The organism is Kitasatospora sp. NPDC001547 (genome assembly GCF_042894165.1).
Classification (GTDB): domain Bacteria; phylum Actinomycetota; class Actinomycetes; order Streptomycetales; family Streptomycetaceae; genus Kitasatospora.
This window is the reverse complement of sequence record NZ_JBIAVL010000009.1, coordinates 114,003-229,345: the sequence shown is the minus strand read 5'-3', so window position 1 is coordinate 229,345 and position 115,343 is coordinate 114,003. Positions and strand designations below refer to the sequence as shown.

The 115,343-nt window shown below is 74.8% G+C and carries 65 protein-coding genes (1 of these 65 only partly in view); 38 read left to right on the top strand and 27 right to left on the bottom strand.

The window, feature by feature from the left end; translation table 11 throughout:
* Positions 1-113 precede the first annotated feature (113 nt).
* On the bottom strand, positions 114-1,277 hold the full coding sequence (locus tag ACFY0X_RS19030; RefSeq protein WP_387756034.1) for a methyltransferase domain-containing protein: 1,164 nt from the start codon (positions 1,275-1,277) through the stop codon (positions 114-116).
* Positions 1,278-1,836: 559 nt separating this feature from the next.
* Between ACFY0X_RS19030 and ACFY0X_RS19025 the strand changes: the two genes are divergently transcribed.
* From ACFY0X_RS19025 to ACFY0X_RS19015, 3 genes are all read left to right on the top strand, one after another.
* Positions 1,837-3,078: a Rieske 2Fe-2S domain-containing protein gene (locus ACFY0X_RS19025; protein WP_387756032.1), complete on the top strand. Its 1,242-nt coding sequence runs from the start codon at positions 1,837-1,839 to the stop codon at positions 3,076-3,078.
* Positions 3,079-3,236: 158 nt separating this feature from the next.
* Positions 3,237-4,814, top strand: coding sequence for a serine/threonine-protein kinase (locus ACFY0X_RS19020; protein WP_387756030.1), 1,578 nt, complete (start codon positions 3,237-3,239; stop codon positions 4,812-4,814).
* Positions 4,815-4,980: 166 nt separating this feature from the next.
* Complete coding sequence (locus ACFY0X_RS19015; protein WP_387756028.1) at positions 4,981-5,427, top strand: SRPBCC family protein; 447 nt, start codon at positions 4,981-4,983, stop codon at positions 5,425-5,427.
* A gap of 144 nt (positions 5,428-5,571) precedes the next feature.
* Here ACFY0X_RS19015 and ACFY0X_RS19010 read toward each other — a convergent pair whose 3' ends face one another.
* Positions 5,572-5,991 carry a hypothetical protein gene (locus ACFY0X_RS19010; protein WP_387756026.1) on the bottom strand — a complete coding sequence of 140 codons (420 nt, stop codon included), beginning with the start codon at positions 5,989-5,991 and terminating at the stop codon, positions 5,572-5,574.
* Between the two features lie 198 nt (positions 5,992-6,189).
* On the opposite strand from ACFY0X_RS19010, the gene ACFY0X_RS19005 reads away from it, so the two are divergent.
* A complete protein-coding gene (locus ACFY0X_RS19005) occupies positions 6,190-7,143 on the top strand; it encodes a TIGR03557 family F420-dependent LLM class oxidoreductase (RefSeq protein ID WP_387756024.1) in 954 nt (317 codons plus the stop codon).
* Positions 7,144-7,159: 16 nt separating this feature from the next.
* Entirely contained in the window at positions 7,160-8,932 is a 1,773-nt protein-coding gene (locus ACFY0X_RS19000; protein ID WP_387756022.1) for a glycoside hydrolase family 15 protein, read from the top strand.
* Between the two features lie 45 nt (positions 8,933-8,977).
* On the opposite strand, the gene ACFY0X_RS18995 is transcribed toward ACFY0X_RS19000, so the two are convergent.
* The 5 genes from ACFY0X_RS18995 to ACFY0X_RS18975 form a co-directional block, all read right to left on the bottom strand.
* Entirely contained in the window at positions 8,978-9,652 is a 675-nt protein-coding gene (locus ACFY0X_RS18995; RefSeq protein WP_387756020.1) for an HAD family hydrolase, read from the bottom strand.
* Positions 9,653-9,779: 127 nt separating this feature from the next.
* Complete coding sequence (locus ACFY0X_RS18990) at positions 9,780-10,874, bottom strand: enolase C-terminal domain-like protein (RefSeq protein ID WP_387756018.1); 1,095 nt, start codon at positions 10,872-10,874, stop codon at positions 9,780-9,782.
* Positions 10,871-13,195 (bottom strand): GMC family oxidoreductase, encoded by a 2,325-nt coding sequence (locus ACFY0X_RS18985; RefSeq protein ID WP_387756016.1) that lies wholly within the window; start codon positions 13,193-13,195, stop codon positions 10,871-10,873. The genes ACFY0X_RS18990 and ACFY0X_RS18985 overlap by 4 nt, the downstream gene beginning before the upstream one ends.
* The gene (locus ACFY0X_RS18980; RefSeq protein WP_387756014.1) at positions 13,188-13,625 is read right to left on the bottom strand and encodes a hypothetical protein; all 438 of its coding nucleotides are present in this window, start codon (positions 13,623-13,625) and stop codon (positions 13,188-13,190) included. The genes ACFY0X_RS18985 and ACFY0X_RS18980 overlap by 8 nt, the downstream gene beginning before the upstream one ends.
* Positions 13,612-15,417, bottom strand: coding sequence for a thiamine pyrophosphate-requiring protein (locus ACFY0X_RS18975; RefSeq protein ID WP_387756012.1), 1,806 nt, complete (start codon positions 15,415-15,417; stop codon positions 13,612-13,614). The genes ACFY0X_RS18980 and ACFY0X_RS18975 overlap by 14 nt, the downstream gene beginning before the upstream one ends.
* 215 nt (positions 15,418-15,632) lie before the next feature.
* On the opposite strand from ACFY0X_RS18975, the gene ACFY0X_RS18970 reads away from it, so the two are divergent.
* The 9 genes from ACFY0X_RS18970 to ACFY0X_RS18930 all read left to right on the top strand — a co-directional run bounded on the left by ACFY0X_RS18970 (position 15,633) and on the right by ACFY0X_RS18930 (position 21,728).
* Positions 15,633-16,319, top strand: a complete 687-nt coding sequence (locus ACFY0X_RS18970; RefSeq protein WP_387756010.1) for a DUF6328 family protein — start codon at positions 15,633-15,635, stop codon at positions 16,317-16,319.
* A complete protein-coding gene (locus tag ACFY0X_RS18965; RefSeq protein ID WP_387756008.1) occupies positions 16,316-17,332 on the top strand; it encodes an SDR family oxidoreductase in 1,017 nt (338 codons plus the stop codon). The genes ACFY0X_RS18970 and ACFY0X_RS18965 overlap by 4 nt, the downstream gene beginning before the upstream one ends.
* 222 nt (positions 17,333-17,554) lie before the next feature.
* A complete protein-coding gene (locus ACFY0X_RS18960) occupies positions 17,555-18,001 on the top strand; it encodes a hypothetical protein (protein WP_387756006.1) in 447 nt (148 codons plus the stop codon).
* A complete protein-coding gene (locus ACFY0X_RS18955; RefSeq protein WP_387756004.1) occupies positions 17,998-18,255 on the top strand; it encodes a monovalent cation/H+ antiporter complex subunit F in 258 nt (85 codons plus the stop codon). Before ACFY0X_RS18960 ends, ACFY0X_RS18955 begins: the two co-directional genes overlap by 4 nt.
* A complete protein-coding gene (locus ACFY0X_RS18950; RefSeq protein ID WP_387756002.1) occupies positions 18,255-18,530 on the top strand; it encodes a monovalent cation/H(+) antiporter subunit G in 276 nt (91 codons plus the stop codon). The genes ACFY0X_RS18955 and ACFY0X_RS18950 overlap by 1 nt, the downstream gene beginning before the upstream one ends.
* Positions 18,527-18,799 carry a Na(+)/H(+) antiporter subunit B gene (locus ACFY0X_RS18945; RefSeq protein ID WP_387756000.1) on the top strand — a complete coding sequence of 91 codons (273 nt, stop codon included), beginning with the start codon at positions 18,527-18,529 and terminating at the stop codon, positions 18,797-18,799. The genes ACFY0X_RS18950 and ACFY0X_RS18945 overlap by 4 nt, the downstream gene beginning before the upstream one ends.
* On the top strand, positions 18,796-19,536 hold the full coding sequence (locus ACFY0X_RS18940; RefSeq protein WP_387755998.1) for an MnhB domain-containing protein: 741 nt from the start codon (positions 18,796-18,798) through the stop codon (positions 19,534-19,536). The genes ACFY0X_RS18945 and ACFY0X_RS18940 overlap by 4 nt, the downstream gene beginning before the upstream one ends.
* Entirely contained in the window at positions 19,533-19,877 is a 345-nt protein-coding gene (locus tag ACFY0X_RS18935; RefSeq protein WP_387755996.1) for a sodium:proton antiporter, read from the top strand. The genes ACFY0X_RS18940 and ACFY0X_RS18935 overlap by 4 nt, the downstream gene beginning before the upstream one ends.
* Before the next feature lie 6 nt (positions 19,878-19,883).
* Positions 19,884-21,728, top strand: coding sequence for a complex I subunit 5 family protein (locus ACFY0X_RS18930; protein WP_387755994.1), 1,845 nt, complete (start codon positions 19,884-19,886; stop codon positions 21,726-21,728).
* 81 nt (positions 21,729-21,809) lie between these two features.
* Here ACFY0X_RS18930 and ACFY0X_RS18925 read toward each other — a convergent pair whose 3' ends face one another.
* On the bottom strand, positions 21,810-22,688 hold the full coding sequence (locus ACFY0X_RS18925; protein WP_387755992.1) for a hypothetical protein: 879 nt from the start codon (positions 22,686-22,688) through the stop codon (positions 21,810-21,812).
* A 128-nt stretch (positions 22,689-22,816) separates the two neighbouring features.
* Positions 22,817-23,758: a TIGR01777 family oxidoreductase gene (locus ACFY0X_RS18920; RefSeq protein ID WP_387755990.1), complete on the bottom strand. Its 942-nt coding sequence runs from the start codon at positions 23,756-23,758 to the stop codon at positions 22,817-22,819.
* A 231-nt stretch (positions 23,759-23,989) separates the two neighbouring features.
* On the opposite strand from ACFY0X_RS18920, the gene ACFY0X_RS18915 reads away from it, so the two are divergent.
* Complete coding sequence (locus ACFY0X_RS18915; RefSeq protein ID WP_387755988.1) at positions 23,990-25,240, top strand: cytochrome P450; 1,251 nt, start codon at positions 23,990-23,992, stop codon at positions 25,238-25,240.
* A gap of 59 nt (positions 25,241-25,299) precedes the next feature.
* Here the strand turns inward: ACFY0X_RS18915 and ACFY0X_RS18910 are convergent, their stop codons facing one another.
* Positions 25,300-28,521, bottom strand: coding sequence for an ATP-binding protein (locus tag ACFY0X_RS18910; protein ID WP_387755986.1), 3,222 nt, complete (start codon positions 28,519-28,521; stop codon positions 25,300-25,302).
* Between the two features lie 204 nt (positions 28,522-28,725).
* Between ACFY0X_RS18910 and ACFY0X_RS18905 the strand changes: the two genes are divergently transcribed.
* Complete coding sequence (locus ACFY0X_RS18905; protein WP_387755984.1) at positions 28,726-29,577, top strand: class I SAM-dependent methyltransferase; 852 nt, start codon at positions 28,726-28,728, stop codon at positions 29,575-29,577.
* 43 nt (positions 29,578-29,620) lie between these two features.
* On the opposite strand, the gene ACFY0X_RS18900 is transcribed toward ACFY0X_RS18905, so the two are convergent.
* The 4 genes from ACFY0X_RS18900 to ACFY0X_RS18885 all read right to left on the bottom strand — a co-directional run bounded on the left by ACFY0X_RS18900 (position 29,621) and on the right by ACFY0X_RS18885 (position 34,676).
* Entirely contained in the window at positions 29,621-30,901 is a 1,281-nt protein-coding gene (locus ACFY0X_RS18900; RefSeq protein ID WP_387756179.1) for an MFS transporter, read from the bottom strand.
* Positions 30,902-31,045: 144 nt separating this feature from the next.
* On the bottom strand, positions 31,046-33,151 hold the full coding sequence (locus ACFY0X_RS18895; RefSeq protein ID WP_387755982.1) for a xanthine dehydrogenase family protein molybdopterin-binding subunit: 2,106 nt from the start codon (positions 33,149-33,151) through the stop codon (positions 31,046-31,048).
* Positions 33,148-34,152, bottom strand: coding sequence for an FAD binding domain-containing protein (locus tag ACFY0X_RS18890; protein WP_387755980.1), 1,005 nt, complete (start codon positions 34,150-34,152; stop codon positions 33,148-33,150). Before ACFY0X_RS18890 ends, ACFY0X_RS18895 begins: the two co-directional genes overlap by 4 nt.
* Complete coding sequence (locus ACFY0X_RS18885) at positions 34,149-34,676, bottom strand: (2Fe-2S)-binding protein (protein WP_387755978.1); 528 nt, start codon at positions 34,674-34,676, stop codon at positions 34,149-34,151. The genes ACFY0X_RS18890 and ACFY0X_RS18885 overlap by 4 nt, the downstream gene beginning before the upstream one ends.
* 206 nt (positions 34,677-34,882) lie before the next feature.
* Here ACFY0X_RS18885 and ACFY0X_RS18880 point away from each other — a divergent pair, with 206 nt between their 5' ends.
* The 5 genes from ACFY0X_RS18880 (at position 34,883) to ACFY0X_RS18860 (ending at position 40,033) form a co-directional block, all read left to right on the top strand.
* Positions 34,883-35,035, top strand: a complete 153-nt coding sequence (locus ACFY0X_RS18880; protein WP_387755976.1) for a hypothetical protein — start codon at positions 34,883-34,885, stop codon at positions 35,033-35,035.
* Between the two features lie 97 nt (positions 35,036-35,132).
* Positions 35,133-36,236, top strand: a complete 1,104-nt coding sequence (locus ACFY0X_RS18875) for an iron-containing redox enzyme family protein (RefSeq protein ID WP_387755974.1) — start codon at positions 35,133-35,135, stop codon at positions 36,234-36,236.
* Between the two features lie 139 nt (positions 36,237-36,375).
* Complete coding sequence (locus ACFY0X_RS18870) at positions 36,376-38,526, top strand: YbdK family carboxylate-amine ligase (RefSeq protein WP_387755972.1); 2,151 nt, start codon at positions 36,376-36,378, stop codon at positions 38,524-38,526.
* Positions 38,527-38,692: 166 nt separating this feature from the next.
* Positions 38,693-39,253 (top strand): hemerythrin domain-containing protein, encoded by a 561-nt coding sequence (locus ACFY0X_RS18865; RefSeq protein ID WP_387755970.1) that lies wholly within the window; start codon positions 38,693-38,695, stop codon positions 39,251-39,253.
* Positions 39,254-39,514: 261 nt separating this feature from the next.
* Positions 39,515-40,033 carry a hypothetical protein gene (locus tag ACFY0X_RS18860; protein ID WP_387755968.1) on the top strand — a complete coding sequence of 173 codons (519 nt, stop codon included), beginning with the start codon at positions 39,515-39,517 and terminating at the stop codon, positions 40,031-40,033.
* Positions 40,034-40,095: 62 nt separating this feature from the next.
* Here ACFY0X_RS18860 and ACFY0X_RS18855 read toward each other — a convergent pair whose 3' ends face one another.
* Entirely contained in the window at positions 40,096-41,235 is a 1,140-nt protein-coding gene (locus tag ACFY0X_RS18855) for a PucR family transcriptional regulator (RefSeq protein ID WP_387755966.1), read from the bottom strand.
* Between the two features lie 87 nt (positions 41,236-41,322).
* Between ACFY0X_RS18855 and ACFY0X_RS18850 the strand changes: the two genes are divergently transcribed.
* Genes ACFY0X_RS18850 through dnaE form a run of 3 tightly spaced genes read left to right on the top strand, consistent with a single transcriptional unit; the run spans position 41,323 to position 47,144 of the window.
* Positions 41,323-42,387 (top strand): ferredoxin reductase, encoded by a 1,065-nt coding sequence (locus tag ACFY0X_RS18850; protein WP_387755964.1) that lies wholly within the window; start codon positions 41,323-41,325, stop codon positions 42,385-42,387.
* Between the two features lie 7 nt (positions 42,388-42,394).
* Positions 42,395-43,546 (top strand): fatty acid desaturase family protein, encoded by a 1,152-nt coding sequence (locus ACFY0X_RS18845; RefSeq protein WP_387755962.1) that lies wholly within the window; start codon positions 42,395-42,397, stop codon positions 43,544-43,546.
* 46 nt (positions 43,547-43,592) lie between these two features.
* Positions 43,593-47,144 carry a DNA polymerase III subunit alpha gene (gene dnaE, locus ACFY0X_RS18840; protein WP_387755960.1) on the top strand — a complete coding sequence of 1,184 codons (3,552 nt, stop codon included), beginning with the start codon at positions 43,593-43,595 and terminating at the stop codon, positions 47,142-47,144.
* A 168-nt stretch (positions 47,145-47,312) separates the two neighbouring features.
* On the opposite strand, the gene ACFY0X_RS18835 is transcribed toward dnaE, so the two are convergent.
* The 4 genes from ACFY0X_RS18835 to ACFY0X_RS18820 are packed head-to-tail and all read right to left on the bottom strand — an operon-like array spanning position 47,313 to position 91,037.
* A complete protein-coding gene (locus ACFY0X_RS18835; RefSeq protein WP_387755958.1) occupies positions 47,313-48,476 on the bottom strand; it encodes a macrolide family glycosyltransferase in 1,164 nt (387 codons plus the stop codon).
* Positions 48,476-50,728, bottom strand: a complete 2,253-nt coding sequence (locus ACFY0X_RS18830; protein WP_387755956.1) for a cytochrome P450 — start codon at positions 50,726-50,728, stop codon at positions 48,476-48,478. Before ACFY0X_RS18830 ends, ACFY0X_RS18835 begins: the two co-directional genes overlap by 1 nt.
* The gene (locus ACFY0X_RS18825) at positions 50,725-68,139 is read right to left on the bottom strand and encodes an SDR family NAD(P)-dependent oxidoreductase (protein WP_387755954.1); all 17,415 of its coding nucleotides are present in this window, start codon (positions 68,137-68,139) and stop codon (positions 50,725-50,727) included. Before ACFY0X_RS18825 ends, ACFY0X_RS18830 begins: the two co-directional genes overlap by 4 nt.
* Positions 68,140-68,141: 2 nt before the next feature.
* Positions 68,142-91,037: an SDR family NAD(P)-dependent oxidoreductase gene (locus tag ACFY0X_RS18820; RefSeq protein WP_387755952.1), complete on the bottom strand. Its 22,896-nt coding sequence runs from the start codon at positions 91,035-91,037 to the stop codon at positions 68,142-68,144.
* 761 nt (positions 91,038-91,798) lie between these two features.
* On the opposite strand from ACFY0X_RS18820, the gene ACFY0X_RS18815 reads away from it, so the two are divergent.
* The gene (locus tag ACFY0X_RS18815) at positions 91,799-92,968 is read left to right on the top strand and encodes a cytochrome P450 (RefSeq protein WP_387755950.1); all 1,170 of its coding nucleotides are present in this window, start codon (positions 91,799-91,801) and stop codon (positions 92,966-92,968) included.
* Between the two features lie 147 nt (positions 92,969-93,115).
* Here ACFY0X_RS18815 and ACFY0X_RS18810 read toward each other — a convergent pair whose 3' ends face one another.
* A complete protein-coding gene (locus tag ACFY0X_RS18810; protein WP_387755948.1) occupies positions 93,116-93,418 on the bottom strand; it encodes a WhiB family transcriptional regulator in 303 nt (100 codons plus the stop codon).
* A 158-nt stretch (positions 93,419-93,576) separates the two neighbouring features.
* Positions 93,577-93,939: a hypothetical protein gene (locus tag ACFY0X_RS18805; protein WP_387755945.1), complete on the bottom strand. Its 363-nt coding sequence runs from the start codon at positions 93,937-93,939 to the stop codon at positions 93,577-93,579.
* A 353-nt stretch (positions 93,940-94,292) separates the two neighbouring features.
* On the opposite strand from ACFY0X_RS18805, the gene ACFY0X_RS18800 reads away from it, so the two are divergent.
* The 5 genes from ACFY0X_RS18800 (at position 94,293) to ACFY0X_RS18780 (ending at position 100,891) form a co-directional block, all read left to right on the top strand.
* Entirely contained in the window at positions 94,293-96,083 is a 1,791-nt protein-coding gene (locus ACFY0X_RS18800; RefSeq protein WP_387755943.1) for a thiamine pyrophosphate-requiring protein, read from the top strand.
* Positions 96,080-99,151, top strand: coding sequence for an FAD-binding and (Fe-S)-binding domain-containing protein (locus tag ACFY0X_RS18795; RefSeq protein WP_387755941.1), 3,072 nt, complete (start codon positions 96,080-96,082; stop codon positions 99,149-99,151). The genes ACFY0X_RS18800 and ACFY0X_RS18795 overlap by 4 nt, the downstream gene beginning before the upstream one ends.
* Positions 99,148-99,684 carry a DUF1360 domain-containing protein gene (locus tag ACFY0X_RS18790; protein ID WP_387755939.1) on the top strand — a complete coding sequence of 179 codons (537 nt, stop codon included), beginning with the start codon at positions 99,148-99,150 and terminating at the stop codon, positions 99,682-99,684. Before ACFY0X_RS18795 ends, ACFY0X_RS18790 begins: the two co-directional genes overlap by 4 nt.
* Positions 99,685-99,798: 114 nt before the next feature.
* Entirely contained in the window at positions 99,799-100,311 is a 513-nt protein-coding gene (locus tag ACFY0X_RS18785) for a CinA family protein (protein WP_387755937.1), read from the top strand.
* Between the two features lie 100 nt (positions 100,312-100,411).
* Positions 100,412-100,891, top strand: a complete 480-nt coding sequence (locus ACFY0X_RS18780) for a flavin reductase family protein (protein ID WP_387755935.1) — start codon at positions 100,412-100,414, stop codon at positions 100,889-100,891.
* Positions 100,892-101,036: 145 nt separating this feature from the next.
* Here the strand turns inward: ACFY0X_RS18780 and ACFY0X_RS18775 are convergent, their stop codons facing one another.
* On the bottom strand, positions 101,037-101,588 hold the full coding sequence (locus ACFY0X_RS18775; protein ID WP_387755933.1) for a hemerythrin domain-containing protein: 552 nt from the start codon (positions 101,586-101,588) through the stop codon (positions 101,037-101,039).
* 373 nt (positions 101,589-101,961) lie between these two features.
* Here ACFY0X_RS18775 and ACFY0X_RS18770 point away from each other — a divergent pair, with 373 nt between their 5' ends.
* Entirely contained in the window at positions 101,962-102,639 is a 678-nt protein-coding gene (locus tag ACFY0X_RS18770) for a hypothetical protein (protein ID WP_387755931.1), read from the top strand.
* A gap of 331 nt (positions 102,640-102,970) precedes the next feature.
* Here ACFY0X_RS18770 and ACFY0X_RS18765 read toward each other — a convergent pair whose 3' ends face one another.
* Both ACFY0X_RS18765 and ACFY0X_RS18760 read right to left on the bottom strand, forming a co-directional pair.
* The gene (locus ACFY0X_RS18765) at positions 102,971-103,564 is read right to left on the bottom strand and encodes a GNAT family N-acetyltransferase (RefSeq protein ID WP_387755929.1); all 594 of its coding nucleotides are present in this window, start codon (positions 103,562-103,564) and stop codon (positions 102,971-102,973) included.
* A 332-nt stretch (positions 103,565-103,896) separates the two neighbouring features.
* The gene (locus ACFY0X_RS18760; RefSeq protein WP_387755927.1) at positions 103,897-104,370 is read right to left on the bottom strand and encodes a DIP1984 family protein; all 474 of its coding nucleotides are present in this window, start codon (positions 104,368-104,370) and stop codon (positions 103,897-103,899) included.
* Positions 104,371-104,410: 40 nt separating this feature from the next.
* Here ACFY0X_RS18760 and ACFY0X_RS18755 point away from each other — a divergent pair, with 40 nt between their 5' ends.
* Positions 104,411-104,800: a helix-turn-helix domain-containing protein gene (locus tag ACFY0X_RS18755; protein WP_387755925.1), complete on the top strand. Its 390-nt coding sequence runs from the start codon at positions 104,411-104,413 to the stop codon at positions 104,798-104,800.
* 71 nt (positions 104,801-104,871) lie between these two features.
* Here the strand turns inward: ACFY0X_RS18755 and ACFY0X_RS18750 are convergent, their stop codons facing one another.
* Positions 104,872-105,255: a cupin domain-containing protein gene (locus tag ACFY0X_RS18750; RefSeq protein WP_387755924.1), complete on the bottom strand. Its 384-nt coding sequence runs from the start codon at positions 105,253-105,255 to the stop codon at positions 104,872-104,874.
* Between the two features lie 269 nt (positions 105,256-105,524).
* On the bottom strand, positions 105,525-106,910 hold the full coding sequence (locus tag ACFY0X_RS18745) for a rhodanese-like domain-containing protein (RefSeq protein WP_387755922.1): 1,386 nt from the start codon (positions 106,908-106,910) through the stop codon (positions 105,525-105,527).
* A 296-nt stretch (positions 106,911-107,206) separates the two neighbouring features.
* On the opposite strand from ACFY0X_RS18745, the gene ACFY0X_RS18740 reads away from it, so the two are divergent.
* The 5 genes from ACFY0X_RS18740 (at position 107,207) to ACFY0X_RS18720 (ending at position 113,843) form a co-directional block, all read left to right on the top strand.
* Positions 107,207-107,596: a rhodanese-like domain-containing protein gene (locus ACFY0X_RS18740; protein ID WP_387755920.1), complete on the top strand. Its 390-nt coding sequence runs from the start codon at positions 107,207-107,209 to the stop codon at positions 107,594-107,596.
* The gene (locus ACFY0X_RS18735) at positions 107,593-108,342 is read left to right on the top strand and encodes a sulfite exporter TauE/SafE family protein (RefSeq protein ID WP_387755918.1); all 750 of its coding nucleotides are present in this window, start codon (positions 107,593-107,595) and stop codon (positions 108,340-108,342) included. The genes ACFY0X_RS18740 and ACFY0X_RS18735 overlap by 4 nt, the downstream gene beginning before the upstream one ends.
* An 86-nt stretch (positions 108,343-108,428) precedes the next feature.
* Complete coding sequence (locus ACFY0X_RS18730; RefSeq protein WP_387755916.1) at positions 108,429-108,995, top strand: rhodanese-like domain-containing protein; 567 nt, start codon at positions 108,429-108,431, stop codon at positions 108,993-108,995.
* A 276-nt stretch (positions 108,996-109,271) separates the two neighbouring features.
* A complete protein-coding gene (locus tag ACFY0X_RS18725) occupies positions 109,272-111,680 on the top strand; it encodes an RICIN domain-containing protein (protein WP_387755914.1) in 2,409 nt (802 codons plus the stop codon).
* A 111-nt stretch (positions 111,681-111,791) separates the two neighbouring features.
* Complete coding sequence (locus ACFY0X_RS18720) at positions 111,792-113,843, top strand: alpha-galactosidase (RefSeq protein ID WP_387755912.1); 2,052 nt, start codon at positions 111,792-111,794, stop codon at positions 113,841-113,843.
* A 6-nt stretch (positions 113,844-113,849) separates the two neighbouring features.
* Here the strand turns inward: ACFY0X_RS18720 and ACFY0X_RS18715 are convergent, their stop codons facing one another.
* Complete coding sequence (locus ACFY0X_RS18715; RefSeq protein ID WP_387755910.1) at positions 113,850-114,296, bottom strand: hypothetical protein; 447 nt, start codon at positions 114,294-114,296, stop codon at positions 113,850-113,852.
* A 126-nt stretch (positions 114,297-114,422) separates the two neighbouring features.
* Between ACFY0X_RS18715 and sigJ the strand changes: the two genes are divergently transcribed.
* Positions 114,423-115,343: the 5' portion of an RNA polymerase sigma factor SigJ gene (gene sigJ, locus ACFY0X_RS18710; RefSeq protein WP_387755908.1), read on the top strand. The gene runs 9 nt beyond the window's last position; the window shows 921 of its 930 coding nt (coding positions 1-921); its start codon is at positions 114,423-114,425; the stop codon falls past the right edge of the window.

Genomic DNA, 115,343 nt, shown 5'->3' with positions numbered 1-115,343 from the left:
CGGCGCACGCCTCGGCGCACTCCGCCTGCCCGCCGGGCCGCCGGACGCCCCGCACCGCACCTGCCCGCCGGGCGGCCGGACGTCCCACCGCGCACCGGGTCGCGGGCGATCGGTTACCGCGCGGCCGGCAGCCGGCCTCCGATCGGCCAGCGCGGACCGTCCTGCGGATCGCCCTGCCACGCCCACTGGGCATCAGGGGTGACGGTGACGCCGTAGTCGTACGGGCCCGGGCGGCCCAGACCGTCCCACTGGGCCCAGGCGAGCATCAGCTCGTCGCCGAGCCGGCGTGGCCCGCCCTGCCGCAGCACCGGTCGCCCGTCCGCTCCCGGGCCGACCTCGGCCCACGAGCGGTCGCCGTCGTGGACCAGGACGACCGGTCCGTCCGCGCCCTGCTCGGTGGAGAGCACGGCGTCCGGGGCGGCGACGCGCAGCGCGAACCGCAGGTTCCAGTCCTCCAGCGCGGCCGGGTCGCGGTCGAGGACCCTGCTGGTCTCGGGCTCGGCGTCGCCGCGGACCGCGGCGTAGGCCGGGCGCCCGGCGCCCGCCTGCGCCGGACCGGTGCGGTCGCCCATGAACTGCGCCAGGCCGTGCACCCAGCCGTGCGCGACGCAACCGCCGTCGCCGACGGTGAGCGCGACGTACCCCAGCCGTCCCCAGGGGTAGACGATCCGCCCGCCCGGCCGCACCGCCGCCACCCATGACCACGGCACCGCCTCGACCGCGTAGGTCGCGTGCAGCCGGTCGACCCGGCCGCCGCCCGGCGGTCCGCCGGCGGTACCGTCACCGACCACCACCTCGACGTCGAGCCCGGCGGCCGCGAGCCGGCCGCGGGCGAAGGCGGCCAGCCGCTCATCGACCTCGGTGGAGACGACCAGGCCCGGTCCGGCCCGCCACGCGGCCAGGGCCGCCGTCCAGCCCTGCCCGGTGCCGACGTCCCACACCCGGTGCCCCGGCTCCAGCCTCAGGCTGTCCAGCATGTCCGCCACCACGGACGGCGCGGACAGCGACGACGACGGCAGGCCACCGGAGAGCTGGGTGACGGCCGGCGCGTGAGGGCCGGCGTACAGCTCGGCCAGCCACCCGTCCGGGTCGCCCGACGAGTCCACCGGCACGTAGGCCCAGCCGTCCCACCGCCACAGCCGGCCCGGTGCGAACCGCTCGCGCGGCAGCGCGGTGAAGGCCTCCCGCAGCCACGGCGAATCCTCCGGCCACGCCCCGGCCCGCTCCATCTCCGCATCCAGGGCCGGCCGGCCACCGGGCCCCGCGTCGTCGCCCACGGTCACTTCTTCTTGTGCTTGCCGTTGCTCGGCGGCGGCGTGGTCACCTTGCCGTCGGCGTTGCCCGGCGGCGGCGTCCCCTGGCCGGGGTCCTTCGCCGGCTTCGAGTGCTCTCCCACGCTGCCTCCTCCTGCAGACCACGGACACGACCAGCTGACCATCCTGGCGCACCCCCACCCGGGGCGCTAAGGCGCGCGGGGGCAGCCGGGGCGCGGACAGTGTCGGCGCACGCCGGTTCCGGTGACCCAGCGGGGAGAACGACACATCGGAGATCGTCGGATGCCCGCGCCCGGAAAGGGCCGGAAGGGCAGTGCGCGGAGCGGCGGAGGAAGCGGTCCCGAGAGCTCGGTTCATGACACCCGAACCACCGGGTCAGGCGGGGCGGCCGGGATCAATCGAATTCCTGAACGCAGAAATCTGAATGATCATCAGACTTGTTGCTCATTAGGGAGATTGTCCGTGCACGTGCTCCCGATCCATGGATAGCATCTGAATTCCATTCTGTTCGAGCGCTAATCGCCTGGGAGGGGCGGCGCCGGGCAGACCGACAGGAGACTTCATGCGCGTGTCCAAGCACGTCCACCCCGTCAGCAACCGCCCGACCGCGGCCGACGTCGCCCTGCCACCGGCGCTGCCCTATCCCGACGGCTGGTCCGCACTCGCCTTCTCCGCCGAGCTCAAGCCCGGCACCGTCCTCACCCGCCAGCTCGCGGGCGAGGACGTCGTGCTGTACCGGCTGCGCAACGGCCGCCTGCGCGCGATCCGCCCGTACTGCCCGCACCTGGGCGCCCACCTCGGCCTGGCCGCGGTCGAGGGCGACGACCTGGTCTGCCCCTTCCACCGGTTCGCCTTCGACGCCGAGGGCCGCTGCGTGCGCACCGGGTACGGCACCACCCCGCCCAAGGCCGCGCTCACCCAGTTGCCGGTGCGCGAGGTGAACGAGGCTGTCTTCGTCTGGCGCCACCACGACGGCCGGGAGCCGGACTGGGAGATCCCCGCCTGGCACCGGCTCGGGGACGGTCGGCAGCCGCTGCGGTACGCCTCCTTCGAGATGCCCGGCTACGCCCAGGACGTCATGGAGAACTCCTTCGACCTGGGCCACTTCGTCACCCTGCACGGCTGGCCGCAGGGCGAGTTGGCGGCGCCGGTCGAGTTCGACGGCACCAGCTTCCACATCTCGATGCTCGTCCGGGAGACCTTCCCGCTGCTCGGGATGCGCGAGGTCCACGTCGACGTGGACGGGTACGGCCTCACCGCGTTGCACACCGACGTGCACACGCCCTCGCTCGGTCTGGAGATCTGCTCACTGGTCATGGCCACCCAGGTCGCCCCCGGCCGGATGCAGCTGCGGCAGGCCAGCCGCTTCGTGATGTCGGAGCCGTCCGGGCTGCCGCCGACCGTCGCCCGGGTGGTCAGCCGGACGGTCACCCGGCTGCTGTCCGGCCCGATGTTCAAGCGCAATCTCGAGTTCACCTCGGCGGACTTCCCGATCTGGTCCACCAAGCGGTACGTGTCGCCGCCCCGGCTCGCCCCGGGTGACGGGCCGATCGGCGCGATGCGGCACTGGGCCCGGCAGTTCTACCCGCCGGACCACCAGGCGAACCTGCCGGCGCCGGCCGCGCTCGCCGACCGGAACGGCCACGGCCCAGGCGGGCACGGCTCGGCCGGGAACGGCACGGACGGAAGCGGCGCGGGCGGAAGCGGTGCGGAGGGGCACGGCGCAGCCGTCGGCGAGACCACCGCGGGCCCGGCCCGGACGGAGGCGTCCGGCAAGGCGTCCAGTGGAGCCTCCCGGAGCTGAGCCGCCCTCGTCCTCCCCGCCGCCCCCACCTCCTGATCCGTGCCACCGGCCCGAACCGGAACCGAGCGTCCCGGCGGTACCGTCTGGCGTGGAGGACGGACGGGCGCGGCGAGGGGAGAGTCGGCGTGGAGGCGTTGGGGGACGGGGATCCGCGGCAGGTGGGCGAGTACCGCCTGCTGCGGAGACTCGGCGCGGGCGGGATGGGCCGGGTCTACCTGGGCCGCACGGCGGGCGGCCGCACGGTGGCGGTCAAGCTGGTGCACCAACAGTACGCGGCGGACCGGGAGTTCCGGGTGCGGTTCCGCAACGAGGTGGCCGCCGCCCGGCGGGTCGGCGGCCGGTGGACGGCCCCGGTGCTGGACGCGGACACCGAGGGCGCCCAGCCCTGGGTGGCCACCGGGTACGTCGCCGGGCCCTCGCTGGGCACCGCCGTACGGGACTTCGGCCCGCTGCCCGTCGCCGCCGTCCGGTCGCTCGGGGTGGGGCTCGCCGAGGCGCTGGAGGCCGTGCACGCCCAAGGGCTGGTGCACCGGGACGTCAAGCCCTCCAACGTGCTGCTGGCGCTGGACGGTCCGCGCCTGATCGACTTCGGGATCACCCGGGCGCTGGACGCGGCGACCGCGCTGACCCGGTCCGGCTTCGTGGTCGGCTCCCCCGGTTACCTCTCCCCCGAGCAGGCCGAGGGCCGCAACGCCGGGCCCGCCTCGGACGTCTTCTCGCTGGGCGCCGTGCTCGCCCACTCCGCCACCGGCACCGCGCCGTTCGGCTCGGGGGTGAGCGCGGCGGTACTGCTCTACCGGGTGATCCACGACGAGCCCGAACTCGACATCGCCGACCGGGAGTTGCGCACCCTGGTGGCGGACTGCCTGGCCAAGGACCCGGCCCGCCGCCCCACCCCGGCGCAGCTGCGCGAGCGGCTGGCGGCCACCGACCCGACGGCGGGCGAGCGGCTGGGGCGCCGGGACTGGCTGCCGCCCGCGATCGCCGCCGCACTGGCCTCGCTCGCCGTCGAGCTGCTGGACCTGGACGGCGACTCCACCGTCCAACCTGTCGGCCCCGCCGGGAAGTTCGGCCCGGCGGAGCCGTGGCCCGACGGCCCGCCGAGCTCGCCCACGCCGAACCCACCCGCGCCGACCCCGCCCACGCCGAACCCGGCCACGCCGACGCCGTACTCGCCGACACAGCCCCCGCCCTACCACCCCCCGTACCCGTACGCGCCCCGGCCCGCCCGCCGCCGACCCGGCCCCGGCGCGCTGCTGGTCGCCGCCGTCCTCACGCTCGCCCTGGCGGGCACCTCGGTGTTCCTGGCCATGCGCGACAAGGGCACCGGCACCCCGACCACGGGCGACGGGAGCACCTCACCCCCGCCCGTCGCCACCTCCGGCACCCCGACGCCGGACGGCGAGATCCCGGCCGCCTTCCTCGGCTCCTGGCAGGGCACCCTGGGCAGCCCGCAGACCCTGGTCCAGCCGGACTTCGCGATCACCATCACCCAGGGCCGGGCCGGCGATCCGGTCGCCCAGATCCACAACAACGAGGGCGCCGGCACCCGTTACTGCGACGCGACCGCCAACCTCGTCCAGGTCACGGCGGACCGGGTGGTCCTGCGCACCGCGCCGATGAACGCGCTCAGCGGCTGCGCCGCCGTTCCGTACGACCAGGTGTACACCCGCAATCCGGACGGCAGCCTGCACCTGCTGGTCGGCGGATTCTCGGGCGACCTGCGGAAGAAGTAGCTGCGCGACCGGTCGGCGGGTTCCTCCAGCAGCCCAAGGGCCCCCTCGTCGTGGGTGACGACGACGTGACGGCGGTGATCCGGTCGGGAGGACCTGGTGCGCCGAGTGGCGGCGTCGGGAGGGTCGTCCAGGCGCCGAGGGTGTCGGCGTCGCTAGGGTGGCTGCTGTGGCCCACTTCGTCCTGATCCGCCGTACGCCGCTGCCGGCCGCCGAGTGCTGGGAGCGGCTGACGGCCTGGTCCCGGCACGGGGACCGGGTGCCGTTCACCCGGGTGTCGGTGGTGCGCGGCACCGGGCGGGCGGCGGGTGACGTCGTCCTGGCCCGGACGGGCCTGGGGCCGCTGCGCTTCGACGATCCGATGGAACTCACCGAGCTGGTCGCCCCCGCCCCCGGCCGGGACGGGCGGTGCCGGCTGGTCAAGCGCGGCCACCCGGTGCACGGCTGGGCCGAGCTGCGGGTCCGGGCGGTCGGCGGCGGCAGTGCGGCGGTCTGGACGGAGGAGCTGACGGTCGCCGGCCCGCCCCGGCCCATCGGCCCGCTGCTCGATCCCGTCCTCGCCCGGGCGGGGCGCCTGGTCTTCGGCCGGGTGCTGGACCACCTGCTGGAGTCGTAGCCCGTCGCACCGGGCACCCGCGAGGCCGGGGCGACGGAAGGGCGGCGGTCCGGACGGAGGGGCTGGCGGTCGCCGGCCCGCCCCGGGCGGTCGGCCCGCTGCTCGATCCCGTCCTCCCCAGGAGAACGCCGGAGCGCCGTCCGGTCAGTCGTCGCCCGGGTCGCCGTAGTGCCGGCGCCACTCGCGGGCGCGGGCGTTGTGCCACTCCACGCCCTCCACCGCCTGCTGCTCGGAGAGGCCGGTCAGACGGGCCACCACGCTCAGCGGGACGGGGTCCTCGTAGTCGGCGAGGGCCCGGCAGACCTTCCCCGCCCACTGTTCCTCGGGGACGAAGGGGCGGTGGCGGTAGTCCGCGATCAGGGCGGCCAGGTGGTCCGCGCAGCAGGCCACCACGAGCCGCTTGCCGTCCAGCGCGGACTGGGTGGAGTGCAGGGCCGAGGAGTCCGGCACCAGGGCACCGAGCAGCTCCGCGGTGGCGACGGCCCGCCCGCAGTGGTCGCAGAGGTCGAGTGCTTCCGTGTCGTCGGCGGCGGAATCGTCCGCCGCGGGTCCGATGTCCTCCATGCCGCACGCCTACCCCGCGACGTCGGCGCAAACCCGGGCCGGATCAGGGGCATGCCAGGGGCGTGTCAGGGCGTGTCGGCGGCGGACCCGGGCCTCCGGCGAGCGCCCCGGGGACCCAGCCCGGCCGGAGGGGAGTTTGGCGGCGCCCGTCCCGGAAAGCCGCTCCGGGTAAGGCTCGTCGACGGAACCGAGGCTGCCATGACCGAGTTCGGCTACTTCCTGTCCTGCGAGGAGTTCACCCCCGCCCAGCTGGTCGAGCAGGCCCGGCTGGCGGAGCGGGCCGGTTTCACCCGGCTGGCGATCTCCGACCACTACCATCCGTGGAACGACGCCCAGGGCAACAGCCCGTTCGTCTGGGGCGTGATCGGCGCGCTGTCGCAGGTCGTCCGGCTGCCGGTGACCACCCTGGTCACCTGCCCGACCGTCCGGCTGCACCCCGCCGTGACGGCGCAGGCGGCGGCCACCGCGGACGTGCAGTTGGCGGGCGGGTTCCGGCTGGGGGTCGGCACCGGCGAGGCGCTCAACGAGCACGTGCTGGGCGACCGCTGGCCGCCGTTCGCGGTGCGGGCGGACATGCTGGAGGAGGCCGTCGAGGTGATGCGGAAGCTGTTCACCGGTGACCTGGTGTCCCACCGCGGCACCCACTACACGGTGGAGAACGCCCGGCTCTACACGCCCCCGAAGGGGGCCCGGCTGCCGGTGTACGTCTCGGCCTTCGGCCCCAGGGCGGCCGAGCGGGCGGCGGAGTTCGCGGACGGCCTGGTCACCATGAGCCCGGACACCGAGCTGGTCGGCCGCTACCGGGCGGCGGGCGGCACCGGCCCGGTGATCGGCGGGGCGAAAGTGTGCTGGTCCGAGGACCGCGAGCGGGCGGTCAAGACCGTCCACCGGCTGTGGCCGAGCGAGCTGCTGCCCGGCGAACTCCCCCAGGTGCTGCCCACGCCCCGCCACTTCGAGCAGGCCACCGAGCTGGTGACCGAGGAGATGGTGGCCCGGTCGGTGGTCTGCGGCGACGATCCGCAGGCGCACGCCGATCAGCTGCGCGCCTACGTCGGCGCCGGCTTCGACGAGGTGTACGTGGGGCAGATCGGCCAGGAGCAGGAGGGGTTCTTCGACTTCTACCGCGAGCAGATCCTGCCGCAGGTCGCCTGAGCGCCGGGGTCGCGCCGTGGAGGCCTTCCCGCCCTACCCGCCCTGGAGCCTGCGCGAGTACGCCCTCCTCGCCGACGGCGAACGCGGCGCCCTGGTGGGCCCGTTCGGCGAGGTGGCATGGCTGTGCGCGCCCCGCTGGGACTCCGAGCCGCTGTTCGCCGGCCTGATCGGCGGCAGCGGCGTGTACGCGGTGACACCCGTCGGCCGGTTCGTGCCGGGCGGCTACTACGAGGACGGCGGGCTGGTCCGCCGCAGCCGGTGGATCGCCGGGGACGGCATCCTGGAGTGCCGGGAGGCGCTGGCCATGCCGGCGGACCCGCACCGGCTCGTGCTGCTGCGCCGGTTGACCGCCGAGTACGCCCCGGTGCGCTTCCGGACCGTCCTGGAGCCGGGATCGGGCTTCGGGCCCCGGCGCGACCGCGAACCCCGCCGGACGGCGGACGGCTGGTCGCTGCGCACCGGCCCGCTGCGGCTGCGCTGGACGGGTGCCGGATCGGCCCGTCCCGACCGGGACGGCCGGCTCACCGCCGAGACCGTCCTGCACCCGGGCGAACGGCTGGACCTCGTCCTGGAGGCCGCCGACCGCCCCCTCGACGGCCCCCCGCCGGACCCGGAGAAGGCCTGGCGGGCCACCGAACGCGCCTGGCGGGCGGCCGTGCCCGGCCTCGGGCACACCCTCGACGGCCGCGACGCCCGGTTCTCCTACGCCGTGCTGCGCGGGCTCACCTCCCCCGGGGGCGGCGGCATGGTCGCCGCCGCGACCACCAGCCTGCCCGAGCGCGCCGAGGCCGGCCGCAACTACGACTACCGCTACGTCTGGATCCGCGACCAGTGCCTGGCCGGCCAGGCGGTGGCCGCCTGCGGGTCGTACGAACTCCTGGACGAAGCGGTGCGGTTCACCACCGCGCGGCTCGACGAGCACGGCCCCCGGCTGGCCCCGGCCTACACCGTGACCGGCGGACCGGTGCCCGACCAGCGGACGGTCGACCTGCCCGGCTACCCGGGCGGCCATGACCGGATCGGCAACCGGATCACCCGGCAGTTCCAGCTGGACGTCTTCGGCGAGACGCTGCTGCTCTACGCGGCGGCCGCCCGGCACGACCGGCTGGACCCGTCCGCCCGGGCCGCGGTGCGCACCGCCGCCACCACGATCGCCCAGCGGTGGCGCGAACCGGACGCCGGGATCTGGGAGTTGGAGGAGCGCGCCTGGACGCACAGCCGGCTGATCTGCGCCGCCGGGCTGCGCGCGATCGCCCGCCCGCGCGCGGCCGGCCCGGCCGGGGTGCCGGACGGGCTCGCCGCCGAGTGGAGCGCGCTGGCCGACCGGATCCTCGCCCACACGTCACGGCGCGCCCGGCACCCGTCGGGCCGCTGGCAGCGCTCCCCCGGCGATCCGGCGCCCGACCTCGCGCTGCTGCTCCCGCCCTACCGCGGTACCCCGGCCGCCGACGACCCGCGTACGGTCGCCACGCTGCGCGCCTGCCGCCGCGAACTCACCGACGGGCACTACGCCTACCGGTTCCGGCACGACGGACGCCCGCTCGCCGAGGCGGAGGGCGCGTTCGTCCTGTGCGGCTTCCTGATGGCCCTCGCCGAGCACCAGCAGGGCGACACCGTCGAGGCGGCCCGCTGGTTCGAGGCCACCCGCGGGCTGTGCGGCTCGGCGGGCCTGTTCTCGGAGGAGTACGACATCGCCCAGCGCCAGCAACGGGGCAACCTGCCCCAGGCGTTCGTGCACGCCATGCTGCTGGAGTGCGCGGCCCGCCTGGCCCGGCCGCCCGGCGCCTGACGGGAAGCCGGCCTGAAGGGTGGCCGGCCGCCCGGCTCCGCGGGGTCAGCCCGCCGGGCGGGCGAGCACGCTGCGGTCGAGGTCGGCCAGCAGTTCGGCGGTGTCCCGGTGGACCTCGGCGGCGCCCGCGCCGAGGAGTTCCTGCGCGGCGAAGCCGCCGCTCTCCACCGTGACGCACGCCACGCCCGCCCGGGCCGCCGCGGTGACGTCCCAGACGGTGTCGCCGATGAACACGGCGTGCTCGGGCGAGGCGTCCACCCGGTCCAGGGCGATCCGGAGCAGGTCGGGGGCGGGCTTGGTGGCGCTCACGTCGTCGGCGGAGGTGGCCGCGGCGATCACGTCGTCGGCGTCGAGCGCGCGGCGCAGCACCGTGAGTTCCCGTTCGGACGCGGAGCTGGCGAGGACGACCTGCCAGCCCCGGTCGGCGCAGGCGCGCAGCAGCTCGGCGGCGCGCGGCAGCGGCTGGATCAACGGCCAGAACCGGGCGTACAGGGCGTCGTGGGCGGCGGTGATCGCGTCGTCGTCGCCGTGGTCGCGCTCCTCGCCGAGCAGGTGGCCGAGGAGCTGGTCGGAGCCCATGCCGACGGCCCGGTGGACCCGGGCGGTGGGCACCGTGCGATCGTGCTGCCGTAGGGCCTCCCACCAGGCGAGGGCGTGGAAGTACACGGTGTCGAGCAGGGTGCCGTCGACATCGAAGAGTGCAGCTGGGGCCTTGGTCACCGTTTTCTCCTTCGGTCGTTCGCCGACGTCCGCTCGTTCGCCGACTCCGGTTGATCGTTGACTCCGGTTGTTCGTTGACGTCCGCTCGTTCGCCGACTTGCGGATGTCCGCCGGGACGCTCGCGCGGTCAGCCCACCCGGTACCCGTCGGCCCGGGCGGGCGCCAGGCGCAGCCCGTGGCCGGGCGCGCCGTCGGCACCGGGGGTGACGGTGCCGCCGCCGGGGTCGAGGGTGCCGTCGAAGAGCAGCCGCTCGATCCGGACGTGGTCGTGGAACCACTCCAGGTGGCGGCAGTTGGGGACGGCCGCGGCGGCGTGGGCGTGCAGGTGGGGGGCGCAGTGGGCGGAGACGTCCAGGCCGTGGGCCTCGGCGAGGGCGGCGGCGCGCAGCCAGCCGGTGAGGCCGCCGCAGCGGGTGGCGTCGGCCTGGAGGCAGTCCACGGTGGGGACCATCCGGGCGAAGTAGGCGAGGTCGTAGCCGTACTCCCCGGCGGTGACGTCGGGGGTGACGGCGTCGCGGACGATGCGCAGGCCGGTGAGGTCGTCGGAGGAGACCGGTTCCTCGAACCAGCTGACGCCCTCGTCGGCGAGCGCGCCGCCGATCCGGACGGCCTGTTTGCGCCGGTAGCCGCCGTTGGCGTCGGTGTACAGCTCGGTCCGGTCGCCGATGGCCGCGCGCGCGGCGCGGACCCGTTCGAGGTCGCGCCGTTCCCGGGTGCCCCGGGACTCGCCGATCTTGATCTTGACCCGGGGGATGCCCTGCTCCTCGGTCCAGTGCCGCAGTTGGCGTTCCTGCTGCCCGGCGGAGTAGGTGGTGAAGCCGCCGCTGCCGTAGACGGCCACCGGGCGGGCGGCGCCGCCGAGCAGTCGGGCGAGCGGCAGGCCGAGCAGGTGGCCGCGCAGGTCCCACAGGGCGAGGTCGACGGCCGAGATCGCGCCCGCGACCAGGCCGGGGCGGCCGGTGTTGCGCACCGCGCGGTTCATCGCCTCGTGGGCGCCGCTGGTGTCGTGCGGGTCGCGGCCGGTGACCAGCGGGGCGAGTTCCGCGCTGATCACGGCGGCGGTGGCGGGTGCGCCGTAGGTCCAGCCGAGGCCGGTGTGCGGGCCGGCGACGGCTTGGGCGAGGACGAGGGTGGTGCTGTCCCAGGCGAGGGTGCCGTCCGCCTCCGGGGCGTCGGTGGGGACGGTGTAGACCTGGACGCCGATGCGTTCGACGGCGGTCATGCCGGCGCTCGCAGTCCGGACCGCTGCCCCGCCGCGAGCAGGCCGGCGGCGCGGTCGACCAGGGCCATGATGGTCAGCGCCGGGTTGGCGCTGCCCTGGGTGGGGAGCACGCTGCCGTCGGTGATCAGCAGGTTGGGCACGGCGAAGGTGCGCAGCCGGTGGTCCACCACGCCGCCGAGGTGGTCGGCGGCCATCCGGCAGCCGCCGACCAGGTGGGCGTAGCGGTCGATGGTGATGACCTCGTCGGCCCCGGCGGCGCGCAGGATCGACTCCATCACTTCACGGGCGGCCCGGATGAGCATCCGGTCGTTCTCGCACTGGGAGAAGGTGAACCGCGCGACGGGCAGGCCCCGGCGGTCGGTCTCCTCGGCGAGGGTGACCCGGTTGTCCCGCCGGGGCAGCAGTTCGGCGATGGCGCCGAGGGTGGCCCAGTGCACGTAGTCGGACAGGTACGCGCGCAGGTCGGCGCCCCAGTGGCCCTGGGCGACGACGTGCTCGGCCCAGGTGATGGGGAGCGGGGAGATGTTCTGGATGCTGAAGCCCCGCCGGTACGGCTTGCGCGGGTCGGTCTCGTAGTACTGCTCGGTGGTGACCTCGGGCGGCGGGGCCTTGTAGGCGCGGATCTCCTCCTCGAAGCGGCCGGAGGTCTGCGGGGCGCCCTGCACCATGACGTAGCGGCCGACCAGGTCGTGGTCGTTGCACAGGCCGTCGGGGAAGCGCGGGCAGGCGGAGTTGAGCAGCAGGCGCGGGGTCTCGATGGCGTACCCGGCGACGGCGACGGTGCGGGCGCGCTGGAGGTGTTCGCGACCGTGGTGGAAGTACCGGACGCCGCGGGCGAGTCCGTCGTGGTCGAGTTCGACGGCGGCGGCCATGCAGTCGGCGCGGATCTCGGCGCCGTGCGCGAGGGCGTCGGGGACGTGGGTGATCAGCGGGGAGGCCTTGGCGTTGACCTTGCAGCCCTGGAGGCAGAAGCCCCGGTAGACGCAGTGCGGTCGGCGGCCGAAGCGGCCGTTGGTGATGGCGACGGGGCCGACCCGGGCCTGGATGCCGAGGGCGGCGGCGCCGCGCAGGAACACCTCGCCGTTGCCGCCGACGGGGTGCGGCGCGTGCGGGTAGGGGTGGGGCTCGCCCCAGGGCCAGTACCGGCCGGCGACGGGCAGTTCGTGCTCCAGCCGGCGGTAGGACTCCCGCAGGTCGGCGTAGTCGATCGGCCAGTCGGCGCCGACGCCGTCGACCATGTGGGTATGGAAGTCGGACGGGTGGAAGCGCGGCGTGTACCCGGCGAAGTGGACCATCGAACCGCCCACGCCGCGGCCGGAGTTGTTGGATCCCAGCGGCACCGGGTCGGTGCCGTCGATGACCCGGGGTTCGGTCCAGTACAGCTGGTGGGAGGCCGCCTCGTCGCTGACCCAGTCGGCGAGCGGGTCCCAGAACGGCCCGGCCTCCAGGACGACCACGCTCCAGCCCCGGCGGGCCATCCGCTGGGCGAGGGTGGCGCCGCCCGCGCCGCAGCCGACGATCAGCAGGTCGACCTCGTCCGCGTCCCGGTGGCGCCGCATGTTCCGTACCAGGGAGTGGTCGAAGCCGCGGCCGTCGGACGGCAGCAGCCAGGCGGAGGCGTTGCGCCGGCGGACCTCGCCCTCGGCGGCGGCGTTGGCCCGTACGGTCGCGGCGGCGGCGCGCAGCCGGGAGTGCCGGCCGGGGTCGGTGGCGGGCGGGACGGGGCGCGGCGGCTCGTGGTCGGGCGGGCGCGGCGGGCGGGAGTGGGCGTCGGCGACCTCCCAGGGCTCCCGCAGCCCGGCGCCCAGGCGCAGGTAGCCGCGGGGGTGGGCGGGGCCGCCGAAGCCGATCTCGTTCCAGGCGGTGGGGGTGGAGTAGTAGGCGGTGCAGGCGTAGCGGGTCCACAGGCTCCACACGTGCTGCGCGGGCAGGCCGTGCCAGCGCTCGCCCGCCAGTTCCTGCACCCGGCCGAGCACCGCCCGCTGCTGGACCTCGGTGAGGTCGGCGAAGCAGCCGTCGGCGTCCTCGTCCAGGGCGCGCAGGCTGCGCCGCCAGGCCTCGTCGTCCTCGGGCAGGTCGGCGAAGTGCCAGCCGTCGGTCTGCCGCTCGGCGAGGCGGGCGTCGATCATCGCGAGCAGCGGGGGCTGCGGGTGGTCGAGCAGCTGGTCGAGCAGGGCGCGGGCGGTGGCCTCCTCGGCGGGGGTGAAGAAGCGCAGCGGCGGCTGCGGGCCGGTCCGGGAGAGCACCGCGGCGACGGTCTCGCGGTCCCAGTGGCGGACCTGGCCGAGCACGTCGTAGCCGGGGAAGCGGGGTTCAGGCATCGCGCGACTCCCGGCGCAGCACGGCGGCGACCAGGCCCATCCCTCCGACCAGGCTCATCAGCAGCGGGGCGAACAGCGGTGGGCCCATCTCGATGTTGTAGCGGGCCATCGTCCAGCCGCCGGGCTTCTCGGCGATGCCCCGGACGTGCAGGTAGGTGCCCTGCAGGCCGTTGGCGGTGATCGCGGCGGAGGCGACCGGGAGCAGCGTGTGCGCCGCGCGCGGGCTGCACGCCCCGGCGATCCCGGCGGCCGCGCCGACGGGGCCCAGCCACACCGGCCACCACATGACGCGGTTGCCGAAGCCGGCCCGGTCGTGCTCCAGGTAGATCTCGGCGGCGGTGATCACCGAGCCGCCGGCGGTGGCCAGGGCCAGCGAGCGCTGGAAGCGGCCGGTGCGGATGTTGCGCAGGGCGAGGTCAGTGATGCCCATGCCGGCCTCCGAAGGAGGGCAGGAGTTCCTGGAGCTTGGCCTTGAGGCCCTGACGGACCACCGCGACGCGGTCGGCGTCGCCGCGCAGCACGGACTCGGCGGCGGCCTGGATCTGGTCCCAGGTGGCGTGCGGCGGGATCGGCGGGACGGCCGGGTCGGTGACCAGCTCCAGCACGTAGGGCCGGTCGGCGGCCAGGGCGCGCGACCAGCCGTCGGTCACCTGCGCGGGGTGGTCGGCGCGCTCGGCGCCCAGGCCCAGGCTACGGGCGAAGCCCGCGTAGTCGACGTCGGGGAGCTGCTGGGAGGGCAGGAAGCTGGGTGCGCCCTGCATCGCCCGCATCTCCCAGGTGACCTGGTTGAGGTCGCGGTTGTTGAGCACCGCCACCACCAGGCGCGGGTCGTCCCACTCCTGCCAGTACTTGGCGATGGTGATCAGTTCGGCGAGGCCGTTCATCTGCATCGCGCCGTCGCCGACGATGGCGATCGCCGGGCGGTCGGGGTGGGCGAACTTGGCGCCGATCGCGTACGGCACGCCGGGGCCCATGGTGGCCAGGGTGCCGGACAGCGAGCCGCGCATCCGGCCGCGGAAGCGCAGGTGGCGGGCGTACCAGTTGGCGGCGGAGCCGGAGTCGGCGGTGACCATGGCGTCGTCGGGCAGCAGGTGGTCCAGGGCGTGGACGGCGTACTCGGGGTTGATCGGGTTCGCCTCGACCCCGGCCCGCCGCTCCATCACGTCGCGCCAGCGTTCGACGTTGTCGCAGACCGTGCGCTGCCAGTCGCGGTCCTCCTTGCGGGCCAGCCGCGGCAGCAGGGCGTCCAGGGTGCGGGCGGCGTCGCCGACGAGATTGACCTCGTAGGGGTAGCGCAGCCCGACCATGAACGGGTCGAGGTCGATCTGTACGGCCCGGGCCTTCCCGAACTCGGGCAGGAACTGGCTGTAGGGGAAGCTGGAGCCGACGGTGAGCAGGGTGTCGCAGTCCCGCATCAGCTCGTAGGAGGGGCGGGTGCCGAGCAGACCGATCGACCCGGTGACGTACGGCAGGGTGTCGGGCAACACGTCCTTGCCGAGCAGGGCCTTGGCCACGCCGGCGCCGAGCACCTCGGCGACCTGCTCCACCTGTCCGCGGGCGTGGGCGGCTCCCTGGCCGACCAGCATGGCGACCTTGCGGCCGGCATTGAGCACCTCGGCGGCGCGGCGCAGCTCGTCCTCCTTCGGCACGATCGTCCACTGCGGGCTGCCCAGGCTGGAGGGCACCATCTTGAAGGCGTGCTCGGGCGGGCTGTAGTCCAGTTCCTGGACGTCGGCGGGCACGATGACGGCGGTGACCGTGCGGCGGGCGGCGGCGGTGCGCATCGCCCGGTCCAGCACGTTGGGCAGCTGCTCGGGGACGGTGACCATCTGGCAGTACTCGGCGGCGACGTCCTTGTACAGGCTCAGCAGGTCGACCTCCTGCTGGTAGGAGCCGCCCATCGCGCTGCGGTCGGTCTGCCCGACGATGGCGACCACCGGCACGTGGTCCAGCTTGGCGTCGTACAGCCCGTTGAGCAGGTGGATCGCGCCCGGGCCCGAGGTCGCCGCGCACACGCCGGTGCGCCCGGAGAACTTGGCGTAGCCGACGGCCTCGAACGCGGCCATCTCCTCGTGCCGCGCCTGGATGAAGACGGGGTCGTTGTCGGCCCGGCCCCAGGCCGCGAGCAGCCCGTTGATGCCGTCGCCGGGGTAGCCGAAGACGTACTGCACGTCCCAGTCACGCAGTCGTTCGAGGATCTGGTCGGAAACCTTCGGGGACACGGTGCTCCTCCTTCGGCCTTCACGGCGACGGCCCCCCGCAGCGCGGTTATCCGCTACGGGGGTCCGGAAACGCCTTCCGGCCGTAAAGATCGGCGGGGCGGGCCGGCCGCGGGCGGGGTGTGCCCGGCGCGGCCGGGCTTGCCGGGCGCGGGCCGGGTTTGCCGGGCCCGGCTGCGGCTAGACGCACCGGCGACAAGGAGGCGGAGGCGATCGTCATGGCGGCACCGGACACCGGCCGGGTGAGGCGCGCCCACCGCCACTGGACGGGACGGCGGGAGACGCCCGAGGAGCGGGCCGACCGGCGCTGGACGGACCTGCTCCAGGAGGTGCGGGTCGCCCAGACGGGCTCGCAGGTGCTGTTCGGCTTCCTGCTGAGCGTCGTCTTCATGCCGCGCTTCACCCAGCTCGGCGACTTCGACCGGGGGCTGTACGTGACCACGGTCGTCCTCGGGGCGCTGGCCACCGGCGCGCTGGCGGCCCCGGTGGCCTACCACCGGATCTTCGCCGGCCACCGCCTGAAGCCCGAACTGGTCGACGCGGCGGCCCGGCTGGTGGCCGTCGGCCTGCTGCTGCTGGCGCTGACCATCGGCTCCGCCCTGCTGCTCCTGCTGCGCACGGCGACGGGCTCGGCGGCGTCCGGCTGGATCACCGGGGCCGTCATGCTCTGGTTCGCGTCCTGCTGGCTGCTGATCCCGGTGCGGCACCTGCGCCGGCACGACTCGCGGAGCACCCGGCCTCCGGGCGACGCCGGCGGCCCGGACCGACCCGCGCCGGGTTCCGCCGGGGACGGCGGGGACGGCGGGGACGGCGGGGACGGCGGGGACGGCGGGGACGGCGGGGACGGCGGGGCTGGGCGCCCGCCGGGTTTCGGGAAGGACGGCGGGGCAAGACGCGTGCCATGAGCATCCGTACGCGTTCGAAACCGCGCACCGTGGTCATCACCGGTGCCTCCGCCGGCGTCGGCCGGGCCTGCGTCCGCGCCTTCGCCACCGGCGGCGACCGGCTCGTGCTGGTCGCCCGGGGCCTGGCCGGGCTGCGCGCCGCCTCGGCCGAGGCCGAGGCGGCCGGCTCGCCGGTGCGCACCGTCCTGGCCGACGTGGCCGACCCGGAGGCCTGCGAGGCCGTCGCCGACCGCGCCGAGGCCGAGTTCGGCCCGATCGACGTCTGGGTCAACGACGCCTTCGCCTCGGTCTTCGCGCCCTTCACGGAGATCAGCCCGGAGGAGTTCCGCCGCGTCACCGAGGTCACCTACCTGGGGTACGTCAACGCCACCCGCGCCGCGCTGCGCCGGATGCTGCCGCGCGACCACGGCACGATCGTCCAGGTCGGCTCGGCGATCGCCTACCGGGGCATCCCGCTGCAGACCGCCTACAGCGGCGCCAAGCACGCCATCCAGGGCTGGCACGAGGCGCTGCGCTGCGAACTGCTCGCCGAGGGTTCGGCGGTGCGCGTGACGATGGTCCAGCTGCCGGCCGTCAACACCCCGCAGTTCGACTGGGTGCTCAACCGGCTGCGCGGCCGGGCCCGCCCTGTGCCGCCCGTCCACCAGCCCGAACTTGCCGCCCGCGCCGTACGGTACGCGGCCGACCACCCCGGGCGGCGGGAGTACTGGGTGGGTGCCAGCACGGCCGCCACCCTGGTCGCCAACGCCCTCGCGCCCGGCCTGCTCGACCGCTACCTCGCCCGCACCGGCATCGACGCCCAGCAGGAGGACGGGCCCCGGCCGGCGGACGACCGCTGCAACCTCTGGACGCCCGTGGACGCCTCCGACGACCACGGCGCGCACGGCCGCTTCGACTCCGAGGCCCGTGAGCGCAGCGCCCAGTTGTGGGCCTCCCAGCACCACGGCCTGCTCGCCGTCGGCGGGGCCGCGCTGCTCGGGGCCGCGGCGAGGGCGCTGGTACGGCGGTCGTGACCCGGACGGCCGGCGCCTGAGCGGAGCCGAGAGCGGAGAGCGCGGAGCCGGGCCGATCATCGGACGTTCCGGCCTCGCGCTCCGGCGAACGGGTGGTCGGGCACGCCGATCCCGCGCGCGTCGGCGTTGCGCACGGGACGCCGTCACCGGCCGGACGGTACACCTGGGGCCGCTCGCCGCGACGGCGACGCTGCCAGGACGGCCGGTACAGGGGGTGACTCGATGCGGACGGTGGCCGAACTCCTGCTCTGGTGGGGGATGTTGCTGCTGCTGAACGTCGTGCTGATCAGCTCGGTGACACCGCTGGAGGTGGCGGTGGGCGGCGGCGTCGCCCTGCTCGGGGCACTCGGCGCGCTCGCCGCCCGGCGTGGCTCCGGCGCCACCCCGGGCGGAGCGGCCCGCCTCGCCCCGGCGCTGCGGGCCTTCCCGCGGACCCTGCTGGCCGACACCGGCCGGCTGGTCCTCGCCGTGCTCTCCCCCCGCCGCCGCCGGTCCGGCTTCCGCGCCGTGCGGCTCGCCCCCGGCACCGGCCCCGCCTGGGCGGCCGCGCTGCTCTCCTCGACCCCCGGCGCGTACGTGGTGGACGTCGACGGCCAGAGCCTGCTGGTGCACGCGCTCGGCCGGGAAGCCTCCGCCCTGGAGCGCGCGTTGACGGAGGCGGCCGAGTGAACGCCTGGCTGCTGGCGGCGGCCGTGCTGGCCGTCGGCGGGATCGCCCCGTGCCTGCTGCTCGGGCTGTCCGGCGAGGCGCGGCGGCGCCTGGCCGGGCTGAACCTCGCCGCGCTGGTGACCGCCGTCGTGCTGCTGCTGCTCGCCCAGGGCTTCGGCCGGCCGTCGTACACCGACCTGGCGCTCGACCTGGCCGTCCTGGCCCCCGCCGGGACCCTGGTGTTCACCCGCTTCCTGGCCGGCGAGGAGCGCTGATGGGGCGGCACGCCGTGGCCCTGGTGCTGCTCTGCGCGGGCACGGCCGCGCTGCTGCTCTCCGCCCTCGCGCTCGCCGTGCTCCCCGGCCGCCACCTGCGCCTGCACGCCCTCTCGCCCGCCGCCGTGCTCGGCGCCCCGCTGGTCGCGCTCGCCCTCGCCGTGGACACCGGGCCGGGCCGGGCGGCGGTCAAGCTGCTGGTCGTCGGCGGGCTGCTGGCGGCGGGCGGCACCGTCACCACCATGGCCGTGGGCCGGGCGGCGGCACGGCCGTGACCGACGCCCTGATCGTGATCGCCCTGCTGCTCACCGCCGTCACCGCCACCGCGGCGGCGCTCACCCGCGACCCGGTCCGGCAGGCCGCCGTGCTGGCCCTGCTCGGACTGAGTCTCGCCCTGCTCTTCACCGTGCTCCAGGCGCCCGACGTCGCGCTCTCCCAGCTCGGCGTCGGCAGCGCGATCACCCCGCTGCTGATCCTGCTGACCGTCCGCCGGGTGCACCGCGAGGAGCACACCGACGAACGCCGCCCGGACGGCTCCGAGTGAACCGGACCGCCCGGCTCGGGCTCTTCCTCCTCGCGGCCTCCGTGCTGGCCGCCGCGCTGGTCGCCGCCGCCGGTGAGCTGCCCGGCTTCGGCGGCGAGCGGCACCCGTACGGCGAGCGGGCGGTGGCGGCCGGGCTGGCGCGGCGGACGGCCAACACCGTCTCCTCCGTCAACTTCGACCAGCGGGCCTTCGACACCCTCGGCGAGGAGTCGATCCTGTTCGGCTCCGTGCTCGGCGCGGGCATCCTGCTGCGGCTGGCCCGGGACGAGCGCAAGCGCCGGCCCGCCGCCGAGCCCGTCCTGCCCACCACCCGGCTGTTCGGCGCCGCGCTGCTGCCGGTCACCGTCCTGACCGGCGGCTACCTCGTCGCGCACGGCGCGCTGAGCCCGGGCGGCGGCTTCCAGGGCGGCGTCGCGCTGGCCACCGCCCTGCACCTGGCGTACGTCGCGGCCGACTACCGGGTGCTCAAGCGGATCCGTCCGCTCGCCGCGCTGGACGTCGCGGACGCGCTGGCCGCCGGCGCCTTCGCCGCGCTCGGCCTGATCGGCCTCGCCCAGGGCGCCGGCTACCTCGCCAACACCCTGCCGCTCGGGACCTTCAACCAGCTGTCCTCCAGCGGGCTGGTGGCCGTCGTCAACGCCGTCGTCGGGGTCGAGGTCGCCTCCGGCGTGGTGGTGCTGCTCGCCCACTTCCTGGACCAGGCCGTCGAGGTCGCCCCCCGGGGGGAGGAGGCATGAGCCTGCTGCCCTACCTGGTGGCCGGGTGGATCCTGCTGGCCGGCCTGTACGGCCTGGTGACCAGCCGCAACCTGGTGCAGGCGGTCGGCTGCCTGGCCGTCGCCCAGTCCTCGACCTACGTCCTGCTGCTCGCGGTCGGGTACCGCCGCGACGCCACCGCCCCGGTCTTCTCCGACCTGCCGACCGACGCGCCGGTGGTGGACCCGGTGGTCCAGGCACTGACGCTCACCGACATCGTGGTCGGCGCGACCGTCACCGCGCTGCTCCTCTCCCTCGTGATCCAACTGCGCAAGCGCCACGGCACGGTGGACCCGGAGGAACTGACCGGGCTGCGGGGGTGACGGCCGGTGCGCACCGCCGACCTGCTGCCGCTGGCCGTCGCCGTCCCGCTGCTGGGCGCGGCCGTCACCGCCGTCGCCGGCCGCTGGCTGCCCCGCCTCGGCCGCGACGTGCTGGCCACGGCCCTGGCCGCCACCGACGTCGTCTGCCTCGCCCTGCTGTGGGCCCGGACCGGCCCGGACGGCCGGGCGGTCTCCTGGCTGGGCGGCTGGACCCCGAGCGACGGGCACAGCGTGGGCATCGTGCTGGTCGCCGACCGCCTCGGCAGCGGCCTCGCCCTGCTCGCGGCCGTCCTCGTGCTCGCCGTGCTCTGCTACGCCTGGCGCTACTTCGACGAGCCCACCGGCGAACGCGGCGGACTCTTCCCCGCGCTGCTGCTGCTCTTCGAGGCCGGGATGTGCGGCTTCGCGCTCACCGGCGACCTCTTCGACGCCTTCGTCTTCTTCGAGCTGATGGGCGCCGTCGCGTACGCGCTGACCGGCTTCCGGATCGAGGACCCGCGCCCGCTGCACGGCGCGCTGGCCTTCGGGCTGGTCAACTCGGCCGCCGCCTACCTCTCGCTGCTCGGCATCGGCCTGCTCTACGCCCGCACCGGCGAACTCGGCCTGGCCCAGATCGGCGCCGAGCTGGACCGGCTCGCCGCGCCCGGACGCGGCCCGGACGCCCTGCTGGTCGTGGCCTTCGTACTGGTCCTGGCCGGTCCGCTGGTGAAGGCCGCCGCGGCGCCCTTCCACTTCTGGCTGCCGGACGCGCACGCCGTCGCCCCGAGCCCGGTGTGCATGCTGCTGTCCGGGGTGATGGTCGAACTCGGGGTGTACGGCGTGGCCCGGATCCACCGGGTGATCTTCGCCGGGGCGGGCGGACTGCCGGACGCCGTCGTGCGGGACACCCTGCTGGCCGCCGGGGTGCTCACGGCGCTGGTCGGCGCCGTGATGTGCTGGCAGCAGCGGCACCTGAAGCGGCTGCTGGCGTTCTCCACGGTCGGGCACGTCGGACTGTTCCTGATCGGCGCGGCCCTGCTCACCCCGGCCGGGCTGGCCGGCACCGCGGTGTACGTGGCCGGCCACGCCGGAGCCAAGGCCGCGCTGTTCGGCCTCACCGGCGTGCTGCTCGACCGGTTCGGCTCGGTGGACGAGCACGGGCTGCACGGCCGGGCCCGCGAACTGCGCGTCACCGGGCTGCTGTTCGTCCTGGGGGCACTGGCCCTGGCCGGGCTCCCGCCGTTCGGCACCGGGCTCGGCAAGGCCGTCGCCGAGGAGGCCGCCGGGCACGAACTGGCCTGGCTGCCCGCGGTGTTCGTCCTGGTGTCGGCGCTGACCGGCGGCGCCGTGCTGCGGGCGGCCCTGCGGGTCTTCGGCGGGGCCGGCGCACCGCCGAGGGAGCACCCGGAGGTGGCCGCGACCACCGGCGAGGGCGAGGAGCCCGAGATCCGCCCGCCCGACCGGCGGCTGCCCCCGCCGATGGTCCTGGCCCCCGCGCTGCTGCTGGCCGGCTGCCTGGCCGTCGGCGTCCTGCCCGGCGTCGGCCGGGCCCTCGCGGCGGGCGCGGCCGCCTTCACCGGCCGCGAGGCCTACCTCGCCGACACCCTCGGGCGCCCGCCCGTACCGGCGGCCGCCGCGCCGGAGGCCTGGTGGACGGCCTCCGGCCTCGGGCTCGGCCTGCTCTCCGCGCTGCTGGCCGTCGGCTTCGCCACCGCCGCCGTCCGCCGGCGCCCCGGGCGCGGCACGAGCGGCCTGCACCGCGCCGCCGTCCTGCCGCTGCGCCGCCTCCACTCCGGCCTGCTGGGGGACTACGTCGCCTGGCTGGCCGTGGGAATCGCCGCCCTGCTGGTCGCCCTCACCGCCCAGCTGTAACGTCACCGCTCGGCCCGTGACGGTCACGTACGGCCCGGCCGGCCGGCGCGGCCCGGTTGCCGGCTCCCGGGACTCCGGCGGTCAGCGTCCCCGGCCGTTCCGCGGCTCGGCGGAGGTCCGGGACCAGTCCAGGTACTGCCGGCGGACGTACGCCCGGGCGTCGTCGCCGTCGGCGGTGGCGCCGTCGTGCTCGGTCAGGTACCCGGCCGCGATCCGGGCCCACGCCACCTGCTCGACGTCCGCGTCCCCGCCGGCCAGCGCCACGCGGTCGGCCCGCGCGGCGATCCGCAGCAGGTACTCGCGCCGCCTGCGGGGCGGGCTCTTGACGGTGCTCCGGCAGGCCGCGAGGTCCCGCCGCTCCTCCTCCACGCCCGGGGCGTCCGCGTAGGCCTCCGCCGGCGTTGGCACCGGCCCGACCGGCACGGTCCGCACCGGCCGGGGCGGCAGCCGGGGCAGCCCGTGGAGGGAGAGCACCGCGTCGGCGAACTCCGGCCGGTCGACGGGCAGTCCGTGCCGGCCGAACAGGGCGAACAGCTCGGCCAGGGCGCGCGGTTCGACGCCGCGCGGCCGGTCCTCGTCGGTGACGGTGAACTGGCCGAACAGCGGGCCCCAGAAGCGGCCCGGCGGGTCCACCAGGCGCAGCCGCAGGGTGATCCGGCGGACGCCGGTCTCGTCCTCCTCGTCGAACTCCATGAGCAGCCCGCGGATCTCCGACCAGGCGTAGCGCCGGGCGACCAGCAGCCGGACCACGGTGAGGCCGTCCACCTCCTCCCGCAGCCAGCAGGTGTACGGCGTCCCGACCGCCACCGCGGCGGCGACCAGGGCCGCGATCAGCACACCCGTCGCCGGGGCGGTGGCACCGGACTCCGTCAGCGCGATCAGCGTGGCCAGGCCCAGCAGACAGCCGGCTCCCAGGCTCTCGCCCCGCAGCCGCGTATACCGCAGCCGTATCGTCCGCATCCCGTCCCGCCCCCCGGTCCGCCCGTCGCGTGCGGCTCCACGCTCCCGGGGGCCGCCCGGCCCGGGCAAGCCCCGGCGGGGAGCTGTGACGGCCCCGTGACGAACCGCCGCGCCGCCCGTCCCCGGCCCTACCGTCCGCGCAGCCGCCGGACGAGGTCGCGGGCGGCCTGCGGCCAGGCCGGGTGGTCGAAGGTGAAGCCCGCGTCGAGCAGTCGGGTCGGGACGACACGCCGGCTCTTCAGCAGCAGCTCGGTGTCGGAGCGCAGCGCGAAGGCGCCCAGCTCGGCCATCCAGCGGGTGGCGGGGAGGGCCAGCGGCATGCCCCAGGCACTGCGCAGCTCGCGCATGAACTCGCGCTGGGGCAGCGGGTGGGGGGCGGCCAGGTTGACCGGGCCGGTGAGGTCCTCGCGGGCGACCAGGAACTCGACGGCACGGACGAAGTCCCGCTCGTGGATCCAGGAGACGTACTGGGCGCCGCCCGCGACCGGGCCGCCGGCGCCGAGCCGGGCCAGCCAGGAGAGCGCGTCCAGGGAGCCGCCGCGCTCGGGGCCCAGGACGGCGGCGGTGCGCAGCGCGACCCGGCGGGTGTGCGGGGTGTCGGCCTCCGCCTGGGTGCGCTCCCAGGCCAGGGCGACGTCGATGCTGTGCCGCCAGGCGGGCGGGGCGTCGGGTTCGCCGCCGCCGATCAGGCCGTCCCGCTCGTCGTTGGGGGCGTCGTGGCGGTGGGCGTAGACGGTGGCGGTGCTCATCTGGAGCCAGGCGGCGGGCGGCCGGCGGGCGGCCGCGACGGCCTCGCCGACGACCCGGGTCGAGTGCACCCGCGAGTCCATCATCTCCTGCCGGTTGGCCTCGGTGTAGCGGCAGTTGACGCTGCGCCCGGCGAGGTTGAGCACGACGTCGGCGCCGTCGACCTCGGCCGCCCAGGCGCCGAGGGTCCGGGCGTCCCAGCCGATCTGCCGGGGCCCGGCGGGCCTGCGGCTGAGGACGACGACCTGGTGTCCGGCGGCGGTCAGGCTCCGGTCGAGCAGCCTTCCGAGCGCGCCGGATCCGCCGGGAATGACGACCTTCATGGCTCCCCCTCGTACCTCGGTTCCCCGGTTCCCCGGGCGCCTCGGGGCCAGCCTAGCCCAGGCTTCTGAACGTGTTCAATTCCACCGCTCCCCCGGGCGGCCCGGGGGGCTGAAACCGCGTTGAAACCGCGTTGAAGGCGGGCCCCGGCAAGCTCCGGCCATCGGAAAGCGCCGACCGGGCCCGCCACGCGGCGGCCCCGCAGCGGCAGAGCCACAGAAGGAGCACCCGGCATGACCAGCAGCCCCGTCCAGCTCACCCCCGAGGACATCGAGAACCCCGTCGGCGCCTACGCCCGGTTCCGCGGGCAGGCCGAACTGCCCCTGGTCGCGCTGCCCGGCCTGGACACCCCGGTCCGGCTGGTCACCCGCTACACCGACGTCAAGGCCGCCCTCACCGACCCCCGGCTGGTCCGGGACCGGACCGGCGTCGCCGACCCGGCCGGTTCCGGATCCGACCCGCAGGACGAACTCCTGGCCGCCGCCTGCGAGGGCCTCCCGGCCGAGTACGCCAAGTACCTCGCCGGCCACCTGTCGCTGTTCGACGGGGAGGAGCACGCCCACCGCCGCGCGCCGCTCACCCGCGCCTTCAGCGCCCGCCGGATCGCCGCCCTGCGCGGCTTCGTCGAGCGCGCCGCCGCCGAACTGCTGGCCGGCCTCGCCGACCGGGACCAACCGGCCGACCTGCTGGGCGAGTTCGCCTACCCGCTGGCCACCCAGGTGATCTGCGAGCTGGTCGGCGTCGAGGAGGCGGACCGGCCCCGGGTCTGCGGCTGGATCCGCGACTTCGCGTACGGCGACGGCACCCGGACGGTCGAGGGCCTGGTCGGCATCGTCGACCACGTCAAGGAGCTGATCGACCGCCGCCGCGCCGAGCCCACCGAGGACCTCGTCTCCACCCTGGTGCACGACACCCGCGAGGGCGAGCAGCCGCTGGACGAGGACTACCTGGTCTCGGCCGTCTTCCTGCTGATCAACACCGGCATCACCCCGCCCGCGCTGTTCCTCGCCCACGGGCTGCTCGCCCTGTTCGACCACCCCGAGCAGCTGGCCCGGCTGCGCGCCGAGCCGCAACTGCTGGAGCGGGCCGTGCCCGAGCTGCTGCGCTACGTCACCCTGGTGCGGATCGGTGCGACCCTGTACGCGGCCCAGGACTTCGAGTTCGCCGGGACGGCGCTGCGCGCCGGAGACCCGGTCACCGTCGCCCTGCTGGCCGCCGACCACGACCCGCGGGAGTACGGCGAGGCGCCCGAACGCCTCGACGTCACCCGGGAGTTCGGGCGCGGCGACGGCCACCTGGCGTTCGGCCACGGCGTGCACTACTGCCTGGGCGCGGCGCTCGGCCGGCTGGTCACCTCGGTGGTGCTGGACCAGGTGGTGATCCGGCGGCCGGAGGCGGCGCTCGGAGTCGCCCGGGAGGACCTGGAGTTCGGGCACTGGCCGGCCGACGGCTTCCACCTGCTGCGGCTGCCGGTGCGGCTCTGAACGGCCGCGGCCCTGAACGGTTCTGACGCGCCGCGCCCTCGGCCGTACGGAGCCCGGGGTCAGACGCCCAGAAGCCGGCGCGCCTCGGCCGCCAGCGCCGACCGGTCCGGCGCCGCGCACCCGGTCACCGAACCCCCGGTCGCCGCGATCCCGGCCGCCCCGTATTCGGCGACCGCCCGCCGGTACTCCTCCCGGTCGGCCCGTTCGGCCTCGCCCCGGGCCGCCGCCGAGCCCATGGTGGGCTGGAAGTTGCGCAGGCAGCGGAACCGCTCGGCCAGCACGACCAGCCGCACGCCGGCCCTGGTCCGCTCGGGGTCGCCGTCGCGGGCGCCCCGGTCCAGTGCGACCAGGCCGAGCGCCAGCAGCAGCGTCCCGGCGAGCGGCCCCTCCACCAACGCGGCCGGACGACTGAGCAGTTCGGCCAGCCGCCCGGGGAGGGCGGCGGCCGGCGCGGCCACCCGGTCCAGCTCGCCGTGCCGGGCGTGGGCGGCCACACAGACGGCCACCAGCTCCAACGCCCAGGACCGGTCGGCGGGTGACCCGGCGGACAGCCCTCCGGCCGGCTCACCGGACGCCACCCCGGACGGCACCGCCAGCAGCTCGGCGGACCGCCGCCACAGCGCCAGCCCGGCCGCCACCTCGCCCCGGGCCAGGGCGAGTTCGGCCCGGACGCCCAGCTCCGGGGTGAGCAGGTCGACGGCCTCGGCCGGCCGGTGCCGCACCGCCAGCTCCAGCCAGTGCTCGGCACCGTCCGGGTCCCCGGCCTGCAGGCTGCCGATCACCATGCCCCAGCGCAGGCCCAGCATGTCGGTCCAGTCGCCGAGCCGGTCCAGCTCCGCCATCGCGGCGCGCAGCAGCGGCAGCGCCTCGGCGCCCCGCTCGCCCTGCAGGTGCAGCTCGCCGAGCCGCGCCAGCGCGAGCACCCGCAGCCAGGGCACCGGCAGCGCCTCGACGGCCGCCAGTGTCCGCCGCGCCGAGGCGGTCGCCCGCTCCAACTGCTGCGCGCCCTCCCAGCGGTAGCCGGCCACCGCCTCGGCGACACCGGCGAGCAGCGGTTCGGGCGCGGCGCACAGGGCCGCCAGCGGGCCTTCGTCCGGGCTGCCGTCCCGCGCGGAGCCCAGCACCTCGGGGACGGCCGCCATGACGGTGGCGATCGCCCGGACCGGGCTGTCCGGCGCAGCCGGCGGCAGCCGCCGCAGGGCGGCGAGCAGGCGCAGCGCGCCCGTGCCGGTGCCGAGTCCGCCGCCCGCGGCGAGCAGGGTGTTGACGGTGCTCAGCGCGGTGAGGGTGCGTACCGGCTCCAGCAGCCCGGGCCCGGGGCGCAGCCGGGAGACCGCGCCGCCGGTGTCCTCGGCGAGGGCGAGCAGCCGGACGTAGTTGCCCTCGGTGGTCCACAGCCCGGCGAGTACGGCGGCGACGGCGGCCACCGTCGGTGCGTCCCCGGCAGCGAGGGCCAGGCGCAGCGCGTGGACCAGGTTGTCCTGTTCGGCGCGGGCCAGCCGCCACTGCGCCACGGCCGCCGGGCCGAACGGGCCGTCGTGGTGGGCGAGCCCGAACTCCCGTGCCCAGGCGCGGAACCGGGCGGCGACGGCCTCGTCCTCGGCCGCCTTCGTGCGCTCGGCCGCGCCGAACTCGCGGACGGTCTCCAGCATCCGGAACCGCCCGCCGCTCGGGGTGTCGACCAGCCGCAGCAGGGACTGGTCGACCAGGTCCTCCAGCACGGCCAGGACGTCGGCGCCGTCGTCGTCGAGCAGCCGCCCGGCGGCCTCGGCGGTGAAGCCGCCGGGGAAGACGGAGAGCGCGCGCAGGGCGGCCCGGCCCGACGGGTCGAGCAGGTTCCAGCTCCAGTCGACCACGGCCTGCAGGGTGCGGTGGCGGCGCGGCGCGTCCCTCGGCCCGCCGCGCAACAGGGCGAAGCGGTCGGCCAGCCGGTCGGCGATCTCGGTCACCGCCAGCACCCGCACCCGGGCCGCCGCCAGCTCCAGCGCCAGCGGCAGCCCGTCCAGCCGGGCGCACAGCCCGGCGACCGGGCCCGCGGGCAGCTGGACGTCGAGGCGGGCGGCGCGGGCCCGCTGGGTGAACAGCTCGACGGCGGCCTCCCGGTCCAACTCCGGGAGCAGGTACAGCGATTCGGCGGAGATCCCGAGCGGGGTGCGGCTGGTGGTGAGCACCCGCAGGTCCGGGCGGGCGGCCACCAGCGCGTGCACCAGGTCGGCGACGCCGCGCACCACCTGCTCGCAGTTGTCCAGCACCAGCAGCACCGGCCCGGGGCCCAGTGCGCCGGCGATCGCCGCCTGGTCCCCCGTGCCGAGCGCGGCCGCCACCGCTCCGGCCACGTCCTGGTCGGCGGCCACTCCGGCGAGCGGCACCAGGTGCACCGCCCGCTGCGCCGCCCGGCGCGCCACGGCGGCGGCCAGCCGGGTCTTGCCGAGCCCGCCGGGGCCGACCACCGACACCACGCGGGCGGCGTCCAGCAGTTCCGCGACGGCGGCGAGGTCGGCCTCCCGGCCCACCAGGGCGTTCGGCTCGTGCGGTACCCCGCGCCGCACCGGAGCCTCTTCACCGCGCAGCAACTCCTGGTGCAGCGACCGCAGTTCGGGGCCGGGGTCGGCGCCCAGAGCCTCCCGCAGGCCGCGGCGGTAGCGGTCGTAGCGGCCGAGCGCGGCGGCCGCCCCGGCCGTCCGGGCCTCGCTGCGCAGCAGTTCCAGCAGCACCTCCTCGTCCCGCGGCTGCCCGGCGGCCTCCTCGGCGAGCGCCTCGACGGCTTCCGGGTGCCGCCCGGTGCGCGCGAGCGCGAGCGCCCGGGCGCGCCGCAACGCCCGCCGGGTACGGGCCCGTTCGGCGCGCAGCGCGGACACCGGGTCCGCTCCCCCGTCCTGCGCGGGATCGCTCTGCCCGCCCCACAGTTCCAGCCCCGCCTCGGCCTCGGCGAGCGCCCCGGCGTGGTCCCCGGCCCGCGACTTCTCGGCGCACGCGGCGGCGTGCAGCAGCACCGCGGAGGCGTCCACCCGCTCCTCCCCGAGCCCCAGCCGGTACCCGGTCGGCGTGCTGACGATCAGCTCCGCCCCGAACTTCGCCCGGGCCCGGGACACCAGCACCTGCAGCGCCTTCTCCGGCCGCTCGGGCCCCTCCTCCGGCCACAGCCCGTCCACCAGCCGCCCCCGGCCGCGGCCGGCCCGCACCTCCCCCGCCAACAGCGCGAGCAGCCCCCGCAGTCCGGGGGCGGTGACCTCCTCGCCGTGGCAGGAGACGGTGGACAGCACGCGCAGCTCGATCGTCACCGCGTCAGCGTAACCAGCGGCCCCCGGCGCTGATCACCGGTCAGCGGAAGCGGACCCTTGTGCGGGAGCCCGCCGGTACCTAGGGTCACGATGTATCGGTTCGATACATCGAACCGATAGCTCTGGCCGTCCGGGTCAGGTCGACCCCGGACGGCCACCGCGCGCTGCGCACCCGGCGCGGACCGCCGACCGGATGGAGCCACGATGACGGGGACCGACCGCACCACCGAGCACCACCGGGACGACGCACGCCGCCCCGCGCCCACCGGGCGGGCTTCGGCCCAGGACGAACGGCGGCTGCACGGTTCGTCGTTCGGCCGGGCGGCGGCCGCCTACGCCGAGCACCGCCCGGACTACGCGCGGGCCGCGGTGCGGTGGGCCCTGGAAGCCGCGCCCGGCCGGCGGGTGCTCGACCTCGGCGCGGGAACGGGCAAGCTCACCGCCACGCTGGCCGCGCTGGGCCACGACGTGGTCTCGGTCGAACCCGACCCGGCGATGCTGGCCGAACTGCGCGGATCGCTCCCGGCCGTCCGCGCGCTGCCGGGCAGCGCCGAGGCGATCCCGCTCCCGGACGGCGCCGTCGACGCCGTGGTGTCCGGCAACGCCATGCACTGGTTCGACATGGACCTCGCGGGGCCGGAGATCGCCCGGGTGCTTGCGCCCTGCGGCGTCCTGGCCGGCCTGTGGAACGTCTTCGACGACGGGGTCGACTGGGTGGCCGGCCTCGCCCGGGTCACCGGCCCGGCCGCCATCGGCCCGCGCGACCTGCCCGCCGGCTGGCGCACCGAGACGGCGCGGATGCACCTCCCCCGGTCCGGCGGGGAGGCCTGGTTCGACTCCGCGGAGCAGGCCGAGTTCCCGCACCGACAGCGCCGGACGGCGGACTCCCTCGTCGCGACCCTCGGCACGAAGGCGGGCGTCCTGGTCATGCCGGAGCAGGAGCGCGAGGCCCTGCTGGACGAGTCCCGCGCCTACCTCGCCGCCCGCCCGGAGACCGGCGCCGGCGAGTTCACCCTCCCGATGCTGACCGGCGTCCTGCGCGTGCGCCGGAGGTGACCCCCGCCGTCCGGCCGTCCCGGCGGTGACCGGCCCTCACCCGCTATTCGGCCCGCAGCGGCGGGGATTCACCGTCCCGGTGCTCCCCCGGGGTTTCCGGGTCCGGCTTCCCGGGGCGGCTCCGCTCGGCCCAGGCGGCCACCGGAGGTCCGGCGGCGCCCAGGGCCGCGAAGAACACACCGAGGAGCAGCCATCCCGGGTGCCCGAGCGCGAGGACCCCTCCGGTCAGGACCACCGGGGCGAGGGCCTGGCCGGCGTTGAAGCCGATGCCGAGCAGGCCCTGGTACTGCCCCTGGGCGTGGTCGGGTGCGAGACCGAGGCCGAGCGCGTAGCCGGCCGAGGACTCCCACACCTCCCCGATGCTGTGGACGGACACGGCGAGGACGACGAGCACCGGCGCGACCCACACGGGGACGTCGGCGGCCAGTGCCATCAACGGACAGCTGACGAGGAACAGCAGCCCGGCGAGGCGGAAGGCGCGGCCGCCCTGCCGGGGGGTCTCCACCCTGGAGCCCAGCCTGCTCTGGAGCAGCACGCAGACACCGCTGTTGACCGCGTAGACCGCGGCCACGGTCCAGCGCGGCGCGTCGGTGTGGGCGCTGAGCCACACCGGCAGCAGGAGGGAGACGGTCTGGTACTGCAGCCCCATGGCGCTGTAGAGCGCGACGAAGGACACGTAGGGCCGGTCGGCCAGGACGGACCACTGCCGGTGCTCCTCGGGCCGGGGCAGCGGCGGGTAGTTCGGCAGGCCCAGGAGCGCGATCAGGCCGGCGCCGGCGAAGCTGGCGGCGTTCGCGAGGATCAGCGCGGTGTAGGCGGCGCGGGTGTCGACCTGGATGGCGAGGGCCGCGCCCAGGGTGCCCAGGACGACACCGAGGTTGGTGAAGGTGCGCAGCCGGGCCCGGAAGGCGGCGGGCCGTTCGCCGCCGGCCCTGGCGATGAGTGCGCCGCCCGAGGCGCCGCCCGCCGCGGCGGCCAGCCGGTCCAGGGTGGCGATGAGCGTGAACGCGGGCCAGCTGTCGATGAGGACGAAGGCCGCCATGGTGACGGCCTGCAGGGCGAGGGAGGTCAGCCAGACCGTGCGCGGCCCGTACCGGTCGGCGAGGTTGCCCGCCGGTATGCCGACCGCCAGGCCGCAGAGACCGGCGATCGTCAGGCCCGCCCCCACCTGCGCGGCGGGCAGGTGCACCACGAGGGTGAAGTAGAGGACGGCGGCGGTGTTGAAGAGACCGTTGCCCACCCTGCTGACGAAACTGGCGGCGATCAGGGCTCGTTGCGCACCGGAAGCCGGCTCGCCGGATGAACGCCGTCCGGACCCCCTCATGATCATGCCAGTCAGGCTAACACGGGCGTTTGCCGGCACCGGAGTTGCCGGGGCCGCCGGTGCGGACGGCCGGTCGGCCGGTCGGCCGGTCGCCGAGGTGGACGGCTTCGCCACCCCGGGCCGCGTCACCGGCGGCCCCGGGCGTCACCCGGCCCGCTCCTCCAGCGCGTGCAGGACCTTGTCCAGCGTGATCGGCAGGTGCCGGACCCGTACCCCGCAGGCGTGCCACACCGCGTTCGAGACCGCGGCGGCCGTCCCGACGATGCCGATCTCCCCGATGCCCTTGGTCCCCATGGCGTTGACGTGGGGATCGTGCTCGTCGAGCCAGTGCGCCTCGATCCGGTCGACGTCCGCGTTCGCCGCGATGTGGTACTCGGCCAGGTCGTGGTTGACCACGTGGCCGGTCCGCGGATCGAGTACCCCGCTCTCGTGCAGGGCCATGGACAGCCCCATCGTCATCCCGCCGACGAACTGCGAGCGCGCCGTACGGGGGTTGATGATCCGGCCCGCGGCGAACACGCCCAGCAGCCGCGCCACCCGTACCTCGCCGGTGTCCGCGTGGACGTGCGCCTCGGCGAACTGCGCCCCGAAGGCGTGCATCGCGTAGCGCTCGTCCGCCGGCCCGACGCTCCCGGAGGCCTGCGCCCCGTCCGGCGGCTCGGCCCCGTACCGGGCACGCAGCGCACGCGCGGCCTCGACCACGGCCGAACCCCACGTCGTCATGCCGGAGGAACCCCCGGCCACCGACGCGACCGGGTGGTCGGTGTCGCCGATCCGCACCTCCACCCGCTCCACCGGCACGCCGAGCGCGTCCGCGGCGATCTGCGCCAGGGTGGTCCAGGTCCCGGTGCCGAGGTCGGCCGCACCGATCTCGGCCACGTAGCCCCCGCCCTCCCGCCGGATCGTCGCCGTCGACGTCGGCATCCGGCTGACGGGGTAGGTCGAGGCCGCCACCCCCGTGCCGACCAGCCAGTCGCCCCGGCGGCGCACGCCCGGCCGCGGGTCGCGCCGGGCCCAGTCGAACCGGGCCGCGCCCTCCCGCAGGCAGCCGACCAGGCCGCGGCTGGAGAACGGCTTGCCCGAGCCGGGTTCGACGGCGGGCTCGTTGCGGATCCGCAGCTCGACCGGGTCCAGGCCGAGACGCTCGGCCAGCTCGTCCATCGCCACCTCGGGACCGAACATCCCGGGGCACTCGCCCGGGGCGCGCATCCAGGACGGCACCGGCACGTCGAGGGCGGCCAGCCGGTGGGTGGTGCGCCGGTTCGGCGCGGCGTACATCATCCGCGCGGGGACGCCGGTCTGCTCCGCGAACTCCTTGATGCGCGAGGTCTGTTCGACGACGTCGACGGCGACCGCGGACAGCGTGCCGTCCCGCCCGGCCGCGAGGCGGCAGCGCTGGATGGTGGGGGTGCGGTAGCCGGTCAGGTCGAACATCTGTCGGCGGGTCAGCGCCAGCCGCACCGGCCGGCCGGGGACCGCCCTGGCGGCCATCGCGGCGAGCACCACGTTGACGTGCGGCCGTCCCTTGGAGCCGAACCCGCCCCCGACGTACGGGCAGACGACCCGCACCCGCTCCTCGTCGAGACCGAACACCTCCGCCAGGGCGGACCGCGTCGAGTGGACGCCCTGGGTGGAGTCCCACAGGGTGAGGAAGCCCTCGCCCGCCGGGTCCCACCGGGCCACCGTGGCGTGCGGTTCCATCGGGTTGTTGTGGTTCCGCGCGGTGCTGTACGTCTCCTCGACGGTCACCTCCGCCGCCGCCAGCGCGGCGTCCACGTCGCCCTCGGCGGTGTCCGTGGGGAAGTCCGGGTTCACCGTCTCCGGCGCGTACAGGTCCTCGCGGTCGGCCCGCAGTTCGGTGTCGTGCGCCTGCTGCGCGTAGCCGACCCGGACGAGGCCGGCCGCGTGCCGCGCCACCTCGGAGGTCTCGGCGACGACCACCGCGACGACCTGGCCGCGGAAGGCGACCTCCGCGTCCTGGAGCACCGCCAGCTCGCGGTCCTCGACGGACGCCAGCCGCTCCGCCCGGTCGTGGGTGAGCACGGTGACCACCCCGTCGAGTGCCTCGGCCGCCGCGGTGTCCAGTTCCGTGACGCGCCCCCGGGCGACGGTGGCCTGCACGACGTACAGGTGGGCGGCGTCCGCCAGCGGGGTCTCGTGGGCGTAGGTGGCGGTGCCCAGGACCTTGACGGTGCCGTCCCGGCGGGGCAGGTCGCGGCCGACGGCGGCCGGCTCGTCGGGGAGCGTCACGGGGTGTCCTTCCCGGTCAGGCCGCGCAGGGTGGCGGCGAGGGTGCGGCGCAGCAGGGGGATCTTGAACGCGTTGCCGCCGTCCAAGCCCCCGGCCGGCCGGGCGGCGGCGAGTTCCGCGTCCGCGGCGGCCCGGAAGCCGGCCTCCGTGGCGGGAGCGCCCCGCAGGGCCTCCTCGGCCCGGTACGCGCGCCACGGAGCGTGCGCCACGCCTCCGAACGCGATCCGCGCGTCCGCCACCACCCCGTCCCGGACGTCGACCGCCGCGGCCACGCTGACCAGGGCGAACGCGTACGAGGCCCGGTCCCGCACCTTGCGGTAGGCCGAGCGGCGGGCGATCGGCTCTCCCGGCAGGTCGATCGCGGTGATCAGCTCGCCGTGTTCGAGCACCGTGTCGCGCTCGGGCTCGTCGCCGGGCAGCCGGTGCAGACCGACGAACGGGATCGTGCGCTCGCCGGCCGGGCCGAGCACCCGCACGTGCGCGCCGAGCGCGGCCAGGGCCACCGCCATGTCCGAGGGGTGGACCGCGATGCAGTGCTCGGAGGCGCCGAGGATCGCGTGGTTGCGGGTCCATCCCCCGACCGCCGAACAGCCCGAGCCCGGCTCGCGCTTGTTGCACGGGGTCGTGACGTCCTGGAAGTAGACGCAGCGGGTGCGCTGCAGCGGGTTGCCGCCGGTGGTGGCCATGTTGCGCAGCTGCCCGGACGCCCCCGACAGGAGGGCCTGTGACAGCACCGGGAACCACTCGCGCACCCGGGGGTGCGCGGCGAGCGCGCTGTTGCTGACCCCCGCGCCGATCCGCAGGGCGCCGCCGCCGAGTTCCTCGACCCCGGTCGGCAGGGCGCCGGAGACGTCGACGACCAGCGCGGGCCGCGCGACGCCCAGCTTGAGGTGGTCCACCAGGTTCGTCCCGCCGCCGAGGAAGACCGCGTCCGGACGGCCGGCGACGCTGCGCACGGCGGCCGCGGCGTCGGCGGGGCGGTGGTAGTCGAACGGTCTCACCGGGACACCTCCGGGTCGGTGGCGGGCCGGCCCGCCGCCTGCAGCACGGCGGTGACGATGTTGACGTAGGCCCCGCAGCGGCACAGGTTGCCGCTCATCCGCTCGGCCACCTCGGCGCGTCCCGGCTCCGGTGCGCCCGGGCCCCGGGTGACGGCGCTCGGCCAGCCCTGCGCGAACTCGTCGAGCACCCCGACGGCGGAGACGACCTGCCCGGGGGTGCAGTACCCGCACTGGAGCGCGTCGCAGTCGACGAAGGCCTGCTGCACCGGGTGGAGCCCGTCGGCGGCGAGCCCCTGGGCGGTGACGACCTCGGCGCCGTCCTGGGTGACGGCGAGCGTGAGGCAGGCCAGCACGCGGCGGCCGCCGGACAGCACCGTGCAGGCGCCGCACTGTCCGTGGTCGCAACCCTTCTTGGGGCTCGTCACTCCGAGCCGTTCGCGCAGCGCGTCAAGCAGTGTCGTGCGCGTGTCGACGGTCAGCCGACGCGCGGTGCCGTCGACCCGTACGGTGATCTCCCTCTCCATCGCACCAGGTTTCCCTGCCCCGGCGGCGCCCACACGGCGCACGGCGCCCCGTCACACCCCTGGCGGCAGCGGCCGGAACCCGGGCCCGCGCGCTGGTGCGCCCGGCCGGTGGGCCCTCCTGGTGCGTACGACGTCCGTTTGCGGGCAGACGCCGGGAACGTCAAGGGTGCCTTGAGGCCCAACGACCGAGAGAGGGAGGAGCCGTCGTGGCACTGTTCCTGTTCATCCTGCTCATCGCCGTGGTGTTCGGCTTCGTCGGCGCACTGGTGAAGGGCCTGCTGTGGCTGTTGGTCATCGGCGCGGTGCTCTTCGTCGTCGCCCTGGTCCTGGGAGGCGTGCGCCTGGGGCGGCGCAGATGAGCGAGACGGGCCCGGCGAGCCGTCGCGGCGCACCGTGACGGCCCGCCGTGCCCGGTCCTGCGGGTCGGCCGCTCCGGCGGGGGCGGTGAAAGGCGAGGTGCAAGGCGAGGTGCACGGCGAGGAGGCGGAGATCATGGACGGACGCGAGCAGCGGGCGCCGGCGCCGGGCCGGGGCGGGCCCGTCCCGTCGGCCGGTCCACGGCGGCCCGCGCCACGCGGGCCGCTGTCGGCGGCGGTGCTCGACCTCGTGACGGCCGGGCCGCCGCCCGGTACGGCCCGGGGCCCCGTGCCGGGCGGCCCCTTCCCCGACCCCTGGGGCGAGGACCACCAGCTGGCGCTGCACCTCTGCTACGAGCTGCACGACCGCGGGCTGCCGGGCGTCCACCCCGGCTGGGAGTGGGACCCCGTCCTGCTCACCCTGCGGCGCGGGCTGGAGGACGCCTTCCTGGCCGCGGTACGCGCCGGGACGGAACCGGTGCCGCCCCTCCCGGAGCTGCTGGAGCAGCTGCTGACGGAGCCGACCGACGGCAGCGGCCCCTCGCACTTCCTGCTGGCCGAGGGGGAACGGCGGCACGCCCAGGAGTACCTGGTGCACCGCTCCGTCTACCACCTCAAGGAGGCGGACCCGCAGCTGTGGGTCCTGCCGCGGATCCACGGCCCCGCCCAGGCGGTGCTGATGGCGGTCGCCTACGACGAGTACGGCGCCGGCCGCCCGGACCGCGCCCACTGCCTGCTCTACGCCCGGATGATGGCCGCCTTCGGCCTCGACCCGGCGTACGGGCACTACCGGGACCTTGTGCCCGCCCCGATGCTCGCCGTGGTGAACCTCATGACCCTCTTCGGACTGCACCGCGCGCTCCGCGGCGCGGCGGTGGGGCAGTTCGCGGCCATCGAGATCACCTCCTCGCCCGGCTCGGCCCGGCTCGCCCGGGCCCTGGAACGGCTGGGCGGCGGCGCGGACGGCACCCTGTTCTACCGCGAGCACGTCGAGGCCGACGCCGTCCACGAGCAGCTGGTGCGCCGCGGCGTCATCGAGGAACTGCTCGCCACGGAACCGGAACTGGCGCCGGACATCGCCTTCGGCATCGCCGCCGCCACCCTGGTCGGCGACCGGTTCGCGGAGCACCTGCTCGCGTCCTGGCGAGCCGGACGGACGTCCCTACGCGCGCCCCTCGCGCCCCTCGCCCATGTCGCGGGCTGACTCCGGGGCCCCGGCCCGGCACCGCGCACACCGGTCGCCGGTCCCGGGCGGCCCCGCCGACCGGGAGCGGACGGGTCGGCCGCCCGGCTCGGAGCACGTACCGGATGACGGCGGGCCCCGTGCGGGCGACCCTGGTCACGTGAGCGACGACACGGCACGAGGCGGCCGGGAGCCGGATTCCGCACCGGGCGCCGAGCCGGAACGCGGGTCGGCACCGACGGTCGGGGTCGAGGAGGAGTACTTCCTCGTCGACGCCGAGAGCCGCGCCGCCGTACCGGCCGGACCACGGCTGGCGGCGCGGGCGGGCCGGGTGCTGGGCGACCTGGTGTCCGGGGAGTTCACGGACCTCCAGATCGAGGCGCGGACCCCGCCGTGCGCCACGATGGCCGAACTGTCCACCCGGCTGACGCGGCTGCGCCGCGAGCTCGCCGCGTGCGCCGCGGCCGAGGGGGTGGCGGTGTGCCCGAGCGCGACGCCCGTGCTCGGCGGCGGTGGCGTGGTGCCGGTGGGCGAGCACCCCCGGTACCGCGACGGGGTGGAGCTGTTCCGGACCCTGATGGACGACTTCGCCGTCTGCGCCCTCCACGTCCACGTGTGCCTGCCCGACCGCGAGGTGGCGGCCCTGGCCGGCAACCACCTGCGCCCCTGGCTGCCGCTGCTGGTGGAGATGAGCGCCAACTCGCCCTTCCACGCCGGCCAGGACACCGGGTACGCGAGCTGGCGCTCGGTGCTGCGGCTGCGCTTCCCCTCCCTCGGTCCGCCGCCGCGGGTCGAGTCCTTCGACGACTACCGGCGCGTCGCCGCGGCGATGGCGGAGGTCGGCGGGAGCTCCTTCGCCGAGCTGCCGTTCTGGGACACCCGGCCCCACCCGCGGTTCCCGACGCTGGAGGTGCGGTGCATGGACGTCCCGGCCGAGGTCGCCGACACGGTGGCGCTGGCCGCCGTCGTCCGGGGGCTGGTGGTGACCTCCGCCCGGCTCGTGGAGGCGGGCGATCCGGGCCCGGCCCCGAGCGGTGAACTCCTGCGGGGCGCGTACTGGTACGCCACCCGCGACGGCTGGCCGGGGCCGGGAGCGGACGCGCTGAGCGGGCGGATGCTGCCCGCGCCCGAGCGGGCCCGGCGGCTGTTGGAGCACATCGGCGCCGCGCTGGAGGACCTGGGGGACCTGGAACGGGCGGCGGACTTCGTCGACCGGCTGGCCGCCCGGGGCAGCGGTGCCCACCGCCAGCGCGCCGTGCACCGGCGGGGCGGCCTGCGCGCGGTCGTGGACGACCTGGCGGGCTGCATGATCCCGGCCGGAGCCGCCGAGCCGCAGCCGCCGCGGGCCCGCACTCATCCGCACGGCGGACGCCCCGGCGGTGTGACCGCCCGGGGCGTGCCAGCGTGGAGGGGTGCGACCGGACACGGGCGGGGAATCGGACCCGTGCCGGAGGACGACCGGAAGCGTAGGGAGCAGCAGCCGATGGAAGACCTCGTGAGCATGCCCGGCCGGGTGGCCGGGGCCCCGGCCGAGGAAGGGGCGGTCCGGGTCCGCCGGGACGGCTACGCCCGCCTGGGCGCCGCGGACCTCGGCATCAACCTCCAGGCGATGGCGGCGGACTTCGCCGAGCTGGCCGGAGCGTACAAGGACCTGCCCGCGGACCCGTACGCGCGGGAGACCCACCGGTTCCGCCGCTACTCGCACGCCGTCCACCTGCCCTGGACCGGGGAGCTGTCGTACACCCCCGGAGCGCCCGACGAGGAGTTCGGCACCGTCACCGAGTACTGGCAGGACGAGCACAACCCGGAGTACCCGCGGGTGCTCCGCCGGCTGCCCGACATCCCGCCGGCCCTGCAGGACAACCGGCTGCTCGACGCCCTGATCCGCGCCGACCTGGGCCACGCGCTGTGGCTGGAGGACCTGCACCGCGTCCCCGTCTACGTCGGCGTCCACCTGATCTCGCTCGGTGTGCACGGCCGCGAGCAGGTCGCCGTCTCCTCGCCCAACTGCCTGCACCAGGACGGCGGTTCACCGGCCACCTTCACCTTCGCCCACCTGATCGGCCGACGGAACGTCGAGGGCGGCGAGAACGTCATCGCCACTCCCGGGAGCGCCGGCCGCCAACCCGACGCGCTGCCGCCCGAGGACGTCCTCGACCGCTTCGTCCTCACCGAGCCGCTGGACGGCTACGGCGTGCACGACTGCCGCGTCAGCCACTACGTCGGGCCCGTCCGCCTCGGCGACGACGGCGACGACGGCCGGCGCGACATCCTGATCATCGGCATCGCCCCCTACACCCCCGGACTGTAGCCCTGCGTCGGCGCCGGTGCGCCCGGCCACGGCCCCGCGCACCGGCGCCGGCCTCCGGAGCCGATCGGGTGAGCGGCGCACGACTCGCCCGAGTGCCGGGCCCGGGACGGGGATCACTGCCCTCCGGACCGGGACGGACCCGGCCGCGAGGAGAGGCGGGAACACGATGGGGCACGGCGGGAACGTGATCGCGGAGCTGGAGGCCGACCACCGGGAGGTGGAGGAGATGTTCGCCCGGCTCCGGGCGATGACCGGGCGCGGGCAGGAGCTGCGGGACCTGGTGGACCAGGTCACCATCGAGCTGGTGCGGCACTCGGTGGCCGAGGAGCAGTACCTCTACCCGGCGGTGCGCGAGCACGTCCCGGGCGGGGACGCGCTCGCGGACAAGGAGATCGGGGACCACGCCCGGGTCGAGGAGATCCTCAAGAAGCTGGAGCGGATGGACACGGCCGACACGCAGATGAGCCCCATGCTGCGGGAGCTCATGGACGAGGTGACCAGCCACGTCCAGGACGAGGAGAACAACCTGTTCCCCAGGCTGGCCCAAGCCTGTACGCCCGAGCAGCTGGACGACCTCGGGGACAAGATCCGCCGCGCGAAGTCGATGGCCCCCACCCGCCCGCACCCGGCCGCCCCGAGCAGCCCCGGGGCCAGCAAGCTGCTCGCCCCCGGCGCGGGGCTGGTCGACCGCGCACGCGACTTCGTCACCGGCCGCGGCAGGTCCTGAACCACCCTGCCCGCGCGAACCGGCCCTGGGCCGGCCCGTTCCAGGGCCGGCCCCGGGCCGGTGCGTTCCGGCCGGTGCGTTCCGGCCTGTACCTTCGGGCCGCTGTGCTCCGGCCGGCCGTGACGCAGGTCATGCCGTCCGCCGTGCCCACCCGCCTACACTGGTCGGCCAGCAGCAGGGCAGCGAAGCCCCGCAGACGAGCAGCTCGCCCGGCCCCGCCCCACGGACACCGGCGAGCCCGCCCATGAGGGACCGATCGCCGTGTCCACCGACCTCACCCCCGTCATAGCCGCCTCCGCCCGCTGGCTGCTGGCCGCCTACCCGCCGCCGGCGGGCGCGCTCAACGCCGCGCTGGCCGAGGCCCAGGCCCGCCAGGCCGCGACCCTCGCGGCCCACCTGCGCTACCCGGGCGACCTCGACGTGCAGCTGCTGCACCTGCTCGGCCCCGGCGGGTCGGCCCGGCTGGACTGGCTGACCGGCAGCGAGGCCGAGCCCGCGGACGCCGCCTGGCGCACCTGGGTGGACGAGACCGTCGTCAGCTGGGCCGCGTGCTTCCTGGCCGACCCGGCCGTCACCGCGCGCGCCCACCGGTTGCCGGCCGCGGCCGGGCTCCCCGCCGAGGCCCGGGCCCCCGGCCTGCGGCGCCTGGCCCGGCCCGGCGCCCGCGACAGCGAAGCCGCCGTGCTGCTGCGCCACCCCGATCTGCTCGAACCCGTCATGGCCCTGCACCGGGCCTCGCTCACCGAGCTGCTGGACACCGAGGGCTGCGCCGCGGCGTAGCCCGGGAGGCCGCCACCGGTGCGGTCCGGTGGCGGCCTCCTGGCGGCGGGCCGACGTGCGCGTCAGCCGGCCCGGAGCCCCACCGCCAGGGTCAGTTCGAGGACCCGGTGCGGTGATGCGAGGTCCGGGAACAGCTCCCGCAGCTGCGACATCCGGTAGCGGACCGTCTGGGGGTGGACGAACAGCGCCGCCGCCACCTCGTCCCGCCGGCCCTGGTGCAGCAGCCACGCCCGCAGCGTCTCCTCCAGCCGCCGCGCGGTCGTGTCGGGCAGGGTCCGCAACGGCGCGAGCGCTCGGGCCCGCAGGTCCGCGAACGCGTCCGCGTCGGCGCTCAGCACCAGCTCGGGCAGGTGGTCCTCGGTGTCGCGGATGTCAGGGGAGAGGGAGCGCGCGCGTACGGCCCGCGCGTACGAGGCGGACGCACGGTTCCACGGCCGGGCCGGGCCGACCACGGCGGTGCGGTGCGTCAGCTGCCGCAGGAGGTGCGGGCGGTCGGCATCGGGGACGAGCAGCACGCCGGTGGCGTCCGGCAGGTCGTCGAGGACGAGCGTGCGCGGGTCGAGCGAGCGGTAGGCGGGCCGGGCCTGGGCGGCGGGCAGCAGGACGGCGGTCAGCGAGACCGGGGGCTGCCACCCGGCCCGTTGGACGGAGGCCAGCAGCACCTCCGGGCTCACGTCGGCGAGGAGGTCGCGGGCCAGGTGCTCCAGGTGGCGCTCGTGGGCCCGGCCCTGGGCGGCCAGTTCGTCGGCATGGCCCGCGGCGCTCGCGGCGGAGAGCTCGTCGATGTAGGCGAAGGTCAGCTCGGCGAACTTGGCGACCTCGGCGGCGGGCAGGCCCGCGGGTACGGCACCCGCGGCCAGGCACCGCCAGGCCACCCGGGCGCCGACGCGGTAGGCGCTGAGCAGGGCGTCCATCGAACGGCCGTCGCGCACCTCGCCGCGGCCCAGGTCGTAGGCCGCGTCACCGGCGTCGCCACCCGTGGCGTTCCCGCTCGCCAGGTCCAGGTAGTGCCCCAGGGCGGTGCGGACGGCTCGCCGGATGGTGGCGCCCATACTTCCCGAGAGGGCGTTGGCGTAGGGAGGGACCTCGTCGATGATCGCCTCGACGACCTCGTCGGCGGTGGCCGTCAGCGCGGCCCGAAGCGCGGCGACCGTCCTCTCGTCCAGGACCAGCTCGCTGGCCCTCCGGATCGCATGGCTCACGTTTTTGTTTCCCACGAACAATTCAGTCGTCCAGATTCACGTCCTACGGTCAGGACTTTACGCCCCGAGACGCAGCAAGCTGGAGCCATGACGAGTGCAGCCCTCCGCGGCAGGGCATGGAAACTGCTGGAGATGGTCACGACGCCGCTGCTGCCGTCGGACTACCTCGACCTGGTCAGCCCGCTGCGGGCGGGTGCCGACCTGCGGGGGCGCATCGAGGCCGTGCACCGCGAGACGGGCGACGCCGCGACCGTCGTGATCAGGCCGGGCCGGAGCTGGCGCGGCCACACGGCCGGTCAGTACGTGCGGATCGGGGTCGACGTCGACGGGAGGCGCCTGTGGCGCGCCTACTCCCTCACCTCGCCGACCGACCGCCCGGACGGCCGCATCACGATCACCGTGAAGACGGTCCCGGACGGCAAGGTCAGCAACCACCTGGTCCACAGGGTGGCACCGGGCACGCTGGTCCGGCTCGACCAGCCGACGGGTGACTTCGTGCTGCCGCGGGCCAGGCCCGCCAAGGTGCTCTACCTGACGGCCGGCAGCGGCATCACGCCCGTGATGGGCATGCTGCGCGACACCGAGGTCGACGACGCCGTCATGGTCCACTGCGCGCCGCGGCCGCAGGACGTGATCTTCCGCGACGAACTGCACGGCCTGGCCGCGGCCGGGAAGCTGCGCCTCAGCGAGGTGCACACCGACACGGACGGCCGGCTCGACGTCGCCCGGCTCGGCGACCTCGTGCCCGACTGGACCGAGCGCGAGACCTGGGCCTGCGGGCCCGCGGGCCTGCTCGACGCCGTGGAGGAGCACTGGGCCGGGCACGGAGTCCGGGAGCGCCTGCACACCGAGCGCTTCCGCCCCCGCGTCGTCGCCGGCTCCGGCGACGACGACGGCGGCGAGGTCACCTTCAGCACCACCGGCAGGATCGTCGCCGCGGACGGCGCCACGCCGCTGCTGGACGTCGGCGAGGAGGCCGGCGTGCTCATGCCCTCCGGGTGCCGCATGGGCATCTGCTTCGGCTGCGTCACGCCGCTCAGGGCGGGCGCCGTCCGCGACCTGCGCACCGGCGAGATCACCGAGGCCGAGCCGGGCGTCCTCATCCAGACCTGCGTGTCCGCCGCGGCGGGCCCCTGCGACATCGAACGGTAGAAGCGCCTTGACCGCCATCGACCCCACCGCCCACCTGACCGCGGAGCAGATCGAGGAGCTCGGCCGCGAGCTGGACGCGATCCGCGACGAGGTGATCGCCGACCGCGGCGAGAAGGACGCCGCCTACATCCGCAGGGTGATCTCGGCGCAGCGCACGCTCGAACTGGCCAGCAGGGGCGTGCTGCTGTTCTCGGCCTTCCGGCCCGCGTGGCTGCTCGGCACCGCCGGCCTCTCCGTCGCGAAGATCATCGACAACATGGAGATCGGCCACAACGTCCTGCACGGCCAGTGGGACTGGATGCGGGACCCGAAGATCCACTCCACCACCTGGGAGTGGGACCACGTCTCGCCCGCCGAGCAGTGGAAGCACTCGCACAACGAGCTGCACCACGCGTACACCAACGTGATCGGCAAGGACAACGACCTCGGCTACGGCATCATGCGCGTCGACGAGGACCAGAAGTGGCACCCGGTCCACCTCGGCCAGCCGCTGTGGAACCTCGTCAACGCCTGCTTCTTCGAGTACGGCATCGCCGCGTACGACCTGGAGCTCGGCAAGAACCTGCGCAAGGGCCGCCGCGGGGACCCGGAGTTCCGGGCGCGGGCGAGGGCCGTGGGCCGCAAGATCCGCAAGCAGGTGCTCAAGGACTACGTGATCCACCCGCTGCTGTCGGGCCCGTCGTTCCCCGCCACGCTCGCCGCCACGTTCACCGCGAACGTGGTCCGCAACGTCTGGTCCCACTCGGTGATCATGTGCGGGCACTTCCCGGAGGGCGTCCAGGTCTTCGAGCGCCGGTCGGTCGAGGGCGAGACGCGCGGCCAGTGGTACCTGCGCCAGATGATGGGCTCGGCGAACATCGGCGGCAGCAGGGCCATGCACTTCATGACCGGCAACCTGTCGCACCAGATCGAGCACCACCTGTTCCCGGACCTGCCGAGCAACCGGTACGCCGAGGTCGCGGTGAAGGTGCGCGCACTGTTCGAGAAGTACGAGCTGGCGTACGTCACCGGGCCGCTGCCCAAACAGGTGTTCTCCGCCTGGCACAAGGTCTTCCGGCTCTCGCTGCCGAACAGGAAGCCCGAGGCCAGGAGGCCTGGGCGCGCCAGGGTCGCGGCCCGGGGCCTCCGCCACGGCGCGTCGACCGCGCCGACCCGCTAGCCTGGGCCGCTTCCCGTACCGAGAACCGTCCGAGGAGCCCAGCGCCGTGTCCGACAGCTTCGCGCACCTGCACGTCCACACCGAGTACTCGATGCTCGACGGGGCCGCGAAGAACGGCAAGCTGTTCGCCGAGGCGGAGAGACAGGGCATGCCCGCCATCGCGATGAGCGACCACGGCAACATGTTCGGCGCGTACGAGTTCTTCCACGCCGCCGCGAAGACCGCCGTGAAGCCGATCATCGGCATCGAGGCGTACGTGGCGCCCGGGTCCCGCTTCCACAAGAAGCAGGTGTTCTGGTCCCCCGGCGGCCAGCGCCCGGCCAGCAGCGACGGCGAGGGCGGCAAGGACGTCTCGGGCGGCGGCCGCTACACCCACATGACGATGTGGGCGCAGAACGCGACCGGTCTGCGGAACCTGTTCAAGCTCTCCTCCCTCGCGTCGATGGAGGGCTACTACATGAAGCCCCGCATGGACCGCGAGCTGATCGCGGCCAACGCCGGCGGCATCATCGCCACGACCGGCTGCCCCTCGGGCGAGGTGCAGACCCGGCTGCGGCTGGGCCAGTACGACGAGGCGGTGAAGGCGGCCGGCGCTTACCAGGACATCTTCGGCAAGGAGAACTACTTCCTGGAGCTGATGGACCACGGCCTGTCCATCGAGCAGGACGTCCGGGCGGACCTGCTGCGCCTGGCCAAGCACCTGGACATCCCGCTGCTGGCCACCAACGACTCGCACTACGTGACCGCCGACCAGGCCGACGCCCACGACAGCCTGCTCTGCGTCGGCGTGGGCAAGAACAAGGACGACCCGAACCGGTTCAAGTTCCAGGGCACCGGCTACTACGTGAAGACCGCCGACGAGATGCGCGAGCTCTTCCGCGAGCTGCCGGAGGCCTGCGACAACACGCTGGCGATCGCCGAGCGCGTCGAGTCGTACGAGGAGGTCTTCACCTACGTCGACCGGATGCCCCAGTTCGACGTGCCCGAGGGCGAGACCCAGGCCTCGTACCTGCGCAAGAAGATCGAGATCGGCCTCCAGCACCGCTACGGCGACAACCCGGGCCAGGAGGTGCTGGACCGGATCGAGCTGGAGATGGGCGTCATCACCCCGATGGGGTTCGACGCCTACTTCCTCGTGGTCGCCGACATCTGCCAGTACGGGCGCGACAACGGCATCCCCGTCGGCCCGGGCCGCGGCTCGGCGGCCGGCTCGATGGTCGCCTACCTGACCGGCATCACCCAGCTGGACCCGCTGGAGCACGACCTGCTCTTCGAGCGCTTCCTCAACCCCGAGCGCATCAACCCCCCGGACGTCGACATCGACTTCGACGACCGCCAGCGCGACCAGATGGTCCGCTACGTCACCGAGAAGTACGGCGCCGCCTACACGGCCCAGGTGAACACCTTCGGCACCATCAAGGCCAAGGCCGCCGTGAAGGACGCCAACCGCATCCTCGGCTACCCCTTCTCGATGGGCGACCGCATCACCAAGGCGATGCCCCCGGACGTCATGGGCAAGGGCGTGCCGCTGGCCGACCTGTTCGACGAGAAGCACCCCCGCTACAACGAGGGCACCGAGATCCGGGCGCTGTACGAGAACGAGCCGGACGTCAAGAAGATCATCGACACCGGCCGGGGCATCGAGGGCCTGATCCGCGGCACCGGCGTGCACGCGGCCGCCGTCATCCTCTCCTCGACCCCGCTGCTCGACCTCATCCCGCTGCACATGCGGGACAAGGACGGCACGATCATCACCGGCTTCGACTACCCGTCCTGCGAAGCCATGGGCCTGATCAAGATGGACTTCCTCGGGCTGCGGAACCTGGGCATCATCGATCACTGCCTCAAGATCGTGAAGGCCAACCGGGGCGTCGACGTCGACATCGAGAAGATCCCGATCGACGACCCCACCACCTACCAGCTGCTCGCCCGCGGCGACACCCTCGGCGTGTTCCAGCTCGACGGCGGGCCCATGCGCGCCCTGCTGCGGCTGATGAAGCCCACCGAGTTCGCCGACATCTCCGCCGTCTCCGCGCTGTACCGCCCCGGCCCGATGGGCATGAACTCGCACACCAACTACGCGCTGCGCAAGAACGGGCAGCAGGAGATCATCCCGATCCACCCCGAGCTGGAGGAGCCGCTCAAGGACGTCCTCGGCCCCACCTACGGCCTGATCGTCTACCAGGAGCAGGTGCAGCGAGCCGCCCAGGTGCTGGCCGGCTACTCGCTCGGCCAAGCCGACCTGCTGCGCCGCGCGATGGGCAAGAAGAAGAAGGAGGTGCTGGAGAAGGAGTTCGTGCCCTTCCACGCGGGCTGCAAGGAGCGCGGCTACTCCGACGAGGCCATCCAGGCGGTCTGGGACGTCCTGGTCCCCTTCGCCGGCTACGCGTTCAACAAGTCGCACTCCGCCGCGTACGGCCTGGTCTCGTACCAGACCGCCTACCTCAAGGCCAACTACCCGGCCGAGTACATGGCCGCGCTGCTCACCTCGGTCGCCGACGACAAGGACAAGATGGCGGTCTACCTGGCCGAGTGCCGGCAGATGGGCATCAAGATCCTCTCCCCCGACGTCAACGAGTCGGTGGTCGACTTCACCGCCGTCGGCAGCGACGTCCGCTTCGGCCTCAAGGCCGTGCGCAACGTCGGCGTGCCCGTGATCGAGTCCCTGGTGCGCACCCGCGAGGAGAAGGGCAAGTACACCTCCTTCGCCGACTTCCTGGACAAGGTCGAGCTGGTGGTCTGCAACAAGCGCACCGTCGACTCGCTCGTCAAGGCGGGCGCCTTCGACTCCCTCGGCCACACCCGGCTGTCCCTGAGCACCGTGCACGAGAGCGCCATCGACGCGGTGACGGGCGTCAAGAAGCAGCAGGCGATCGGCCAGGACGACCTGTTCGGCAGCCTGGGCGGCGACGACACCCCGGCCATCGGCCTGGACTTCGACCTGCCCGACCGCGAGTGGCCGCGCAGGCAACTCCTCAGCCTGGAGCGGGAGATGCTCGGCCTCTACGTCTCCAGCCACCCGCTGGACGGCGCCGAGCACATCCTCTCCCGCAACCGCGACATCACCATCGCCGAACTCCTCGGCTCCGGCCGCACCGAGGGCGAGGTCCGCCTCGCCGGCCTGGTCACCAACGTCGACCGGCGCATCAACAAGGCGGGCAACGCCTGGGCGATCATCACCCTCACCGACCGCGACGCCTCCGTCGAGGTCCTGTTCTTCCCCGCCACCTACAACCTGATGTCCGCCCAGATGATCGAGGACAACGTCATCTCGGCGCGCGGCCGGCTCAACGAACGCGACGGCTCGCTGAGCATCTTCGGCCAGGAGATCACCACCCTGGACATGTCCTCCGCCGAACTCGGCACCAAGCCGCCCGTCCAGATCACCGTCCCCGCCGCGCGCATCACCCCCGAAACGGTGACCGAGCTGAAGCTCGCCCTCCGGGCGCACCCCGGCGACGTACCCGTCCGGCTGCTGACCACCAACTGGGACAAGGACACCCTGTACGAGCTCGGCTACCTGGTGAACCCCGACAACGGCCTCGCCTCGGACGTGAAGACCCTGCTCGGCACCCACTCCTGGCAGGGAACGGCGTAGCGCCCGGGCACCTTTCGCCGCCGTCCGTAGCAGGTCCGTCCGGCCGACGGGACCTCTGTGTTCAGAGGTCCCGCTCGGGCCGCGGCTTCTCTACGGCCGGGCGCTGTTTAGAGCGCTCGGCCGGCCGTCCGGCGGGTGCGGGTACGGAGCGCCCGGTGGAGCCGGCCGCTACCGCGTCAGCAGCTCCTCCAGGACGTCCGCCCCCTTCGCCGCGCCGCCCGCCCCGCGCACGACCCGGCCCAGGGCCGCCGCCCGGGGGCGGCAGGCCCGGACGTCCCGGACGGCGTCGCGCAGGGCCCGTACGGTCGGCTCGGCGAGCGTCCGGCCGACCCCCAGTTCCTCCGCCCGCCGGGCGATCGCCCGCTGTTCCGGGATCTGCGGCACCGCCACGAAGGGCACCCCGTGGTAGAGGGACTCCATCACCGAGTTCATCCCGGCGTGGCTCAGGAACACCTCGGCGTGGCGCAGCACCGCGACCTGCGGCACGTGGGCGTGCACCTCGACGTTCGCCGGGACCGGGCCCAGCGACTCCCGGTCCAGCCCGCCCACCGCCATGACGACCTGCCAGTCGCCGCCCCCGAACGCCTCGACGCACGTCCGGTAGAACTCGGGCCGGTCGTTGAAGACGGTTCCCAGCGAGATCAGCAGGACCGGGGCCGGCGACCGCGGGCTCCACTCCTCGGCGGTCTGCCGGTCGCTCAGCGACGGCCCGACGAAGTGGAAGCGCTCGTCGAAGGTGTCCCCCGACATCTGGAACTCGCGGGGGACGAACACCAGGCTGGTCGGGGCCACGTGGCCGAACATCAGGTTCGGGTCGTCGAGGAAGGCGTGGCCCTGCGCGAACTTCCCCATGTCCTGGACCGCGGCCAGCAGCCGGGGGTTCGCGTGGTCGAAGTCGGCCGGCAGGTACACCTGCGCCGCCGAGAAGGACTCGTTCTCCGCGAAGGTCGGCACCAGGGAGACCTCCCGCACCCCGAGCAGGTTCGCCAGCATCCTCCCGGTGAAGGTCACCGAGTCGTAGCACACCGCGTCCGGCGGGTCGGCCGAGAAGTGCCCGGCCAGAACGGGGAAGGAGGCACGCGCGTCGTCGAGGTAGTACTCCATCGTCACGGCGAGCTGTTCCGCCGTGAACCCGCCCCGCGCCGCCATGTCGGGCGGCAGCTGGGAGGGCAGGACCACCGGCGACGCCCCGGCGGCGACGGCCCCGCCGATGGTGGCCGGTCCCGTGGCGTAGCTGACCCGGTGACCGCGCCGGACCAGCTCCTCGACCAGCGGCAGGGTCGGGTTCACGTGCCCGGACGCGGGCGCGCTCACGAAGGCGAAGTGGGCCATCAGCTCTCCTCCAGGATGACCGGCAGGGTCTTGTGTCCGTTGGTGAAGAAGGAACCCAGCGGCTCGAGTTCGGACGACGGGACGGCCAGCCGCAGCCCCGGGAACCGGGAGAACAACGCGGACAGCGCCGTCGTCGCCTCCAGCTTCGCCAGCGGGGTGCCGAGGCAGTAGTGCACGCCGTGCCCGAAGGTGAGGTGGTCGGCCCGCGACGGCCGGGTGACGGAGAAGGCCTCCGCGTCGGCCCCGTGCCGCGCCGGGTCGCGGCCGGCCGCGCCGTAGGACAGCAGGATCGCCTCGCCCTTGCGGATCCGCACGCCGTCCACGGAGATGTCCTCCACGGCGTACCGCAGCGGCAGGTTCGGCACCGGCGCCTGCCAGCGCAGGGTCTCGTCCACCACGTCCTCCCACGTGCTGGTCCCGGACCTGACCAGGGCGAGCTGGGACGGGTGCGTGGCCAGCGCGTGGACGGCGTGGTCGAGCAGGTTGACCGTCGTCTCGAAGCCGGCGGAGATGGTCAGCAGCAGGGTGTCCAGCAGCTCCCGCTCGGACAGCCGGGTGCCGTCCGCCTCCTGCGCGGCGATCAGGTCGCTGGTCATGTCGTCGCCGGGATCGCGCCGTTTGGCGGCCACGAGGTCCTTGAGCAGCATGTACAGCTCGCCGGAGGCGGCCTGCACGCCCGCCGGGTCCGCGTCGAGGCTGAACACCGCGTCCACCAGCCGCCGCAGGTCCGCGCCCGTCCGCGCGGTCACCCCGAACAGTCCGGTGATCACCTGGATCGGCAGCGGGAACGCGAACCGGGCGCGCAGGTCGACCGCCTGCCCCGGCGGCACCGCGGCCAGGTCGGCGATCAGGCCGGCCGTGATCTCCTCGACGCGCGGCCGCGTCGCCTCGACGCGGCGCGGGGTGAACGCCTTGGCCACCAGGCTGCGCAGCCGGGTGTGGTCGGCCCCGTAGGCGGTGAACATGTTCTGCATCGCGACCCACATGATCAGCGGCCAGTCCGGCGGGATGTCGCCGTCGCGCCACATGGGCCAGTGCTTGTTCGCGTCCTTGGAGACCCTCGGGTCGAGCAGCAGCCTCTTCGCCAGGTCGTGCCCGGTGACGGCCCAGGCCGACACGCCGCCGGGCAGTTCGACGCGCGTGGCCGGGCCGCGCTCGCGCAGGGCGGCGGCCTCGCCGAAGATGTCGCCGCCCGAGGGGTCGATGACGTACGCGTCGGCGGGCGGGGCCTGCGCGCGCACCGGCTCGGTGAAGACGGTGGCCGTACGGGGCCTGGGCGGCTCGGTGACCTCCAGCAGGGACGCGGTGAACCGCGAGCCCATGCCGAGGCCGATCGACATGATGGTGTCGCCGGGCTTCAGGGTCTCGTCGTGCAGCAGGTGGTCGATGCCGAGCAGTTGGTCGCACGGCCCGACGTGGCCGAGCTCGCGCAGCATCGGCCAGGTGGTGCGGGCCAGGTCGATGCCGAGCGGCTCCAGCACGACGACCTCCAGTTGGGCCAGGCCCAGACCGGTGACGACGAACCTGGTGACGTCGGCGACGCCGACACCGCCCTCCTTGGCGGCCTGCTCGACCGCGGTGACCAGTGCCCCGCTCATCAGCGTCAGATAGGGGGCCAGGCCGGTGACCTCGATCGGCGTACGGTTCCGGTGGCCCTCGGGGTCCGGGATCGTCGGGGTGGCGAGGACCTCCATCTGGGTCGCGGAGCTGTTGGCGGTCGCGACCAGCCGCGCCCGGCCGCCCTCGCGGTTGAGCACGGCCGCGACCGCCCCGTCGGCCAGGAAGATCCCGATGCTGGGCTGCCAGCGTTCCCACCGCGGCGGCAGGAACCGGGAGGTGGCCGTGACCAGGGTCGCGGTCGCGGCCGGGTCGGCCACCAGGTGCGCGGCGGCGGACTGCAGCGCGGCCGAGCCGCCGTTGCTGGTCGCCTCGACCTCGTAGACCAGGGCGTGGCCGAGGCCGAGGACGCGCTGGAGGTGGCAGGAGGACGCCATGTGGTCCTGGTGGTCCATCTGGGCGTAGGCGGCCATGGAGATGTCGGCGCCGCTGAGGCCGGACTCGCGCAGGGCTCCGATCGCCGCGTGCACGGCCATCGCGTGCTCGGTGACGTCGTCGGAGCGGGTGAACGACACGAAGTCCGACAGCGCGAGCAGCCGCCGCATGGTCTCGGTGTCCGGCACGGCCTGCGTCGCGGGCGTGCGGGGCGGCAGGTACCGCCCCGTTCCGCCGATGTAGACGTCGTCCCAGATCATGCTTGGTCCTTTCCCCTGAGTGCGGACAAGCCGGCCCCGTATCCGCTGAAGTCGAGGAGCCACGTGCTGACGGCCAGCGCCGTGGCAGCGGAGTGCTCCTCCAGTACGGTGAAGTGGTCGCCCGGGACGGTGAGCACTTCCTGGACGGTGGTGGACAGCCGGGGCCACGAGCGCTTCCCGGTGCCCACCAGCAGCACCGGCGCGGTGACGGGCTCCGGGGCGCCGGCCAGATCGAGGTAGCGGCCCATGGCCAGCAGCCGGTCGTCGTCGACCGGCCGGGCCTGGTGGCCGGCGTCGAGCATGCCGGTGAGCACGCCCGGCACGTCGTCGGGGTAGCCGTCGACGAGCACCACGGCGCTGGGCCGGGCCCCCCGCCGTTCCAGTTCCCCGGCGGTCGCCAGCGCCAGCCACGCGCCCATCGAACGGCCGACCAGCACCGGCGCGGCGACGGCCGACGCGGCGTCGGCGAGCGCCTGGACCAGGACGTCGGCGTCCGCGGGCAGCGGGTCGCCGGCGAAGCCCGGCAGGGTGAGCGCCGTGACGTCGCGGGCGGCCTCCAGCGCCGCGGCGAACCGCCCGTACTCCTCGATGCCGCCGGACGCCAGCGCGGACGGCAGGCAGACCAGCGACGGCTGGAGGAAGCCGGCCGCGAGGGCCACCGCCTCGACCTTGGGGGCGTCGGTGGCCGGGCCCAGCCGCGACGCCGTGGCGAGCAGGTCGAGGCCGTCCTGCGCGCGGCCGACGTCGACGGCCTTGCGCAGCAGGCGCTCCATCGGCCCGGCGACCCGGTTCTCCGGCGAGCACAGCTGCCCGTAGAGGTGGTTGACGAGTTGTTCGGGCGTCGGGAAGTCGAAGGCGAGGGTCGCCGGGAGCTGCAGCCCGGTGGCCGCGTTGAGCCGGTTGCGCAGCTCGATGGCGGTCAGCGAGTCGACGCCGTGGTCGCGGAACAGCCGGCGCGGGTCGTCGATCGCGCCGGGGGCCGTCCCGAGGATGCTCGCGCTGTGCGTGACGACCAGGTCGAGCAGCAGGGCGCGCTGCCCGGGCTCGGGCAGGGCTTCGAGCCTGGCCCGCAGGTCGCCGGGGACGGCCGCCGGGGCGGGCGCGCGCCGCGGCCGGGCGAGTCCGCGCAGCAGCGCGGGCGGGGTGTCGATCGCCGCGAGGTCGAGGCGGACCGGCACCAGCACCGGGCGTTCGCCGGCCACGGCGGTGTCGAACAGGTCGAGGGCCTGCTCGGTGGCCAGCGGCAGCATCCCGGTCCTCGCCAGCCGGCGGTGGTCGGCCGCGGTCAGGTTCCCGGTGATGCCGCTGGACTCGGCCCACTGGCCCCAGGCCAGGGAGGTGGCCGGCAGACCGCGCGCGTGCCGGTGCTCGGCGAGCGCGTCGAGGAACGCGTTCGCGGCGGCGTAGTTGGCCTGCCCGGGGGCGCCGAACACCCCGGACGCCGAGGAGAACAGCACGAACGCCCGCAGGTCCAGGTGCTCGGTGGCCTCGTGCAGGTGCCACGCGGCATCGGCCTTCGAGCGCAGGACCGTGCCGAGCTGCTCCGGTGTCATCGATCCCACCAGGGCGTCGTCGACGACGCCGGCGGCGTGCACGACGACCCGCAGGTCGGGGATCGAGGCGACGAGGTCCCGCAGTGCCCCGCGGTCCCCGGCGTCGCAGGCGACCACGGTGAGGGCGGCGCCCAGCTCCTGCCGGAGCCCGGGCGGCTCGACGCCGCGGCGGCCGGCGAGCACCACGTGCGGGGCGCCGTGCCGGGCGACCAGGTGCCGGGCGACCAGGGTGCCGAGGGTGCCGGTGCCGCCGGTGATCAGCACGGTGCCGTCCAGCGGCGCGCCGACCAGGGGCATGCCGTCCAGGGGCAGGCCGTCCAGCGGCGCAGCCGGGGCGGCCGGGGCGGCCCGCACCAGTCTCGGTACCAGGGCGGCTCCGTCGCGCAACCGGATCTCGGGCTCGCCGTCGCCCAGGGCGGCGCGCACCGCGGCGGGGACCGCCCGTCGTGAGGCGGCCGTGCCGTCGTGCCGGACGGTCAGGATCCGCCCGGGGTTCTCGCTGTGCGCGCTGCGCAGGAAGCCGGCGGCGGCGGTCGAGGCCAGGTCGTCGCCGACGAGGACCACGAGCCGGGCCGGCGTGTCGGTGGCCAGGAACTCCCGGACCGTGCCGAGCAGTTCCCGGGTCACCGCGTGGGCGGCCGCGACCGGTTCGCCCCCGCCGACGACCTCGTGGAGGACCGTCTCGGTGTCCGGGCCGTCCGGTGCCGTCATCGGCGTCCAGTCGACGGCGAACAGCGTGTTCGGCCGGCGCCCGGCGCCGTGAGCCGCCGGTTCGGCGGGCCGCAGGACGATCTCGTCGATGCTCACGACCGGTGTCCCGGCGGTGTCGGTGATCCGCACCGCGCAGGTGTCCGGCCCGGTCGGGTGCAGCACCACGCGGACCGCCGCGGCCGACCCGGTGACCGACACCCCGGAGAACGAGAAGGGCAGCCGCGCCGGGCCGCCGTCGGCGCCGCCGTCCTCGGCCGCGGCGCCCGCGGCGCCGGCGAGCAGGGTCAGCGGCTGGATGGCGGCGTCCAGGAGCGCGGGGTGGACGCGGAAACCGGTGAGCTGCGCGGGGTCCGCCGGGAAGCTCACCTCGGCGTGCAGGTCCTCGCCGTGCCGCCGGATGCCGGTGAGCCCCTGGAAGGTGGGCCCGTAGTCGTAGCCGGCTTCGGCGAGCCGGTCGTAGAACGAGTCGATGTCGATCGGCGCGGCCGGGCCGTCGTCCGTCCCTGGCCCGGCCGTCCGGTCGGCCGGTGCCGCCCGGTCCGCCGGCGGGCTGAGCACCCCGGTGGCGTGGCGGGTCCACTCGTCGGGCTCGGCGGAGGTGCGGGAGTGGACGGTGACGGGCCGGCGTCCGGTGTCGTCGGGCGCGCCGACGGTCACCTGCACGTGCGAACCGTCGCGCTCGGACAGCACCAGCGGCGCCTCCAGGACCAGTTCGGACAGGACGGGGCTGGCCGTGTGCTCGCCGGCGTGGACGACCATGTCCACGAACGCCATCGCGGGCAGCAGCGTCGATCCGAGCACGGTGTGCTCGGCCAGCCACGGGTGGACGGACGCGGAGAGCTTCCCGGTCAGCACCACGCCCTGGCCGTCGGGGAGCCTCACCAGGGACCGCAGCAGCGGATGGTCGGGCGTGTCGAGGCCCTCGGACGGGGTGGTGGGGTGGAGCCAGTAGTGCTGGTGCTGGAACGGGTACGAGGGCACGTGCGCCTCCGACGCCCCCGGCGGCGTGGTCACGGGCGGCGTCCAGCGCACGGCGCCGTCCGCCCACAACCGCCCCAGCCCGGCGAACAACCGCTCCGGGGAGTCACCGCCACGGCGCATCAAGCCGGTTGGCACCAGATGCGGATGCGGGCCCACCTCCACGAACCCCGTCACGCCCCGGTCCGTCAGCCATTCCATGGCGTCGGCGAACCGGACGGGCTCGCGCACCTGCCGCACCCAGTACCCGGCCTCGCCCAGGTCCACCGGACGCCCGGCCACCGTGGAGACCACCGGGATCACCGGCTCGCCGAACGACAGACCGGCCGCCACCTCACCGAGGTCCTCCAGCACCGGATCCATCCGCGCCGAATGGAACGCGTGACTCACCGCCAGCCGCCGCACCCGCCGCCCACGGCCGCGCCACACCTCGGCGACGGCCGCCACCGCGGCCTCGTCGCCCGACACCACCACCGCGTCCACCGCGTTGACCGCCGCCACCTCGGCCCCCGGCAGCAGCGACCCCTCCACCTCCTCCAGCGAGGCCTGGAGCGAGACCATCGCCCCACCCCCGGGCAGCCCCTGCATCAACCGGCCACGCGCCCCCACCAGGACACACGCGTCCTCCAGGCCCAGCACCCCGGCCACATGCGCCGCCGCCACCTCACCGACGGAATGCCCGACCACGAAGTCCGGCCGCACACCCAGCCACTCCACCAGCCGGAACAGCGCCACCTCCAGCGCGAACACCGCGCCCTGGGTGAACCGGGTCTCACCGAGCACGCCCTCCGCGTCCTCGAACAACACCTCCACCGGCAACCCCAGCAGCCCGCACACCTCGTCCAACGCCCGCGCGAACACCGGGAACTCCCGATACAAACCCAGCCCCATCCCCGCCCACTGACCCCCCTGACCGGAGAACACGAACGCCGACTTCCCGGAGTCGCGGGCCTCGCCGGTCACCAGCCCGGGATGCGCCTCCCCGCGCAACAGGGCCGCCAGTGCCTCCGGTCCGGTCACCACGGCCCGGTGGGCGAACCGGGCCCGCGCGGCGAGCGCGTCGGCGATTCCGTCCTGGTCGGGGGCCTCGGCCGCGTACGTCAGCAGTCTGCGGGCCTGGGCCCGGAGCGCCTGCTCGGACTTCGCCGACAGCAGCCACGGCACCGGCACGACGGCCGCAGGGGCGGGCACGTCAGCGGGATCGTAAGCAGGGGACTCCTCGGCCGGTGCCTCCAGGATCACGTGCGCGTTGGTGCCGCTGATGCCGAACGCGGACACGCCGGCACGGCGGGGACGTCCCGTCTCCGGCCAGGGCCGGGCCTCGGTCAGCAGGGAGACCTGGCCCTCCGACCAGTCGACGTGGGAGGTCGGCGCGTCGACGTGCAGCGTCGGCGGCAGTTGCCCGTGCCGCATCGCCATCACCATCTTGATCACACCCGCCACGCCGGCGGCGGCTTGCGTGTGGCCGATGTTCGACTTCACCGACCCCAGCCACAACGGCTCCGTCCGGTCCCGGCCGTAGGTCGCCAGCAGCGCCTGCGCCTCGATGGGGTCACCGAGCGTCGTCCCCGTCCCGTGCGCCTCCACCGCGTCCACCTCGGACGCCGCCAACCCGGCACTGGCGAGGGCCTGACGGATCACCCGCTCCTGCGACGGGCCGTTCGGCGCGGTGAGGCCGTTGGACGCCCCGTCCTGGTTCACCGCGCTTCCCGCGACGACCGCCAGCACCCGGTGGCCGTTGCGCCGCGCGTCCGACAACCGCTCCAGCAGTACCAATCCGGCGCCCTCACCCCACGCCGTGCCGTCGGCCGCCTCGGCGAACGCCTTCACCCGGCCATCGGCCGCAAGCCCCCGCTGCCGGGAGAAGTCGATGAAGGCGGCGGGTGTCGCCATGACGGTCACCCCGCCGGCCAGGGCCATCGAGCACTCCCCTGCCCGCAAGGCCTGCGCCGCCAGGTGGATCGCCACCAGCGACGACGAGCACGCCGTGTCCACCGACACCGCCGGCCCCTCCAACCCCAGCAGGTAGGACACCCGCCCGGAGCTCACACTCGTCGCCGTGCCGGTGGCCACATAGCCGTCCGCGTCGCGCGAGATCTGCTCCACTCCGCCCGCGTAACCGGACGCCCAGATGCCGGTGAAGACGCCCGTCCGGCTGCCCCGCAACGACGTCGGATCGATCCCCGCGTCCTCGAACGTCTCCCACGCCGTCTCCAGCAGCACCCGCTGCTGCGGATCCATCGCCAACGCCTCACGCGGCGAGATCCCGAAGAACCCGGCGTCGAACCCCGCCGCGTCCACGAGAAAACCACCCGACCGCGTGTACGACCTCCCCGGACCACCCGCCGGATCGTAGAGCCGACCCACGTCCCACCCACGATCCGCCGGGAACTCCCCCACCGCGTCCACCCCACCGGACACCAGATCCCACAACTCCCGGGCCGACCCCACCCCACCCGGATACCGGGCCCCCAGCCCCACCACGACCACCGGATCACCCGACACCGGAACCCCCACCGCCACGGGCACGGCCGTCCGGCGCTCCTTGCCGAGGACCACGTCACGCAGGTACTCGGCCAGCCGGGCCGGGGTCGGGTGGTCGAAGACCATCGTCGCCGGCAGCCGTGCCCCGACCACCGTGGAGAGCCGGTTGCGCAGTTCGACCGCGGTGAGCGAGTCGAAGCCCAGGTCCTTGAAGGCCAGGTCGCCGCCGATCTCGTCGCCGCGGCCCAGCACGGCCGAGGCGTGGGTGCTGACCAGGTCGAGCAGGATCTCGCGTTGCCGGGCCTCGGGCAGCGATCCCAGTTCGCCCGCCAATGCGGTGGTCCGCACCGGTTTGCGGGCGCGCGCCAGCGCGCGCAGCACCGGCCGGTCGCCCAGGGCGGACACCTTGAACCGGGCGGCGACCACCGCCGGTTCCGCGGTCTCCAGGCCCCCGTCGAACAGCCCGAGTCCGTAGTCGGTCGCCATCGGCAGCAGCCCCGAGCGGGCGAGGCGTTCACCGTCGGCCTCGGACATCCGCCCGGTCAGCCCGCTGGCCTCGGCCCAGTAGCCCCAGGCCAGCGACACGGCCGGCAGTCCGAGGGCATGCCGGTGCGCGGCCAGGCCGTCGAGATAGGCGTTCGCCGCCGCGTAGTTGGCCTGCCCTGCCGCACCGAGCGTGCCGGCGGCCGAGGAGAAGAGGACGAAGGCCGTGAGGTCCAGCCCACGGGTGAGGTCGTGGAGGTTCCACGCCGCCCGTGCCTTGGGCTCCCAGACCACGGCGAGCCGTTCGGGCGACAACGACTCCACGACCCCGTCGTCGAGCGCACCGGCCGCGTGCACGACCGCGGTCAGCGGACGCTCGGCCGGGATCGCGTCCAGTACGGCCGCCAGCGCCTGCCGGTCGGCGACGTCGCAGGCCGCCACCGTCACCTCCGCGCCCAGCCCGGCCAGCTCCTCGCACAACGCCGCCCCGCCCCCGCTACGGCTGACCAGCACCAGGTGCCGCACACCCCGCTCGGCCACCAGGTGCCGGGCCACCCGGCCACCCAGCGTCCCCGTACCACCCGTGATCAGCACCGTGCCGTGGGGGTCGACCGGCTGGGGGACGGTGAGGACGATCTTCCCCACGTGAGCGGCCCGGCTCATGAACCGGAACGCGTCCCGCGCGCGGCGGACGTCCCAGGTGGTGAGTGGCGGCAGACGCAGCTCGCCCGCCCCGAGCAGCCGGACGGCCTCGGCCAGGATCTCCCCCAGCCGCTCCGGCCCCGCATCGGCCAGGTCGAAGGCCATCACGCCGGGCCGGACGTCGGCCTTGCCCATCTCCACGAACCGCCCGCCGGGCGCGAGCAGCCGCAGCGAGGCGTCCAGGAACTCGCCGGACAGCGAGTTCAGCACCACGTCCACGGGCGGGAACCTCCGCTCGAACTCCAGGGTGCGCGACGAGGCGATGTGGTCCTCGTCCAGCCCCAGGGCGCGCAGCGCCTCCCACTTGCCCGGGCCGGCGGTGGCGAACACCTCCGCCCCGAGCCGCCGGGCCAGTTGGACCGCCGCCATGCCCACGCCGCCGGTGCCGGCGTGGATCAGCACCCGGTCACCGGCCTTCAGCCCGCCCAGGTCGCGCAGCCCGTACCAGGCGGTCAGGAACGCGATCGGCACGGTGGCGGCCTGGGCGAACGTCCACTCGTCGGGGATGCGCACCAGCACCCTGTGGTCGGCGACGGCCACCCGGCCGAACGCGCCGGGCAGCAGCCCGGCGACCCGGTCGCCCGGCCGCAGTCCGGTGACCTCGGTGCCGACCTCGGTGACGACACCCGCGCCCTCGCTGCCGAGCAGCGCCGGGTCCGGGTAGACGCCGAGGGCGATCAGCACGTCCCGGAAGTTCAGTCCGGCCGCCCGCACGGCGACGCGGACCTCCCGGGGCCCGGGCGGGCCCTGCTCGTACGGCAGGAAGGCGAGGTCGTCCAGGCTGCCCGTGCCCGTCTGCGTCAGCCGTCCGTCGAACTCCTCCGGTGCGGAGCGCACCAGCCGGGGCACGTAGACGGCGCCACCGCGCACCGCCACCTGGTCCTCGTCGCCGACCGACAGGCCGTCGGGCAGCTCGTCGGCGTCCACGAGCACGAACCGGCCTGGATGCTCGGACTGCGCGGACCGGACCAGGCCCCAGACGGCCGAGGCTTCCGGGTCGTTCACCCCGTCACCGGGGACGACGGCGACCGCGCCCCGCGTGCGCACCACGAGCCGTTCGCCGGGCCCGGCCAGGAAGTCCTGGACGGCCGTCAGCGCCTCGGCGACCGAGCCGGGCGAGACGACGGCGTCACCGAGCGCGCCTTCGCCGAGCGCGCCGTCGCCGGGGGTCAGCGGAATCCAGTCGAGGGCGTACAGCGGGCCGCGTCCGGCCATCGGACGGGTGGTCAGCGCCTCGACGGTCGCGACGGGCTCGCCGGACCGGTCCGCCAGGTGGACGGCGTACGTGCCGGGGCGCACCACCGTCAGCCGCACGCGCGCGGAGGTCACGCCCGTGCGGTGGACCGCGATCCCGTTCAGCGAGAACGGCAGCCGTACGTCGCCTTCGGTGCCGGACAGCAGCGCCAGCGGTTGCAGGGCGGCGTCCAGCAGGGCCGGATGGACGGAGAACCGGGCCGCGTCCGGCACGGTGACCTCGGCGAACACCTCGTCGCCGCGGCGCCACACCGCCTGCACGGCCTGGAAGGCCGGCCCGTACTCGTAGCCCGCCGCGGCGAGCGTGTCGTAGAGCCCGGTGACCGGTTCCGCGCCGGCCGGCGGCCACTGCGTCAGCTCCCGCCCGGCCGCGGGTTCCCCGCCCACCGTGCCGGTGGCGTGCCGCACCCAGCCGTCCGTACGGGACCGGACGTCGACCGTGCGGCGGCCGGTCCCGTCCGGCTCGCCCACGACGACCTGCACGTCCACCGCGCCGTCCGCGGGCACCACCAGCGGCGCCTCCAGGACCAGTTCCTCCACTGCCGCCCCGGCCGCCTGCACCACCAGTTCGACGAACGCCGTCGCGGGCAGCAGCACCGTCCCCAGGACGGAGTGGTCCGCGAGCCAGGGGTGGGTGGCCAGGGAGAGCCGACCCGTCAGGACCCGCTGCTCGCCCACCTCGACGGCGGCGCCGAGCAGCGGGTGGTCCACCGGGTCGAGCCCGGCCGCGGAGACGTCGCCCGCGCCCCCGGCGAGCCAGAACCGCGTCCGCTGGAAGGGGTAGGTGGGCAGCGTCACCGGCTCCCGTTCGGGGAACGGCCACCGCACCGGCACGCCCGCGACGAACAGCCGCGCCGCGGCGGCCAGGAACTCGGCCGGGGTGCCGTGGTCGCGGCGCAGCGTCCCGGTCACCACACCTGCCTCGTGCTCCTCCAGCGCGGGCGTGAGCACCGGGTGCGGGCTGATCTCGAGGAAGACGGGGTCGCTGTCCGAGGCGAGCAGCAGCCGGGTGGTCTGGTCGAACAGCACCGGTTCGCGGAGGTTGCGGTACCAGTAGCCGGCGTCGAGGGCGGAGGTGTCGACCGGCTCGCCGGTCACCGTGGAGTAGAACGGCACCGCCGCCGACTGCGGTGTGATGTCGGCCAGTTCGGTGAGCAGTCGCTCGCGGATCGCCTCGACCTGGGCGGAGTGGGCGGCGTAGTCCACCGGCAGGCGGCGGGCGCGGATGCCGTCGGCCTCACAGGCCGCCAGCAACTCGTCCAGCGCGCCCAGATCGCCCGAAACCACCACGCTGCCCGCCGAGTTGACCACCGCCACCGTCAGTCGACCGTCCCAGCGGGCCACCAACTCGGCGGCCTGCTCGTGCCCGAGGCCGACCGACACCATCCCGCCCTGACCCGCCAGAGCGACCAGCGCCCTGCTGCGCAGGGCGACCACCTTGGCGGCGTCGTCCAGGGACAGCGCTCCGGCCACGTAGGCGGCCGCGATCTCGCCCTGCGAATGCCCGACGACGGCATCCGGCTCCACCCCGTGGGCACGCCACAGCTCCGCCAGCGCCACCATCACCGCGAACAGGGCGGGCTGCACGACATCGACCCGCTCCAGCGAGCCGCCACCGGTCAGCACCTCCACCAACGACCAGTCCGTGAACGCCGCCAACGCGGCATCACACGCCTCGATCACCTCCCGGAACACCGGCTCCGAGCCGTACAACTCCCCACCCATGCCGACCCACTGCGCACCCTGCCCCGGGAACACGAACACCGACCGGCCCAGCGGACGCGCGGTCCCGGTGACCAGACCCGGCGCCGACCGGCCCTCCGCCAGGGCCTCCAGCGCCTCCACACCGCTCAGCACCGCCCGGTGCTTGAACACGGTACGGGCGGCCAGAGCGCCCCCGACCGCCGCCGGGCTCACCTCGGGATGCACGGCGGCGAAGGCACCCAGCCGACGCGCCTGCTCCCGCAACGCCACCTCGGACCTGGCCGACAACATCCACGGCACCACCCCGCCCGCGGACCCGGTCGAAACCCCGGCCGGCTCCTCGGCAGCCGCCTCGATCACCACATGCGCGTTCGTCCCGCTGATGCCGAAGGCCGAGATGCCCGCGCGGCGCGGGTGGCCGCTGTCGGGCCAGGGCCGGGCCTCGGTGAGCAGCCGGATGTTTCCGGAATCCCAGTCGACGTGCGAGGTCGGCGCGTCGACGTGCAGCGTCGGCGGCAGTTGCCCGTGCCGCATCGCCATCACCATCTTGATCACACCCGCCACACCGGCCGCCGCCTGGGTGTGCCCGATGTTCGACTTCACCGAGCCCAGCCACAACGGCTCCGCCCGGTCCCGGCCGTAGGTCGCCAACAGCGCCTGCGCCTCGATGGGGTCACCGAGCGTCGTCCCCGTGCCGTGCGCCTCCACCGCGTCCACTTCGGACGCCGCCAACCCGGCACTGGCGAGGGCCTGACGGATCACCCGCTCCTGCGACGGACCGTTCGGCGCCCCGAGGCCGTTGGAGGTGCCGTCCTGGTTGACCGCCGAGCCCCGCACCACCGCCAGCACCCGGTGGCCGTTGCGGCGGGCGTCCGACAGCCGCTCCAACAGCACCAAGCCGGCGCCCTCACCCCACGCCGTACCGTCAGCCGCCTCGGCGAACGCCTTCACCCTCCCGTCGGGAGCCAGGCCGCGCTGGCGCGAGAACTCCGTGAACCCCAGCGGGGTCGCCATCACGGTCACCCCGCCGGCCAGGGCCATCGAGCACTCCCCTGCCCGCAAGGCCTGCGCCGCCAGGTGGATCGCCACCAGCGAGGACGAGCAGGCGGTGTCCAGCGAGACCGCCGCGCCCTCCAGCCCCAGCAGGTAGGCGATCCGGCCGGAGGTCACGCTGGTCGCGGCGCCCGTACCGAGATAGCCCTCGGCGTCGGCGGGTGCCTGGTCGCCGTAGCCGGACGCCCAGATGCCGGTGAAGACGCCCGTCCGGCTGCCCCGCAAGGACGTCGGATCGATCCCCGCGTCCTCGAACGTCTCCCACGCCGTCTCCAGCAGCACCCGCTGCTGCGGATCCATCGCCAACGCCTCACGCGGCGAGATCCCGAAGAAATCGGCATCGAACCCCGCCGCGTCCACGAGGAAGCCACCCGACCGCGTGTACGACGTCCCCGGATGATCCGCATCCGGATGGAACAACCCCTCCACGTCCCACCCCCGATCAGCCGGAAATCCGCCGATCGCATCCACCCCACCCGACACCAGGCCCCACAACTCCTCCGGCGACCCCACCCCACCCGGCAACCGGCACCCCATGCCCACGATCACCACCGGATCAGCCCCGTCACCCGCCCCGCCCACCGGCACCACCGGCGCCACGGCCCCACCGAGGAGCTCGCTCAACAGGTGCTCGGCGAGTTGCCGCGGGGTGGGGTGGTCGAATGTGACGGTGGCGGGCAGGCGCAGGCCGGTGGCGGTGTTGAGCCGGTTGCGCAGTTCGACGGAGGTCAGGGAGTCGAAGCCGAGGTCCTTGAACGGTTGCCGGTCCCATCCGGCCTCCGGTTCGCGGTGGCCGAGCACGGCGGCGGTGTCGGCGGTGACCAGGTCGAGGGCGGCTCGCAGCCGTTCGGCCTCCGGCAGTGACCGCAGGCGGTCGGCGATCGCGCCGTGCCGCGCCGGGCGCCGGACCGTCTTGCGGGAGACGAGGCCCTTGAGCGCCGCCGGGGCCGCCGGGGCGCCCGTCATCACGGACAGGTCGAGGCGTACCGGCACCAGGGCGGCCCGGTCCGTGGCCAGGGCCGCGTCGAACAGCGACAGGGCGTGGTCGGTGGCCAGCGGCACGACCCCGGCTCGCACCAGCCGGTCCTGGTCGGCACCGGTCAGGTGCCCGGTCATGCCGCTCGGCTCGGCCCAGTAGCCCCAGGCCAGCGAGGTCGCCGGGAGGCCCAGGGCACGCCGGTGCACGGCGAGGGCGTCGAGGAAGGTGTTGGCCGCGGCGTAGTTGGCCTGGCCGGGGCTGCCGAGCGTGCCGGCCGCCGAGGAGAAGAGGACGAAGGCCGTGAGGTCCAGCCCACGGGTGAGGTCGTGGAGGTTCCACGCCGCCCGCGCCTTGGGCTCCCAGACCGCGGTGAGGCGCTCAGGCGTCAGGGACTCGACCACGGCGTCATCGAGCACACCGGCCGCGTGCACGACCGCGGTCAGCGGACGCTCGGCCGGGATCGAGTCCAGTACGGCCGCCAGCGCCTGCCGGTCGGCGACGTCGCAGGCCGCCACCGTCACCTCCGCGCCCAGTCCGGCCAGTTCCTCGCACAACGCCGCCCCGCCCCCGCTACGGCTGACCAGCACCAGGTGCCGCACACCCCGCTCGGCCACCAGGTGCCGGGCCACCCGGCCACCCAGCGTCCCCGTACCACCCGTGATCAGCACCGTGCCGTGGGGGTCGACCGGCTGGGGGACGGTGAGGACGATCTTCCCGATGTGAGCGGCCCGGCTCATGAACCGGAACACGTCGACCGCGTCCCGGACCCCGCGTACGTCCAGCGGCAGCGATGCGAACCCGCCGTCCGCGAAGGCCCGGACGACGGCGTCCAGGATCTCGCCGAGCCGCTCCGGCCCCGCGTCGGCGATGTCGAACGCCCGGTAGACGATGTCGGGATGGTCGGCCGCGTCGCGGATGTCGGTCTTGCCCATCTCCACGAACCGACCGCCGGGCGCGAGCAGCCGCAGGGAGGCGTCGACGAACTCGCCGGACAGCGAGTCCAGGACCACGTCCACGGGCGGGAACTTCTGCTCGAACTCCAGGGTGCGCGACGAGGCGATGTGGTCCTCGTCCAGCCCCAGGGCGCGCAGCGCCTCCCACTTGCCCGGGCCGGCGGTGGCGAACACCTCCGCCCCGAGCCGCCGGGCCAGTTGGACCGCCGCCATGCCCACGCCGCCGGTGCCGGCGTGGATCAGCACCCGGTCACCGGCCTTCAGCCCGCCCAGGTCGCGCAGCCCGTACCAGGCGGTCAGGAACACCACGGGCACGGACGCGGCCCTGGCGAACGACCAGTCGTCGGGCATCCGGACCAGCAGCCGCTGGTCGGCGACGGTGACCGGGCCGAAGGCGCCGGGGACCAGGCCCATGACCCGGTCGCCGGGCCGGAACCGGGTGTCCGGGCCGGTTTCGAGGACGACGCCCGCGCCTTCGCCGCCCATCAGGGCCTCGCCGGGGTACACGCCGAGGGCGATCAGCACGTCCCGGAAGTTCAGGCCGGCCGCCCGCATGGCGATCCGGACCTGCCCGGGGTCCAGCGGATCCATCAGCTCCGGGCGGGGCACCAGCGCCAGGCCGTCGATGCTGCCGGTGCCCGTGTCCTCCAGCCTCCAGGCCCCGTCCGGCGGGGTGAGGCTCGCGCCGACGCGGACCAGGCGCGGGACGCGCAGCATCCCTTGGCGTACCGCCAGTTCCGGCTCGTCGGTGTCGGCGATCAGCGCGGGGTCCCAGGTCGCGTCGGCGTCGACCAGAACGAACCGGTCGGGGTGTTCGGCCCGCGCGCCGCGGACCAGGCCCCAGACCATCGAGTGGTGGAGGCCGACCACGTCACCGGGCGCGGCGGCGACGGCGTTGCGGGTGACGACCACCAGCCGCCCACGCTCGCCGGCCAGGTGGTCCCGGATCACGGCGAGGACGCTCCGCGCGCTCTCGTACGCCGCCTCGACGGGGTCCGCCTCGGGCGCCGGCCCGGGCACCTCGTGGACGACCAGGTCCGCGAGGTCGCCGCCCGTCGGCGCCGGTTCGACGGCCGGCGAATCACAGGACAGCCAGTCGAGTGCGTACAGGCTGTCCGGGACGGCGGTGGCGTCCCGGACGGTCAGCGAGGTGACGACCGCGACCGGGGTGCCGTCCTGATCGGCCACGGCCACGGTGTACGTGTCCGGCCCGGTGGCGGACAGGCGTACCCGCAGCGGCCCTCGGCCCGCGGACCGTATCGCCACTCCGGTGAACGCGAACGGCAGGCCGGTGCGGTCGGTGAGGAACGCCATGGGGTGCAGGGCGGCGTCGAGCAGCGCGGGGTGCAGGGTGAACGGTTCCTCGACGGGAAGCTCCACCTCGGCGTAGACGGTGTCGCCGACCCGCCGGGCCGCCGTGACGCCCTGGAACGCCGGGCCGTACTCGTAGCCGAGCACGGACAGCGCGTCGTAGAGCCCGTCGACGTCGAGGGGCTCACCGGCCCGCGGCCAGTCCCAGGCGCTCAGCACCGGCTCCTCGCCCAGGGTCCCGGTGGCGTGCCGCACCCACTCGTCGCCGTCCCGCGAGTACACCGTGAGCGGGTTGCGGCCGTCGTCCTCGGGGCCCACGACGACCTGGAGGTCCACCGGGGTGTCGTCGAGAACGAGCGGCGTTTCGAGCACCAGCTCCTCGACCGCGCAGCCGAGCCGGCCGGCCGCGTAGGCCGCCATTTCCGCGAACGCCGTGCCGGGCAGGAGGACGGAGCCCCGCACGGCGTGGTCGGCCAGCCACGGGTGGGTGGCGAGCGAGATCCGTCCGCTGAGCACCGCGCCGTCGGGCAGTTCCACGAACGTGCTGAGCAGGGGGTGGTCGCCCGAAGCCGTCGGGACGGGCCGCAGCCAGTACGGCCGGCGCTGGAAGGCGTACGTCGGCAGGTCGACGGGCTCGGTGTCGTCCGGGAGCCGCCAGTCGACCGGGACGCCGTGGACGTGCAGGCGGGCCCTCGGGGTGAGGAAGTCTTCCTGGTCGCGCCGGAGCGTGCCGGTGACGAGGAGGTCGGAGCCGTGGTGGTGTCCGGTCTCCTCGACGGCGGAGACCAGGACCGGGTGCGGGCTGACCTCGACGAAGACGGTGTGGCCGTGGTCGAGCAGCGCACGGGTGGTCTGCTCGAACAGCACGGGTTCGCGGAGGTTGCGGTACCAGTAGCCGGCGTCGAGGGCGGAGGTGTCGACCGGCTCGCCGGTCACCGTGGAGTAGAACGGCACCGCCGCCGACTGCGCTGTGATGTCGGCCAGTTCGGTGAGCAGTCGCTCGCGGATCGCCTCGACCTGGGCGGAGTGGGCGGCGTAGTCCACCGGCAGGCGGCGGGCGCGGATGCCGTCGGCCTCACAGGCCGCCAGCAACTCGTCCAGCGCGCCCAGATCGCCCGAAACCACCACGCCGTCCGCCGAGTTGACCACCGCCACCGTCAGCCGACCGTCCCAGCGGGCCACCAACTCGGCGGCCTGCTCGTGCCCGACGCCTAGGGAAAGCATGCCGCCCTGACCCGCCAGAGCGACCAGCGCCCTGCTCCGTAACGCCACCACCTTGGCGGCGTCGTCCAGGGACAGCACCCCGGCCACGTAGGCGGCCGCGATCTCGCCCTGCGAATGCCCGACCACGGCATCCGGCTCCACACCGTGGGCACGCCACAGCTCCGCCAGCGCCACCATCACCGCGAACAGGGCAGGCTGCACCACATCCACCCGCTCCAGCGAGCCGCCACCGGTCAGCACCTCCACCAACGACCAGTCCGTGAACGGCGCCAACGCGGCATCACACGCCTCGATCACCTCCCGGAACACCGGCTCCGAGGCGTACAACTCCCCACCCATGCCGACCCACTGCGCACCCTGCCCCGGGAACACGAACACCGACCGGCCCAGCGGACGCGCGGTCCCGGCGACCAGACCCGGCGCCGACCGGCCCTCCACCAGAGCCTCCAACGCCTCCACACCGCTCAGCACCGCCCGGTGCTCGAACCGCGACCGCCCCGCCAGCGCCCGACCCACCGCAACCGCGCCAACCTCCGGATGCCCGGCCAGGAACGCCCCCAGCCGACGCGCCTGCTCCCGCAGGGCCGCGTCCGACTTCCCCGACAACACCCACGGCACCACGCCACCCGCGGACTCCGTCGAGACGCCGACCGGCTCCCCGACAGCCGCCTCGATCACCACGTGCGCGTTCGTCCCGCTGATGCCGAACGCGGACACGCCGGCACGGCGGGGGCGCCCCGTCTCCGGCCACGGCCGGGCCTCGGTGAGCAGGGAGACACGGCCCGCCGACCAGTCGACGTGGGAGCTCGGCGCGTCCACGTGGAGGGTCCGCGGCAGTTGCCCGTGCCGCATCGCCATCACCATCTTGATCACACCGGCCACACCGGCCGCCGCCTGGGTGTGCCCGATGTTCGACTTCACCGAGCCCAGCCACAACGGCTCCGCCCGCCCCTGGCCGTACGTCGCCAGCAACGCCTGCGCCTCGATCGGATCGCCGAGGGTGGTGCCGGTGCCGTGCGCCTCCGCCGCGTCCACCTCGGACGCCTCCAGCCCGGCACTGGCGAGGGCCTGCCGGATGACGCGTTCCTGGGCGGGGCCGTTCGGCGCCGCGAGCCCGTTCGACGCCCCGTCCTGGTTGACCGCCGAACCCCGCACCACCGCCAGCACCCGGTGACCGTTGCGCCGCGCGTCCGACAACCGCTCCAGCAGCACCACTCCGGCGCCCTCACCCCACGCCGTACCGTCGGCCGCCTCGGCGAACGCCTTCACCCGTCCATCGGCCGCAAGCCCCCGCTGCCGCGAGAACTCGACGAACCCCGCCGGCGTCGCCATCACCGTCACCCCACCGGCCAGGGCCATCGAGCACTCCCCTGCCCGCAAGGCCTGCGCCGCCAGGTGGATCGCCACCAGCGACGACGAGCACGCCGTGTCCACCGACACCGCCGGACCCTCCAACCCCAGCAGGTACGACACCCGCCCGGACGTGGCGCTGGTGGCCGTTCCGGTGGCGAGAAAGCCTTCGAGGTCCGGCGGCGGCTGGTTGCCGTAGCCGGAGGACCAGAGGCCGGTGAACACGGCCGTGCGGCTGCCGCCGAGCGTGGTCGGGTCGATGCCGGCGTGCTCGAAGGTCTCCCAGGCGGTCTCCAGCAGCACCCGCTGCTGCGGATCCATCGCCAACGCCTCGCGCGGCGAGATCCCGAAGAACCCGGCGTCGAACCCGGCGCCGTCGGCGAGGAAGCCGCCCGACCGGCTGTAGGTCGTGCCCGGCCGGTCCGGGTCGGGGTCGTGGACGACGTCCCAGCCACGGTCCGGCGGGAACTCGGTGATCGCGTCGGCGCCGTCCGAGACGAGCCGCCACAGGCCGTCCGGGGACTCGACTCCGCCCGGGTAGCGGCAGCCCATGCCGATGATCGCGATCGGCTCGCGTGCGGCCTCCTCCAGGTCGGCGAGGCGCCTGCTGAGCACTCCCAGGTCGGCCGTGGCGCGCTTGAGGTAGGTGCGGAGCTTCTCTTCGTCGGACATCGCTACTTCTCCTCAGCGTTGCGGGACTCGCCCGAGCGGATGACCTCGGTCCTGCGGTGCACGTCGTCCAGGAGGCTGAACAGTTCGTCGTCGCTGGCCTCTTCGACGCCCGCCGCCGAGCCGGTGCGTCTGGCCGTCCAGGCCGCGAGAAGTGCTTCGAGGCGGGCGGCGACGGTCTCGTGGTCGGCGTCGGCGGCCGCCGCGTCCAGAGTTGACCTGAGCCGGTCGAGTTCGGCGAGCACGGGGTCGGGTTCGGTGCCGCGCAACCTGGTGTGCACGAAGGCGGCGAGGCGGGCCGGTGTCGGGTGGTCGAAGACGAGCGTGGCGGGCAGGCGCAGGCCGGTGTCGGCGTCGAGCTGGTTGCGCAGTTCCACGGCGGTGAGCGAGTCGAACCCGAGGTCGGTGAACGCCTGGTCGGGGTTGACCGCTTCCGGTGACGAGTGCCCCAGGACGAGGGCGGCCTGGCCCACGACGAGTCGCAGCACGTCGGCCTGCGTCCACACGCGGTCGGCGGCCTGGCTGCGCCGGGGCCGTACCAGCTCGCGCAGCAGGGCGGGCGGGTCGCCGGCGCGGCGCAGGGCCGGCAGGTCGAACCTGACGGGGGCGAGGGCGGGGACGCCCGCGGTCAGCGCGGCGTCGAACAGGGCCAGCGCGTCCGTCGTCGGCAGCGGCCGGACGCCGGCCCTGGCCAGCCGGTGCCGGTCGGTGGCGGTCAGGCCTGCGGTCATGCCGCTGGCCTCCGCCCAGTAGCCCCAGGCGAGCGACACGGCCGGCTGTCCCTGGGCGTGCCGGTGTGCGGCGAGGCCGTCGAGGTACGCGTTCGCCGCCGCGTAGTTCGCCTGGCCCGCGCCGCCCAGCACCCCGGCCGCCGACGAGAACAGCACGAACGCCTCCAGGTCCGAGGTCAGTTCGTGGAGGTGCCGCGCCGCCAGGGCCTTCGGCTCCCACACGCGTGCGAACTGCCGCGGGGTGAGGGTTTCCACGACGGTGTCGGCCAGCGTGCCCGCGGCGTGGACCACCGAGGTGACCGGGTGTTCGGCGAGCAGCCGTGCCACCGCCTCGCGGTCGGACACGTCGCACGCCACGATGTCGGCGGTCGCGCCCAGCGCGGCCAGGTCGGCGGTCAGCGCCGCCGCGCCGGGGGCGTCCGGGCCGCTCCGGCTGACCAGCAGCAGGTGCCGCACGCCGTGCCGTACGGCGAGGTGGCGGGCGATCGTGCCGCCCAGGGTGCCGGTGCCGCCGGTGACGAGCACGGTGCCCTCGGGGCCGAACGGCGAGGGCAGCGGTTCGGCCCGCACCCGTTCGAGGCGGGGGACGTGGACGGCGCCGGCGCGGATCGCCAGCTGGGGTTCGTCGCCGGCCAGCCGGACCCGGCCGCCGCCGTCGCCGTCGACCAGCACGAACCGGCCGGGGTGCTCGGTGGCGGCCGACCGGACCAGGCCCCAGACGGCGGCGGCCCGCGGATCGACGTCCTCGCCCGGCCGGACCGGCACGGCGTTGCGCGTGGCGACCACCAGGCGCGGGGTGTCCGTGGCCAGGAAGTCCTGGATCACCCGCAGGGTCTCGACGGGCGAGGTGGCGTGGTGGACCGGGACGTCGTCCGGTTCGGTGGTCGCCGCTTCCAGGACCGGCCACGCCACCTGGTACGGCACGTCCCGCGTGGCTGCCCCGGCCGGCCGGCGCAGCGTCAACGAGGCGATCCCGGCGACCGGCGCGCCCGACTGGTCGGCGAGGCCGATCGCGCAGGTGTCCGGGCCGGTCACAGTCAGCCGGACCCTGGCGTGCTCGGCGCCGCGCCACCCCGGCCGCCAGGAGATCCCGGCGAAGGAGTACGGCATCTTCGCCCGGTCGTCGGCGACGGTCACGACCTGGATCGCGGCGTCGAGCAGGGCGGGGTGCAGGGCGAACCGGGTGTCACCGGGGGGTGCGGCCACCTCCGCGTAGAGGGTGTCGCCGTCGCGCCAGGCCGCTCGCAGGCCCTGGAAGGCCGTGCCGTAGGCGAATCCGGCGTCGGCCAGGTCGTCGTAGAAGGCGTCGAGGTCGACGGCTTCGGCGGGCGGCGGCCACTGCCGTGCCCAGGGTTCGCGTGGTGCGACGGGTACGGCGCCCAGGATCCCGGTGGCGTGCCGCACCCACTCGCCGTCCGTGCGCGAGTGGATCGAGACGCTGCGCCGGCCCGCCCGGTCGGGGCCGACGGTCACCGACACCTGCACGCCGTCCGCGACCACCAGCGGTGTCTCCAGCGTCAGGTCCTCGACCGCCGGGCAGTCGACGTGTTCGCCGGCTCGGAGCGCCAGGTCCACGAACGCCGCGCCGGGCAGCAGAGGCGAGCCCGAGACGACGTGTTCGGTGAGCCACGGCTGCGCGGCGGTGGCGAGTCGTCCCGTCAGCACCACGCCGTTGTCGTCGGGGAGTTCCATGGCGTCCCGCAGCAGCGGGTGGTCGATCCCGCCGTCACCGGTCGGTGCCGGGGTGGTGGGGTGGAGCCAGTAGTGCTGGTGCTGGAACGGGTACGAGGGCACGCTCGCGCCCGACGCCCCCGGCGGCGTGGTCACGGGCGGCGTCCAGCGCACGGCGCCGTCCGCCCACAACCGCCCCAGCCCGGCGAACAACCGCTCCGGGGAGTCACCACCACGCCGCATCAAGCCGCCTGGCACCAGCTGCGGGTGCGGCCCCACCTCCACAAACCCCGTCACACCCTGGTCCGTCAGCCACTCCACGGCGTCGGCGAACCGGACGGGCTCGCGCACCTGCCGCACCCAGTACCCGGCCTCCCCCAGGTCCACCGGACGCCCGGCCACCGTGGAGACCACCGGGACCACCGGCTCGCCGAACGACAGACCCGCCGCCACCTCACCGAGGTCCTCCAGCACCGGATCCATCCGCGCCGAATGGAACGCGTGACTCACCGCCAGCCGCCGCACCCGCCGCCCACGGCCCCGCCACACCTCCGCGACCGCCGTAACCGCCGCCTCCTCGCCCGACACCACCACCGCGTCCACCGCGTTGACCGCCGCCACCTCGGCCCCCGGCACCAGAGAACCGACGACCTCCTCCAGTGACGCCTGGAGCGAGACCATCGCCCCACCCCCGGGCAGCCCCTGCATCAACCGGGCACGCGCCCCCACCAGGACACACGCGTCCTCCAGGCCCAGCACCCCGGCCACATGCGCCGCCGCCACCTCACCGACGGAATGCCCGACCACGAAGTCCGGCCGCACCCCCAACCACTCCACCAGCCGGAACAGCGCCACCTCCAGCGCGAACACCGCGCCCTGGGTGAACCGGGTCTCACCGAGCACGCCCTCCGCGTCCTCGAACAACACCTCCACCGGCAACCCCAGCAGCCCGCACACCTCGTCCAACGCCCGGGCGAACACCGGGAACGCGCGGTACAAACCCCGTCCCATCCCCGCCCACTGACCACCCTGACCGGAGAACACGAACGCCGACTTCCCCGGGAGGACGACGCCCGTGACGATTCCGGGTTTTCCGTCGATCAGCGCGTCCAGACCGGCCGGGTCCGTCAGGACGGCACGGTGCGGGAACCGGGCCCGCGCGGCCAGGTCCGCGGCCACCTCGGCCGGGGTGACCTCGGGGTGCTCGGCGAGGAACCCGCGCAGCCTGCGGGCCTGTTCGCGCAGGGCCGCGTCCGACTTCGCCGACAGCAGCCACGGCACCGGCACGACGGCCGCAGGCGCGGGCGTGGAAGCGGGACCGTGCGCGGGGTCCGGGGCCGGTGCCTCCAGGATCACGTGCGCGTTGGTGCCGCTGATACCGAACGCCGAGATGCCCGCGCGGCGCGGGTGGCCGCTGTCGGGCCAGGGCCGGGCCTCGGTGAGCAGCCGGATGTTTCCGGCATCCCAGTCGACGTGGGAGGTCGGCGCGTCGACGTGCAGCGTCGGCGGCAGTTGCCCGTGCCGCATCGCCATCACCATCTTGATCACCCCGGCCACACCGGCCGCCGCCTGGGTGTGCCCGATGTTCGACTTCACCGAGCCCAGCCACAACGACTCCGCCCGCCCCTGGCCGTACGTCGCCAGCAACGCCTGCGCCTCGATCGGATCGCCGAGGGTCGTCCCGGTGCCGTGCGCCTCCACCGCGTCCACCTCGGACGCCGCCAACCCGGCATTCGCCAGCGCCTGACGGATCACCCGCTCCTGCGACGGACCGTTCGGCGCGGTCAGCCCGTTGGACGCCCCGTCCTGGTTCACCGCACTTCCCGCGACGACCGCCAGCACCCGGTGACCGTTGCGCCGCGCGTCCGACAACCGCTCCAACAGCACCAATCCGGCGCCCTCACCCCACGCCGTGCCGTCGGCCGCCTCGGCGAACGCCTTCACCCGCCCGTCCGCCGCAAGCCCCCGCTGCCGCGAGAACTCGACGAACCCCGCCGGCGTCGCCATCACCGTCACCCCACCGGCCAACGCCAGTGAGCACTCCCCCGAGCGCAGCGCCTGCGCCGCCAGGTGGATCGCCACCAGCGATGACGAGCACGCCGTGTCCACCGACACCGCCGGACCCTCCAGCCCCAGCAGGTACGACACCCGCCCGGAGGTCACACTCGTCGCCGTGCCCGTCGAAAGGTATCCCTCCAGGTCGGGCGGCTGTGCCCCGGCGCCATAGCCCGAGGACCAGATGCCGGTGAAGACGCCCGTCCGGCTGCCCCGCAACGACGTCGGATCGATCCCCGCGTCCTCGAACGTCTCCCACGCCGTCTCCAGCAGCACCCGCTGCTGCGGATCCATCGCCAACGCCTCACGCGGCGAGATCCCGAAGAACCCGGCGTCGAACCCCGCCGCGTCCACGAGAAAACCACCCGACCGCGTGTACGACCTCCCCGGACCACCCGTCGGATCGTAGAGACGGCCCACCTCCCACCCACGATCCGCCGGGAACTCACCCACCGCGTCGACCCCGCGCGCCACCAGATCCCACAACTCCCGGGCCGACCCCACCCCACCCGGATACCGCGCCCCCAGCCCCACCACGACCACCGGATCGCCCGACACCGGAACCCCGACCGCCACGGGCACGGCAGGGGCCTGGCGCCGGGCGCCGACCAGGAGGTTCCGCAGGTGGCCGGCCAGCGCGTCGGGGGTCGGGTGGTCGAAGACCATCGTCGCCGGCAGCCGTGCCCCGGTGACCGCGGACAGCCGGTTGCGCAGCTCCACCGCGGTGAGCGAGTCGAAGCCCAGCTCCTTGAAGGCCCGCTCGGCGCCGACGGCCGCGGTGTCGGTGTGGCCGAGGACGGCGGCCGTCTGGCCGGTGACCAGGTCCAGGACGCGACGGTACTGCTCGGTCTCGGGCAGGGCCGCCAGTTCACCGCCCAGGCCCGGCCGGTCCGTGCGCCGGGCGGGCCTGGTACGGGTGAGGCGGCTGAGCAGGGGGCGGGTGGACGCCGTCGACAGGTCGAGGTGTGCGGGGACCAGCGCCGGATCGGCGGCGCCCAGGGCCAGGTCGAACAGTTCCAGCGCCTGGTTCGTGGGCATCGGCAGCACGCCGGCGCGGGCGAGGCGCTTGCGGTCGGTGTCGGTGAGGCGTTCGGTCAGCCCGCTGGCCTCGGCCCAGTAGCCCCAGGCCAGCGACACCCCCGGCAGACCCAGGGCACGCCGGTGCACGGCGAGGGCGTCCAGGAAGGCGTTCGCGGCGGCGTAGTTCGCCTGGCCGGGGCCGCCCAGCACCCCGGCGGCGGAGGAGAAGAGCACGAACGCGCTCAGGCCGAGGTCCTTCGTCAGCTCGTGCAGGTGCCAGGCGGCGTCGGCCTTGGGCCGCAGCACCCGGTCGATCCGGTCGGGCGTGAGGGATTCGACGACGCCGTCGTCGAGCACGCCGGCCGCGTGCACGACCGCGGTCAGCGGACGCTCGGCCGGGATCGAGTCCAGTACGGCCGCCAGCGCCTCCCGGTCGGCCACGTCGCAGGCCACCACCTCGGCGTCGAAGTCCACCTCCGCCGCGGTCCTGCTGAGCAGGAGCAGGTGCCGGATGCCGTGCCGGTCGCGCAGGTGCCGGGCGACGAGGCGGCCCAGCGTTCCGGTGCCTCCGGTGATCAGCACGGTGCCGTCCGGGTCGAGCGGGCCGGGTGCCGGTGCCGCTTCGGCCCGTACCAGGCGGGCCGCGTGGGCGGCGCCGTGGCGGACGACGAGCTGCGGTTCGTCCCCCGCGACGAGGACGCGGTCGTCGGTGTCGACGAGCACGAACCGGTCGGGGTGTTCCGCCTGGGCCGCGCGGACCAGGCCCCAGACGACGCTGGACGGCAGGTCGGCGGCGTCCGGCCCGACCGCCCCGCGGGTCACGACGGCCAGCCGGCCGTCCCCGTCGCGCAGGAAGTCCTGGAGCACGCCCAGCGTCTCGGCGGCGACGGTGTGCGCGGCCGCCACCGGGTCTCCCGCCGGGGGCGTGACGTGGTGGACGGCCGGGGGTTCGCCGGTGCTCTCGACGGGCACCCAGTCGAGGCGGAAGAGCTGGTCGGTCCCGCCGCCGGGCGTGCCCGCCGACCGGTGGCGCACGGTCAGCGCCTCGATCACCGCCAGCGGCCCGGACTCGTCGGCGAGCGCGACCCGGAAGGTGTCGGGACCGGTGGGTGTGAGGCGGACCCGGGCCGTGGAGCCGGCTTTCCGCATCGACACCCCGGAGAAGGAGAACGGCAGGCGGCCGGCCGCCAGCAGGGTCAGCGGCTGGAGTGCGGCGTCGAGCAGCGCGGGGTGGAGACCGAAGCGGTCGCGGACGTCGGCGGGCAGCGCCACCTCGGCGTAGAGCTCGTCGCCCTGCCGCCGGATCTCGCGTACGCCCGCGAACACCGGCCCGTACTCGTAGCCCTGGGCGGCGAGGGTGTCGTAGAAGCCGGTCAGGTCGACGGGCTCACCGGCCGGCTGCCAGGGCTCGCCGGTGTCGTACGGGTGGGGGCGGCCACCGGTCGCGAGCATGCCGGTGGCGTGCCGCAACCAGCTGCCCGCCGTCCGGGAGTGCACGGTGACGGGACGCCGGCCCGTGCCGTCCGGTGCGCCGACGACGACCTGGACCGGCACGGAACCGTCGTCCGGCAGGATCATGGGGGCTTCCAGCACCAGTTCGTCCAGGACGTCGCAGCCGGCCTGCCGTCCGGCGTGCAGGGCGAGTTCGACGAACACGGTGCCGGGCAGCAGCACGGAGCCCAGGACGACGTGGTCGGCCAGCCAAGGCCGGGTGGCCGTCGAGAGCCGCCCCGTGAGCAGGACGCTCTGGTCCCCGGCCAGTTCGACGACGGCGCCGAGCAGCGGGTGCCCGGCCGGGTCCAGTCCCGCCGCCGACACGTCGCCCTTCGCGGCGGTGGGGGTCAACCAGTACGGCCGGTGCTGGAAGGCGTACGTCGGCAGCGGGACATGGCCGGCCTCGCCGGGGAAGACCGGCGTCCAGTCGACGGCCACGCCTCGCGTGTGCAGGCGCGCCAGGGCGAGGTGGAACTCCTGCCTGCCGCCGCCACGGCGCAGCGTGCCGGTCGCGACGCCGTCCATCACCGGTATCAGGACGGGGTGCGGGCTGACCTCCACGAACACGCCGTGCCGGTCCTGGGTGAGGGCCTCGACGGCGAGGTCGAAGCGTACGGGTTCGCGGAGGTTGCGGTACCAGTAGCCGGCGTCGAGGGCGGAGGTGTCGACGGGCTCGCCGGTGACCGTGGAGTAGAACGGCACCGCCGCCGACTGCGCTGTGATGTCGGCCAGTTCGGTGAGCAGTCGGTCGCGGATCGCCTCGACCTGGGCGGAGTGGGCGGCGTAGTCCACCGGCAGGCGGCGGGCGCGGATGCCGTCGGCCTCGCAGGCCGCCAGCAGTTCGTCCAGCGCGCCCAGGTCGCCCGAAACCACCACGCTGCCCGCCGAGTTGACCACCGCCACGGTCAGCCGACCGTCCCAGCGGGCCACCAACTCGGCGGCCTGCTCGTGCCCGACGCCTAGGGAAAGCATGCCGCCCTGACCCGCCAGAGCGACCAGCGCCCTGCTGCGCAGGGCGACCACCTTGGCGGCGTCGTCCAGGGACAGCACCCCGGCCACGTAGGCGGCCGCGATCTCGCCCTGCGAGTGCCCGACGACCGCATCCGGCTCCACACCGTGGGCACGCCACAGCTCCGCCAGCGCCACCATCACCGCGAACAGGGCAGGCTGCACCACATCCACCCGCTCCAGCGAGCCGCCACCGGTCAGCACCTCCACCAACGACCAGTCCGTGAACGGCGCCAACGCGGCATCACACGCCTCGATCACCTCCCGGAACACCGACTCCGAGGCGTACAACTCCCCACCCATGCCGACCCACTGCGCACCCTGGCCGGGGAACACGAACACCGACCGACCCGGCGAACCGGCCACGCCCGTGATGACGCGGGGGTCTCCGTCGGCGAGGGCGGCCAGCTCCGCCATCAGTTCGGTCCGGGTGCTGCCCACCAGGGCCGCCCGGTGGGCGAGCATGGTGCGGGTGGTGGCGAGGGCCCGGCCGATCGCGGCCGGCCGGAGTCCGGGGTGGGCGGCGACGTGGTCCGCGAGCCGTCGGGCCTGGGCGCGGAGGGCGTCGTCCGTCCTGCCGGACAGCAGCCACACGGTGGGCTCCGGCTCCGCGGCGTCGTCCGCGGCGGGTCGTTCGGGGGTCTCCGCCGGGAACTGTTCGATGACGACGTGGGCGTTGGTGCCGCTGGCCCCGAAGGCCGAGATGCCCGCGCGGCGGGGGCGCCCCGTCTCCGGCCACGGTCGGGCCTCGGTCAGCAGCCGGATGTCACCGGTGTCCCACTCGACGTGCGGTGTGGGCTCCTGGACGTGCAGCGTCGGCGGCAGTTCGCCGTGCCGCATGGCCATCACCATCTTGATCACCCCGGCCACACCGGCCGCCGCCTGGGTGTGGCCGATGTTCGACTTCACCGACCCCAGCCACAACGGCTCGTCCCGCCCCTGGCCGTACGTCGCCAACAGCGCCTGCGCCTCGATCGGATCGCCGAGCGTCGTCCCCGTGCCGTGCGCCTCCACGGCGTCCACCTCGGACGCCGCCAACCCGGCGCTGGCGAGCGCCTGGCGGATGACGCGTTCCTGGGAGAGGCCGTTGGGCGCGGTCAACCCGTTGGACGCCCCGTCCTGGTTGACCGCCGAGCCCCGCACCACCGCCAGCACCCGGTGGCCGTTGCGGCGGGCGTCCGACAACCGCTCCAGCAGCACCAGCCCCGCACCCTCGCCCCACGCCGTACCGTCGGCCGTCGACGAGAAGGGCTTGCACCGGCCGTCCGGGGCCAGGGCACGCTGGCGGGAGAACTCCGTGAACTGCAGGGGGGTCACGCTCACGGTCACCCCGCCGGCCAGGGCGAGGGTGCACTCCCCCGACCGCAGTGCCTGCGCGGCGAGGTGGATCGCCATCAGTGACGAGGAGCAGGCGGAGTCGACGGACACGGCCTGGCCCTGGAGGCCCAGCAGGTAGGAGACCCGGCCGGAGGTGATGCTCGGCGAGATGCCGGTGGCGAGGTAGCCCTCGGTGTCGGGCGGTGCCTGGTCGGGGCTGCCGACGTAGCCGGAGGACCAGACGCCGGTGAAGACACCCGTCCGGCTGCCCCGCAACGACGTCGGATCGATCCCCGCGTCCTCGAACGTCTCCCACGCGGTCTCCAGCAGCACCCGCTGCTGCGGATCCATCGCCAAGGCCTCACGCGGCGAGATCCCGAAGAAGTCGGCATCGAACCCCGCCGCGTCCGCGAGGAAGCCACCCGACCGCGTGTACGACGTCCCCGGATGATCCGCATCCGGATGGAACAACCCCTCCACGTCCCACCCCCGATCAGCCGGGAACGCGCCGATCGCATCCACCCCACCCGACACCAGGCCCCACAGCTCCTCCGGCGACCCCACCCCACCCGGCAACCGACACCCCATGCCCACGATCACCACCGGATCAGCCCCGTCACCCGCCCCGCCCACCGGCACCACCGGCGCCACGGCCCCACCCGCACCGGAGAGTTCGGCCCTGAGGTGGTCGGCGAGGTCGGCGGGGGTGGGGTGGTCGAAGACGAGCGTCGCGGGCAGCCGCAGACCGGTGGCGCCGGCGAGGCGGTTGCGCAGTTCGACGGAGGTCAGGGAGTCGAAGCCGAGGTCGCGGAAGGCGAGTCCGGGGTGGATCGCGGCGGCGTCGGAGTGGCCGAGGACGGTGGCGGTGTGGGCGGCGACCAGGGACAGCAGGTCCGACGCGGGGGCCTTGGGCGTCGGCAGGGTCCGCGGCATCGCGAGGTCGGCCGTGGTCAGCGCGGGACGTCCGGCGGCCAGCGCGGTGTCGAACATGGCCAGGGCGCGTTCGCTGCTGAGGGGACGGATGCCCTTGCGGGCGAGGCGTCGGCGGTCGGCCGTGGTGAGGTGGGCGGTCATGCCGCTCTCCTGCTCCCAGTAACCCCAGGCCATCGACACGGCGGGCAGTCCGAGGGTCTGCCGGTGTGCGGCCAACGCGTCGAGGTAGGCGTTCGCCGCCGCGTAGCCGGCCTGGCCGGCGTTGCCGAGGACACCCGCGGCCGCGGAGAACAGCACGAAGGCGGCGAGGTGGTGTTCGCGGGTCAGCTCGTGCAGGTGCCAGGCGCCGTCGACCTTGGGGCGCAGCACCCGGTCGAGCCGCTCCGCGGTCAGCCGTTCCACCACGGTGTCGTCGAGCACGCCGGCCGCGTGGACGACGGCGGTGAGCGGGTGTTCGGCCGGGATCGAGTCCAGTACGGCCGCCAGGGCGTCCCGGTCCGCGACGTCGCAGGCCACCACCCGCACGTCGACGTCCGCTCGCGCCTGCAGGTGCGGCACCGCGCCACCGCCGCGGCTGACGAGCAGCAGGTGCCGTACCCCGTAGCGGGACACCAGGTGCCGGGCGACGGCCTGGCCCAGGGTGCCGGTGCCGCCGGTGATCAGTACGGTGCCGTCGGGGTCGATCGGCTGGGGGACGGTGAGGACGATCTTGCCGGTGTGGCGGCCCTGGCTCATCAGCCGGAAGGAGGCGACGGCCTGGCGGAGGTCCGCGGCGGTGACCGGCAGCGGCTCCAGCGTCCCGTCGGCGACCATCGCCACGACCTCGGCGAGGATGTCGCCCTGCCGCGCGGGGTCGACGTCGTTGAGGTCGAAGGCCCGGTAGAGCAGTCCCTCGGGTGAGCGGACGTCCGTCTTTCCCAGTTCGACGAACCGTCCGCCGTCGGCGAGCAGCCGCAGGGAGGCGTCGGTGAGTTCTCCCGCGAGCGAGTTGAGGACGACGTCCATGGCCGGGAACCGGTCGGCGAACCGGGTGTCGCGGGACGAACCGATGTGGTCGTCCGCCAGTCCGAGGCGCCGCAGGGTGTCCCACTTGGCGGGGCTCGCGGTGGCGAAGACCTCCGCGCCGCTGTTCAGGGCCAACCGGACGGCGGCCATGCCCACCCCGCCCGCGCCGGCGTGGACCAGGACCCGGTCGCCGGGGCGCAGTTCGCCGAGGTCGTACAGCGCGTACCAGGCGGTGGTGAACGCGATGGGCACCGACGCCGCCTCGGTGAAGCTCCAGCCGTCGGGGACCGCCGTCAGGAGCCGGTGGTCGGCGACGGCGCGCGGCCCGAAGGCGCCGGGCATCATGCCCATGACGCGGTCGCCGGGCCGCCAGGCCGTGACGCCGGGGCCGACCTCCAGGACGGTGCCGGCCCCTTCGCCGCCCAACGGGGGCCGGTCCGGGTACAGGCCGAGGGTGATGAGCACGTCGCGGAAGTTCAGGCCGGCCGCGCGTACGGCGACCCGGACCTGCCCGGGTTCCAGCGCGGTCTCCTGCCAGGGCAGCAGGGCCAGGTCGTCGAGTTGCCCGGTGCCGGACTCGCTCAGCCGGTACGCGCCGTCGGGTGCGGTCAGTTCCGGCGCGTACCCGGCCTGCCGCGGCACGAGGACGCCTTCCCCGCGCAGGGCCAGTTCGGGTTCGTCGCCGGCCGTCATGGCGGCCCGGACCGCGTCCTCCTCGGACGCGTCGCCCAGATCGACCAGGACGAACCGGCCGGGGTGCTCGGCGGCGGCGCTGCGGACCAGGCCGCGTACGGCCGCGCCGGCCACGCCGCGGGTCAGCACGGCCAGGCGTGCGGCCGCCCGCTCCGGCCGCTCGGCCAGGAAGTCCTGGACGAGCGCGCGGGCCCGCTGGACGAGGGCGTGCACGGAGTCCGCGTCGGCGTCCGCGGTGAGCACCGGGCTGGGCACCACCTCGGTCGGTGGGCTCGTGGTGAGGGGTGTCCACCGGGTGTGCAGCACGCCGGCCCGGGCCTGGGCGGCCGGACGGACGGTCAGCGCGGTGATGTCCGCGACCGGGTCGCCGGACAGGTCGGTCAGTGTCGCGCGGTAGGTGTCGGTGCCCGTGCGAACCAGGTGGACCCGGGCGGACGACACACCGGTGGTGTGCACGGCGACGCCGGAGAAGGAGAACGGCAGCCGGACCCGGGTGTCGGGGCTGAGCAGGATCAGCGGCTGGAGTGCGGCGTCCAGGAGCGCGGGGTGGATGCCGAAGGGGGCGCCGTCGGGGACGGACACCTCGGCGTACAGCTCGTCCTCGCCCTGCCACAGCTCCCGCACGCCCCGGAACGCGGGTCCGTACTGGTATCCGAGGCCGGCGAGGAAGGCGTAGAACCCTTCGGGGTCCACGGGTTCGGCGTTCCTCGGGGGCCAGTCGATTCGTCCGGCCGTCACCTGGCCGCCGAGGGTGCCGGACGCGTGGCGGACCCAGCCGTCGCCGCTCCGGGAGTGCACGGTGACCGCGCTGCGGCCCGCGTCGTCCGGGGCGCCGACCGAGACCTGGAGGTCCGTCGGTGTGTCCGGGAGCGCGAGGGGCAGGTGCAGGACGAGGTCGTCGACCGTCCCGCCGGCCAGGGTGGCGAGTTCGAGGAAGGCGGTGCCCGGCAGCAGGACCGTGCCGTCGACGGCGTGGTCGGCCAGCCAGGGGTGGGTCCGGGTGGAGACGCGGCCGCTGTGCACGGTGCTCCCGTCGGGCAGTTCGACCGTGGTGCCCGCCAGCGGGTGCCCGGTGCCGTGGCCGCCGGCCGCGGGGGTGAGCCAGTAGGTGCTGCGCTGGAAGGCGTAGCCCGGCAGCCGGACGCCGTGCGGGCGGTCGTGCGGCCAGGTCACGGCGACGCCCTGGACGTGGAGGCGGGCCAGGGCGGTGTGGAACTCCCCGGTGGCGCCGTGGTCGCGGCGCAGGGTGCCGGTCGCCACGCCGTCCAGGTCCTGCACCAGCACCGGGTGCGGGCTGACTTCCACGAACACCTCGTGGCCGTCGGCGGTGAGCCGGGCGGTGGCCAGGTCGAACCGTACGGGTTCGCGGAGGTTGCGGTACCAGTAGCCGGCGTCGAGGGCGGAGGTGTCGACCGGCTCGCCGGTCACCGTCGAGTAGAACGGAATCACCGCGGGCCGGGGCCGGACGTCCGCGAGGTCGGTCAGGAGCTGCTCGCGGACCGCCTCGACGTGCGCCGAGTGCGCCGCGTAGTCGACGGGGATGGCGCGGGCGCGGATGCCGTCCCTGGCGCAGGCCGCCAGCAGTTCGTCCAGGGCCACGGGTTCGCCGGAGACGACGACGGTGGTGGCGGAGTTGACCACCGCGACGGTGATCCGGTCGCCCCAGGGATCCAGGTAGCCGGCGGCGTCGTCCGCGGACAGCGCGACCGAGACCATGCCGCCGTGTCCGGCCAGGGCGACCAGGGCCCTGCTGCGCAGGGCGACCACCTTGGCGGCGTCGTCCAGGCACAGCGCCCCCGCAACGTAGGCGGCCGCGATCTCGCCCTGCGAATGCCCGACGACGGCATCCGGCTCCACCCCGTGGGCACGCCACAGCTCCGCCAGCGCCACCATCACCGCGAACAGAGCGGGCTGCACCACATCGACCCGCTCCAGAGAGCCGCCGCCGGTCAGCACCTCCACCAACGACCAGTCCGTGAACGGCGCCAACGCGGCATCACACGCCTCGATCACCTCCCGGAACACCGGCTCCGAGGCGTACAACTCCCCGCCCATGCCGACCCATTGGGCACCCTGGCCGGGGAACACGAACACCGACCGGCCCAGCGGACGGGCGGTGCCGGTGACCAGACCCGGCGCCGACCGGCCCTCCGCCAGCGCGTCCAGGGCCGCGGCGGTGCCCACCACCACGGCGCGGTGCTCGAACACGGTACGGGCGGCCAGAGCGCCCCCGACCGCCGCCGGGCTCACCTCGGGATGCACGGCGGTGAAGACGCTCAGCCGGCGCGCCTGCTCCCGCAACGCCGCCTCGGACCTGGCCGACAGCGGCCAGAGGACGTGTTCGTCCGCGCGGCCCCGGGGGGCGGGCGCGGCGGAGTCGGGCTCGGCGGGCTCTTCGAGGATGACGTGGGCGTTGGTGCCGCTGATGCCGAAGGCGGAGACGGCGGCCCGCCGTGGCCGCCCGGTCCCGGGCCAGGTGACCGGTTCGGTGAGCAGACGGACCGCGCCGGAGGCCCAGTCGACGTGCGGCGTGGGCGCGTCCACGTGCAGGGTCCGCGGCAGTTCGCCGTGCCGCATCGCCATCACCATCTTGATCAGGCCCGCGACGCCGGCCGCCGCCTGGGTGTGCCCGATGTTCGACTTCACCGAGCCCAGCCACAACGGCGCGTCGCGCCCCTGGCCGTACGTCGCCAACAGCGCCTGCGCCTCGATGGGGTCACCGAGCGTGGTGCCGGTGCCGTGCGCCTCCACCGCGTCCACCTCGGACGCCTCCAGCCCGGCGTTGGCGAGGGCCTGACGGATCACCCGCTCCTGGGAGGGGCCGTTGGGCGCGGTCAGGCCGTTGGAGGCGCCGTCCTGGTTGGTGGCGGAGCCCCGGACGACCGCCAGCACCTCGTGGCCGTTGCGGCGGGCGTCGGACAGCCGCTCCAGCAGCAGCAGGCCGGCGCCCTCGGCCCAGCCCGCTCCGTCGGCCGCGGCGGCGAAGGACTTGCTGCGTCCGTCGGGCGCGCTCGCCCCCTGCCGGGACATCTCGGTGAACAGCGTGGGCGCCGCGTTGACGGTGACGCCGCCGGCCAGGGCGAAGGAGCACTCCCCCGAGCGCAGCGCCTGGGCGGCCAGGTGCACGGCCACCAGGGACGACGAGCAGCCGGTGTCCAGGGACAGCGCCGGGCCGAGCAGGCCCAGCTGGTACGCCAGCCGGCCGGACCCGACGCTCGACGCGGTGCCGGTGACCTGGTAGCCCTCCAGGTCGTCGGGGACCGGCCCGGCGGCGTAGCCGGTGGACCAGATGCCGGTGAACACGCCGGTGGAGGTGCCCTCCAGCGCGGTCGGGTCGATCCCGGCGTACTCGACGGCCTCCCACGCGGTCTCCAGCAGGATGCGTTGCTGCGGGTCCATGGCGAGCGCCTCGCGGGGCGATATCCCGAAGAACGCCGCGTCGAAGTCGCCGGCCGCGTCGAGGAAGCCGCCCCGGGACGTGCTCGACGTGCGGGGGCGGCTCCCCGTCGGGTCGTACAGGCGGTCCAGGTCCCACCCCCGGTCGGTCGGGAAGTCGCCGACCGCGTCCACGCCGTCCGCGACCAGCCGCCACAGGTCCTCGGGGCTGCCGACGCCTCCGGGGTAGCGGCAGCCCATGCCGATGACGGCGATCGGCTCGTCCGTCGCGGTCGTCGTGGCCGTCGCGGCCGGGGCGTGCGGCGCGTCCTGCTCGCCGGACGCGCCGCACAGGTGGGCGGCCAGCCGTGCCGGGGTGGGGTGGTCGAAGGCGAGGGTGGCGGGAAGTTTCACGCCGAGCGCGGCGGTCAGGCGGTTGCGCAGTTCCACCGCGGTCAGCGAGTCGAATCCCAGGTCCTTGAACGTCTGCCGGGGGTCGAGCCGCTCGGGGGTGGCGTGGCCCAGCACCCCGGCGACGTGGGTGGTGACCAGCTCCAGCAGGCCGGTGCCGCCGGCGGCGGGCGCGGGCCGGGGGGCCTGCGGCCGGCTGTGGGTCTCGGGCAGGTCCCGCAGCAGCCGGCTCGGCCGCGCGTGGGTGTAGGCGCGGGCGAACTGCGCCCAGTCGGCCTCGGTGACGACCGCGAGGGCCTCGTCGTGGTCGAGGACGTCCTGCAGCGCGTCGAGAGCCCGGCCCGGCTCCAGTTCGCCGAGGCCGAGCAGGGTGCGCTGGCGCTGCACGGACTCCAGGGCCGCCATGCCGCCGTCGGCCCAGATGCCCCACGCGACGGAGGTCGTGGCGCGGCCCTGGGCGCGGTGCTGTGCGGCCAGGGCGTCCAGGAAGGCGTTGCCGGCGGCGTAGGCCGCGCCGTGGCCGTCGCCCCACACGCCCGCGGTGGAGGAGAACAGCACGAGGGCGTCGAGGTCCGGCAGGAGTTCCGCCAGGTTCGCCGCGCCGGCGACCTTGGCCCCGACGACCTCGGCGAACTCCGCCGGTGTCGTGTCGGCCAGCCTGGTCGCCCTGATCACGCCGGCGGTGTGGAAGACCGCGCGGATGTCGCCGACGCGCTCGACGAGGTCCCGCAGGGCGTCCCGGTCGGCCACGTCGCAGGCCGCCACGGTCACCCGCGCTCCGGCCGCCTCCAGTTCGTCGCGCAGGCCGGCCGCGCCGGGTGCGTCGGGGCCGCGGCGGGCGGCCAGCACGATGTGCTCCGCGCCCTGCCGCGCGAGGCGGCGCGCCAGGTGTCCGCCGAGCGCGCCGGTGCCGCCGGTGACCAGCACCGTGCCCCGCGGCCGCCAGGACCGCACGGCCGGGCCCGACGGCGCCTTGCGGCGCAGCCGCCTGGCGTAGCGCCGGGCGCCGCGGACCGCCACCTGGTCCTCGCCGGTGCCGGCGAGCACGACGAGCAGCGCGTTCACGCTCTCCTCGTCGGGCACGGCGGGAAGGTCGACCAGGCCGCCCCAGCCGTGCGGGAACTCCAGCGCCGCGGAGGCGCCGGTGCCCCATGCCAGGGCCTGGGCCGGGCTGGTGACCGGGTCGGTGCCCGAGGTGCTCACGGCGCCGCTGGTCGCGCACCACAGCGGGACGGCGGCCGTTCTCACCGGGTCCAGGCTGCGCGCCGGGTCCAGGACGCGGACCAGGTCCAGGGTGCGGACCAGGCCCGCCGGGAGCACCGGGTGGTCGGGGTGCGGCTCGTCGTCCAGCGCCAGCAGCGACAGCACGCCGTCCGGCCCGGGCCGGGCGCCCCCGGTGCCGGCCGCGTGCCGGGGGTCGGCCACGTCCAGGGTGTCGGCCGTCAGGGTCTCGGCCACCGCGAAGCCCCGTGCGCGCAGGGCCTCGGCCCACGGGTGCCCGGTCGGGGCCAGGACGAGCCAGCGGGCCGGGTCCACCGGGGCGGCGGTACCGCTCACCGGGGCCCAGGCCACCTCGTACCGCCGGTCGTCGCGGGGCACCGGCGGGGTCGCGGTCACCCAGTAGCGCTCGCGCTGGAAGGCGTACGTCGGCAGGTCCGCCCTGGGGGCGGTGCGGGGCAGGACCGGAGTCCAGTCGACGTCGGCTCCGGCGGCGTGGAGGCGCCCCGCCGCGGCGAGGAACTCGGTGAGGCCGCCGTGGTCGCGGCGCAGCGTTCCGGTGGCGGCGACCTCCAGCGCGGGCACCAGCACCGGGTGCGGGCTGACCTCCAGGAACAGCGCGTGGCCGTCGGCGGTGAGCCGGGCGGTGGCCAGGTCGAACCGTACGGGTTCGCGGAGGTTGCGGTACCAGTAGCCGGCGTCGAGGGCGGAGGTGTCGACCGGCTCGCCGGTGACCGTGGAGTAGAACGGGACGTCCGCGGTCCTCGGCTCGATCCCGGCCAGGTCGGTGAGCAGTCGCTCGCGGATCGCCTCGACCTGCGCGGAGTGGGCGGCGTAGTCCACCGGCAGGCGGCGGGCCCGGATGCCGTCGGCCTCACAGGCGGCCAGCAGTTCGTCCAGCGCGTCGAGGCCGCCGGACACCACGACCGCCGTGGGTCCGTTCACCACGGCGGGGGTCAGCCGCTCGCCCCAGCGGGCCAGGTAGCCGGCGGCCTGTTCGACGGACAGCGCGAGGGACACCATGCCGCCCTGGCCGGCGATGACGGCCAGTGCCCTGGACCGTAGCGCCACGATCTTGGCGGCGTCCCGCAGCGACAGCGCGCCGGCCACGTACGCGGCGGCGATCTCCGCCTGGGAGTGGCCGACCACGGCGTCCGGCCGCACGCCGTGGGACCGCCACAGGTCGGCCAGCGCCACCATGACGGCGAACAGGGCCGGCTGCACCACGTCGACGCGCTCCAGCGAGCCGTGGCGCAGTTCGTCGACCAGCGACCAGTCGGTGTACGGGGCCAGGGCGGCGGCGCAGGCGTCGATGCCGGCGCGGAAGACCTCGGACTGCTCGTACAGGTCACGGCCCATGCCCGCCCACTGCGCGCCCTGGCCGGGGAAGACGAACACGGTCCCGCCGGTACGGCCCGGCAGTCCCGGCAGTCCCGGCAGGCCCGCCGGGAGCGCGGCCAGGCCGGACAGCAGGTCCTCCCGGTCGGCGCCGACCACCGCGGCCCGGTGCCCGAACCGGGTCCGGGCGGCCAGTGCGCGGCTGATCGCGGCCACCGGGACGTCGGGGTGGGCGGTCGCGTACGCGTGCAGCCGCTCGGCCTGGGCGCGCAGCCCGGCGTCGGTCTTCGCGGACAGCAGCCAGGCGGTGGGGGCGGCCCGGTCGGCGGGTTCGGGAAGGGCGCCGGGGTCCGGGTCGGAGGACTGCTCGATGATCAGGTGGGCGTTGGTGCCGCTGATGCCGAAGGCGGAGATGCCGGCGCGGCGCGGGTGTTCGTGCTCCGGCCACGGCCGGGCCTCGGTCAGCAGCCGGACGCCGCCGGAGGCCCAGTCGACGTGCGGGGAGGGGGCGTCCACGTGCAGGGTCCGCGGCAGTTCGCCGTGCCGCACCGCCATGACCATCTTGATCAGGCCCGCGACGCCGGCCGCCGCCTGGGTGTGCCCGATGTTCGACTTCACCGAGCCCAGCCACAACGGCTCGTCGCGCCCCTGGCCGTACGTCGCCAACAGCGCCTGCGCCTCGATGGGGTCACCGAGCGTGGTGCCGGTGCCGTGCGCCTCCACCGCGTCCACCTCGGACGCCGCCAACCCGGCACTGGCCAGGGCCTGACGGATCACCCGCTCCTGCGACGGGCCGTTCGGCGCGGTCAGGCCGTTGGACGCCCCGTCCTGGTTCACCGCACTTCCCGCGACGACCGCCAGCACCCGGTGACCGTTGCGCCGCGCGTCCGACAACCGCTCCAGCAGCACCAGGCCGGCCCCCTCGGCCCAGCTGGTGCCGTCGGCCGCGGCGGCGAAGGGCTTGCTGCGGCCGTCCGCCGCGAGGCCGTGCTGGCGGGAGAACTCGGTGAAGCCCAGCGGTGTCGCCATGACCGTGACCCCGCCGGCGAGTGCCAGCGAGCACTCGCCCGCGCGCAGGGCCTGGGCGGCCAGGTGGACTGCGACCAGGGACGACGAGCAGGCGGTGTCCACGGACAGCGCCGGACCGCGCAACCCGAGGTGGTAGGCGACCCGGCCGGACGTGACGCTGGTCGCGACGCCGGTGAACAGGTAGCCCTCCAGGTCCTCCGGCAGGCCCGGTCCGGTCGCGTAGCCGGACGACCAGACGCCGGTGAACACGCCGGTGTGGCTGCCGCGCAGCGAGGCCGGGTCGATCCCGGCGTGCTCGAAGGTCTCCCAGGCCGTCTCCAGCACGAGCCGCTGCTGCGGGTCCATGGCGAGCGCCTCGCGGGGCGAGATGCCGAAGAACTCCGCGTCGAAGCCGGCCACCCCCTCCAGGAACCCGCCCCGGGTGGTGTACGTGGTGCCCGCGCCGCGCAGTTCGGGGTCGTACAGGCCGCCGAGGTCCCAGCCGCGGTCGTCCGGGAAGTCGCCGATCGCGTCCACGCCCTGCGCGACGAGCCGCCACAGGTCGTCCGGCGAGGCCACCCCGCCGGGGAGGCGGCAGCCCATCCCCACGATGACGACCGGGTCGTCGTGGTCGGCCGGGGCGGCGGGGAGCGGCCGGTCGCCGGGGCCGGTGCGCAGCCAGTCGATCAGCTCCGCGGGTGTCGGGTGGTCGAAGACCAGCCCGGAGGGGAGCTGCCGGTCCAGGGCGCCGGCCAGGCGGTTGCGCAGTTCGAGCCCGGTGACCGAGTCGAAGCCGAGGTCCTTGAAGGTGAGCGCGGGATCGATGTCCGCCGGGTCCTCGTGGCCCAGCACGAGCGCGATCTGCGCGGTGACCACGGCGGCCGCGTCGATCGCGTCGCCCGCCTCGGGGTCACCCGTGTCCGTGCCGCCCGCCCCGGTGTCCAGGGCCCGCGGGCCGCCGTCCGGCCGGCCGGGCGCGGCGCTCCCCGCCGGGTGCGTCCCCGGGCCGGCCGGGGTCAGTCCGCCCTGCCCGGCCGTCGCTCCGGACAGCCAGTACGAACGGCGTTGGAAGGCGTACGTGGGCAGGTCGGCCGGCGCGGCCCCGGCGACGGCCGGGGACCAGTCGACCGGCACGCCGGCCACGAACAGCCGGGACAGCGCGGTCAGGAACGCTTCCGGCCCGCCGCGGTCCCGGCCCAGCGTGCCGGTGGCGACGCCGGCCGCGCCGGTCCGCTCGCGGGCCTGTTCCAGGCCCTGTTCGAGGGCGGGCAGCAGCACCGGGTGCGGGCTGACCTCGACCACGACGTCGTGCCCGTCCGCCAGCAGTGCGGCGGTGGCCCGGTCGAAGCGGACCGGCTCGCGCAGGTTGCGGTACCAGTAGCCGGCGTCGAGCTCCGTGGTGTCGTCGACGAGGCCGCCGGTGACCGCGGAGTAGTACGGGACGGTGCCCCGCCGCGGCCGCACACCGCCAAGTTCGGTGTGCAGCCGCTCGCGGATCGCCTCGACGTGCGCGGAGTGGGAGGCGTAGTCCACCGGGACGACGCGTGCGCGGACACCGTCCGCCGTGCAGGACTCGACCAGTTCGGACAGCGCCCGCGCGTCGCCGGACACCACGACCGAGCCGGCGGCGTTGACCACGGCGACCGTCAGCGCGCCGCCCCAGCGCGACACGTACTCCTCGGCCCGCCCGGCGGACAGGGCGACGGACACCATGCCGCCCCGGCCGGTCAGCGCCACCAGCGCGCGGCTGCGCAGGGCCACGATCCGGGCCGCGTCGGACAGCGACAGCGCGCCCGCGACGCATGCCGCGGCGATCTCGCCCTGGGAGTGCCCGACCACCGCGTCGGGCTCGACGCCGAAGGAGCGCCACAGCTCCGCCAGGGACACCATCACCGCGAACAGGGCGGGCTGCACGACGTCCACGCGGTCGAGCGGGGCGCCGTCCAGGACATCGGTCAGGGACCAGTCGGTGTGCGGGGCCAGGGCCCGGGCGCACTCGTCCATGGCGGCCCGGAAGACGGGGTACGCGGCGTACAGCTCCCGGCCCATGCCGGCCCACTGCGCGCCCTGGCCCGGGAAGACGAAGACGGTACGGCCCGGGGTGCCGGCCCGGCCGACGGCCAGCTCGGCGGAGTCGAGCAGCACCGCGCGGTGCGCGAAGCGGGTTCTGGTGGTGGCCAGCGCGTGCGCGACCTCGGCGCCGGTCAGCTCCGGGTGGCTGCCCACGTGCGCGCGCAGGCGCTCGATCTGCGCCCGTAGCGCCTGCCTGGTGCGCGCGGTGACGATCCACGGCGCCGGCGGGGCCTCCGGTGCGGGCCGCGGGGCCCCGGTCGCGGGCCGCCGGGCCGGCGGGGCGGCCGCGTCGGGCGCCTGCTCGACGATCACGTGCGCGTTGGTGCCGCCCATGCCGAACGACGACACGCCGGCGAGCAGCGGCGCGTCCGGCCGCGGCCAGGGGGTCAGCGCGGTCTGGACCCGCAGCGCCAGGTCGTCGAGGGGGATGCGGGGGTGGGGGGTCTCGTGGTTCAGGCTCGGCGGCAGTGCGCGGTGGTACACGCTGAGGACGGCCTTGAGCAGACCGACGATGCCCGCGGCGCCTTCCAGGTGGCCGACGTTCGTCTTGGCGGATCCCACCCGCAGGGCGTTGTCGGCGTCGCGGGACCCGGCCGGGTCGCGGTAGGCCGCCGCGAGGGCGGCGGCCTCGACGGGGTCGCCGACGGCGGTGCCGGTGCCGTGCAGCTCCACGTACTGCACGTCCGCGGGCCGCACGCCGGCGCGGGCCAGTGCTTCGCGGATGACCTGTTCCTGCGCCTGCGCGCTGGGCACGGTCAGGCTCCGGGTGGCGCCGTCGTTGTTGACCGCGCTGCCCCGGACGACCCCGTAGACGCGATCCCCGTCGGCCAGGGCCCGGTCCAGCGGCTTCAGGACGAGGAAGGCGCCGCCCTCGCCGCGGACGAAGCCGTTGGCCCGGGCGTCGAAGGTGAAGCAGCGGTCGTCCGGGGACAGGCCGCCGAACTCCGCCGCGCCCGCCTCGCGGGCGGCGGCCAGGTTGAGGTTCACCCCGCCGGCCAGGGCGATCGCCGACTCGCCGCGGCGCAGGCTCTCGACCGCCAGGTGCACCGCGACCAGCGCCGACGACTGGGCCGTGTCGACCGTCATGCTCGGTCCGCGCACACCGAGGAAGTGCGAGACCCGGTTGGCGATGACGCCCCGGTTGGTGCCGGTCAGGGTGTGCGGCGTGATGTGACCGGGGTAGGCCAGGGACGTGTAGTCCTCCCACATCGAGCCGACGAACACCCCCGTCGGACCGCCCGTCAGCGTGCTCGGCACGATCCGGGCGTCCTCCAGGGCCTCCCAGGCGAGTTCGAGCATGAGCCGCTGCTGCGGGTCCATGGCGGCGGCCTCCCGGGGGGACACACCGAAGAACGCCGCGTCGAAGCCGTCCACCCGGTCCATGTAGCCGCCGTGCCGTACGCCCTGCCGGCCCACGGGCGGCGCGGTGATCGCGTCGGCCCCGTCGCACAGCAGTCGCCAGAACGCCTCCGGGTCCGGGGCTTTCGGCAACCGGCCCGCCATGCCGATGACGGCGACACGACCGGCGTCCGGATCCAGGGGAGAGCGCATCACATCGACACCTCGTGAGCCGGGGGGATGAAGGAAGGCGGGGTGTTTCCGTAGCAGTCCCGATGGTGCGGCTCCGGCCGCACGAGCGGCCGGATCATCGAGGGCGTGGCAGCCCGGCGACCCGGTGGTGTCCGAACCCGGACTCGACCGTGCTTCGGGCGTCTGGACCCGTGGAGCGGTCCTCGGGAGCGGCAGCGTTGGCGACGCTCTCCGAGGAAGATGCGCTGGTGAGCTGAGCGTAAGGGCCGAGGCGATGATCGTTCCGCCGCGCAGACGAGCATGGCAGCAACATCACGCCGTCGCCATAGGCCGGGCGAAGGCTGTCTCAAACGGAGCACATCGCACCGTCATACGCCCTGCACGAAAGGGACACCGTGGCAAGATCCGTCCCGTCCCCCGCGGAAGTACGTCCACGCCCCGCACCGCCACGACGGGGCCGGCTCCACGGGCACCGTCGACGCCGCCGGTGACCACGCCCTAGACTCCCGTTCGCACTCGCGCGGAAGAACGTCCTCGACCGTCACCCGGCCACCCGGGGAACGTCCGCACGGCGAGCACCACCCGGATCGGGCGGACCGGCCACCGGCGCCGCCGACGGCTCCGGCCGAACCGTTCGGCCCCGTCGACCTCGGGACGACCGCGAAGCGCCACCGCCCCCAGCGGCACACGGCCCAGCTGTCACCGGCCCGCACGCCGGGTCCCGGCCGTTCGCGCCCGGCACCCGGCGCCCGGGCCAGGTGACACCACGTCAGGAGGCAGCGATGAAAGCCACATTCCCCTTCACCACTCCGCACCACCTGGACAACGAGCCCGAAGCCGAGGCCCTGCTCGCGCGGGCTCCGGTCGTCCTCGCGACGATCGGTCCGGCGGAGGTCTGGCTGGCCCTTTCCCACAAGGCGGTCCGCCAGGTGCTGAGCGACAGCCGGTTCAGCCGGGAGGCGGCCACGCTTCCGGGCAGCCCGCTGAAACTGTCCGTCGCCTCCGACCCGCTCCTGGTCTCCAGCCTGGACGGCGAACGCCACGCCCGCCTGCGCAAGCTGATGTCGCAGGCGTTCAGCCCCCGCATGGTCGATCGACTCGAACCACGCGTGCGGTCCGTCGTGGACTCCCTGCTCGACTCCCTCGATCCGACCGCGGACCTCGTGGCGGGTCTCTGCGCTCCCCTGCCGCTGATGGTCATCTGCGAGCTGCTCGGCGTGCCCTACTCCGAGGCGGAGGCCATCCGCAGGTGGACCAGGCGGCTGTTCGTCACGGACATCACCTCGGACGAACTGCGGGCCGCGCAGGGCGAGATGCAGGACTGGCTCGCCGACCTGGTGCGCCACAAGCGGGCCCGGCCGGACGACGGGCTGATCTCGGCGATGGTCGCCGCCAACGACGAGGGGGACCACCTCACCGAACCCGAACTGCTGGCCAACCTCGAGGGCCTGCTGATCGCCGGCCACGAGACGACCGTCAACCAGCTGGGCAACTCGCTGCTGACCCTGCTGCGCCACCCGGACCAACTCGCGCTGCTGCGGTCGTCACCGGACCTGATCGGACCGGCGGTCGACGAACTCCTGCGCTACAGCAGGCTGTTCACCTCGGCCGAGGTCCGGGTCACGACCGAGCCCGTCGAGCTGGAGGGCGTCGGACTGGGCGCGGGCGAACCGGTGCTGCCGGTCGTCGTCGCGGCCAACCGCGACCCCGCCGCGTACCCGGATCCCGGCCGCTTCGACATCACCCGGGAAGGACCGGCAGCGCACCTCGCCTTCGGGCACGGGCCGCACTTCTGCCTCGGCGCGATCCTGGCCCGCCGGGAGATGCGGGTGGCGATCGGATCCCTGGTGAAACGGCATCCGGGCCTGCGCCTCGCCGTCGACGAGTCCGAGCTCACCTACATACCGGAGCTGGTCTTCCGCGGCCTCCAGGCCTTGCCGGTCACCTGGTGAACCGTGGCCTCCCGTACCGCGGGCGCGGGCCTCCCCGGCCCCTTCGGCCTCGGCCCCTCGGCCCCCTCGGCCCCAGGGGTGCCCTGAGCCGGGTGGCCGCCTGGCGACAAGTCCCCGACCCCGACCGGGCGCTGCAGGACCGCCCCTTCAGGCGACGGCCGCCGTGAAGCGGCGGGGGTGGCGCGCCAGGAGCCCGTGCCGCTCCTCCTCGGTGAGCCCGCCCCAGACACCGTACGGTTCGCGCGTCCGCAGCGCGTGGCGGAGGCACTCCCTGCGGACGGGGCAGTCGGCGCAGACGGCCTTGGCCTCCTGCTCGCGTACCGCGCGGGCCGCGCCGCTCTCGCCCGCGGGGTGGAAGAACAGGGCGCTGTCGGCTTCCCGGCACGAGCCGCGAAGCTGCCAGTCCCAGAAGTGCGAGGAAGCTCCGGGCAAGCGCGAGATGTCCGCCATGGCAGACCCCCTTCGATATCGACGACCGCCAACCGCCCGGTCGTATAACCGCAACCCCGCCGAGTAATCACCGTGGTCGATGCCGGGAGCGCACCGGCTCGCACCCCAGCGGCGGGCGCCCACCTGCCGCACCGCGGCACGGCGAAGCGGGGGCGGGCTCACCTCTGGCACCGGTGCCCGTCGTCGGCGGCGTAGGCGCCGACGCCGAGAGCGCGCTCCAGGTCGTCGATGCGGTCACGGACCTGCTGCGCGCTCTCGACCGGGCAGCCGGTGCGCGCGAGGGCCCACCTCGTCACCAACCGCCTGAGGAGCAGTAAGGGGACGGCGGCCACCCACAGCGCGCCGGAGCACAGGGCTATCGCCTCGAGGTGCTGGCGTTCCCCGCGTTCGAACTCCGCGAGCGACCTGCCGGACGCCCTGCCGCCGAGGAACCCGGTCCTGCCGCGCTCGAAGACGGTCCTCGCCGTCACCACGGCCCCGATCCCGTACCCGCCGAGCACACCCAGCCACAGCAACAGCACCGCGGATCACCTCCCTGGTCGCCTCCACTTCCTGGTACCAGCCGTCTGCCCCGACGGCCCGGCCCATAACGGGACAAGCCGACCCGGCCCCGGGAACAGCGTCCGGGCAGCGGCCCCGGGCGGCACGATCCGCCCGCGCCGTGCCCCGAGCGGGCTACCGGCCGCACCCCCACGGGCACGCCTGCACGGCACCGGGACGGGCCTTCGCGATACTTCCGCCACGACCCGCGAACCCGGCCACGGCACCCGGAAACCGCCGGTGAACGGGTTTCGAGCCCGCCGCCGGCGGTTAGCCGAGCCGGAGTGCGGGGCGAACCCCGCCGCACCCCACGGCCAGCACCAGGAGGACAGAGATGAAGGTTGCCGACTACCTGCTGCAGCGGCTTCGGGAGTGGGACGTCGAGCACGTCTTCGCCTACCCCGGCGACGGCATCAACGGGCTGCTCGCCGCCTGGGGCCGCGCCGAGGACCAGCCCCGGTTCATCCAGGCCCGTCACGAGGAGATGGCCGCCTTCCAGGCCGTCGGGTACGCGAAGTTCTCCGGCCGCACCGGGGTCTGCGCGGCCACCTCGGGCCCGGGCGCGATCCACCTCCTGAACGGCCTGTACGACGCGAAGCTCGACCACGTCCCGGTGGTCGCCATCGTCGGGCAGACCGACCGCACCGCGATGGGCGGCTCCTACCAGCAGGAGGTCGACCTGCTGAGCCTCTACAAGGACGTCGCCGCCGAGTACTGCCAGATGGTCACCGTCCCCGAACAGCTGCCCAACGTCCTCGACCGTGCCATGCGCATCGCCGCCACCCGCCGCACGGTCACCGCGCTGATCGTCCCCGCGGACGTGCAGGAGCTCGACTACGAGCCGCCCGCGCACGCCTTCAAGCACGTCCCCTCCAGCCTCGGTCTCCCCCACTACGCCCCCGTGCCCACCGACGAGGACCTGGAGCGGGCCGCGGAGGTCCTCAACGCCGGCGAGAAGGTGGCGATGCTGATCGGCCAGGGCGCCCGTCACGCCCGCGCCGAGGTCGAACAGGTCGCGGAGCTGCTCGGCGCCGGCGTGGCGAAGGCCCTGCTCGGCAAGGACGCCCTCCCGGACACCCTGCCCTACGTGACCGGCTCGATCGGGCTGCTCGGCACCCGGCCCTCGTACGAGATGATGCGCGACTGCGACACCCTGCTGGTGGTCGGTTCCAGCTTCCCGTACAGCAACTTCCTGCCCGACTTCGACCAGGCCCGCGCCGTGCAGATCGACCTGGACCCGTCCATGATCGGCATGCGGTACCCGTTCGAGGTGAACCTCGTCGGCGACGCCGCCCGGACGCTGCGCCGCCTGCTCCCGCTGCTGGAGCACAAGGCCGACGGTGCGTGGCGCAAGTCCGTCGAGGACAACACGGCCCGCTGGTGGGAGGTGATGCGGCGGCGCGCCGAGGTCGCCGCGGAGCCGATCAACCCGGAGTACGTCGTCCACGCCCTGGACGCCCTGCTCCCCGAGGACGCCGTGCTGGCCGCCGACTCCGGCTCGGCGGCGAACTGGTACGCCCGGCACCTGCGGATGCGCGGCACCATGCGCGGCTCGCTCTCCGGCACGCTGGCCACCATGGGCCCCGGCGTGCCGTACGCGATCGGCGCCAAGTTCGCCCACCCCGACCGCCCGGCGATCGCCATCGTCGGCGACGGCGCGATGCAGATGAACGGCCTCGCCGAACTGATCACCGCCGCCAAGTACTACGGCGAGTGGAGCGATCCGCGCCTGGTGGTGGCGGTGCTCAACAACCGCGACCTCAACCAGGTCACCTGGGAGATGCGGGCGATGCAGGGCGCGCCCAGCTTCCTGCCCTCCCAGCAGCTCCCCGACGTGCGGTACGCCGACATCGCCCGGTCCTTCGGCCTGGACGGGGTCCGGGTCGAGCGGCCCGAGGACGTCGTGCCCGCGTGGACCCGGGCGCTGGCCGCGCAGCGTCCGTTCGTCATCGACTTCCGCACCGACCCCGCGGTGCCGCCGATCCCGCCGCACGCCACCTGGGACCAGATCAAGGCCGCCGCCTCCGCCGTCCTGCACGGCGACAGCGACCGCGGGTCCGTCATCCGCCAAGGGCTGAAGGCCAAGGTCCAGGAGTTCCTCCCCGGCAACGGGAGCCGACCGTGACCGCGGAGGACGGCAGCGCGGGCGTCGACCTCACGGCCCTGGAACGGGCCCTGCGCGCCGAGGTCGACGGGGAGGTCCGCTTCGACGCCGGCAGCCGCGGCGCCTACGCGACCGACGGGTCCAACTACCGGCAGGTCCCGCTCGCGGTGGTGGTGCCCCGCACCGTCGAGGCCGGCACCGTGGCGGTCGCGGTGTGCTCGCGGTTCGCCGCGCCGGTGCTCTCGCGCGGCGGCGGCACCAGCCTGGGCGGGCAGTCCACCAACACCGCCGTGGTCGTCGACTGGACCAAGTACTGCAACCGTCTGCTGTCCGTGGATCCCGGCTCCCGCACCTGTGTCGTCGAGCCGGGCATCGTCCTGGACGAGCTGAACCGTCAACTGGCCCCGCACGGGCTGATGTTCGGACCGAAGCCGTCCACCCACACGCACTGCGCGCTGGGCGGCATGATCGGGAACAACAGCTGCGGCGCCTCCGCCCAGGCCTACGGCAAGACCGTCGACAACGTCCGCCGCCTGGAGGTGCTCACCTACCAGGGCACCCGGTTCTGGGCCGGCCGCACCGACGACGACGAGTACGCCCGGATCGTGGCCGCGGGCGGCCCCCGGGCCCGGCTCTACCAGGGGCTGCGCGAGGTCGCGGCACGCCACCTGGCCGAGATCCGGCGCGGCTACCCGCGGATCCCCCGGCGCGTCTCCGGCTACAACCTGGACTCCCTGCTGCCGGAGAACGGCTTCGACGTGGCGAAGGCCCTGGTGGGCAGCGAAGGCACCCTGGTCACCGTCCTGCGGGCCGAACTGGAGCTGGTCGAGGTCCCCGCGGCGGAGGCCCTGCTGGTGCTCGGCTTCGACGACATCCTCCAGGCGGCCGACGCGGTGCCCGCCCTGCTCGAACACAGCCGACCGGCCCAGCTGGAGGCCGTCGACGGGCGCATGGCCCAGCTGATGCGCGAGGAGCACGCCTACCTCGACTCCCTGGAGCAGCTGCCCGAGGGCGACAGCTGGCTGCTGCTCCAGTTCACCGGCGACACGAAGGAACAGGCCGACGCCCAGGCCCGCGCGCTGCTGCGCGCCATCGGCCGCGACGAGGGCGACGCGTCGGTGGCGTTCTCCGACGACCCGCCGCGCGAGCACGAGATGCTCAAGGCCCGCGAGGCGGGACTCGGGGTGACCGCCCGGCCACCGGACGGCTCCGAGACCTGGGAGGGCTGGGAGGACTCGGCCGTGGCGCCCGAGAAGCTGGGCGACTACCTGCGCGACCTGGAACGGCTCTTCGACCGCTACGGCTACCAGCAGGCCTCCCTGTACGGGCACTTCGGGCAGGGCTGCGTCCACACCCGCATCCCGTTCGAACTGCGCGGGGGCAAGGGCGTCGAGGCCTTCCGGTCCTTCCTGCACGAGGCCGCCGACCTGGTCGCCTCCTACGGCGGATCGCTCTCGGGGGAGCACGGTGACGGGCAGGCCCGCGGCGAACTGCTGCCCCGGATGTTCGGCCGGGCGCTCGTCGACGCGATGGGCGAGGTCAAGGCGCTGTTCGACCCCGGCAACCGGATGAACCCCGGCAAGGTCGTCCACCCCCACCGGGTCGACGAGAACCTGCGCCTGGGCGCCGCCTGGCGGCCCCGGCCCCACCGGGACACCCACTTCTCGTACCCCGACGACGGCGACTTCGGGCAGGCCGTCATGCGGTGCGTCGGTGTCGGCAACTGCCGGTCCCACCAGGGCGGTGTGATGTGCCCGTCCTACCGGGCCACGCTGGAGGAGGAGCACTCCACCCGGGGCCGGGCCCGGTTGCTGTTCGAGATGCTCGGCGGCCATCAGGACTCGCCGATCACCGACGGGTGGCGCTCCACCGAGGTCCGGGACGCCCTCGACCTGTGCCTGGCCTGCAAGGGCTGCAAGTCCGACTGCCCGGTCGGGGTGGACATGGCCACCTACAAGGCCGAGTTCCTCGCCCATCACTACCAGGGGCGGCTGCGCCCGGCCGCCCACTACGCGCTGGGCTGGCTCCCGCTGTGGACCCGGCTCGCGCGCCCCGCGCCGGGTCTGGCCAACGCCGCTCTCCACGCCCCGGGACTCGGCCGGCTCGGCAAGCTGCTCGGCGGCGTCGACCCACGCCGCGACGCGCCCCTGTTCGCCGCCGAGAGCTTCCAGGACGGCTGGCGCAGGGCCGGGCGGCCCCAGCCCGACCCGGGCGATCCGCGGACCGTGCTGCTGTGGCCGGACACCTTCACCAACCACTTCCACCCCCACATCGCCCGGGCCGCCGTCCGGGTCCTGGAGGACGCCGGCTTCCGGGTCGCGGTCCCCGAGCAGGCGGTGTGCTGCGGCCTGACCTGGATCTCCACCGGCCAACTCGCCACCGCCCGCCGCGTCCTGAAGCGCACCACCCGCGTGCTGCGGCCCTGGCTGGAGGCCGGCACCCCGATCGTCGGGCTGGAGCCCTCGTGCACGGCGGTGTTCCGCACCGACGCACGGGACCTGCTCGCCGGGGACCAGGACATCGACCGGCTGGCCGCCCAGGTGCGGACCTTCGCCGAACAGCTCGTCAACCACGCCACCGAGGGCTGGCAGCCGCCGCAGGTCGGCCGGGCGGCAACCGTCCAGACGCACTGCCACCAGCACGCCGTCCTGGGCGCCGACCCGGACCGCGAGCTGATGCGCCGCGCGGGCCTGGACGCGAACGTGCTGGACGAGGGCTGCTGCGGACTGGCCGGCAACTTCGGCTTCGAGCAGGGCCATTACGACCTGTCGCAGACGATCGCGGAGCAGGGCGTCCTGCCCGCCGTCCGCGACACCGCCCCGGACGCGTTCGTGGTGGCGGACGGCTTCAGCTGCCGCACCCAGATCGACCAGGCCGACACCGGCCGCCTGGCCGTACACCTGGCCGAGGCGCTGGCCACGGCCCTCGACGGCCCCGCGCCCGCCGACCGACCCGAGAAGGCCGTCGCACGCCCCCGGCCCCACCCCGCGGCGGCCCGCCTGCTCACCGGCGGGGCACTCGGCGCGCTGACCGCCCTGGCCGCAGGGGCGGTTCTCGCCGCCCGCCACCGCGCAAGGAGGATTCCGTGAAGTCACCCACCGCACTGCGAAGCTCGCTGCACGAACGGCTGCACCACGAGGCCCGCGCCTACGCCGGGGACGCCGACCGCCCGCTGGCCGCCTACACCGGTCTCATGGGCGCCTTCGCCGCCACCGTCGCGGGCGTCTCCGTGGCCGCGGGGGTCTCGGGCAGGGAACTGCCGGATCCGAGGCCGTGGGACGTGGCGTTGAGCGCGCTGGCGACCCACCAACTCGGCCGGCTGCTCGCCAAGGACCCGGTCACCAGCCCGCTGCGCGCACCGTTCACCCGCTTCGAGGGCACCACCGGCCCGGCCGAGCTGAAGGAGGAGGTGCGCGGCACCGGCGCCCGCAAGGCCATCGGCGAACTGCTCAGCTGCCCCTTCTGCACCGGCCTGTGGATCGCCACGGGCATCACCGCCGGCACCCTCTTCGCACCGAGGGCGACGCGGCTGGCCACCGCCACCCTGTCCGCCCTGGCCGCGGCCGACTTCCTGCAGTTCGCCCGGACGGCCCTCCAACGGGCGGCCGACGAGACGCGGTGACCGCCCCGCTGCCCGTCGGGAACCGGCTCCGGCCCTGTTCCGGCGGGCAGCCGGGGATCCGTTCTCCAGGCGGCGCCCGGCCCCAGGGGCCTTCCCGTACAGCACGGAGGAAGAATGAGTTCGACGCCCCGTGAGCAGTGCGCTCATCTCGCGCGGCAGTTGCACGCGGCCCTCGCCGCGGCGGGCAGCACGCTGGCCGCCGCCGAGTCGCTCACCGGCGGCCTGCTCGCGCTGACCCTGACCGAGGCCCCGGGAGCCTCCGAGGTCTTCCGCGGGTCGGTCACCGCCTACGCGACCGACGTCAAGGCGGACGTCCTGAACGTGGACCGGTCCCTGCTGGACGCCCGCGGACCGGTCGACGCGCGCGTCGCCGAGCAGATGGCCGAGGGGGTCCGGGGCCTGATGAGGGCGACCTACGGCCTCGCCACCACCGGCGTCGCGGGCCCTTCACCGCAGGACGGGCGCGACCCCGGGACCGTGTACATCGCCTTCGCCGCGGCGGACCACTCCTGCTCCACCCGGATCGACGCCGACGGCGACCGCCACGAGGTCCAGCGCGCCGCGGTCCTGCGAGCCCTCGTCATGGTGCGTGACCACCTCCGGCCTCGGGGGCCGCATGAGACCTGAAAGGCGCGGAGGCAGCGTCCCTGCCGCGCCGCGACGACCGGCCGTGAGGTGCCGCGGCCCCCTGCGACAGCTCGCCGGATCCGAGGGAAGGAGCAGCACCATGGGCCAGTTCGACGCATTCGTCGCGTTGTTGGACTACCCGGTGTACGTCGTCACCGCGGCGGCTGAGCAGGAGCACGCGGGGTGCCTGGTCGGCTTCGCCGGCCAGTGCTCGATTCACCCGCCGCGCTTCGCCGTGTGGATCTCCAAGGCGAACCGTACCCATGCCGTCGCGTCCCGGTCGCAGGTGCTGGTGGTCCATCTGCTGCCGACGCACCGACACGACCTCGCCGAGCTGTTCGGCGGTCGCACCGGTGACGACGTCGACAAGTTCGCGGTCGCCGCATGGGAGGCGGGACCGTACGGAGTCCCGGTGCTGACGGGGGCCATGGCCTGGTTCGCCGGCCGGATCCTCGACCGGGCGGACTGGGGCGACCACGTGGGATTCCTCCTGGAACCGCTCGATGCCGAGGCCGTGTCGAGCGGCAGCCCACTGACCTTCCGGAATGTCCAGGACATCGACGCCGGACACCCCGCGTAGAGGAGGGCCGGCCACCTGGGCGGGACGGGAGAGCTCCGGTGGTGCCGTCCGAAGCGCGGGGCGCCGCCCGGCTGCGACCTGCACAGCCGGGGCGGCGTAACACTCACAGCGGTCCTCCTTCTCTCCGGAATCGGCCGGTCGGGTGTCAGGAGGACTTGCCGCGTCCGGTGACGAGGTCGCGGGCGCGGTCGACCAGCCCGGTGCCGGCGGCCAGCAGCTTGTTGTCGGGGGCGTTCGGATGAGGGCGGGTCGGGGCGAGCTTCTTGGCCCGGCGGATCCGGTCGCCGAGCTCGTCGAGCTGCTCGGGCGGGCAGACCTCGGCCAGGGCGGGGAACAGGTTCCGCTCCTCGTCCTGGATGTGGGCCGTGACCTCGGAGACGAGCCGGTCGACCAGGACGCCGAAGCGGGCGTCACCGCAGTCCACGCCCTCCAGGTCCTTGAGGAGCTTCTCCACCGTCTCGTGGTCGGCGATCTCCTTGTCCGCGAGGGCGTCCCCACCCGGCACGTGCTCGCGCACGGCCGGGTAGAGGTGCTGTTCCTCGGCCACCGAGTGGCGCACCAGCTCGATGGTGAACTCGTCCGCCACCTTCCGGCGCCGTTCGTCGCCCACCGGCAGCGCCTGGATCCGGGCGAACAGCTCCTCGACCTCCCGGTGGTCCGTCATCAGCTCGTTGATCACATTGCCGCCGTGTCCCATGGCTGTTCTCCTCATCGATGGTCGTCGAAGCGGTGCGGGTCGCGGATCAGCTCCGCAATTCCTCTCATATCCCGCATTACCGGCAGCATTCATCCCGGCGGCAGGTTCCTGGCCACGATCGGCGTGCGCGGCCACGCGCAGCCGGCCGTCGCGTTCCTGGTCCGGCCCAGCCGAGCACTCGCTCCCGAGGAACCGTCGCCCGCCGCACTCTGGCGCGCCCGGACGATCTCTGACAGCATCTCAGCCGTCGTGAACGAGCCGTGCACAGTCGTTCACCTCACTTGCACAGAGCTGTCGTCGAACGTCATCGAGAGAAGACCTGAGGCCTGCCATGAAGTCGTTACGGACCCGAACCTCACACCTGCTGACACTCGTGCTGCTGCTCCTGGGCGTGGTGACCGCCGCGGGCACGCAGGCGCAGGCGGCCACACAGCAGGTCACCGCCAGCACGACCATCTGCTCCTTCTCCCCGATCCCGGCCGGGTGGGTGGTCACGAGCTCGTACAGCAGCGCCAACTGCGCGGGCAGCGGCGTCGCGTACGGGATCACCGACACGGCGGGGCAGACCAACCTGGTCATCTGCTCCTTCTCCCCCAAGCCGCCCGGGTGGGTGGTCACGAGCTCGTACAGCAGCGCCAACTGCGCGGGCAGCGGCGTCGCGTACGGCTTCCACAACGTGGCCAACGACACCAACGTCGCCGCGTGCTCCATGACCCCGGTCCCCGCCGGGTGGATCGTCACGAGCTCGTACAGCAGCGGCAACTGTCTGGGCACCGGCGTCGGCTACGGCCTGCACAACGTGGCCAACGACACCAGCGCCGCCGCGTGCTCCATGTCGCCGATCCCCGCCGGGTGGATCGTCACGAGCTCGTACAGCAGCGGCAACTGCCTGGGCACCGGCGTCGGCTACGGCCTGTTCAAGATCACCACGCAGACCTCCGCCACCATGTGCTCCTTCTCCCCCCTGCCCGCCGGGTGGGTGGTCTCCAGCTACCACCCCAGCAGCTACTGCTACGGCAGCGGCGTGGCCTACGACATCCGCAAGGCCTGACCGGTCGGCCTCCGCGCGCGGGGCACGAGGGCAGGGCCTCCCGGTCTCCGGGAGGCCCTGCGCGTTCCCGCCGCCCCACGCTTCCCACGTGCTTCACCATGAGCTGCTCGAACACCGGCGGCGTGGCGGTGCGGCTGCTGGCGACGACCTGCGCGATCCGGCACGACCGGGCCGCCGGCCGACCCGCCACCCGCTCGCTCATCGCCTACGACCACTGACCGACTTCGGAACTACTCGGCGGGGCGTGGGTGCCGCCACGGCCTGCCGGGCGGGCGGCCTCACGGCCCGGTCGATCCGTGGGGCCGTCCAGCTGTCAGGAGCCGTCCGGCTGTCAGAGGGTGACCGGGACGGCCGCCGCGTCCGCCGGGGCGGTGGGGTGCTCGGTCCGCACCGCGTCCGCCGGGACCTCGAAGACGATGACGAGTCCGTCGCGTTCGTTTCCCTGCTCGCCGACGCGGGTGAACCCGAAGCCGGCGATGGTGGCCAGGGAGGCGGTGTTGTCCGAGCTGACCCTGGCCCGCACGGTCCTGACACCGGGTTCGGCGGCGGCCCTGGCCAGCAGTGCGGTCAGCATGGCCCGGGCGTAGCCCTGGCGGCGGTACCCGGGCACGACGGTGAAGCCGACCTCGACCATGCCGGCCTCGTCCGGCGGGCCGTGGAACCCCGCGTCGCCGACGACGACCCCGTCCGGTTCGGAGACCGCGGCCCGCGTGATCCAGGGCGCGGCCGAAGGGTCCTCGGCCAGCTGACCGGCGCGGTAGCCGAAGATCCAACGGGCCCGGTCGCCGACGAAGTGCGGGTCGAGGGCGACGCCGGCCTCGGCGCTGCCGCCGGCGAGGTCGCCGTCGGCGAGCGCCTGCAGCGCCTTCGCGCTGAGCTCCACGAAGCGGACGCGCTTGGGGGTGGGGTGGGGTGCGTTGTTCATCGCGGAGATGTTTGCCCAGCGGTTGACGGCTGTCCAGTGCTTTACGCGGCGGGCGGACACGTCGACGCGCAGGAGGTGCGAGGGCCGTGCGGTGTGCACGGCCCTCGCACCGGGTGTGGGCGCCCCGTTCCCGCCCTCGTCGTCCGGAATCTGCACATGGTGATGAGGTGTGCGGTGTGCCGCGTCACCTGTACGCGGTGCTGAGCTGCGGTGTTGGTGAGGAGTCGAACCCCTGCGCTGCTCTTCACGCGCCAAGGGCCGGATGAACCGCCGGCCGCGGTCTGTGCACGCCTCCCTGACGACTACCTGCTTCCCACACCCAGTTCGTGGGGTCAGTCCTCGATCAGGTCGATCTCCCAGTTGGTGCGCTGGATCAGCGTGTCCACCTCGCGGATCTCCTTGGCCAGGAGATCCGCCCGGGCACGGAGCTCGGCGACCGGCAGGGCGGAGAGGATCCTGAGCTCGGACCTCAACTGCCGTACGGCGCCGCGCTGGTCACGGCCGGAGGCGGCATCGGCGGCCGCGGTGATCACCGAGTGACGCAGTCGCAGGACGTCCCGACGGGCGAGGGCGTCGGTGAGAGTGCCACCGCCCTCGACGACCGCGGTGGAGTTGGTCCGGTTGATCTGCCGGATCAGCCGCTCCAGCTCGTCCAGCACCTCGCCGGCCTGGGCCAGGGCCGCCGCCGCGTTCTCGGCCGGCTCCTCGCCCTCCTGGTAGCGGGCGTTATCGACGACCCGTGCCCGCAACTGCTCCACCTGCCGCACCGCGGCCGCGCGCTGCGCGAGCGCCTCAGCCAGCTTCACCGGGTCACCACCTCTCCCTGCTACTGATCGTCCGGTAAGTATGCACATCAGACTGACGGTGCGATCACCGGGGGCGGGGCCGGGCGGCGGCGCGCAGGGCGCCGGCCGACGGCCCGGTGGACGGCGCCGTGCGGTTCGCGCTGGAGAACCTGCACCGGCGGCGCGCCGTCGACGAACTGGCTGCGTCGCGCACCTGTCGGTACGCCAGTTCGAACGCCGCTTCGTCGACGCGACCGGCCTGCCGCCGGGACGCTGGATCACCCACCAGCGGATCCGGGCCGGCGCCGCGCTGCTGGAGTCCGCGGACCATCCGATCGAGGTGGTGGCCAGCCGGGTGGGCCCGACCGTCGCGGGCTTCCGCCGCCACTTCCGGGAGGCGACGGGCGTCAGCCCCTCGACCTACCGGCGCCAGTTCCGGCCGGCCGGGTAACGGCACCGAGGACCGTCACGGCGCCAAGCCCGTCCCGGCCCTCGTGCCCATGGCGGAGCCAACGGCCGGGGCTACGGCGTACCGCCCTGCTGACGGCTCATCCACTCCTCGATCGCCCGCTCGGTCCTGACGAGTTCCTCGGTCGGGCTGAACTGCAGAAGCTCGGTGCCGGCGTCCACGTACGGCCGGTGTCCCGGCGGCTGGTAGAACGCGTCACCGGCCTCGTACACCTCCTCCTGATCCCCGGACGTGAAGCGCACCCGTCCGGCGATGACGTAGCCCCAGTGCGGACACTGGCACGCCCCGCCGGGCAGCGCCTGCAGCGGCCCGTCAAGGTCCGCGTCGGCGGCGAAGGACACGAATTCGACGGTGTACCCGTTCAGCTCCTCGCGGCGGTCGGTCACCGGCCCGAATTCCTGGACCTTCGTCGCGGACAGTCTGGATACCTTCGGCATCGCGGTGACTCCTCTCGGTGATGACTCCGAGACTTCCCGTCGTTTCGAGTCGACCACTTCGCGCAGTGGGGCGCATCCGGAGAGGACTGCCGCTTTCCGCGCTCGCGCAGTCCATGACCGTCGAGCGGACCGCAGAGCGCCTGAACGCGCCCGTTCGGTGGTCCACCGCGATCCGGCCGAGGCCGGTCTCGTTCCCGACCGGTTCGGGCCCGGGCGCAACGCGAAGCCCCGGTTCAGAGCCACCGGCGTGCCCGCCTGGACGGTCGGGTTCAGCCTTGGGCGGGGCGGGTGGGGGTGTCCCAGGCGGTGTAGCCGCCGAGGAGGTCGGAGACGTCGGCGTGGCCGTGGTGGCGCAGCAGGCTGGCGGCGATGGAGGAGCGGTGGCCGCCGGCGCAGTGGACGACCAGGGGGCGGTCGGTGGGGATCTCGTCCAGGCGGGCGGGGAGTTCGGCCAGGGCGATGTGCAGGGAGCCTTCGATGGAGCCTGCTTCGCGTTCGCCGCAGGTGCGCACGTCCAGGACGGTGGGGGGTTGTTCACCGGCGAGGGCGCTGCGGAGTTGGTCGGCGGTGAGGCGGTTGGCGGGGGTGAGGTCGTCGGCGAGGGCGGGCAGGGCGTTGCCGGGGTTGCGCAGGTAGCCGGCGACGTGGTCGAAGCCGATGCGGGCGAGGCGGACGACGACTTCGTCCTCGCGGTCCTGTGGGGCGATGATCGCGATGGTGCTGTCGGGGGTGAGGACGGTGCCGGCCTGTTCGGCGAAGCGGCCGTCGAGGGGGACGTTGACGGCGCCGCGCAGGTGTCCCGCGGCGAAGTCCTGGGGGCTGCGGGCGTCGAGGACGACGGCGCCCGCGGCGCGGGCCTGCCTGAAGCCTTCGGGGCACAGCGGACGGGCGGCGTTGGTGCGGTCGAAGAGCTCGCGCTCGCGGCGGTTGAGGTCGGCGTCGTGGCCGAAGTAGGCGGGGGCGGCGGACTGGCCGGCGGTGACGATGCGGACGAAGGTGTCCTGGTCCATGGGCCGGCAGGCGTAGTTGGTCAGCCGCTGCGCGCCGATCGTGGAGCGCTTCTCGCTGGAGAGGTTCTTGCCGCAGGCCGAGCCGGCGCCGTGGGCGGGGAAGACCAGGGTCTCGTCGGGCAGGGCCATGAGCTTGCGGTGGACGCTGTCGTAGAGCATGGCGCCGAGTTCCTCGGCGGTGACGCCGGTGGAGGCGAGCAGGTCGGGGCGGCCGACGTCGCCGATGAACAGGGCGTCGCCGGTGAGCACGCCGTACGGGACGGTGTCGTCGGGCTGCTCGAAGACCAGGATGCTGATCGACTCGGGCGTGTGCCCGGGGGTCTCCATGATCTGCAGGGTGACGTCGCCGAGTTCGATCCGCTCGCCGTCGGCGAGCTTGCGGATCGGGTACTCGGTCTCCGCCCGGCGCCCGTAGCCGATCCAGGCGCCGGTGCGGTCGGCCAGTTCGAGGTGGCCGGCCAGGAAGTCGGCGTGGAAGTGGGTGTTGACGACACCGACGACGGTGAACCCGCGGGTCTCGGCGTCGGCGACGTACTCGTCCACGTCACGCCGCGGGTCGACCACCACGGCGCGGCCGGTGCGTTCGTCGGCGATCAGGTAGGAGGCCTGGGAGAGGCAGTCGAGGTAGAACTGGGCGAAGTACACGGGGAACCCTCCTGGGCGGATACGGGCGAAACAGCGCCGTCTTGGATACCCCCCTCGGTATATTTGCGAGCATACGGCCTCTCGGGCCGATACGGACGGGGGTATGCCGAACGATTTCGATAATACCCCCGGGGGTACTATGGTGGCATCGAGGGGGACGGCCGCCGCCACCGATCCGGTACGGGCGGGGCCGAGGCCACGCCGCCGCTTCGGGCCACCGGGCCCGCACGGCCGCCCGCGCCGCCCCCGATTCGCCGGACCACTGCCGGTCCGGGCTGCACCACTGGAGACACCCCATGCCCTTGCTGCCGCACACCCACGGACCGAACACGCCCGGACCGAACACGCCCGGTCAGACCAGTCCCGCCGAGGCCCACGAGCTCGCCCGCACCGGCGCCGCCGTCCTGCTCGACGTCCGCGAGGCCGCCGAGTTCACCGCCGGGCACGCGCCCGGCGCGCTGCACCAGCCGCTGATCGGGCTCGCCGCCGGCGTCCCGCTGCCGACCGCGGCGGCCGGGCGGACCGTGCTCGCGGTCTGCCGCTCCGGCAACCGCTCCCGGCGCGCGGCGGAACTGCTCGCCCAGCGCGGCGTCCAGGTGCTGAACGTGGCCGGCGGCATGGACGCCTGGGCACTGTCCGGGCTGCCGGTCACCACGCCCGGCGGCGCTGCCGGGCACGTGATATGACCACCCTGCTGCTGGCGCTCGCCGCCGGTGCCGTGGTCGGACTCGCCCTGGGCGGGCTGGGCGGCGGCGGCAGCATGCTCGCCGTTCCCGCCCTGGTCTACCTGCTGGGCTTCAGCCCGGCGCTGGCCACCACGGCCAGCCTGGTGATCGTCGCCGCGACCTCGCTGACCGGGCTGCTCGCCCACGCCCGGGCGGGCCGGGTCCGCTGGCGCACCGGCGCGCTGTTCGCCGCCGCCGGATTGCCCGCCGCCATGGCCGCCGGGGCGCTGTCCGCCCATCTGCCGGGCGCGCTGCTGACCGGCGCCTTCGCCCTGCTGGCGGCGCTCGCGGCCTGGCGGATGCTGGTGCCACCCAAGGCGGAGAAGCAGGAACGTTCCGCCGCAGGTCCCGGCCGCTCGACCGCGACCGGCGCCGGGCTCGGCGCCGTCACCGGGCTGCTCGGCGTCGGCGGCGGCTTCCTCGCCGTACCCGCCCTGGTCTCGGTGCTCGCCTTCACCATGGCCGAGGCGGTCGGCACCAGCCTGCTGGTCATCACCGCCAACTCGCTCGCCGCCCTGCTGCCCCGCCTCGGGGCGACCGGCGCGATCGACTGGGCCGTGGCCGCCCCCTTCACCGGGGCCGCGATCCTCGGCGCCTGGGACGGCAAGCGGCTGGCCGACAAGCTCAGCGGGCGCACCCTCCAGAAGGCCTTCGCCGTCGCCCTGCTCGCCGTCGCCGCGCTGATGCTGATCACCACGCTGAGCTGATCGCCGCGCTGAGCTGATCGCCGGACACTCCCGATCCAGACCCCCTCCCCCACCGATCACCCCCTCCCGAGAGGACTCCCCACCCCATGACCACGCCACTGACCGTCGAACAGCTCCAGCCCCGCCTCGGGCAGCTCACCCTCATCGACGTCCGCTCCCCCGGCGAGTACGCCGCGGGCCACATCCCCGGCGCCCTGAACGTCCCGCTGGACCAGCTCGACCGTGCCCTGCCCGCGCTTCGCGAGGCCGCCGGACAGGGCGAGATCGCCGTGGTCTGCGCCGCCGGGCCGCGCGCCGAGAACGCCTGCCGACAGCTGGCGGACGCCGGCGTCCCGACCCTCACCCTCACCGGCGGCACCAACGCCTGGGCGGGCGCCGGCCGGCCGCTGGACCGGGCGGCCGGCGCCCGCCGGGTGTGGGCGCTGGACCGCCAGGTCCGCATGGTGGCCGGCTCGCTGGTGCTGGCCGGCGTGCTGATCGACCTCGCCCTGCCGGGCGCCCGCTGGGTCTCCGCGGCCGTCGGTGGCGGCCTGGCCTTCTCCGCGCTGACCAACACCTGCGCCATGGGCTCGATGCTCTCCAGGCTCCCCTTCAACCGGCCCCGCCCCGGCGCGCCGAGCCTGGACGAGACGCTCGCCGCCCTGAAGCCCTGAGCCCCGGCCGAACGCTCCCACCGCCAAGCCCGAGCCCCGAGCCCGGCACGCAACGCCCCGCACGTGAAGGCCCCTGCCCACCCCCGTGGGGCAGGGGCCTTCACCCGTTCTCCCGACCACCTCCCGGAAGCCGTCACCGCGCGTCCCGTTGACGTGGCCGGACCCACGATGTGAAATGTCACCCGTCACATGCGATGCATCATAGCTCTGGATCCGCACCGCCCTGATTTGAACGTTCAAACGCCCTCGCCCTGACCGACCGGAGGTAGCTCCGCCATGCCGCCCCGCCACCGCGCCTTGCCCACCGGTCTCGCCCTGCTGGCCGTCCTCGCCGCCCAGGCCCTCGGCACCGCCCCGGCCCAGGCCGCCGCCGGAGCACCGCTCGTCGACGGCGGCAGCTACCGGCTCGGCTCCGCCCTGGACGGCAGCTGCCTCGGCCCGCAGTACGCCCAGCCCGCCCCCGGCACCCCGGTGGTCGGCACGGCCTGCGGGCGACTGCTCAGCCAGCGCTGGCAGCTGCGCCGCACCGGCAACGACTACCTCCTGGTCAACGCCGCCAGCGGCCGCTGCCTCACCCTCGGCGCCCCCGGCGCCCCCGGCACCCACGGCGCTCCCGGCGGCCCGGGCCGCCGACCCGCCACCGCCGACTGCGGCAGCTCCCCCGAGGCCGAGCGCTTCACCGTCTCCCGCGCGCCCCACGGCACCTACACGCTCACCGCCCGCGGCACCGGCGGCTGCCTCACCGCCGACCCGGCGCCGGCGGAGCGCGACCACCACTGCGACAACCGCCCCGCCCACCGCTGGACGCTCACCCGCAGCGAGCCGCTGGTCCTCGCCGACCCCGGCTTCGAACAGGGCTCCGCCGGCTGGACCTTCACCGGGCACACCGGCACCGCCACCAACAACCCGCACGGCGGCAGCCGCCTCGCCTACCTCGACGCCGGCCCCGGTTACGCGGTGAGCCAGCAGGTGACCGCCGTCTCCGCGGGCTCCTACGACCTGTCCGCCTGGATCGCGACGGGCGGCGCCGGCGGCAGCCTCTCGGTGAGCGTCAACGGCACCGTGGTGCGCACCGTCCCGCTGCCCGAGCAGCCCCTCTACGCGAAGTACACCCTCCCCCGGGTGGCGGTCGCCCCCGGCGACCGGCTGACCCTCACCATCGGCTCCTCGCCCACGGGTTGGGTCAACGTGGACGACGCCGCCGTCGCCCCGTCCGCCCCCGACGACCCGGTGGCCAGCTCCTCCGACCCGGAGGTCGCCGCCCTCTTCGACTGGGCGAAGGCCAAGGCCAACAGCTGGGTGCAGCAGGCCGGCGCCACCGGTGTGCTCGACCAGGACGAGAACCACCCCGGCGGCACCGGCACCACCACCTACGACGCCACCTACTGGGCGGGCTACCCGTTCCGGTCCGCCTTCTACAGCCGCGACTTCGCCCACCAGCTGGTCGGCGCCCACCTGCTCGGTCTGGACGCCGAGAACAAGACCATGCTGCGCGGCTTCGCCGCCTCCGCCACCGACGTCAACCGGCTCTACCCGGTCTGGGCGCTGAACCTCGACGCCCGGAGCTACGCCGCCATCGACTACCGCGGCCCCGACCGCTTCGTGCGCGAGCTGCCCGCGCCATTCGAACTCGTCCAGCAGGCCGGCGAGGCCTTCCGCTGGACCGGCGACCGCGACTACGCCGAGGACCCGGCCCTGGGCCGCTACGTCCGCAACACCCTCGGCCCGTTCATCGCCGGCCACCCCGGCCCGGTCGACAACGGCGGGGTGCCGATCCCGCAGGCCACCAGCCGCAGCATCTTCGCGGGCACCGCCAGCTACGCCGAGAACGCCACCCGCACCTACGCCGAGGCCGGCGACGCGGTCGGCGCCCAGTACCAGGCCTACCTCGCCGCCGCGGCCCTGGCCGACGCCCGGGGCGACGCCGTCTCCGCCGCCGACTACCGGAAGGCCGCCGAGACCCTCCGTTCGTACGTCAACTCGACCTGGAGCGTGGACGGTTCGCAGCCCGGCGAGGTCGTGCACGGCTACGACACCACCGGCAGGCCGATCACCGGCTGGGGCTACGAGGCCAGTGTGCTGATGCCCGTGAAGCAGCTGCTCGACCCGGGCCCGCGCCGGGACGCCCACCTCGCCGCCATCGATGCCGCCGACTCCGGCCCGGAGCGATCGGCCAACCTGGAGGCCTACACCTACCTGCCGGACGCCTTCTTCGCCAACCACGACGGCGCCACCGCCTGGAAGTGGATGCGGCACGTCTACGAGAGCGTCGGGGAGCCGCACGTCAGCGGCGCCATGCTGAACGGCGACTACCCCGAGGTCCCGTTCACCCTGCTCGCCCAGACCGTCCAGGGCCTGCTCGGCGTCACCCCGGACGCCGCCGGCCGCGCGCTCGCCACCACCTCGCGCCTGCCCGCCTCGATGGGCTGGCTGCAGGTCGCGGGCATCCCGGTGGGCACCGGGACGGTGACCGTCCGCCACGACGGTGCGCTGCGCAGCACCGTCACCAACACCGGTACCGAGCCGCTCACCTGGGAGGCCCGCTTCCCCGGTCGGCACGCCGGCCTCACCGTCGACGGCGAGCAGCGCGAGGTCCGCACCACGACCGTCGACGGCTTGGCCCACACCTCCACCACCGTGACCATCGCCCCCGGCCGCTCCGCGACCGCCGCCGTCACCGACTGACCCCCACACCGCACCACCGCGGCCGGCCGGCCCCACCCGGCCGGCCGCGTTCTCTCCCCGGAGACCATCCTGACGAACCGCCACGTCCCCCACATCCTCAGGAGTGCGCACATGCGCCGACCCCGCCGCCGTCTCGCGGCCTCCCTGCTCGCCCTCACCCTCGCCACCGGCGGCCTGGGAGCCGTCGGTCTCGGCACGGCCGCCCCCGCCGCCGCGCTCGGTGACGGCAACGCCCTGACCCCGCCGATGGGGTGGAACTCCTGGAACTCCCTCGGCACCGAGGTCACCCAGGAGCAGGTCGTCCAGACCATCGACTTCATGGCCGCCAACGGACTGGTGGCGGCCGGCTACGACACCGTCACCGTCGACGACGGCTGGTCGCTGTGGCACCGCGACGGCCAGACCACCGACCTGGTCCGCAACGCCGACGGCGGCCTGCAGCTGTACGACGACGCCGGGAGCCCGGTCAGCGGCACCGACGGCACCGGCAACGACCCCACCTCCGGCCACCTCGTCCCGCGCCCGGACCACTTCCCCGCGCGGACCGTCGACGGGCGCACCGTCAACGGCATCGAGTACCTCGCCCGCTACGCGCACGGCAAGGGCCTGAAGTTCGGCCTCTACGCCACCGACACCTACCTCACCTGCCAGATGCACCCGGGCAGCCTCGGCCACGAGTCCACCGACGCGGCCGACTTCGTCTCCTGGGGCGTCGACTTCGTCAAGTACGACGACTGCCCGTACGGCCCGGCGATCACCGGACCGGACGGCCACGACTACGGCACCCAGGGCGAGGGCAAGGAGCTGACCCGCTCCGTCTACACCCGGGTGCAGACCTTCCAGCGCGCGCTGGACGCCGCCTCCGCCGCCCAGGGCAGGCCGAAGGTCACCCTCAGCGTCTCCGCCCAGCCCGTCCACACCGGCGTCCCGTACCTGCTCGCCGCCGACGACCCGGCCCGCACCGACCCGGTGGTCCGGGCCGCCGGCACGGCCCCCTTCCACGCCCCCGGCTACGCGCCCACCGGCGTCTGGTGCGGCCAGGTCGCCCACCTGTGCCGGATCGGCGGCGACCGGAGCAGCGAGCTCGACGGGGTGCTCTGGAACGGGCAGTTGCGCACCGCGCTGGACTACCCGGGCAACGTCCGCCCGGGCAGCTGGAACGACCTCGACATGATGTTCGCCGGCTGGCAGGACCCCTACGGCCTGTGGGGCACCACCGACACCTGCCCCTGCCACAAGCCCTTCACCGACGACGAGTCGCGGACGGAGACCTCGATCCTCGCGATGCTCGCCGCGCCGCTGATCTCCGGCGCCGACCTGCGCACTGCCGCGCAGTCCCGGCACAGCGCGGACGGCTACACCTGGTCCACCGGGATCAGCGACGCGGGCCTGGCGGTCCTGAAGAACCGCGAGGTGATCGCCGTCGACCAGGACAGCCTGGCCCGGCCCGCCACCCTGGTCGGCGCCCGGCCCACCGACGGCCGCGCGCCGGTCGTGCTGAAGCGGCAGCTCGCCAACGGCGACACCGCCGTGCTGCTGGTCAACCAGGACCCTTCGGCCGGCCGCACCGTCGCCACCAGCCTCGCCGAACTCGGCCTCGGCGGCTCCGGCTACCGGGCCAGGGAGCTGTGGACGGGGGCGGGTTCGACCGTCACCGGGCCGCTCGGCGCCGCCCTCCCGCCGCACGGCGCGGCCCTGTACCGGCTCACCGCCGAGTCGGCGGGCGGCCCGTCGGAGGTGGTCGACGACGGCGGGTACCACACACTGACCAGCGGCGGCCTCGCGCTGTCGCTGCTCGGCTCGTGCACCGCGCCGCTGGGCTCGGTCACCGACCTGGAGCCGCGGCGCGGCGGTGACCCGGCCCAGCAGTGGACCTTCACCTCCAACCCCGACGGCACCGTCCGGATCAGCGACGGCTGCGCCACCGGCCCGCACCGGCACACCGTGCTCTCCGCCGGGGCCTCGGCCGGCGACAGCGCCTACCTGCTCGACCTGTCGCCCGGCAATCCCTGGCAGGAGTGGCGGCTGACCCAGGGCCGGGCCGGCGGCGTCACGGTCACCAACGTCGCCACCGGCCTGGCCCTCGACGCCGGCGCCGGCACCGCCGGAACGCCCGTCACCACCCGTCCGGCCGCGGGCCAGAGCTGGGCCCTCGGCTCCTGAGAACCCTCACCGGTCCCGGGTGCCGGCCGTCCGCCGAACGAGGCGGGCGGCCGGCATCCGCACCAGCACCGCCAGGCTCAGGCCGAAGATCAGCACGCCCAGCGGGACGTGGACCGCGGGAACGTGGGCCACCCCCAGGACGACCTGGGCCGAGGCGAGCACCAGGAACCCGGTGGCGTACAGGATCGGGCGGGGTGAACCGCCGCCCGGCCGCCAGGCCAGGACGGCGGCGAGCAGGTACAGCATCGAGGCCCCGTACATCACCCGGGCGCCGACGCTGTGCAGGGTCTCGCCGTAGGAGGTGGAGAGCAGCAGGCCGGCCGTGGCCGCCTGGAAGAAGATCGCGGCGGTCTGGAGCGCGACGGAGCCCCGCAGGTAGGCGCGGGTGCGCTGTTCCACCACCCTCTTCGACGACGCTTCCACCGGCTGTCCTGCCGTGGTCTGCACGGCCATGGTGCGGCCCCCTCTTCTGCCTCGCGGCGGTTGGTCGGTAGTGTCCCGCTGATCCGACGACACAGGCCGGCGAAGTGTGAGGTCTGGTCGGTGACGGGCGAACAGGACCAGGGAGCGGCACCGGGCATGACCACCGAAGCGGAGCTGAGCGTGATCGTCGGCGAGCGGCGGCAGCTGATCAACCTCGCCTACCGGCTGCTCGGTTCGCTGGCCGAGGCCGAGGACGCGGTGCAGGAGACATACGCCCGCTGGTACGGGCTGTCGCGGCGGCAGCGGGAGGACGTGGTGTCGCCAGGAGCCTGGCTGACCACGGTGGCCACCCGGGTCTGTCTGGACCTGCTCGGCTCGGCCCGGGCCCGGCGGGAGCGCTACGTGGGCGAGTGGATCCCCGAACCGCTGCCCGACCGCGGCGAGTGGATCGGCGGGCCGGCCGGCGGCAGCGGCGGCCCGGCCGATCCCGCGGACTGGGTCACCCTGGACGAGTCGGTGGACATGGCCCTGCTGGTCGTCCTGGAGGCGATGACCCCGGCCGAGCGCGTCGCGTTCGTCCTGCACGACGTGTTCCGCTACCCGTTCCCCGAGGTCGCCGAGATCGTCGGCCGCACCCCGGCGGCCTGCCGGCAGCTGGCCGCCTCCGCCCGCCGCCGGGTCGGGGCCGCGCGGGCCCCGGCGGTGCCGAGGGGCGCGCAGGCCGGTCTGGTGCGGCAGTTCAAGGAGGCCTGGGAGGCCCGGGACATCGCGGCCCTGGTCGGCCTGCTCGCCCCCGGTGCCACGATGACGGCCGACGGCGGCGGCCTGGCCGGCGCGGCCCTGCGCCCGGTGGCGGGCGGCGAGCGGATCGCCCGGTACCTGGTCCACATGGCCGACAAGGCGCCCGGGCTGGCGCTCCTCGAACGGTCCGTCAACGGCCGCCCCGGCCTGGTCGCCCGGGCCGGCGGCGTCACCGCGACGGTGGCGGCGTTCGGCCTGGCGGACGGCCGGATAGCCCGTATCTGGGCGGTCCGCAACCCGGAGAAGCTGCGCCCGTGGACGACGGAGGACCCCCGC

Bases quoted from the DNA above. Each gene is read 5' to 3' on its own strand.
- ACFY0X_RS19025 (WP_387756032.1), top strand. From the start codon at position 1,837: ATGCGCGTGTCCAAGCACGTCCACCCCGTCAGCAACCGCCCGACCGCG.
- ACFY0X_RS19010 (WP_387756026.1), bottom strand. From the start codon at position 5,991: ATGGAGGACATCGGACCCGCGGCGGACGATTCCGCCGCCGACGACACG.
- ACFY0X_RS19005 (WP_387756024.1), top strand. From the start codon at position 6,190: ATGACCGAGTTCGGCTACTTCCTGTCCTGCGAGGAGTTCACCCCCGCC.
- ACFY0X_RS18990 (WP_387756018.1), bottom strand. From the start codon at position 10,874: ATGACCGCCGTCGAACGCATCGGCGTCCAGGTCTACACCGTCCCCACC.
- ACFY0X_RS18985 (WP_387756016.1), bottom strand. From the start codon at position 13,195: ATGCCTGAACCCCGCTTCCCCGGCTACGACGTGCTCGGCCAGGTCCGC.
- ACFY0X_RS18980 (WP_387756014.1), bottom strand. From the start codon at position 13,625: ATGGGCATCACTGACCTCGCCCTGCGCAACATCCGCACCGGCCGCTTC.
- ACFY0X_RS18970 (WP_387756010.1), top strand. From the start codon at position 15,633: ATGGCGGCACCGGACACCGGCCGGGTGAGGCGCGCCCACCGCCACTGG.
- ACFY0X_RS18965 (WP_387756008.1), top strand. From the start codon at position 16,316: ATGAGCATCCGTACGCGTTCGAAACCGCGCACCGTGGTCATCACCGGT.
- ACFY0X_RS18960 (WP_387756006.1), top strand. From the start codon at position 17,555: ATGCGGACGGTGGCCGAACTCCTGCTCTGGTGGGGGATGTTGCTGCTG.
- ACFY0X_RS18950 (WP_387756002.1), top strand. From the start codon at position 18,255: ATGGGGCGGCACGCCGTGGCCCTGGTGCTGCTCTGCGCGGGCACGGCC.
- ACFY0X_RS18935 (WP_387755996.1), top strand. From the start codon at position 19,533: ATGAGCCTGCTGCCCTACCTGGTGGCCGGGTGGATCCTGCTGGCCGGC.
- ACFY0X_RS18925 (WP_387755992.1), bottom strand. From the start codon at position 22,688: ATGCGGACGATACGGCTGCGGTATACGCGGCTGCGGGGCGAGAGCCTG.
- ACFY0X_RS18920 (WP_387755990.1), bottom strand. From the start codon at position 23,758: ATGAAGGTCGTCATTCCCGGCGGATCCGGCGCGCTCGGAAGGCTGCTC.
- ACFY0X_RS18915 (WP_387755988.1), top strand. From the start codon at position 23,990: ATGACCAGCAGCCCCGTCCAGCTCACCCCCGAGGACATCGAGAACCCC.
- ACFY0X_RS18905 (WP_387755984.1), top strand. From the start codon at position 28,726: ATGACGGGGACCGACCGCACCACCGAGCACCACCGGGACGACGCACGC.
- ACFY0X_RS18900 (WP_387756179.1), bottom strand. From the start codon at position 30,901: ATGAGGGGGTCCGGACGGCGTTCATCCGGCGAGCCGGCTTCCGGTGCG.
- ACFY0X_RS18885 (WP_387755978.1), bottom strand. From the start codon at position 34,676: ATGGAGAGGGAGATCACCGTACGGGTCGACGGCACCGCGCGTCGGCTG.
- ACFY0X_RS18865 (WP_387755970.1), top strand. From the start codon at position 38,693: ATGGGGCACGGCGGGAACGTGATCGCGGAGCTGGAGGCCGACCACCGG.
- ACFY0X_RS18850 (WP_387755964.1), top strand. From the start codon at position 41,323: ATGACGAGTGCAGCCCTCCGCGGCAGGGCATGGAAACTGCTGGAGATG.
- ACFY0X_RS18835 (WP_387755958.1), bottom strand. From the start codon at position 48,476: ATGGCCCACTTCGCCTTCGTGAGCGCGCCCGCGTCCGGGCACGTGAAC.
- ACFY0X_RS18830 (WP_387755956.1), bottom strand. From the start codon at position 50,728: ATGATCTGGGACGACGTCTACATCGGCGGAACGGGGCGGTACCTGCCG.
- ACFY0X_RS18825 (WP_387755954.1), bottom strand. From the start codon at position 68,139: ATGTCCGACGAAGAGAAGCTCCGCACCTACCTCAAGCGCGCCACGGCC.
- ACFY0X_RS18820 (WP_387755952.1), bottom strand. From the start codon at position 91,037: ATGCGCTCTCCCCTGGATCCGGACGCCGGTCGTGTCGCCGTCATCGGC.
- ACFY0X_RS18815 (WP_387755950.1), top strand. From the start codon at position 91,799: ATGAAAGCCACATTCCCCTTCACCACTCCGCACCACCTGGACAACGAG.
- ACFY0X_RS18810 (WP_387755948.1), bottom strand. From the start codon at position 93,418: ATGGCGGACATCTCGCGCTTGCCCGGAGCTTCCTCGCACTTCTGGGAC.
- ACFY0X_RS18800 (WP_387755943.1), top strand. From the start codon at position 94,293: ATGAAGGTTGCCGACTACCTGCTGCAGCGGCTTCGGGAGTGGGACGTC.
- ACFY0X_RS18785 (WP_387755937.1), top strand. From the start codon at position 99,799: ATGAGTTCGACGCCCCGTGAGCAGTGCGCTCATCTCGCGCGGCAGTTG.
- ACFY0X_RS18780 (WP_387755935.1), top strand. From the start codon at position 100,412: ATGGGCCAGTTCGACGCATTCGTCGCGTTGTTGGACTACCCGGTGTAC.
- ACFY0X_RS18775 (WP_387755933.1), bottom strand. From the start codon at position 101,588: ATGGGACACGGCGGCAATGTGATCAACGAGCTGATGACGGACCACCGG.
- ACFY0X_RS18765 (WP_387755929.1), bottom strand. From the start codon at position 103,564: ATGAACAACGCACCCCACCCCACCCCCAAGCGCGTCCGCTTCGTGGAG.
- ACFY0X_RS18755 (WP_387755925.1), top strand. From the start codon at position 104,411: ATGCACATCAGACTGACGGTGCGATCACCGGGGGCGGGGCCGGGCGGC.
- ACFY0X_RS18750 (WP_387755924.1), bottom strand. From the start codon at position 105,255: ATGCCGAAGGTATCCAGACTGTCCGCGACGAAGGTCCAGGAATTCGGG.
- ACFY0X_RS18740 (WP_387755920.1), top strand. From the start codon at position 107,207: ATGCCCTTGCTGCCGCACACCCACGGACCGAACACGCCCGGACCGAAC.
- ACFY0X_RS18735 (WP_387755918.1), top strand. From the start codon at position 107,593: ATGACCACCCTGCTGCTGGCGCTCGCCGCCGGTGCCGTGGTCGGACTC.
- ACFY0X_RS18730 (WP_387755916.1), top strand. From the start codon at position 108,429: ATGACCACGCCACTGACCGTCGAACAGCTCCAGCCCCGCCTCGGGCAG.
- ACFY0X_RS18725 (WP_387755914.1), top strand. From the start codon at position 109,272: ATGCCGCCCCGCCACCGCGCCTTGCCCACCGGTCTCGCCCTGCTGGCC.
- ACFY0X_RS18720 (WP_387755912.1), top strand. From the start codon at position 111,792: ATGCGCCGACCCCGCCGCCGTCTCGCGGCCTCCCTGCTCGCCCTCACC.
- ACFY0X_RS18715 (WP_387755910.1), bottom strand. From the start codon at position 114,296: ATGGCCGTGCAGACCACGGCAGGACAGCCGGTGGAAGCGTCGTCGAAG.